This is a genomic window from Pollutimonas subterranea, assembly GCF_002849655.1.
GTDB lineage: Bacteria > Pseudomonadota > Gammaproteobacteria > Burkholderiales > Burkholderiaceae_B > Pollutimonas > Pollutimonas subterranea.
Genome location: NZ_PDNW01000011.1, coordinates 1 through 115,053, shown reverse-complemented (window position 1 = coordinate 115,053; position 115,053 = coordinate 1). Strand labels below are relative to the sequence as shown.

The window sequence follows — 115,053 nt, the reverse complement described above, 5'->3', positions numbered from 1 at the left end:
CACACCACCCGCCATCAAATAGACATAGCCGTCTTTGCACTTGAAAACGCCGGTTCCCGCCAATCGCTGCTCGCCACCATTGCGCTTGCGGATGGTTCCTTCAAGGTCGTAGAACTGCACCGCATTTTCCATACCCATGACAACAGACTCTTGCATGGAAACATCGATATGCTGGCCAGAAGCGCTGAGCTCTGCGTCATATACGGCGGCCATCGTTGCGACGGCTGCGAATAGATTCGCGGCGCCTATCGCCTGCTCGCCGAATGCGACCATCGGGGCCGTATCTTTATAGCCGGCAAGATAAAGCATGCCGCCCATCGCCATGCCCACTAGATCGGAACCAAGCCAATCGGAATAGGGACCATGCTGTCCGAAAGGCGTGATACTGGTCATAACAAGCCCCGGTGCAATCTTGCGAAGGACCTCATAACCAAGGCCCCGTCGCTCCATCGCACCCGGCCGCTCGCTTTCGATCAACACGTGTGCGTTCTTGACCAAGGCCAGAAAGATTTTTTGGCCTTCGGGAGTATCCAGATCCAGCGCAATACTGCGCTTGTTTGTGTTTTGGTACTGAAATACCAGACTCGACTCAAGATCTTGACGCCCTTTTATTCTGGGCTCCATCCCGCGGGTTGGCGCACCGGCAATAGGTTCGATGAGAATTACGTCGGCGCCTTGGTCAGCGAACAGCTTGCCGCAGTAATTGCCCAGTGCCCCAGCCAAGTCCAGAACCACGATACCTTCGAGAGCCTGCGCAGGACCACTCTGCCTTGCCCATTTCCCTATTGTCATCTTTAAAGTTTACTCCCGAAATATGGACTATTCAATTAACCGCAAACCGTTTAATTGACCTAGCAATCATAGATAGTTGAAGTACACGAGTCAATTCAAATAGCTTGATAATGTTCCATATATTGAGATAATATCTAATGAAGCGAAGATTGAACGCTAATTGATTTGTACCGGCTGCGCGCCACTACAGGGGCCTCATTAATGCCAGCAAGAACTGCATCGCAAAGTACCGTTTCGGGCACCCAGACCATCCAACGTGCAGCACTGCTGCTTCGCCTGTTGACCAGCCACAATCGCACCGGACTACGTTTGGTAGATCTCCATCAAAAGGCAGAACTCGAGCGATCGACTACTCACCGAATCTTGCAAGGACTGATTGCAGAACAGCTGGTATCGCAACACCCTTCCAATAAGCGCTATTTTTTGGGCAACAGCATCTACGAGATGGGACTTGCCGCGGCGCCACCGTTCAACCTTCGCGATATTTGCCATCCACACATCAAAGCACTTGCTCAAATCAGCGGCGATACTGTTTTCCTTGTCGTCCGATCCGGCTTCGATGGCGTATGCGTCGACAGACAGGAAGGCTCATTTCCCATACGTGTATTCATAATGGATGTCGGCCGCCGCCGCCCCCTGAACGTGGGTGGCGGAAATATCGCCATAATGAGCACATTGACAGATGCAGAAATAGAGCGAATCTGCCTGGTCAACCGAGATCGAATTGCAGAGTCCTATCCCAATTACTCAGAAAAAACACTGCATGAAAGAATCGCGCAAGCACGAGCCAAGGGGTATCTGGTAAATAATATTCTGGAAGTCCCGCGCGCAAGATCGATCGCGGTACCGGTTCGGACATCATTTGAAGGCTCCGCGACCGTCGCCCTCAGTATTTCTGCTGTGGATGACCGTATGCAGCCATCCCGTATAGAAGAACTTTCGACGCTATTGCTTGAAACGGCAAAGAAAATCGAAGAGGAAACCGCTGCCCTGTTGCGCTGAAAAGCCATTCAGTCAAAAAGCCATCCCGCAGGATGGCCAGAGTGGATATTGCCATGAAGAAGACTACTGGCTTTGATAGATGCCTGATTTTTTGGCCAGGTCGCCCCATTTTTTCATGTTGTTCGTTATGTTATCGGCCATATGCTGCGGGTCACCGGCGACAACAACATAGCCTTGCGCTTCCAATTGCTTGGCATTATCTTTCAGTGCCTTGACGATGGCTGCATTCAGTGTCGACACCACCTTCGAATCAGCATTTGCCGGCATATTGAAGCCATACCAAGTATCAGAGTCGTAGCCTTTCAGGCCCAGCTCATCAAACGTTGCGACATCAGGCAAGGCGGGGCTCCTTTGTGGGCTACCTATGCCAAGGATACGGATCTTACCCGCCTTCGCAAGATCTTCTGCCGAGGCAGTTTGAACAAACATCATTGAGATATGGCCGCCCAACAAATCATTCATTGCAGGCGCACCGCCCTTGTAAGGAACATGAGTAATCCGTACACCGGCCACATCACTAAACAGCTCTCCCGCCATATGCTGCGAAGAGCCTACGCCAGCAGAACCAAAGGTCAACTGGTCTGGATTCGCCTTGGCGTGATCCATAAGATCTTTGAGGTTCTTGAAGGGCGAATCGGTTCTGACCGCGAGCACTAGCGGAGCCGCTACCGCAATCGATAGCGGTTGGAAGTCCTTTTGTGAATCGTAGGGAATTTTCTTATACAGATTAGGGTTAACTGACAAGATGCCATCAGTTGTCAGCATGAATGTATAGCCGTCCGGTTTTTGCCTTTTTACATGGTCTGCGGCAATCGCGCCCCCTGCTCCCGCTCTGTTCTCGACGATAACCGTCTGCTTCAATTGTTCGGATACCGACTGCCCTACCAGCCTCGCCAATGAATCGGTACTCGCGCCGGCAACATAAGGAACGACCAGCTTGATAGGCTCGGATGGATAGGCGGAGTTGGCTTGGCTCGCATGACCCAATGCCAATGGTGTGGCCAAGCACAGGACCTTGAGCAAATTCTTATACATGATTATCTCCATTTAATAATTCTTGAACCGCGTCAACTCCTTATCCCACATAGTGGTCATATTAGGAGGAAAAATGCGCCTAGAGAATTATCCACTCAAACATGGAGCGCGATCAACATTAAATAGTCCACAATGTGATATTCAGGACGGTGCAGCAGAACCGCTATCGGTCGAAAGCACGGAAGCGCTTCGGGCGAGCGAGGTGCTAATCCGCCAACCACCGCAATACGCCCCGCCCCGCCATTCGGCCGCTCGCAAAGCAAGCCGTCAATAAATAGCCGCCGGTCGGGGCCTCCCAGTCCAGCATTTCGCCTGCGCAGAATACACCGGGCATATCGCGCAGCATCAGGTCGGGATTCAAGCCCGGGAATTCCACGCCACCCGCCGTACTGATTGCTTCGTCCAGAGGACGCATACCGCACAAGCGCACGGGCAACTTCTTGATGGCCGCGGCCAAGGCGTCAGACCGCTCGAATATCTCCTTAGGCACACACTCGCGCAATAGCCCGGCCTTGACGCCCCGCAGCCCTAGCCGGCCATCCAGGTGACTGGACCAGGATCGCGATCCACGCGGTCGAGCCACTTCGGCCAGTACCCGGGCGAAATCGTGCCCGGGCAAGAGATCAATATGCAAGATGGCCTCTCCTTTTGCGAGAAGCGCATCGCGCAAAGCCGCCGACCAGGCATAGATCAGTCCGCCCTCCAGGCCATCCTGCGTCACCATGCATTCACCACGACGCATCGCGAACTTCCCGTCCGGCGCCATGGCTATCGACTTCAGGGGCTGACCAGCAAAGCGCTGGGCGAGATGGGGACTCCAGTCCGCCAGGAAGCCGCAGTTGGCGGGCAGCAATGGCGCCACGGCAACGCCTTTTCGCTTCAGAATATTTTGCCAGGCGCCGTTCGATCCAAGGCGAGCCCAACTTGCGCCACCCAGCGCCAGTACGACGGCGTCCGCGTTTCGCGTCACGGTGCCTTCCGGCGTATCCAGCAGTAAAGCGCCATCGTCCGTCCAGCCGCGCCAGACATGCCGTGCATGCAAGCGCACGCCGCTGGCGCGCAATCTTTGCAGCCATGCCCTGAGCATGGGTGCGGCTTTCATCTCATTTGGAAACACACGGCCGGAAGAGCCGACGAAGGTTGCTATACCAAGCTCGTTCGCCCATTGCCGTAACGCGGCGGCGTCGAACTGCTCCAGCCAGGGCGCCACCTGCTCGGCTCGCGCACTGTAGCGTGACAGGAATGCCCCGGACGGTTCGCTGTGCGTAAGGTTCAGGCCCCCGCGGCCGGCCAAGAGGAATTTACGGCCCACCGACGGCATTGCATCGTAGACATCGACCTGCACACCGGCGTCTGCCAGGGTTTCAGCCGCCATTAATCCAGCTGGCCCGCCGCCGATGACGGCTACGCAAAAAGAAGACATGTGAGAGAGAAAATGACTGAGTCGACCAGTGGAAAGTCGTACGGTAGCACACGCCAATACGCCTTCACGGCTATGCCTGCGCTGCGCATTCACCGGCTTGGGCTATGGCGTGTGAAGCAAGACGTAACCAAAGTGCCAGATCAGGCGCCACATATTTCAGTGCGCTTCAATATCGGGCTCTTTGAGTTGCATGCGTCAGGCCGCCTGGCTACGCTAGCTACATCTATTCCAGCCTTGGTAGGAGCCTTATTTTGAAACTACGCCTCTATTTCAGCCAGTTTGCAGCTGCCGGCCTGGTGGTGCTGGCCATGGGAAGCTCCGCCTCAGCCTCTGATCGAAAAACGAACAATACGATTATTGGCGCAGGCCTGGGCGCCGTGGCCGGCGCCTTGGTTACGGACGGCGACCCGCTCATCACGCTAGGCGGCGCAGCCGCAGGAGGTTTGCTCGGCAACGTGCTCACTGAAGAACGCAGCGATCGCCGCCACCGCAACTGGGACCGCAACCGCGGCCATCATCGCGCCGACCGCCGCAATGTCCGGCAACGGTCACACCATGACCGGCGGGACCATCGCCATCGACATCATCGGTGAATGACTTATTTGGAAACGATGTTGAGTGGAATGGCGAATGAAGGTCCGATGGTAGAATGGAAACGTGCCCAGCTCAACGGCCGTCCAATGCGCCCTTGGCGCTCCTCGTTCGCACGCTGATAATGCGAATCCTAGTCCACCCTCAGCCCCATCTGTTCGGTTAACCGGGCAAACCGGGCTATGTCCTGCCGAATCACCGCCTGGAAATCCTGTGGGCTTCCGACCGTGGTGTCGTACCCCAGCGCATGCAGGTCTGTCGCCATATCGGGACGCTGGATAATAGAAACGATCGCCTCATTAAGGCGTTCGATAATGGCGGTCGGCGTGCCTGATGGCGCCAGCACACCATGCCATTGATCCAGCGCGTATCCGGCCAGGCCTTGCTCGGCCACGGTGGGCACATGGGGCAGCAACGGCGAACGCTGCGGCGAGGTAACGGCCAGTGCGCGCAGCGTACCGCCCTTCAGGAATGGCAAGGCGCTTGAGGCCGTAACGAATCCCAGCCCCACATTACCTCCCAGCACACCGGCCAGGGCCGGGCCGCAACCGCGATAAGGCACGTGCAGCCACATCGCGTCCGTGCGCCGCACAAGCATTTCGCCAGCCAGGTGCTGAGGCGTGCCGCTGCCGCAAGATGCATACGCCGGCGGCGTCGAGCCCGGTTCGCCATCTTTGGCGTCCAAGGCTTGGCGCATGGTTCGCCATGGCGAGTCCGCCGCCGTCACTAACACCGACGGTACGAATGCCACATTGATTACGCCTACCAAGTCCTTCTGCGGCGAAAACCCCAGATTGCGATATACCCCCGGATTGATCGCATAAGTGCTATTGACCACCAGCAGGGTATAACCATCGGGCTTGGCGCGCGCGACTGCTTGCGCGCCGATATTCCCGCTGGCGCCCGAGCGATTCTCCACCACGACCGGCTGCCCGAAATCCCGCTCCAGGCTGGCCGCCAAACGCCGCGCCAACAAATCGGTGCCGCCGCCAGGGGGAAACGTCACTACCAGAGTGATGGGCCGAACCGGATAATTGGTGGAATCCGCAAGGGACGCCGCGCCCACAGCGTTGATGGCGCCAACTGTGCTTAAACACACGAACAAGAACGCGGCGGCCCTATGCATAGTCGGCATCCAGGCCAATATCAAGGACGGGTGCGCTGTGCGTAAGCCAGCCTACCGCAATCAGATTCACGCCGGTTTGAGCAATGGCCGGAGCGGTTGCGGGAGTGATGCGGCCCGAAGCTTCGGTTACCGCCCGGCCCGCCACCAGGCGTACTGCATCGTTCAGGGTATCGACCGACATATTATCCAGCAGGACGGCGTCTATACCTAGATCGAGCCCCTCCTTCAATTGCGCCAGCGTATCGACTTCCAGCTGAATGCGCACCATATGCCCCACGCCGGCTCGCGCGCGCAAAATGGCTTCGCCAACACTTCCAGCCACAGAAATATGATTATCCTTGATCAACACGGCATCATCCAGGCCGTAGCGATGATTGCTGCCGCCCCCGACCCGCACCGCGTACTTCTGGATCGTGCGCAATCCGGGCAGGGTCTTGCGCGTGCAACTGACTCGGGTTCCATAACCGCGGATGGCGTCGGCAATGGATGCGGTAGCTGTCGCCACGCCGCTGAGGTGCCCCAGGAAGTTCAAGGCGGTGCGTTCCGCGCTCAACATGGCGCGCGCACGACCCTCCAGAACAGCGATTACATCGCCCGGCGCCAGGCGGGCGCCATCTTCGCGCAGCACGCGTATTTCGACACTTTCATCCATCAATCGGAACGCGAGCCGCAGCAGGTCCAAGCCGGCCAGCACTCCCGCCTGGCGCGCTACAACGCACATACGCGCGCGCGCCGCCATGGGCACGATCGCGTCAGAAGTCAGATCGCCCGCCCGTCCCAGATCTTCGCAGAGCGCGCCACGCACCAGAGGCTCCAGCATAACTTTCGGCAGGGACGGGATGGTGAACGAAGCAGCATTGGCGTCATTTTCCGGTTGGATCTTATTCATTATGCTCATTTTGAGTATTTATAGAAGAAAAAATTGGATCGGAACTATAAGAGCTCCACCCGCCCGTATCGCCCGTTCTCGACGTGCAATACCAGCCCGTCTTTATGCTAACTCTGAGCATAATAGTGCGTCAAGCGAAAATTTTCTGTGCCCGCAGAGCGAACTGTCTTGATTTTGTCCGCAGTGATTTCTGTCCTTATCGTGCCAACGGCAGCTTGCTGCCTGCAATAGCGCGCTCTTGCAAGACATCGCCGCGAAACTGGAACAGCTTCGCGGGCCGCCCACTCGCACCCTGAGTCATCCGACCGCTTTCTTCCACCAACGCCTGTTGCTCGATGAACCGGCGAAAGTTCTGCTTGTGCAGGCGGCGCCCAGCCACCGCCTCGAATGCCTGTTGCAACTGCAAAAGCGTAAAGAAAGGCGGCATCAATTCGAAAACGACGGGCCGATACCGTATTTTGGCGCGCAAGCGCGCCATTGCCGTCGCCAGAATCCGGCGATGGTCATGCAGCATGGAATGGCCAGGCAGGGGCGCGCCTAGCGGCAAGCCGGATCGTCGAACCGCTTCCGGGATCAGGCCAGCCTCGAACAGCAATTCATAACGCTGCAGCACCGTATCGTCGCTCCAGGATGCGGCATCCAGGCCAAATGTGTAGTCGACCCTGTGGCGACGCTGGCGCTTGACAGCAGTCGTTGACGCATCGCTGCACCAGCGATGCAACGCCGGCAGGATTTGTTGCGCAACAATCTCGGGACACCCATCGCGCCAATCCTCCCAGGGAAAATAGCGATACCAGTCCTGCCATCCCACAGTATCGATATCGGGATTCTCAAGCTCTCGCGTCAGGCCCAGATAGCTGACCGAAATAATGTGCTGCCCCTGTTGGTTGGCTCGGTCGCTGTCGGCAAATGTATAGAGCTGCTCGACATATCCGAGCGGATGATGGGTTTGCGCCTCGACCCAGGCGCGCAAGCCCGTTTGTAGCGAGCGATGCGACGATTCAAACGGCCCGGCCGGCAAGGCATGGCCGCGATCCCGGGTCAGTACGCGAGGCTGCCCCTGCGTCACAGCCACCAGCACGGCGACAAGCTCGGTAGCGACCGTGTGGGCGGGCAATGCGAAGGTATGGTCTTGGGCTGTTGACATGGCAGGCGCGAAAACCGTCATTATAGGAATATAAGCGGATAACCCTTTGCGACAGCACAACTTTACCGCTTTGCATTAAATACACATGATCGGCAACGCCCACGGCCCTGTGCGTGCTTTGTTCTACAAGAATAATCGTGCGGCCTGCCACGAACATACCGTTGCGGTAACGGTCATAGCCTTTGTGGCGCTGCCATTCTGTCACGGGAGAAATCCGCGGGTCAAGTTCTTCGAGACAATCGTTCGCTATGCGAAACGACATGAATTTGCGAGACATGCGCGAGAGAATTGCAAGCCGCTATCCTGTGACCAAAGAGGACTTTCGCCTCTGCATTTACGAAAGAGGCACTTCGCGAAAGCGAAATCATTGACGAAAAGGTATAAAACACAAATTGATATATATTTAGGCTAATTGTTTCATCGTCGCTTCATGATAAATTCGCATGGAGGTCGAGCGGCATACCCGTTTTAGTCTTGAATCCGCTACATCAAGGAATGCCATGCGACTACGGCTTTCGTCGGTCAGCCTTCGTATCCGGTTGTTACTGCTCATTCTGGTCGCTCTGCTGCCGGCGGTTGCCATGTTGGTTTATCAGGGAATGCAGAATTACAAGCAGGCGCATCAAAACCTTGAGCGCGAAGCGGAGTATGTCGCACAGCAGATTGTCACGTTTTCCAAAGAGACATTTCCCCGTCCGGACCAATACCTGGCAAACCTGGCGTCAGTGCCCGAGTTGCAAAAGCCGGGCGCGGCGTGTGACCAATTCCTGGGTTCGACGCTGAAAAGCTCTTATTCGCTCGACAATCTGCTGGTCATTCAGCCTGACGGCAATGTCGCGTGCTCGGGCATACCGCTAAAGGGCCCTATGAATGTGTCAGCGCGGCACTATTTCCAACGCGCACTGGCCAGCAAAACCTTCGCCATTGGCCAGCTTCAACAAAGCCGCAAGGGACCCCAGCCACTTATCGTATTCGCCTATCCGATTCTTGATGACAAAGAAAACGTAACACGCGTCCTGGCGCTCGCCGCAGACCTGGCGTGGCTTAACGATTCACTGGGTCGAGCGATCAAGAGTTCCGGTCGCTTCCTGGGCGTCGCCGCTAGCGTCGTCGATTCCAACGGTACCCTCATTGCAGCAGCACCGCATGCCCACTATGTGGGCCAAACGGTGCCCGACTGGGAAACTGCGAACTTGCATTTGAGTCGTTCCAAAGGCTTGACGAGAAACGAGATATGGCTCGACGATATATATCGAACCACGGCTTACCTGCCTCTGTACAGCTCGAAGACATCGACGTTGTATTTGAAGGTTGGACTACCACTCGCGGGACCATTAGCCGAGGCACGGGCTGGCAGCATACGCAATTTCGCCCTCGTGGGACTAGGATCGCTGCTCGCCTTGATAGCCGCGTGGTCACTGAGCAACTGGCTCGTATCAAAACCTCTGGGTATTCTGAGCCGCACTGCGACAAAACTCGGCCAGGGCGTGATGAGCGCGCGAACAGGGCTTGGCGGCAGCGGCGGAGAAATCGGCGCGCTGGCCCATCAATTCGACACCATGGCCACGCAGTTGCAACAGCAGCACGATGCATTGCTTCGCACTGGACGCGTGCAGGCGGTACGCAGTGCCACCAACAGCGCTATGCTACGCGCGCATACCGAGAAGGATCTCCTGACCGACATATGCCGTGTGATCCAGCAAATCGGCGGTTATGAGTTCGCATGGGTGGGCTATGCCCCGAATACCTCGACGGACACCTTGATCGCACAAGCTCATTGCGGCGTAAGCGACGAAATCATTGCCGACTTTTGCCGCACGCCATGGAGCCAGATACCTGACCCGGGCCCGGTTACCAAAGCGATATGGACCGGCACCGTGCAAGTCATCCCGGATCTCGCCACGAAGGGACCCCACAGCCCGTGGAGAACACGAGTACTGGCCCAGGGCTGTGCATCCGCCATAGGCTTGCCCCTGTCCGTGGATCATCGCATCATCGGCGCCCTGGGCATTTTCTCGAGCGATCCGCAGGCGTTCGGCCCCGACGAAATCGAGTTACTGACCGCCACCGCCAATGACGTTTCTTTCGGAATATCGGCCTTGCGCACGACGAACGAAGTGCGTCGAAGCCAGGAATTTCTGGAGTTGGTGATCAATAACATGCCAAGCATGGTGTACGTGAAGGATGCCACCGACCTGCGTTTCGTCAGCATGAACCCGGCGGGTGAAGCGCTTACCGGCTTTCGGGAAGAAGACCTGGTCGGTAAAACCGATTACGATTTTTTTCCGAAATCGGAGGCTGATTATTTCACCGCAAAAGATCGCGAGGCCCTGGCCGGTTCCAGCCGCCTTTCTGTCTCGGACGAAATCATCACCACCAAGTCGGGCGAATTGAAGACACTCCAGACCCGAAAGCTGTCGCTCCTGGATGACGATGGCCGCCCCAAATACTTGCTGGGAATATCCGAAGACATTACCGAGCAAAAGAAAAACAATGCACAGCTGGTGTATTTGGCCACCCATGATGCGCTCACCGGCCTGCCCAAGCGCGTGTTTCTTATGGAATGGCTGGAGCGGGCCCTGGACCGGGCAAAGGCGGACGGACGTTCAGTGACACTGATGTACCTGGACCTCGACGGCTTCAAGGAAGTCAACGACAGCCTCGGCCACTTTACCGGCGACGAAACACTGAAGACCGTAGGGAATTTGCTGGTTGCAAAGATACCCGACGCAGGAATCGTTGCGCGAATCGCGGGCGATGAATTCGTAATTGTGCTGGAAAACATAACATCGAAGTCCCAGACGATCGCGGCCGCCAAGCAATTAGGGCGCTATTTCGAGGCGCCCATCATTGTCGGCGGTCAGGAAATCTTTCTGACACCCGGCATAGGAATCAGTGTTTATCCCGATGACGCCGATACGCCCGATGCTCTATTGCGAACGGCCGACTTTGCGATGTATCAAGCCAAGTCCGGGGGCAGCACCTATGCTTTTTATTCGCCCAATCTAGAGAAACGGACAAGCGCCAGACTCGAAATGCGCAATCTTCTGCGTCACGCCATTGAAAAAGATGAGCTGACCCTGCACTACCAGCCCAAGGTGTCGGTGCGAACCGGGAAAATTATCGGCGCCGAAGCACTGTTGCGCTGGAATAGTCGCGAGCTCGGCTCGATTTCACCGGCGCAATTCATTCCTCTTGCAGAGGAAAGCGGCCTGATCGTGCCGATAGGGGAATGGGTATTACGCACTGCGTGTTTGCAAGCCATGCAATGGCAAAGACTGGGATTCCCCATTGTCATCGCGGTGAATTTATCGCCACGCCAGTTCCGTCAGGCTGATTTGCTCGAGCACATACAACTGATGCTCAAGGAAACCGGCCTGCCGCCTGAACGCCTGGAGCTCGAAGTTACCGAAACCGCCATCATGGACAACGCAGCCAGCGCAATCCGTTTGCTCAACAGCATTCACGAGATGGGCGTACAGCTTTCAATCGACGATTTCGGCACCGGCTATTCCAGCCTGGCCTATTTGAAGCAGTTGCCAGTGAGCATACTGAAGATCGACCAATCATTCGTGAAAGGACTTACTTCCGAACCGGACGATGCCGCGATCGTGACGGCAGTCATCGCCATGGCCAAGTCCCTGCATCTGGCCGTGACGGCGGAAGGCGTAGAAACAGCCGAACAGCTGGACGCCCTGGCCGGACTGGGCTGTGATAACTATCAGGGCTATTGGTTCAGCAGGCCGCAGCCTGCAGACGCATTTATCGCCTTGCTGGAAACCGCGCCTTGATTAATTCAAAGCGTCCAGCTTTCTTTGCAAATCATCCAGAGGCAACGCACCGTTCACGCGACTGCCATCAGCAAAAATGATGGCCGGCGTGCCTTGCACCATTAATTTCTTGCCCAGAGCCAAAACGGTATCCACAGGTGTTGCACAATTAACATCCGGCGGTGTCTTGCCATCCAGCATCCATGCACGCCACGTTGCCGCCTGATCTTTGGCGCACCAGATATTGCGCGCCTTGATTCCCGAATCAGGCGACAAGATAGGAAACAGGAAGGTATAGACCGTCGTGTTATCGACTTCTTTCAATGTCTGGTGCAGACGTTTGCAGTAACCGCAATTGGGGTCCTCGAAGATAGCCATCTTGCGTGCCCCATTGCCTTTTACCTGCTTGACGGCAAGCTCCAGAGGCAAGGCGTCGAAGGAAATCTGGGACAATTGCTCGAGGCGCTGGGCCGTCAGATCCTTACGCGTTTTAGCATCGACCAGCGAGCCTTGCAGTATGTAATCGACATTGACGTCGGTGTACAGCAGGTCCATACCGATCTGCACTTCAAACAGGCCGGGAAACGGCGTGGGATTCACCTCGGCGATCTCAATACCCGGAAAGCGTTCCGCAAAACCTTTGCGTATGCTTTCGGTTGAAAGCACCGTCGCATCACTTGAATTGCTCCCCGATTGCGTTGACAGTACATTGCCTTGCGCCAATACCGGGCTGCTGATGAAGGGCATGCTGGCAAGCAACGCGGCGCCAAGCAAACCCGCAAATTTCGAACGCATAGAAACTCCTGACAATGAATTAAGGCTCTTGAAGCCGTTTTACTTTCCTGACGCGCCGCCAATAAGGATTCGCTTCATGAACGGCAGGCGGTCAACAAACTGCATACCGGTATTGCGCGCCCAAACCACTGGTGTGGCGTTCGACGCGAACAAGCGGTGCAGGCCATGGGTGGCCATGCGCATGGCCATGATGGGTTCGGCCCGCGCGCGCCGGTAGCGGCTCAGTACGCGAACGTCGCCGGCTCGACGATAAGCTTCCTTGCCTTGCAGCACACGCAACAATTCGTCCACGTCTGCCAGGCCCAGATTGAGCCCCTGGCCGGCCAGGGGATGAACCCGGTGCGCCGCGTCGCTGACCAGCGCTACACCCGGAGCAACCATACCGCTATGCTCGAGGAACAGCGGGAAGCCGGACAAGGTGCTGCGCACCTGGAGCCCGCCAAGACGCCCCCCCGTGGCGGCTGCCAAACGTGTTTCAAGTACGCGATTGCGCTGCAGGTCGGGCATTGCCATCAACTCCTTGGCAGACGCTTGCGGCATGGACCACACCATCGATACCTGATGTCCGTCGGCGGTATCCGGCAAAGGAAGCAACGCCAGCACTGAATCGCTGGTAAACCATTGCAGCGCGATATTTTGATGCGGCAATTCGGCAGTAAGGTGGACGACCAGCCCTATGTCGCCATACGGCCGGGACTCATGAGCGATACCCGACGCCGCGCGCACCTGTGAATGGGCTCCGTCGGCGCCGACCAGCAAGTCGGCTTTCAGTGCCCGCCCCGTATCGGTGAATACCGTATTGGATTCAAGGCGCTGAAACTTCTCGGGATGCCAGGTAATGCCAAACACCTGAACGGCTTGTTGTAACGCGCGCTCCATTTGGCTGGCCTCCACGATCCAGGCCAGCGTCGTTTGGGCGGACTGCCACGCGTGCAGATGCAAGGCCCCGCCGCCATCGCCGTAGACCTCCATGGTCTCCACCGGCGTCAGGCGACGACTGTCCATCATGTTCCAAACGCCCAGCCGATCCAGGAAGGCTTGGCTGGCAGATGAAATGGCATAGACCCGGGGACAATAGACATCAGGAGCAGCGGCTGCCGGCGCAGCACGCGGGCCGATCAGGGAAACATCAAAGCCCCCTTTTGCCAGTCCCAGCGCCGCAGCCAGGCCGGCGATTCCAGTGCCACACACCAATACAGAGTCTTTACTCATCGTGCTGAGGGAGCTCCTGCCTGTTTTGGCCATAATACCCACATATCACCGCGTTGCTTCATGCGTCCCGCCATGGCGCCCGCTTCGTCTCCGGAGCCCCAATAGAAGTCCGTACGTGCCGCGCCCTTGATGGCGGCTCCGGTATCCTGTCCGAATACGAGACGTTCCAGTGGCCGGCTGGACGCCGGATAGTCGGTTGACAGGTATAAGGGCGTACCCAGCGGTACGAACGACGTATCGATGGCGACAGACCGTTGCCCGATCAGTGGTATACCGTAGGCGCCCTTCGGACCCAGTTCGGGATCGACGATGGTTTCTTCGTTAAAGAACACCATGGCCGGATTGGCGTTCAACATTTCCTGGACACGCGCCGGATTGCGCCGAGCCCATGCCTTGATGTTTTGCATGGACGTCTGGGCTAATGGCAACTCGCCCTTGCTGGCGAGCCACTGTCCAATGGATGCATACGGGCGCCCATTGTGGTCGGCATAGGCCAGGCGTATTGTTTCGCCGTTATCCAGCAAGGCGCGTCCGGACCCCTGTATCTGGAGGAAGAAAGCTTCAACCGGATCGTTGACCCATACGATGGCCGGCGGTTGACGGGTAGGCGTCGCCGCGATTTCGGCCCGCGTGTCATAAGGAACCACTCGCTTGCCGGCCAGTTTGCCGCGCACCCGTTTACCTGCAAGCTCGGGATAGACAGTGCCCAGATCGATAGTGAGCAGGTCGTCTGGCTGCGCATACAAGGGCCACTGATACTCGTCGTGCTGCTTGCGCGATGCACGTACCGACGGCTCGTAGTAGCCGGTAACGGTGTTCTGCGCAGGCTTGCCGCCGGCATCCAGCACACGCCATGGCTGCAGGTGCGCCTGCAGGAACTGGCGAACAGCCGGCGCCGTCGCGGTGTCGGCGGTCATGCCGGACTGGGCCGCCGCCTGGCATACGGGTTGCCATGCACGCGGCGTGGCGCGCGCCTGCATGGCCAGCGAACCGGAGATCGGCCGCATCAAGCCTTTGCAATTGTTGATGAAGCCTTTCCAGACATGATTGAGATCATCGTTCTGCCAACCCGGCAGTGCCGTCCATGCGACTTGCTGAAATTTTCCAGCCAGGGAACGGGGCGCGGTGTCGCGCATGGTTGTCAACGGCGGCACATTCAGCGGCTGTTCGGCTATATTCTGCGCTGGCGCACCGACCTCGTCGGACGGACCTTCTGTTGGAACAGTGCTGCACGCTGCCAGCAGTGCCAACAGCGTTGAAGAAAGCAGTATTTTTTTCATAAGTCGCCAGGCTACGGTTAATGCAGGGTACGCGGCATTGCAAGAACGAATTCCTGAATGGGAACTTCAAACGGAATACCATTTTCGCCGACGCAATGATAGGTACCGCGCATGGTCCCCACCGGGGTAGGCAGCGGACAGCCGCTGGTGTATTCAAACGTTTCGCCCGGGCCCAGCAAAGGCTGCTGGCCCACGATGCCCAGCCCCCGGACTTCCTGCGTCTGTTGCTGGCCATCGGTGATGATCCAGTGCCGGCTGATCACCTGGGCGGCGTGCTCGCCCTTGTTCGTGATACGCACGGTATAGGCAAAAACAAATTGCTGTTCGCTGGGTTCGGACTGTTCAGGCAGGTACTGGGGCGCCACGGTTACAGCGATGTCGTAAGGTTTCATGTCTGGTTCCAGATTAAATGGTAGCTGCGATATTTAAAAGGAAAGTCGGCACTAACCTGTAATAATGGCATATTCGCTGTTTTGGTTTTTACTTGACAACCGGTACCCTCCCATGCCATTTGCCCAACCTACCCGTATCGCCCCCAGCCTGCTGGCAGCGGATTTCGCCCGCCTGGGCGAAGAAGTAAAGAACGTCGTCGCCAGCGGGGCCGATTGGATCCATTTCGATGTAATGGACAACCATTACGTGCCTAATCTGACGATGGGCCCCATGGTATGCGAAGCCTTGCGGCCCCACACCGATGCGCCCATCGACGTGCACCTTATGGTAGAGCCCGTCGATGCCATTATCCCGCAATTTGCCAAGGCAGGCGCCAATATTATTACTTTTCACCCGGAAGCATCGCGCCACCCCGACCGAACCCTGGCGCTGATACGGGAGCACGGCTGCAAGGCGGGGCTGGTGTTCAATCCCGCTACGCCGCTGGACTGGATGGATCATGTCATGGAGAAGCTCGACGTGATCCTGCTGATGTCGGTCAATCCCGGTTTTGGCGGCCAGGCCTTCATACCTGAAACGCTGCGCAAGCTTGCGCTGGCCCGCGGCAAGATCGACGCCTGGAAAAACTCCGGAGGGCAAGGTATTGCGCTTGAAGTCGATGGCGGCGTAAAGATCGACAACATCGCCGCCATACGGGCGGCCGGCGCCGACACGTTTGTCGCGGGTTCAGCCATATTCGGCCAGCCGGACTACAAAACAGTCATCGACGCCCTGCGTGCTGAAATCGCCAAAGGCGAATCCCTGTCCGCTTAGGGCAGCGACCGCCGTTCCACAAACAGCGAATTACCGGGAATCTTCTTGGCCTCGGTTTTGACCGAGGCCGCCAGCTCCGCAATCTGATGGCCCGAATAAGGCATATCGACGTCGACTTCGACCACGCCCAGCGAAATGCTGATCAGGCCATGGAAAACTTCCGCCCCTTGCCGGTTCGCGGCGAAGTAACCGCCTTTCAACAAATGAACGGGCTTGTACAAGTAGGCCGTCGCCGCAAGGAAGCGATCCAATACGTTGTGGCAGCGCTCGCGCCAGTTCAGGCTCCTGAAGATGACAATGAAATCGTCACCGCCGATATGGCCCACGAAATCGACAGCCGGATCAATATATTCACGCAGGAGATTCGCCGTGATCTGTATAACTTCATCGCCCTTGCGGTAGCTGTATAAATCGTTGAAAGCCTTGAAGTGGTCCAGGTCGCAATAACACACGGCGAAAGGTTCACCATTCAGCAACAACGCCTCAATGTGCTCGTTGATGGGCACATTGCCTGGAAGCTGAGTCAAGGGGTTTGCGTAGCGGGCGGCATGTATCTGGATCTGGGTGATTTCGCGTATCAGGTCGAAGCCGGTACCCACCCCCAGGAATTTTCCCTGCTCGGTGATAATGAATCCGTCAGCCAAATGGTGCGGATTCGCTTCGGTGAACAAGTATCCCAGGTCTTGAAGGCTGGTCTGGTGATCGACGATCAGCGGCAGATTCTCAATAAACTGGTTGCAAGGCTTGTTGCCATAAAGCTCTCGATGATAAGGCCGGGCCAAACGGTCCAGCATCCGCAGCCTGTGTATCAGTCCGATCGGCAAGCCGTCGTGCAGGACAGCCAGCACTTGAAGCTCGGGCTGTTTCTTGAAGATATCGTAGACGTCGTTGGTCAGCGTTGAGTCGCTGACGGCAGGCACCGAACGAAGGATCTTGCGTGCCGTCGCTACGCTTTTGTAAGCGTCGTTCATAAGAGGCCGTCTGCCGGTGGGCGCGGGCGTCAACAGGCGCAGCGTTGCGGGCGGCAAGATCGCCACGGGATCTGAAGAGGGTCGGGCCAGCAGGTAGCCCTGACCATAGCGGATGCCCAGGCGCTGTACCGCATCGAGCTCCGCTTCAGTCTCGATGCCTTCTGCAATGACTTCCGACTTCGACTGCTGCGCCATCTCGGCAATGGATCGTACAAACTGACGTTTGACGGCGTCACTGTCGATGCCCTGTACGAAGTACTTGTCTATCTTCACGTATTCCGGGCGCAATTCCGACCAGAGCCGCAAGCTTGAAAAACCTTCGCCCAGGTCGTCGATGGCGATCTGCAGGCCCGGTCCCCGGAACTCCTGCGCAGCTTGGCGCAACAGCGAGTAACTCGACGTGGCTTCCGACTCGGTCAGCTCGATGACGATATTTCCGGGACACATGCCGGCTTCGTGCATGTGTGCCAGGCAGCCCTGCAATTCACGAGCGGGCATCAGCAGCGCGTCCGGACTCATGTTCAGGAATAATTTGCCCGCAAGTCCCAGGGCCTGGAACTTTTCGATGTGTATACGCCGGCAGATGCGCTCGAGTTCGAGGGTTTGACCATGCTGTCGAGCAAGGCCAAAGAGCCTGGTCGGCGCATGCAAGGGAGAATCGGATGGACCTCGAATCAAACCTTCGTAGCCGATAATCCGGCCGAATTGCAGATCGACGATCGGCTGGTACAACGGAGTCAAGGCTCTGTCGGCCAGGACCTTCTGAAAACTTGCCAGCATTTGCGCGCTCTCGAGTTGTGTCCCGCGGGGCGAGCTTTCTACACACTCAGTAAGTGTTTCCATCATGTGCATTCAGTCAACCTGTGCATAGACCCAAAAATGGCCTTTTCCGACCCGGATATGGATCAGCAGGCACCTTAGCAGGCCCGTATTACAGGAAAATGTCGGCGGACACCCTACAATCGAGCTTCCCTTCAATCAAAGAGAAGCCTCATGCCGTTTTCCGCCGTACTCCTGGACCTCGATGGCACCTTGCTGGACACCATACCCGACTTGGCCAATGCATCCAATGCCATGCGGATGGAGCTAGGCCTCGCGCCGCTCTCCCAGGACACTATTGCCAGCTATGTGGGCAAAGGCACCGAAAACCTGGTGCTGCGCACACTGTCGAACAATCCAGACGGCTCGGTGCCGACCGCGGACGATATCAAGCAGGGGCTGGAGATCTTCGGCCGCCACTATCATGCGGTAAACGGCGAGCAGGCCGCCGTGTATCCCGGCGTCGTGCAAGGCCTGGAAGCGTTCAAGGCGGCGGGCGTAAAAATGGCCGTGGTCACCAACAAGCCTACGGAATTCACGCTACCCCTGCTCGAACGCGCCGGCCTGGCCCATTTTTTCGAGCATGTGGTGTGCGGCGACACCTGCGCCCGCAAGAAGCCTCATCCCATGCCCCTGTTGCATGCCTGCGAGCTGATGCAGGCGGATCCGCAGGGTGCGCTGGCCATTGGCGATTCGATCAACGATGCGCTGGCCGCACGTGCGGCCGGCATGACGGTGCTGGCGGTGCCTTACGGCTATAACGAAGGAATGGATGTGCGGACTCTGGAAGTAGATGATATAGTTATGTCCATCAGCGAGGCCGCCCAGTGGGCCTTTCGCCAACAAACCAACAACAATCCATGATCGCTACCGCCTATTCCTGCATTACGCCCTGCGCCAACTGGCGCTGGTGGCGTTCGTGTTCTGGGTAGCGGTAATCCACTCCCGGCACCAAAGACCCTGTCTTTCACGTGTCGTCAGCATTACTAAACGCAAAGCCCGGAACCGAATAATGGCCGGGCTTTCTTGATTTCTGTCCCGGCCTCTATGTAAACATTTCACAGAGACCACTATGACGGAAATAGAATTCAATGCACTCGCCGCGCAAGGCTACAACCGCATCCCCCTGATTGCGGAAACCTACGCCGACCTGGACACGCCGCTGGCCATCTACCTGAAACTGGCACATAACGGTCCGGAAGGTGGGCGTAACAGCTGCCTGCTTGAATCGGTAGTCGGGGGCGAGCGCTTCGGCCGCTACTCGTTCATCGGCTTGCCCGCCAAGACCGTCATCCGCTCCAGTGGGGCCACCACCGAAATCCTGCATCAAGGCAAAGTGGTCGAAACGCACGAGGGCGATCCCTTAAGCTTCATCGAATCCTACCAGCAACGCTTCAAGGTCGCGATACGGCCGGGCATGCCGCGCTTTGCAGGCGGACTTGCCGGCTATTTCGGCTATGACACCGTACGTAACATCGAGCCCCGGCTTGGACCGGCCGTCAAGCCTTTTCCAGCCGGGCAGGATGAAGGCACGCCCGACATCATGCTGTTGCACGTCGATGAACTCGTCATTGTTGACAACCTTGCTGGTCGCACTTACCTGATTGTCTATGCCGACCCTGCGCAAGCCGAAAGCTACGCATTGGCCAAGCGCCGCCTCAAAGAACTGCGTGAAAAGCTGCGCACGCCCGTCGTAATCCCCTACGCCTACGCCAGCATGCAAACGACCAGCCGTCGTGATTTTGCGAAAGAAGACTACATCGCCGCAGTACTCAAAGCTAAGGAATACATCGCTGCGGGAGACTTGATGCAGGTCCAGATCGGACAGGTCATCGCCAAGCCGTTCCGCGACTCGCCCTTGTCTCTGTATCGGTCCCTGCGTTCGCTGAACCCGTCTCCGTACATGTACTTCTGGAACTTCGACGACTTCCAGGTGGTCGGTTCGTCACCCGAGATCCTGGTGCGCCAGGAAATTGTGACTGAAGCGCAAAAAGAGAAGACCGTGGTCACGATACGTCCATTGGCGGGCACCCGCCGGCGCGGCGCCACCCCGGAAGAGGACGCGCAATTGGCTGAAGAACTGATGGCCGATCCAAAAGAACGAGCCGAGCATGTGATGCTTATCGACCTGGCCCGCAACGACGTTGGCCGGGTGGCCAAGACCGGGTCGGTGAAGGTGACCGACACCATGACGATAGAGCGCTATTCGCACGTGATGCACCTGGTGTCGAATGTGTGCGGCGACCTGCACGATGGCATGAGCAATATGGACGTGCTGCGCGCGGCTTTTCCGGCCGGCACGCTCACCGGCGCTCCAAAGGTCCGCGCCATGGAAATCATTGACGAGCTGGAGCCCGTGCGCCGGGGAATCTACGGCGGCGCCGCTGGTTACTTGAGCTACGGAGGCGAAATGGATGTCGCCATTGCGATCCGCACCGGCATCATCAAGGACGGCATGCTTTACGTGCAGGCCGCTGCCGGTATCGTGGCAGACTCCGACCCCGAAAAGGAATGGCAGGAGACTGAAGCCAAGGCCCGCGCTGTGTTGCGGGCGGCCGAGCAAGTCCAGTTCGGCCTGGACGAACCCATTTAACGCCCGGCATCGAACCAGGAGAACTACATGTTACTGATGCTAGATAATTACGATTCGTTTACCTATAACCTGGTCCAGTACTTCGGCGAGCTGGGCGAAGACGTGGAAGTACGCCGCAACGACCAGGTCAGTGTGGCCGATATCGTGGCCATGAAGCCCGATCGCATCTGCGTGTCGCCCGGCCCGTGCTCCCCAGCCGAGGCGGGCATTTCAGTTGAACTGATACAACACTTCGCAGGCAAGGTGCCCGTCCTGGGCGTATGCCTGGGCCACCAGGCTATCGGCGCGGCCTATGGCGGCGACGTTGTACGCGCCCGTCAAATAATGCACGGCAAAGTCTCGGACATTACTCACACCGGCTCGGATGTCTTCAGCGGCCTGCCATCGCCCTTTGTCGTTACGCGCTATCACTCGTTGGCTGTGGACCGCAATACGCTGCCCGACTGCCTGGAAGTCACGGCCGAAACAGCAGATGGTGAAATCATGGGCCTGCGCCACAAGACGCTACCCGTATACGGCGTGCAGTTCCATCCGGAATCCGTGCTCAGCGAACATGGCCATGCTTTGCTGAAAAACTTCCTGAATATATAAATAAAAGGGACAATAATGACCATCACACCTACCGAAGCGCTATCACGCTGCATCGAACACCGCGAGATCTTTCACGATGAAATGCTGCACTTGATGCGCATGCTGATGCGTGGCGAGGTATCGCCGCAAATAGCCAGCGCCCTGATCATGGGCCTGCGGGTGAAAAAAGAAACGGTTGGCGAGATCACTGCCGCGGCGCAGGTAATGCGCGAGTTCGCACTGCCCGTAAACACGCCCAGTACCGACGACTTGCTCGATATGTGCGGCACCGGAGGCGACGGCTCCAATACATTCAACATTTCAACCGCTGCCATGTTCGTGGCGGCATCGGCCGGCGTGAAAATTGCAAAGCACGGCAACCGCAGCGCATCGTCCTCCTCGGGTAGCGCCGACGTGCTCGAGGCGCTGGGTGCCAACGTCATGCTCACCCCCGAACAAGTGGCCGAAAGTATAAGTCGCAGCGGCATCGGCTTCATGTTCGCGCCTTCTCATCACGCTGCCATGAAGAATGTCGCTGCCGTGCGCAAAGACCTGGCTGTCAAGACGATTTTCAATATCCTGGGCCCTCTCACCAATCCCGCCAATGCCGCCAATCAGCTGATGGGTGTATTCCATCCTGATCTGGTAGGCATTCAGGTGCGGGTATTGCAAAGGCTAGGCTCCCGGCACGTGCTGATTGTCCACGGCAAAGACGGCATGGACGAAGCGTCGCTGGGTTCCGCCACCCTGGTCGGTGAACTCAAGGATGGCCAGGTGACCGAATACGAAATTCATCCGGAAGACTTTGGCATGGCGATGGTGTCTAATCGGTCAATCAAGGTCAATAACCGCGAAGAATCGGCCAAGATGGTTCTTGAAGCGCTAGACAACATCAACGGTCCAGCGCGTGATATTGTTGGTTTCAATGCAGGCTTGGCCATCTATGCGGGCAACAAGGCAACATCTATCGAAGAGGGATTGAAGCTGGCTTTTGAATCCTTGGCCAACGGCGCTGCACGAGCCAAGCTTGACGAATTCTGCACCTTTACCCGGACGCTTTCCGCATGAACGACATTCTGGAAAAAATACTAGAGACCAAAAGAATCGAAGTCGCCACCGCGCGGCAGATGCGCAGCGAGGCGGACATGCTGCGCGAAGCCAAAAGCCGCAAGGACCTGCGCGGCTTTACGCGCGCCATCGAGGAAAAAATCGCACAAGGCAAACCTGGCGTCATCGCCGAGGTAAAAAAAGCGTCGCCCTCCAAAGGCGTGATTCGCGAGAACTTCAATCCGGTTGACATCGCCACGTCGTATGCCGCGCATGGTGCAGCCTGCCTGTCGGTGCTGACCGATGTGCAGTTTTTCCAGGGTTCTTACGACTACCTTCGCCAGGCACGCGCCGCTTGCACACTTCCTGTGTTGCGCAAGGACTTCATGATCGATCCCTACCAGATCGTCCATGCGCGCGCCATTGGCGCCGACTGCATCCTGTTGATTGTCGCCGCCCTGTCGCCGCAACAGTTGCGGGAATTCGAAAACGTCGCCACCGAGCTCGGCATGGACGTCCTGGTCGAGGTGCACGACCGCGCGGAACTCGATATTGCGCTCGAACTGAACACATCGCTCATCGGCATCAACAATCGCAACCTGCGCACTTTCCAGACTTCCCTGCAAACGACACTGGACTTACTGCCTGCCGTGCCCGACGGCAAGCGGGTCATTACAGAAAGCGGCATCCTGACTGACGTCGACGTCAAGCTTATGCGGGATAACAACGTAGACGCATTCCTTGTTGGCGAAGCCTTCATGCGGGCGCCCGAACCGGGCCAGGCCTTGCAGGAACTCTTCTTCAGCCGCTAAGCACTAATGACATTATTCGACGCCGCTGAATCCGACCCCCGCCTGGCCGGGGAACAGGCAAAGCCCCTGGAAGCCAAGCTGCGCACCGCGCTGTTGAAGGCACAGTACGAGCGCGTACAAAAAGCCGACCGGTCCCTGCTTATCGTATTAGAAGGTATACCGGGCGGCGGCAAAGGCGCCTCGGCGAGGCTGCTTAACGAGTGGATGGATGCGCGCCATATCCGCACTGTCGCCTTCGACAAGCCCTCGAGGGAAGATAAGGCCTATCCTTATTTCCGGCGTTACTGGCAAAAGCTGCCCGCCTCCGGAAACATCAGCATAGTCTTTGGCTCCTGGTATCAGCCCCTGTTCGAGGAAGCCGCCAGGAAAAAGCCTGACCAGGCGGTGATACAGGCCCACGCCGAGGCCATACGCCACTTCGAAACCATGTTGGTGCGCGAAGGCATACAGGTCGTCAAGCTCTGGTACCACCTGTCGCGGGACGCTCAAAAGCGCAGAACAGATGAATTGCGCGCCAATCCGGAAACGGCCTGGCAGGTTTCTCCTGAAGATACCAAGGTTTGGAAAAAGTTCGCCCGCCTGCGCGATGCCGCCGCGCTGGGCATTTCCCTGACCAACACCGATCACGCTCCTTGGTGCATCATTCCCGGCGCCGATGAATCGCTACGCGCCATCACCACCGGCCAAGTCGTGTTGTCGGCCTTGCGCCGCAATTTGCGCGTGCAAAGCGACGCGTTCGTCGGTACGGCGGCAGTTCCTTCCAGCCACCCCGTGATTCGGCTGGAAGACCTCGACTACGACGCGGCACTCGACAGCAACGAGTACGAAGGACAGATGGCCAAATGGCAAGCTCGCCTGGCCAACTTGGCGCGCAGCAAGAAGTTCGAAAAATTGCCGCTCATACTGGTGTTCGAAGGTCAGGATGCAGCCGGAAAAGGCGGCGCCATCAGGCGCGTAACGCACACGCTCGACGCCCGGCAGTTCCACGCCATTCCGATCTCAGCCCCGACTCCGGAAGAGCTTGCTCACCCCTATTTATGGCGTTTCTGGCGCAGTATCCCCAAACCAGGGCATGTCGCTATTTTCGATAGATCCTGGTACGGCCGCGTCCTGGTCGAACGCGTGGAAAAATACGCAAAGCCGGATCAATGGCAACGCGCCTATGCGGAAATCAATCACTTCGAAGCGCAGTTGCGCGACAGTGGCGCGCTGGTCCTGAAGTTTTGGCTCGCCGTCACCAAGGATGAACAGCTGAAGCGATTTCGCGACCGCGAGACATCGCCGTTCAAGTCCTTCAAGATTACCCCCGAAGATTGGCGCAATCGCAAGAAGTGGGATGCTTACACATTGGCGGCCAACGATGTGTTCGCCCGTACCAATACACCTGCCTGCCCCTGGCACGTATTGGCCGCCAATGACAAGAAACATGCCCGCGTCGCCGTGCTTGAACACATCGTCAAGGCCGTGGAGCAGGCACTATGAGCGCCGCGGGAAATTGCCCCCTGTGCAATGCCACCGGCGTAACGGTGATCTGGCGCAACGATGTGCTGCGGGTCATAGGCGTGGACGACCCTTCACATCCTGGCTTCACCCGCGTCATCTGGAATGACCATGTCAGAGAAATGACCGAACTGCCCGCTGCAGCGCGTAGCACCTTAATGGAAACCGTATGGCTGGTCGAACAGGCCCAGCGCGATTTCTTGCAGCCAGACAAGATCAACCTGGCGCAGCTGGGCAATATGGTGCCGCACGTACATTGGCACATTATCCCGCGCTGGACCTGCGATAGCCACTTTCCCGAAGCAATCTGGGCGCCTGCGCCCTCGCGCTCCGCTGCGCAACAGCAACAGTGGCATGCCCGCAAGGCACAGATCGACACATTGTTGCCCGTGTATCGCGCAGCACTGGTCGACGCCCTGTCCGCACGCTGACCCGGTCAACCGCCATGCCAAAAGAATCCACAGAACAAGCAACCCTGTTTTCAACAGCCGACAACTGTCTTCTGCAGCCGCCCATCGATCAGCTTGAGCGATTATCTCCAACCTGGCGCCAGGTGCTGGAAACGGGTGACACGCATGATGTGCTGGCCAGCTTGTCGAGCTTCCTTGCAGCCAGGCTGTCGGCAGGCGCGGAGATTTATCCCAGGTTCGTTTTCCGTGCGCTGGACTATATGCAGCCGGAGTCCGTACGCGTGGTGATCCTGGGACAGGACCCGTACCACGGACCCAATCAGGCCCAGGGCCTGGCATTTTCGGTGCCTGACCAGTGCCGCACACCGCCCAGCCTGCGCAATATATTCAAGGAATTGTCTCTTGAATATCCGAATGAGCCGCTGCGCCGGCACAACGAATTAAGCGACTGGGCGCGGCAGGGCGTACTGTTGCTCAACACGGCGCTTACTGTTGAGCATGCCAGCCCCGCGTCGCACGCAAAAAGGGGCTGGGAACGAATCACCGATGCACTGATACAGCGTGTGGCGCAGGCGCCGCACCCCAAGGTTTTCATGCTTTGGGGCGCACACGCGCAAAGCAAGGAAGCCTTGCTCACCGAAGGCCCGGGCGGCCCCCTGCTGATATTGAAGGCCAATCATCCCTCCCCCTTGTCCGCAACGCGTCCGCCGATACCTTTCATGGGTTGCGGTCATTTTGTGCAGGCCAACACATGGCTTGAGCAGCATGGGCAGGCACCTGTAAACTGGACAGGTGCCATTAGCGAAACCAACGCCTAGCAAGCATTTTGACGATTTTCCGCGGTTTGTTGCACTGCGACAACGTTAGGGGTTTCCCCGAATACAGAAATACGGTTATACTTCCGGCACTGCATTAATCAATGCGTCGACATTTTCACACGGCTCCGCGTCGTGTCATAGCAGTTGACTGATCTCTCAGCACCCATGTCGAACGCCATCGCTCCCTGACCCCCGAGCCTTTCGCTGCGTCTTCCAAGACACTACGCTGCACTTTAGGTTGATTCGGTCGGCACGATGCTCCAATCAACCAGCGCTTCGGGCTCACCTATCTGCCCGCGCTAGTGTATGCCGTTCACACGGCAAAGGATCACGCATGTCTTTTGAAAATCTAGGTCTTACCCCCACGCTGTTGTCTGCCGTCCTGAAAGCCGGCTTTACCGAGCCGACTCCCGTCCAGGCAGCCTCCATCCCCAAAGCGCTGGCAGGTAGCGACCTGATGGTATCCGCACAAACCGGCAGTGGCAAAACCGCCGCCTTCATGCTCCCCGCCCTGAACCGCATTTCGACAATGCCGGCCAACAAGGGTACGGGCGTTCAAGTGCTGGTACTGACCCCTACCCGCGAACTCGCCATGCAGGTGGCAGACGCCACCAAGCTGTACGGCGCGCATATTAAAGACCTGCGCATTGCCGTCGTCGTGGGCGGTATGCCTTACGGCGCCCAGCTCAAGGCCCTGTCACGTCGCGTAGACGTCCTGGTCGCAACTCCTGGCCGCCTTATCGACCACTTGCAAGCCAAGCGTGTCAACCTGTCGACGGTTCATACCCTTATTCTTGACGAAGCTGACCGCATGCTGGACATGGGCTTCATCGAAGACATCGAAACCATCGTTGCCAGCACACCGAAAGAGCGCCAAACGTTGCTGTTCTCCGCAACGCTGGACGGCACCATTGCACGCCTTGCGGCCAAAATGATGCGCAGCCCGGAACAGATCCAATTGTCTGGTCAGAAAGAAAAGCACACCAACATCACGCAAAGCTTGCTCTACGCCGATGACAATGGCCACAAGATGCGCCTGCTGGACCACCTGTTGCGTGACGCCAGCCTGGATCAGGCCATTGTATTTACATCGACCAAGCGTGGCGCCGACGATCTGGCCGAACGCCTGGCCGACCAAGGCTTCGCCGCCGCCGCCCTGCATGGCGACATGAACCAGCGCCAGCGCACCCGTACGTTGGGCATGCTGCAAAAAGGCCAGCTTCGCATCCTGGTAGCGACCGATGTCGCTGCTCGTGGCATTGATGTGCAAAGCATTACGCACGCCGTGAACTACGACCTGCCAATGCAAGCTGAAGACTACGTTCACCGTATCGGCCGTACCGGTCGTGCCGGCCGCAGTGGCTTGGCATTCACGCTGGCTACCCATTCGGAACGCCATAAGGTTCGCCGTATCGAGCACTTCATCGGCCAACCTATTCCGTCGCAGGAAATCGAAGGCCTCGAGCCCAAGAAAACAGCGCGTCCGACCTATACCGACCGCAAAGGCAGTGGCAAGAGCTTTGCGCCACGTGCTGGTTACGGTGCCGGCAAGCCTGGCAGCTATGCCCGTAAACCAAGCGGCGACCGCGGCAGCTTTGGTGGTGACAAGCCTGCGTACGAAGGCAAGCCCCGCTTTGGCGACAAGCCCGCATACGAAGGCCGCCCTGCCCGCAGCAGCGATCGCCCTGCTTATGAAGGCCGTCCCGCCTATGATCGTGGCGCCGACAGCCGCAAGACGTTTGGCACTGAGGAACGCAGCGGCGGCTACAAAGGCCGCAACGAAAATGCAGGTTTCGAAGCTCGTCCTGCTCGCACAGAACGCCCTCAAGCCGATCGTCCCGCATTCAGCGACCGTCCCGCATTTGGCGATCGCCCTGCCCGTACGGCACGTCCTGACTTCGCGCATAAAGCGCCTGGCGTGAAACCCAGCACGCGTCCTTCGACCCGCCCCGGCTTTGCCGGCAAGCCGACATCGACTCGTGGAAAAAGCGCAGCCCGCCGCGAATTTGCTTCGTAAGCAGGCCTATGCAGTACACCGGTCAGCGTGACTCGCGCACCTGACCTGAAACCCCGCCGCCGTGCGGGGTTTTTTTTGCCAGTAAGCCCGAGGTGTCGCTTGGGGGCCTTTCCTCCGCCCACACTGGCTACAATAGCGCATTGAATTCATAGGGCATCCTTTCCGGATGCCGTCGCCAGGACTCCATGAAACAACTTGCGCGCAAGCCCTTCTTCCTTGCTTTGCTAATGTCGTTGCCGCTATGGATTGTCTTCAATAACTTCATTGTCGCGATCATGGTTGCATTGCTTGTCGCTTTCCTCATTTCCATGTGCTATTCGTTGTACACGATCAAGCAGGCGAAGCCAAAAGCCGATGCGCCCGAATCCAAGACCCATCCCAAGAAATAGTGAATCAGCTTGCCCATGTCCATATCCCCCATGACACCCTCGGGCCTGCCCGGCCTGGACCCTGAATCCACGGCGCATGCCAAGGCAGTCGCCGCCTATTTGGCAGACAGGATTCAGGCCTGCGATAAGGGCTTCATGCCGTTTGAGCAGTGGATGAACCTGGCGCTGTATGCACCAGGCCTGGGCTATTACGCCGCCGGCAACACCAAGTTTGGCGCCGCGCTGCCCACTGGCGATTTCACCACGGCACCGGAAATGACTCCTCTGTTTGGGCAGACCATGGCCAGACAAGTGGCACAAGTGCTCAATGAAAGCGGTTCCGTGCAGGTACTGGAATTCGGCGCAGGTTCAGGCGCCCTTGCGGCGGCCATTATTCCTGCATTACGGCAATCAGGCATCGAGCCGCAGTATCAGATCCTGGAAGTATCGGCCGATTTGCGCGCCCGCCAGCAACAGCGCCTTGCCGGCTTCGGTACGTCAGTAAGCTGGCTCAACGAGCTGCCGCAGGCGTTTTCGGGCTGCATTGTTGCGAATGAAGTGCTGGATGCCATGCCCGCTACGCTGTTTCGCTGGGACGATGATGGCCGGATCATGGAGGTCGGTGTTCGTCTTGCACCATCGACCGGCGTCAATGATCTTCCCGCCTTTGAGTTTGCTCATCGCCAGGCCAGCGACGCGTTACAGGAGATGATCGGCAAGCGCATGCCGCCACTGCCCGGCTATCAGTCGGAAATCAACCTGCAAGCGGAAGCATGGATCACCCAGATGGGCTCATGGCTCAAGCATGGCGCCGCCTTGCTGATCGACTACGGATTTCCGCAACGCGAGTACTATCACCCCCAGCGCAATGAAGGCACGCTGATGTGTCACTTCCGCCATCATGCCCATAGCCAACCTTTGATCCATGCCGGTCTACAGGACATCACCACACACGTGGACTTTACCGCCATGGCCGACGCTGCCTTGGCGGGCGGCCTGGATGTACTGGGGTATACCTCGCAAGCCCGATTCCTCATGAATTCCGGCATGCCGGAATTGATTTCGCAATCCGCCGCGCTGACCCAGCCGCAGACCATATCGGCGCTGCAGAAGCTGATATCCGAAGCCGAGATGGGGGAACTATTCAAAGTGCTGGCCATCGGCCGCGATATCGGAGGCCCCCTCGTCGGCTTTAATCAGGGCGATCGGCGCAACCGGCTGTGACGAAACCGGATACGGACTCGAAAGCGTCAAGCGACTTAAGATAGCGCCAGCTTTTCCAAGGCTTGCAAGCGGGCCCTGCGCAGGGCCCGCTTGATGCCAACCGGATCGCCCGGGAATGCGCCTGCAATGGCGCCGGCGTCAATGCAACGTATCGCATCGACACGTGCCACCCATGAGGCTTGGTCAATGCCTTGCCTGCAAATCGCAGCCGCGCCGAGCAGGTCAAGGAAGCGATCAGGCTTGCGCAAGGCATCGCAGCGTTCCATCAGATCGAGGCACAATTCCGCAGTTGTCGGGGCACCGCCGGTCTGCGCACCGGCAAGCGAGTCGTCGCCCGGCGAATCGTCGCCCGGCGAATCGTCGCCCGGCGAGTCGTCGCCCGGCGCGGCCAGGCCGTCCAGCACGACGGGCAGCAGCCTGGCGTAGTCCTGGCTGTCGCGCGGCGCACGCACATGCTGAGCGACGCATTCGGGTGCGTCGGAAAAGCGGCAAAGTATGGCAAGACGCGCGGGAAGGCCCAAGCCGGCCTGGGCGGCACGCGCGAGTTCATCGGCCGTTAATGCATTGAACCGCAGGCCGGGTAACACACGCGGCAACGCCCCGCTGCGCTCCAGCACATCGAACATCCTGCCCGGCTGCTCGGCCAGCAGTCCCTTGGCCACCTCACGCCATACGCGCTCGGGGACCAGCTCGTCAACCTCGCCATCGTCGACCAGCTTGCGCGCCAATTCCATGGTCTCGGGCGCAACGGAGAAATCGTGGAAACGGGCGGCAAATCGGGCCAGACGCAGCAGCCTGACAGGATCCTCCGTAAAGGCCTGCCCGACATGCCTCAATACCTTTTGCCTGACATCGGATTGACCATCAAGGGGATCGATCAAGCGCCCGTCGGGCGCTTTGGCGATTGCATTGACGGTGAGATCGCGCCGCTGGAGGTCGTCTTCCAGTGTCACGTCGGTGCCGGTATAGAACGTGAAGCCCTTGTAACCACGCCCGGACTTGCGTTCGGTACGGGCCAGCGCGTATTCCTCTTTGGTTTCCGGATGCAGGAAAACCGGGAAGTCGCCCCCTACTGGGATGAAGCCACGCCTGGCCATTTCTTCGGGCGTGGCGCCTACGACGACCCAGTCGCGGTCGCCAGCCGGCAAGCCCAGCAACTCGTCGCGCACCGCACCACCCACGATATAGACGTCCAGCCCCTGGATGGCCGGATGGCTCATGGTAGCGCGACGCGCTTTTCAGGCGCGGGGGATACCGTACCCAGACGTTCTTTCAGTGATTGCGGCTTCCCGGTGAACATCATTGCGTAATACGTGGCGTTGGACATTACGTTCTTCACATACAGACGGGTTTCCGTGAACGGAATGGTCTCGGCGAATATTGCACCTTCGACGGGCCCGGCCAGTTTCGCACGCCACTGTACAGGCCGGCCCGGACCCGCGTTGTAGCCGGCCGTGGCCAGAACTTCCGATCCATTGAGCTGGCCCAGGACCATGCTGAGGTAGTTGGTGCCCAACACCGTATTGGTATCGAAATCATTGACTGAGGAAGGCGTGAAGTTCGTCATGCCGATTTTCTTGGCCACCCAGCGTGCCGTCGCCGGCATCAACTGCATGAGACCGGAAGCGCCGACGTGCGATCTTGCATCGGTGATGAAACGCGACTCCTGGCGGATCAAGCCATAGACCCAGGCTGGATCAAGGTTGATCAAACGCGCCTTCTCGGTAACGCGGCCTTCGAATGGCGCGACAAAGCGCTGGGAAAAATCAACGTCGTTTTTGGTAAGCAGCGAGGTGTTCACGACCCGGTCGAATATTTGCTCATGCCGCGCAAGCTCTGCGGCGGCCAGCAACTGGCGGTCGCTCATGCCGCGCAGCGTGAAGTTCCATTCCGGCACGGCCTCGGGACGCCACCCCAGGTCGAACAGCTGAATAGCACGCTGCAGGCCGGGATTGGCTTTGGCTGCTTGCAATTCGCCGGCCGTTACTGGAGCCGGTGCGGCTGGCAGGGCCGGTGTGTGGCCAAGCTCTTCGCTGGCCAACTGGCCATAGAAATTCAGTTCGTGCGCAATGGACTCGTAATGCTTGGTGGCGGCCGCTTTCTGGCCCTGGGCCGACAAGGCACGTGCATACCAATAAACCCAGACAGGTTCGGCGGCTTGGCTGGCCGACATCCTGCGTATTGAATTGGCGACCAGATCCCAGTTGATGGGAGTCTGGCGCAGTTCAGAGCGAACCTGCCAGGCGTGATTGTAATCGGTAAGCCGCTGGTTGCCCGAACGCCTGTACCAACCCGCCGCATCCTGGGCCACATTCAGAGCAGCCACCAGGCCGAACTGACTCCACACCCATTCGATATCCGATTTCGGGATGGCCTTGGACCAGGCCGTTTCGACGTAGGCGGCATTGGACTCGCGTTGCTTGCCGTAGGCCAGCCGGGAGAGCGCAATGCTTACCAGTTCGGTTTCGGCACGCGACTTGGGCGGCGTGCGTCCGGTAAGCCATTTCTTTGGATTGTCCATGAGCGCGGCGTAATCGACCATCTGTTTCGCATCGAACATAATGGCCGCCATACGCTGGGCGTTGCCGGTCTTGCTGGTTTCCAGTGTCGCGCGCAGCAAGGGCTGGAGTTCCTTCCAGCCTACCACCTTGCTGTCCGCCATCTGGTCCAGCATGCTCCAGCACGACCGATTGGGACTGAATGCGGCCACGACCTGCGCTGCCTTGACGCGCTGTCCCGTCATATGCTGCGCCATAAGGCGTGAACAGTCGACGTGCGAGTTGCTGCTGACCACGGGGCCAAGCTGGTTCACCAGAGCGTAGTTGCCGGCCCGGGCCGCCGCCACGATCCAGTCGGCTTTCAAGCGATCAGCCAGATAAGCGTCCTGGTTCTGTTCCATGAATTGCTGCAACGCCGCATCAGGCACGGGCCGCGTGCTGTCGTGCAATTGCTGGCGCAGCAGCCAGTAGTCCGCGTAGGTGCCCAGGACCGGGTCGCTCTTGGCGAGAGGAGCCAGTGCCTGCAGCCGCGACCATTGGCTTTTTTTCATTGCCTCGCGGGCATCGACCACAGCCTGGCGCGCCGCGGGAGGCGTAATCAGTGCCACCGAACCGGTATCAGAGCGGGAATCCTTGATGTCCTCGATCAAGGCTTCGACCTTTGGCCCCAGGGGCGCCGGAACGAGGGACTGGCGCAAGTCGACCTGAGCGTCGGAGGCCGTAGCCGAATGTACCGGCCGTTCGGCGCCGGCACAGCCCGTCAAACCCACCGTCAGGGCCAGCCAGACGCCCGCCTGTGAACGCCTGGCCTGAGCCAATGCAGAAAAGTTCCAGGTTTTCTGATACCGTTGCTTATTGGACACCATCTTGTCTTGACCCCACATAACACCGCCATGAATAACAGCACAGAGAATAACGCAGTCCCACTTCGCGTGCGACTTAAACAATTGCGAGCCGCCCAGGATCCCATCGATCGGAGCCGCGGCGGCCTGCTGATACGGGGCCGACTGTTTACGTGGCTGGCAACGAACCGCAGCAAACTGCTGGAAGCCGGCAAGCCGCTACCCCGCAACATTGCCGCATTCTGGTCAACCGACGACGAGCCTCAGTTGCAACCTTTGCTGCGGCAGTGGGCGCAGGAAGAAGGCTATCGCGTATCGCTGCCGGTCGTAACCACGCCCGATGGTCCGCTGACGTTCAGGCTGTGGGATCCCGAAACCACCATGCAGCCCGGCGCCTACGGTATACAAGAGCCCATCGGCGAGCCAGCCCCCCTGCCCGATATCATCTTGGTACCGACACTGGGCTACACCCGTCAGGGCGACCGCATCGGGTATGGTAAAGGATACTACGACCGGACCCTGGCAGCCATGAAGGCGCAGAACCATCCCTGCATCAGCATTGGCATCGCCTGGGCCACCGGGGACTTATCGAAGGAAACGCACGTTCCGGCGCCCCATGATGTCCGCCTGGACTCCATCCTGACCGACAAAGGATGGGCTGTTCCCGCGCCGGTACTGGCGTAACGCTGCGGGAACGCGTGCTTACCGGGTATCAGTCCAGGCGCAGTTGCCGCCATATCGCCATGGTCACCTCGGCGTTGTTGAGTGTATAAAAGTGCAGGCCCGGCGCACCATTGTCGAGCAGGTCTTGAGACAAACGCGAAATGACGTCTATGCCAAAGGCCTTGATCGAGGCCTTGTCGTCACCGAAATCGGCGAGCCTCAAGCGTATCCAACGGGGAATCTCGGCCCCACACATCGTTGAAAAACGTGCCAACTGCGTGTAGTTGGTAATCGGCATGATGCCCGGTACTACAGGAATATCGACGCCCTTGGCGCTGATACGCTCGACAAAATCGAAATACGCGTCGGCATTGAAGAAATACTGAGTGATTGCGCTGTCTGCGCCCGCCTGCACCTTATGTATGAAATGCGCCAGGTCCGCCTCGGCACTGGCCGACTGAGGATGCATCTCGGGGTAGCCGGCCACCTCGATATGAAACCAGTCGCCGCTGTGCTGGCGAATGAATGCGACCAGCTCGCTGGCGTAATGCAATTCTCCCTGGTCGCCGCCCATGCCCGAAGGCATGTCGCCCCGCAGGGCGACGATGCGCCTGACGCCCTGTTCGCGATAAGCGTCCAGGATCTCGCCCAGGACGGCCCGGGTCGCCCCTATGCAGGATAAATGAGGTGCCGCATCGCACCCCAGATTCTGCAGCAGGCGCACCGTATCGGCCGTGCCGCTGCGCGTGGAGCCGCCTGCACCGAACGTGACGCTGACATAAGCAGGCTCGAGAGCCAGCAACTGCTTGGCGGAGCGAACCAGCTTTTCTTGCGCTGCGGTATCTCGGGGGGGGAAAAACTCCAGACTGATTGCCTTATTCGCACTCATTGGACCAGCAACCTCGACAGCAATCCGGACACCAAGCTATAGACCAGGGCGCCCAGCAAGGCCCACCAGAATCCGCTGACCTGGAAGCCCTTCAACACTGAACCGGCAAACCAGAACACCAGCGCGTTGAGCACGAGCAGGAACAGTCCCAGCGTGACAATAGTGATCGGCAGGGTAAGCAGTATGAGTAAAGGTTTGACCAGGGTATTGAGCAGTCCCAGGACCAGAGCGGCGATAAGCGCCGACCCGAACGAGGCCACCGTAATGCCCGGCAAGAGATAGGCCACCACCAGCAAGGCGACGGCGTTTAAGATCCAGACAAGAAGAAGTTCCATAGCTCAGCGCTCCTTTAGTAGCGGTAGTGGTCCGGCTTGTAAGGCCCGCTGACCGGTACATTGATGTAGTCGGCCTGGTCGGGACGCAATTGTGTCAACTGCACGCCCAGCTTCTTCAGGTGCAGCCGCGCCACTTTTTCGTCGAGGTGCTTGGGCAAGACATAAACTTCCCCGGTCTTGTAGGCATCGCCGCGCGTATACAGTTCGATCTGCGCAATGGTCTGGTTGGTGAACGACGCGGACATCACGAACGAAGGATGGCCCGTGGCGCATCCAAGATTCACCAGGCGGCCTTTGGCCAGCAGGATAATGCGCTTGCCATCGGGAAAAATCACATGATCGACCTGTGGCTTGACCTCTTCCCACTGCAGATCTTCGATGGATGCCACGTCGATTTCATTGTCGAAGTGGCCAATGTTGCAGACGATGGCCTGGTCCTTCATGGCATCCATGTGATCACGCGTAATCACATGATAGTTACCCGTAGCGGTAACGAAAATGTCGGCCTTGTCGGCGGCTTCCTCGATGGTGACGACGCGGTAGCCTTCCATGGACGCCTGCAAGGCGCAGATCGGATCGACCTCGGTCACCCAGACTTGGGCACGCAAGGCGGATAAGGCTTGCGCACAACCCTTGCCCACGTCGCCGAAACCGCACACCACGGCAATCTTGCCGGCAACCATGACATCGGTGGCGCGCTTGATGCCGTCGACCAGCGATTCGCGACAGCCGTACAAATTATCGAACTTGGACTTCGTGACCGAATCGTTGACGTTGATGGCGGGAAAGGCAAGTTCGCCTTTCTTGGCCATCTGATACAGGCGATGCACGCCGGTGGTGGTTTCCTCGGTCACTCCCTTCACGTGGGCCAGGCGGGTGGAGTACCACTTTGGGTCACGGGCCAATTGCGCCTTGATGGAAGCAAACAAGACGCGCTCTTCTTCGCTCGATGGTTTATCGAGTACCGAAATATCGTTCTCAGCCTTGGCGCCCAGGTGCAGCAAGACGGTGGCATCGCCGCCGTCGTCGAGGATCATGTTTGCATGCTGATCGTTGGGCCACTGGAAAATCTGGTGCGTGTACTGCCAGTAATCTTCCAGCGTTTCACCCTTGATGGCGAACACCGGCGTGCCGGTGGCCGCAATGGCAGCGGCCGCGTGATCTTGCGTCGAGAAAATATTGCACGATGCCCAACGGACTTCGGCGCCCAGCGCCTTCAGCGTTTCGATGAGCACCGCCGTCTGGATGGTCATGTGCAGGCTGCCCGCGATGCGCGCGCCCTTGAGCGGCTGCGTTGCGGCAAATTCTTCACGGGTCGACATCAGGCCCGGCATCTCGGTCTCGGCGATCGCGATTTCGCGACGACCCCAGCCGGCGAGGGCGATATCGGTAATTTTGTAATCGGAGAAAGCGCCGTCAGCGACAGTATTCATAGTTTTATCCCAATAAAACTGTACTGGCAAAGACTATGCAATAGGTGCTCATCGCCGCCCGTACAGGGAATGATGAGCGCCGTTGAAACAAAAGATGATCCTGAGCCTAGCGGATGGCACTGAAAGCCAGCAGGCCCAATCCATTCCGTCGCAGCGCTCCTCAGGAAGACCCGATTTTAGCGTAAATATTCGAGGCAGGCCTCAGCCCTTGCGGCGCGGGTATCCCTGCGCCCTGATACGTTGCCACACCTGCAGCTTTTCGTCGTCGTCCAGGAAGACCCAATTGGCGACCTCCATGGCAGTACGGCCGCAACCGCGGCAAATTTCGTCATACAAGGTGGAGCACACTGCGACGCAGGGCGAGTCGGACGGGACCAGGCTGCGCATGTTGACGTCGCCTGCTTCGTGTTCGGCAGCGCCCGTTACGCGGCGGACTTCGGCAACGTCCAGACGGCGCTTGGCCGTTTCGAACGAGGAGTCCGAATCGGAACTGGCTTTACGATGAGGCATGGTTGGGCTCCGCCCCAGGGTGCCGACCGCGGCGCCCGGGGTTGTGGACATCAGGCGTCAGGCGGCCTTCTTGAGGACTTGCACCTTGTCGGAAGCTTCCCAGCTGAACTCCGGCTCGCTGCGGCCAAAATGACCGTAAGCAGCCGTTTTCGCGTAGATGGGACGCAACAGGTCGAGCATGTTGATGATGCCCTTGGGTCGCAAGTCGAAGTTTTCGCGCACCAGACGTGCAATCTGGTCGTCCGGTATAACGCCGGTGCCTTCCGTATAGACGGTGATATTGATGGGTTCGGCAACACCGATGGCGTAGCTGACCTGCACCTGGCACTGACGGGCCAGCCCGGCTGCCACGATATTCTTGGCCACGTAGCGCGCTGCATAGGCGGCGGATCGATCGACCTTTGAAGGATCCTTGCCCGAGAAAGCACCGCCGCCATGTGGGCATGCGCCGCCGTAAGTATCGACGATGATCTTGCGTCCTGTCAGTCCGCAGTCGCCTTGCGGGCCGCCAATGACGAACACGCCGGTCGGGTTGATCATGAATCGGGTTTGCGGCGTAAGCAAGCCATCGGGGAAGCTGGGCTTGATGATGTGTTCGATGACGGCGTCGCGGATGTCGCTTTGGGAAATGTCCGGCGCGTGCTGCGTCGAGAGCACCACGGTATCGACTTCCGCCGGCTTGCCGTCGACATAGCGGAATGTGACCTGCGATTTGGCATCGGGACGCAACCAGGGCAGGCGGCCATCTTTGCGCAGCTCGCTTTGGCGCTGCACCAGGCGGTGCGCGTACCAGATGGGAGCGGGCATGAGGTCGGGCGTTTCATCGCAGGCATAGCCGAACATCAAACCTTGGTCGCCTGCGCCTTGATTCAGGATTTCTTCTTCAGTGCGATCGACGCCCTGCGCGATATCGGGCGACTGCTTGTCGTAGGCGACCAGTACAGCGCAACCCTTGTAATCGATACCGTATTCGGTGTTGTCGTAGCCGATGCGCTGTATCGTGTCGCGGGCGATCTGGATGTAGTCGACGTTGGCCGTCGTGGTTATTTCACCGGCCAGTACGACCAGGCCTGTGTTGCACAGCGTTTCCGCGGCGACACGGGCGGTGGGATCTTGAGTGAGAATGGCGTCTAAGATGGAATCGGAAATCTGGTCGGCGACTTTGTCGGGATGACCTTCGGATACGGATTCGGATGTGAATAGAAAATCGTTATTTGCCACGGCGATACGTCCTGTAAATATACTGGTTTTGCCAGCATGAAGGTGGAACGAAACGCGTTGCACCTCGGATGCCTGCATAGCAGTAGTTCTCAGGGCGCGACGCTTTAGCGGTTTTTTATGCACACTGTTTGATATAACAGGGTGCGATCGCTCCGCAAGTTGTCGGTTAACTCAGCGATAAACCCTATTTTAAGCGAAAATACGCAAAGACATCTCTTTACACTTATTGCACGAGGGTTATTGCCCGCTCATGTTCCTGGCTTTATTTCGATTTCTGGCATGGATACCACTGCCGATACTGCACGGTATCGGAAACTTCGCAGGGCGCGCGCTGTATGCCTGGCCAGGCCGGTACCGAAATCGACTTAAGGCCAATGCCCGGCAAGCCGGCTATACAGACCCCGCCTTTGCCCGCCAGTCAGCCGGCCAGACTGGCGCAATGATCTTCGAAACCCCCAAGGTCTGGCTGCGAAATGAAGAATGCCTGCAGAAAGTGGTCAGCGATGACAACCAAGTGGTGCGCGACGCGCTGGACGAAGGCCGGGGCATTCTTTACCTGACTCCGCATTTGGGGTGTTTCGAGATCACCGCAAGGTACTTGATCCAGCATGGCCCGATTACGGTCATGTACCGGCCGCCCCGCCAGGCTTTCCTGGAACCCATCATGGAACAGGCCCGCAACACATCGGGATTGCGGGCCGTGCCCGCCACGATGCAGGGGGTACGCGAATTTGTGCGGGCGCTCAAGCGCGGGGAAGCGGTAGGCATGTTGCCCGACCAGGTCCCCGGCGGCGGCGATGGCGTCTGGGCGCCATTCTTCGGCAAGCCTGCGTACACCATGACGCTGGCCGGAAAGCTGGCGGTACAGACCGGCGTTGCGGTCATCCTGACTGCGGGCGAACGGCTTGCAGCCGGCCAGGGTTGGCGCATTCACTACGTAAGGTTGCCAGAACCCCTGCCCACCGACCCTGTCGCACTGGCCGGCGCCATCAACGGTGCCATGGAAACCTTGATCAGGCGTTTCCCCCAGCAGTACCTCTGGAGCTACAACCGCTATAAGGTTCCAAAAGAAGCGCCCCCGCGCCCAACGGATGCACATTAATGAAGTTCAATAAACTGCCTTTGCTTCGTTCCTTTTTTTCGTACCTGGGACGCAGCTCGCTGCAAACACGCCAGCGCTGGGCCGGGGTGCTCGGCTGGCTGGCATCCCGGTTGATGCGGTCGCGCGCGCACATCGTGCGCACCAATCTGGCTCTGTGCTTTCCCGAACGGTCACCACAAGATCGCGAAATATGGCTGCGTCGGCATTTCCGGCTGCTGGCGCACTCGGTCGTGGACCGTGGGCTGTTCTGGTTTGGCCAGCCTTCCACGATACAGGCGGCGACACCTATTACAGGGCTGGAACACCTGGACGAACTGCTCAAGGCCAAGCGCAAGATCCTCCTGCTGGCACCCCACTTTATCGGGCTGGATGCGGCGGCGACGCGGCTGACCATGTTCTTGCAGGAATCGGCCACCATGTACACCCGGCAAAGCGATCCGGACGTCGACCAGATCGTGCGGGAAGGTCGCGGGCGCTTCAATCGGGTGAATCTGGTCAGCCGCCACGATGGCATACGTGGGCTGATCCGTCATTTGCGCAACGGAATACCCGTCTATTATTTGCCCGATATGGATTTCGGCATCGCCGGCGCGGTGTTTGCACCGTTTTTCGGCGTGCCGGCCGCCACGCTGCTGGCTACCGCGCAAATTGCAAAGACGTGGGATGCCGCTATCGTTCCGATCATCAGCCGGCTCGATATTGATACCGGCAAGTACCATATCAGTGTTCTGCCGCCATTGCAGGACTTTCCGGGGACGCAAGCGCCCGAGGAAGCCACGGCCAGGTTGAATCGCCTTATTGAAGACTGGGTCCTGACGGACCCTGCACAGTACTACTGGGTACACCGCCGCTTCAAGACACGCCCCGACGGCGAGGCTCGCATTTACTAACATGGCGTGCACGCCCGCCGGTCTGGGGAATCACTCGGACAAACCGGCTGTAATCCGGGATAATCACCTCATGATCTGGAATTTCGCAAAAATGCAGGGCGCCGGCAACGACTTCGTTGTCCTGGATGGCGTACGGCAATCAATACAAATGACGCCGCAACGAGCGCGTGCGCTGGCGGACCGTCACTTCGGCATAGGCGCCGATCAGCTCCTGCTGGTCGAAACGCCGTCACATCCCGAAGCAGACTTCCGCTACCGTATATTCAATGCCGATGGCAGCGAAGTCGAACACTGCGGCAACGGCGCGCGCTGCTTCGTTCAGTTCGTCCATGAGCAAGGCTTGTCCGGGCGCAACCCGCTACGCGCCGAGATCTGCACAGGCCTTATCACCTTGACCCGATCCGAATCCGGCGACGTCTCTGTCGAAATGGGCCAGACCCGATTCGAACCCGAGGCGCTGGCATTCGATGTCCAAGGCCTGTCATCCACGCCCTGCGATCAAGACACGCTGTGGACGCTACCGCTACCCGGCCACGACGACGTCCTGTTGTCTTTAGTCGCCATTTCCAACCCACATGCCGTTCAGGTGGTCGCCAACGTCGATGACGCCCCTGTGGCTGAAACAGGCCCCCTTATAGAATCGCATCCGCGGTTCAAGCAACGCGTCAATGCGGGCTTCATGCAAGTCATCGACCGCCACACCATCAACTTGCGCGTGTACGAGCGTGGCGCCGGCGAGACCCTTGCTTGCGGCACAGGCGCCTGCGCGGCGGTCGTGGCGGGTATCCGGCGCGGGCTGCTCGACAGCCCTGTGCTGGTGAATACCCGGGGCGGCCAACTTGCCGTAGGCTGGGACAACAATACGCTGCGCATGAGCGGGCCTGCCGTTACCGTATTTACCGGACACGTCGACATCGACGCACTCACTGATCAGTTCAACATCAAGGACCCATCCCGCCCATGACCGCAAGCAGCTTATCCGCCGACGATATCGCGCATTTCCTGAAAGACCACCCCGAGTTCTTCCAGAACCATGCCGAATTGTTCTCCAATCTGCGGGTGCCTCACCCCAATGAGACCCGGGCGATTTCGCTGGGAGAGCGGCAGATCCTGACACTGCGCGCCCGGACCAAAGACCTTGAATGGAAGCTCTCGGGCCTGGTCAGTAATGCCAATGGCAACGAAAAAATCAGCAAGACGCTCATGCAATGGTGTTGCCGCATGCTGGCCGAGGACGACGCCTTGCAGATACCGGCGCACATCGTGCGCAGCCTGGGCGATTTGTTCGACCTTCCCACCATTGCATTGCGCGTCTGGAATTTGCCGCGGCTCGAGGATAGCGAATTTGCGCAAGATGTCACCGACTCTATCCGCAGCTACGCACGCGACCTGACCCAGCCTTTCTGCGGTCCACTCGGAAGCCAGGAGGCCGCCGGCTGGCTGGGCACTCCACCCGCTTCGCTGGCCATCATCGCGCTGCGCCCTGTCGGCCGTGTCGAACCTGTAGGTCTGCTGGTATTGGGCTCAGACGACGCCGAGCGCTTCACGCCCGATATGGGTACGGCCTTTCTCGACACCATCAACGAGTTGGCCAGCGCCAGCTTGCTGCGCCTGAAAGGCCCCGAACACCAAGAGTACGCGTAGGTCAAGCATGCACGCCTTGCCTACCCCAATGGAGCAATGGCTCGCGCACTTGCAGTCCAACCGTCGGTATTCCGTGCATACCTTGGCAGGGTACCGGCAAGATCTTAATCACCTAATGCAGTGCCATCCCGACACGGCACTGGACGGCCTGACCGAGAGCCACATACGACACGCTGTGGCGCGCCTGCATAGCCAGGGACTCAAGCCAAGAAGCCTGGCGCGGGCACTGGCTGCGTGGCGGGGCTTTTTCCAGTGGCAGGCCACGACGGCGGGCCTTGAGTTCAACCCGGTTGCCGGCGTGCGAGCGCCCAAGGCGCCGCGCAGTTTGCCCAAGGCCCTCTCGGTGGAACAAGCGCAAGTACTACTCGACCGGCCCGGCCTGCCCGCCCCGCACACCGCGGTGGATTGCCGGGACCAGGCCATGTTCGAGATCCTATACGCCAGCGGCTTGCGGCTGGCCGAGCTGGTCAGCCTGGACTGGCGCTACTGCCGCCGCGACCACTACGAATCGCAAAGCTGGATCCTGCTTTCAGAGCAGGAGGCTATCGTAAAAGGCAAAGGCAACAAGACACGCAGCGTCCCGCTGGGGCGAAAAGCCATCGACGCAATAGAGCGCTGGCTGGAAGCGCGCCATCAACTGCAGCAGGCCGGCGAGGCGGCAGACGCAGATTCGAAGGCGGCACTGTTCTTGGGCGTTCGAGGCAAACGTATCAGTCCACGCGTCGTTCAACTGCAATTGAACAAGCTGGCCGCGCTCGTCGGCTTGCCGATCCATGTCCACCCGCATAGCCTGCGCCATAGCTTTGCCAGCCATATGCTGCAATCAGCACAGGATTTGCGTGCGGTGCAGGAGATGCTCGGTCACGCCAATATCTCCACCACGCAAATTTATACCCGGCTTGATTTCCAGCACCTGGCCCAGGTCTATGACAAGGCCCACCCCCGCGCAAACCGCAAGCGTTAGCCCGTTGAGTCCTCGGCAACGCTACTGCGTTGGTTGCAGCACATAAAGCAGCTGCCCGGCGTTCCAGGTGAACATGCCCAGATACGTTGCTGCGGGCTGGTCTGCAGGCGCAAGCGCGTCGGAGTACAAGGTGCCTCCCACTTTCGCCTTGGTTTCCCGCGCGACCTGTTCTACCAATTTGGCATTCGTGGTATTTTCAATGAACACGCCGGCGATGCCTTCCTTCCTGGCCAGATCGACGATCGCAGCGACATCCCGGGCAGACGGTTCCGCCTTGCTCGAAAAGCCTGCTATCGACAAAAACTGTATGCCATAGTCCTGGGCGAAGTAGCCAAACGCATCGTGCGAGGTAATCACCTTGCGCTTGTCCGCGGGAATGGCATCAAGGGCCTGCCTGATTTCCACGTCCAGCGCCTTCATTTTTTCAATATAGGCTTGCGCACGCTTCTTGTAGCTGGCCTGGTTTTCGGGATCGGCCAATGACAGGCCATCGGCAATGTTTTCGGCATAGATCATGCCGTTGCCCAGGCTCTGCCAGGCGTGGGGATCGACGTCGCCGTGATGGACGTGCCCGCTATCGTCATCCCCATGGTGGTCATGCCCGTCATGCGACGGCTTCCCGTGGGCGGCATCGTTCAACTGCCTGGGAGTCACACCCTTGGACGCCAGCACTTGGGCGCCCTCGAAATCGGCGGCCTTTATAAGACGGGGCAGCCATCCTTCAAAGTCCATGCCGTTTATGACGAGCACTTGCGCCTGGGACAAGGCCTGTACATCGCGTGGCGTCGGCTCGAAAGAGTGCGCATCGCCGTTTGGACCGACGATGGTGGTCAATGCGACGTGTTCGCCGCCGATCTCTTTCACCATATCGCCAATAATCGAAAAGCTGGCCACCACGCGCAGTGGCCCATCCGCCGCCCAGGCGAACGGAGCCGCCATGGCCAGCGCCCCACCGGCCAGTGCGGCAAGAATCCTGCGCCGACCGGGGATCGAAAAACGCTGGATGCCAAGTGTCTTCGCCATTAAAGTCGCTCCGAAATTTGAGAGAGCCGGTGGTGTCGGGCATAGGCATGTCTTGCGGCCTGCAACAGCCCGCCCAGCGGCCCAAAAAACACCGAAATGAAATACACCGCGCCAGCCGAAAGAATGATCGACGGCGAAGCCGGTACATTTGCGTGATACGAAAACAGGAGCCCCGTATACGAGGCGACACTGCCAATGACGGCGGCCAGTACCATCTGCCGTCCTACTGAACGCACCCAGAATCGGGCTGCGGTCGCCGGCAACATCATGATGCCGACGACCATGAGCGTTCCAAGCACCTGGAAGCCGGCCACCAGCGTCATGACCAGCAACACCAGGAAAACCATGTGTATCAGTGAACCCGCCCTACCCTCACCACGCAGGAACAAGGGATCCAGGCACTCCACGACCAGCGGCCTGAAGATCACCGCCAGCGCTAGCAGCGTGATGGATGATGTCGTGCTGACGAGCAGCAAGGAACCGTCATCCAGGCCCAGCACGGTTCCGAACAGCACATGGATGAGGTCCATGTTGGAGCCGCGCAAGGAAACCAGCAATACGCCCAGTCCCAGCGACACGAGATAGAACGCGGCAAAGCTGGCGTCTTCTCGCTGGGGCGTCAGGCGCGCCACAGCGCCCGCCAAAAGCGCCACCACCAGGCCGGTGATCATGCCGCCTATCGTCATCGCGCTCAGGGACAGACCCGCGGTCAGGAAACCCACGGCGACTCCGGGCAAAATGGCGTGCGCCATGGCGTCGCCCATCAGGCTCATGCGGCGCAACACAAGGAATACACCCAAAGGCCCGGCAGCGAACGCCAGGGCCAGCGCACCGGCGAGGGCGCGGCGCATGAAGCCATAATCAAGAAAGGGGCCAACCAGCACATCGAAGAGCCACATCATAGATAGTCTCCCGCGCATAAATGCCGTGCCAGATGCAGATTCTCGGGCGTCAGCACTTCCTGGGTCGGCCCCCAGGCAACAGCTTGCCCCGCCATAAGCAGGGCTTGCGGAAAACGGGCACGCACCATATCAAGATCGTGCAACACCGCAATCACCGTTCGGCCTTCCCGATGCCAGGACTCCAGCAAGACCATGAGATCCTCGGTCGTATTGCGATCGACGGCGGCGAAAGGCTCGTCCAGCAACAAGGTGTGGGCATCGTGCAGCAGCAGGCGTGCGAACAGTGCGCGCTGCAACTGCCCGCCCGACAGCGTGCCGATGATACGAGGGCCGAAATCGGCCAGCCCGACCATGTCGAGCGCTGCCTTTACGCGCTCGTGCTCGGACGCGTCAAAGCGTTTCCATGCCCCGACGCGGCGCCAGGCTCCCATGGCAACAAGATCATAAGTGCTGATGGGGAAACTGCGATCGAGTTCACCCAATTGCGGCAGGCATGCGATCTGATTGCGTGAGTCCCCCGCCAGCCGTATCTGCCCGCGCAAAGGACTGACCAGCCCCATGATCCCCTTGATCAACGTGGACTTGCCGGCGCCATTGGGACCGACGATGGCGGTCAGCGAACCCCGCGCGAAAGCGCCGGTCACGTCGCGCACGGCAACGCGATCACGCCAGCCAAGAGAAACCTGGTCCAGTTCTATCACAGGGCTTGTCATCGTGTGATCACTGCCACCACCCCATCGCCCAGGCAGTCAACATCCAAAGGAATGCCACGGCAATCGATACGCGAGCCAGGCGCTGGACGGATGACGCCAGCAACCCGGAGCCACGATAGTGGCCGGGCTTGCTCGAGGATGCGGTAAAGTTCTGATGCATGGGGCGGGCGACACGCAGGAATAATAATGACTGATATGTTATAACATACGCAGGCTATCTGCACAGCCCGGCCTGCGAGCCCCGAAGCAATCGTGTATCCACAGACCATTACTGTCTTGCGCCATGCCCGTAAAAAAAACATCTTCTGCCGCTGCCATTGCAGCGACACTCAGTACGGCCGAATCGCTTTGCGTGCAGCGCGGCAAGCGCCTTACGCCCATACGCCGCAAGGTGCTGGAGATTCTTCTTAAGCAGCAACGCAGCGTCAAGGCATACGAGTTGCTGGAACTGATACGCGGCGACCAGCAGGGTGCGGCGCCCCCTACTGTATATCGTGCCCTGGATTTTCTGGTTGAAGAGGGCCTCGTGCATCGGCTGGATGCCATCAATGCGTGGACGGCCTGTTTGGATGCGGGCGGAGAGCCGCATGATCTGCTTGTCGTATGCACGCAATGCGGATCCGTCGCCGAGTTAAGCGACCCCGCGCTCAGCCGCCAATTGGCCAGAAAGGTGGCTGAATCCGGATTCGTGCTGTCCGGCCACGAAACCGAACTGCGTGCCCTGTGCCGGGAATGTCGTAAGGTGGCAGCCCCTCACGTGCATGCGCATGGCACGTGATAGCCGTTGCAAACACGGCACGATATACCCGTTTTCCGCGAGCATACAAGTTTTTCGTTGCAGGTTTGCTCTAAAGCGTATGCTGTGATGTAATCGCTCGTTATGTATTTTTTGCGCGGTAGGAAGTCCCTGTATGGCCGCCAATTTCCTGGCGGAATACGTATTTAACCGCGCGACGCGAGGCCTAGAATGAAACCCGCTGTAAGTCCTGAAAAAATGGTACCGGTAACCATACTTACCGGATTCCTGGGGGCTGGTAAGACCACCCTGCTTAAGCGCATCCTGTCCGAATATCATGGGCGCCGTATTGCCGTCATTGAAAACGAATTCGGACCGGAAAGCATCGATAACGAGCTGCTGGTCCAGGACAGTGAAGAAGAAATCATCGAACTAAGCAATGGCTGCGTCTGTTGCACGGTGCGCGGCGACCTCATGCGTACCATGAACGAGCTGCGCGTAAAACGCCAAGCCGGAGAACTGAACTTCGAGCGCGTCATCATCGAGACCACGGGCATGGCCAACCCCGGCCCGGTTTGCCAGACATTCTTCATGGACGACGAAATCGCCGACTACTACCGCCTCGATGCCGTTATTACCGTCGTGGATGCCAAGCACGGAATGGAAACCCTAGATAAACAGGAAGAAGCACAGAAACAAGTAGGTTTTGCCGACCGCATTCTTATTTCCAAGAAAGACCTGGTCAACGACGTCGATTACCAGGCCTTGCGGGCACGCCTCGTTCGCATCAATCCGCGCGCGTCCATCACGCCTGTCGATTTTGGCGTAACGGACCTGAAGGTGTTGCTGGACATCAGTGGATTCAACCTGAACACCATACTGGACATCGACCCGGACTTCCTTTCCGACGAACATCCTGATGCCGCGCATGATCACGATCATGGCCATGAACACGGCCATGAGCATAAGCACGAGCATGATCATGAAGGCGAATGCAACGCCCATTGCGGCCATCAGGATCATCATCATGCGCACCATGACGATGAGATCGGAGCCTTCGTGTTCCGCTCCAAGAAGGCGTTCGATCCCGAACGGCTCGAGGAATTTCTGGGAGGCATCGTCCAGGTGTACGGACCCGACCTGCTACGCTACAAAGGTATTTTGTACCTGAAGGGAATCAACCGGCGCATGCTCTTTCAGGGCGTGCACATGATGATGGGCGCCGAACCCGGAAAACCCTGGCTATCGGGAGAAAAGCCTAATACCAAAATGGTATTCATTGGACGTAAACTACCCCAGGAAATTTTCACCCGGGGCCTGGAACAATGCTTGGTCTGATAAGCCCTGTTGCCGACACAAACACGGCCACGGCTCGAATACCAGTACGACAATAAAAGGACATACCATCATGGCAAGCAAATCAGCAGCCGCAAAGAGTCAGACGCACTTGCCGACAGAGAAAGAGCTGTTAGCGATGCCCGAGTCCGACTACATGAATGACATCCAGTTGGCTTTCTTCAGGAACCGCCTGAAAGAGCTCGAACAGGAAATCCTCAACAACGCTGATGCAACCACCGAAAATCTGCGTGAAACCCAGTTCGTGCCCGATCCGGCGGACCGCGCCACGATAGAAGAAGAACATGCCCTTGAACTTCGCACCCGCGACCGCGAACGCAAGCTATTGAAGAAAGTGCAACAGTCGATCACACGCATCGACGCGGGCGACTATGGCTGGTGTGAAGAAACCGGCGAACCCATCGGAGTCCCGCGTCTTCTGGCCCGCCCCACGGCAACCTTGTCGCTCGAGGCGCAAGAGCGCCGCGAGATGCGCCAGAAGCTGTACGGCGACTGACACAACACGCTCCGAAGACGACATCATCGTCTTCGGAGCCGTGGCATCACACCGCTCACTGCGAGCCCGTGTCACGATGCCTGGCCTGCCCGCACTGTGGCGGGCCATCTGGCGCACGGTTCCGGCGCCACACAGCGCATCTCGGCGCTGAATTCCCCTTGAACTTTCCGGCATTGCCCCCAGCTATTGTCTTCAAAGGAAGGAATCATGGAACAATTTCACGCCACCACCATCATTTGTGTCCGCCGCGGCGATCAAGTCGCCCTGGGGGGCGATGGCCAGGTCACCCTGGGCAACATCATCATCAAAGGTACGGCACGTAAAATTCGTCGCCTGTACAACGACAAGATCCTTGCCGGCTTTGCCGGCGCCACCGCCGACGCTTTCACGCTGCAAGAGCGCTTTGAAGCGAAGCTGGAAAAGTATCAGGGCAATCTCATGCGTTCCGCAGTGGAACTCACCAAAGACTGGCGCACCGATCGCGTACTGCGTCGCCTGGAGGCGATGCTTATCGTGGCCGATCGCGAACATACCCTGGTCCTTACCGGCAACGGCGACGTGCTTGAGCCTGAAAATGGCCTTGCCGCCATCGGCTCCGGCGGGGCGTATGCTCAGTCGGCTGCCCTGGCCTTGCTGCAGAACACCGAAATGGCGCCCGCGGAAATCGTGAAGAAGTCGCTGGAAATCGCGGGTGATCTGTGCATCTACACCAACCAGAATCACATCGTCGAAACGCTATAGCTCGCCGCTCGCGCCCACTGCGCGCCCTTGCCGAAATAACTCACAGATCACTATGTCAGCTCTCAATATGACCCCCGGGGAAATCGTCTCCGAACTCGACAAGAATATTGTCGGCCAGAACCGTGCCAAGCGTTCAGTGGCTGTCGCCCTGCGCAATCGCTGGCGCCGCCAGCAAGTGCCAGAGCCCTTGCGCAACGAGATCGTTCCCAAGAACATCCTGATGATCGGGCCCACCGGCGTCGGCAAGACAGAAATCGCGCGCCGTTTGGCAAAGCTGGCCAATGCTCCCTTCATCAAGATCGAAGCAACCAAGTTCACTGAAGTCGGCTATGTAGGCCGTGATGTCGACACCATCATCCGCGACCTAGTGGAAATCTCGGTCAAGCAAACCCGCGATGTAGAAATGCGGCGTGTCCGCACGCAAGCCGAGGACGCAGCCGAAGACCGCATACTGGACGTCCTGGTCTCGCCACCCCGCAATGCCCAAGGCGAGCCGCAACGCGAAGAAAACAATGCCCGCCAGACGTTTCGCAAGCGCCTGCGCGAAGGCACCATCGACGACTTGCAAATTGAAATTGAGATCGCCCAGGTCGCACCGCAGATGGAAATCATGGCGCCTCCCGGCATGGAGGAAATGACCGAGCAGCTCAAGGGCATGTTTGCAGGGCTGGGCCAGGACAAGAAAAAGCTGCGCAAGATGTCAGTGAAAGAGGCCTTCAAGCTTCTCACCGAAGAGGAAGCGGGCCGCCGCATCAACGAAGAAGACTTGCGCACGGCCGCTGTATTCAATGCCGAACAGAACGGCATCGTTTTCCTCGATGAAATCGACAAGATAGCAACCCGCCAGGAGCATCAGGGCGGCGACGTGTCGCGCCAGGGCGTCCAGCGCGATTTGTTGCCGCTGGTGGAAGGCACAACGGTAAACACCAAATATGGCGTCGTACGTACCGACCATATCCTGTTCATCGCCTCAGGGGCTTTCCACCTGTCGCGGCCCTCGGATCTCATCCCTGAATTGCAAGGCCGATTCCCGATACGGGTCGAGCTTGATTCGTTGACCGCGGAAGACTTCGTGCGCATTTTGTGCGATACCGACTCATCGCTGACCAAGCAGTATCATGCGCTGCTCGCAACGGAAGACGTCACGCTGGACTTTACCGACGAAGGTATAGAACGCATGGCGCAGCTTGCATTCGAAGTCAATGAGCGCACCGAAAACATCGGCGCGCGCCGCCTTTACACGGTCATGGAAAAGCTGCTGGAAGATTTGTCGTTCGACGCCTCGGCCAGCAGTGGCCAGACCATTACCATCGATGCCGCCTACGTCAACAACAAGCTGGAAGAGGCTGCCGGCAACCAGGACCTTTCGCGCTACGTGCTTTGAGCCTTATTCCGACGCCGTGCCGTTTACTTTGATATCTGGATAACGACGTAGTCTCCGTTCTCGCGCCTGGCGGTGAATTTCACTTTATCGCCAGGCGCGATGTCTTTCAGCAAGGCCGGATCTATGCGGTACACCAGTGTCATGGCCGGTAATTGAAGGTCGGAAATCGCACCATGCTTGATCGTTATCTTGCCCGCTGCCGCGTCGACACGGCGCACCTCGCCCGAAGCGCTTGCCTCTTGGGCGACAACACCGACAGAATAAAATGAGGTCAGGGCGAGCATCGCCGCGAGGGCCTGCCGCTGCCGATTATTGGCCAAAGCCATAAGCTACACTCCTGCTAAATTCAACTCGGGAATCGTGATTACCACCGATTCCCCAGCATAACGCCAAACGAAGGAAGAAGTGTGACCGACCCAAGCATACGTTACCAGTTGCGCCCCGCCCTGCCGCAAGACATCCCGCACATACATGGCCTGATGCTGGAAATGGCGGAGTTCGAAAAGCTGACCGGCATCTTCAAGGCCACCGAAGCCAGCCTGGAGAAAAGCTTTTTCGGCGAGCACCCCGCGGCGAACTGCCTGGTGGCCCATACCAGTGAAGACCCCGCCACGCCGGTCGCCTACATCATGTGGTTCCATAACTACTCCAGCTTTCTGGACAAGCGCGGCCTGTATCTGGAAGACGTCTACGTCCAGCCGGAACATCGCGGTAGTGGCGTAGGCAAGATGGTGCTCAAGCACCTGGCGAAACTCGCATTGGAACTGGATTGCGGGCGTTTCGAATGGACTGTGCTGGACTGGAATCAGAACGCGATCGACTTCTACAAACACCATGGGGCCGACATATTGCCGGAATGGCGTATCGTGCGTGTCACAGGCGACGCATTGCAGCGACTCGCTCAATAACAAGGAATACCATCATGGCCACACGTCTTTCAGTCATTACCACCCGCACCGGCGATACCGGCACAACCGGCCTGGGCGATGGCAGCCGCATCGACAAGGATGCTCCCCGTATCGCCGCGATGGGCGACGTCGACGAACTGAACAGTACCATCGGCGTATTGCGCGCCGAACCACTGCCCCACGCCATCGACATGCTGCTGGGCCGTGTACAGAATGACCTGTTCGATATGGGCGCCGAGCTTTGTATCCCCGGCCATGCGGCTGTCAACAACGACCATGTCCTGTACCTGGAAGAGGCACTGGCGGAACACAATGCCAAGCTGGGCAAGCTCGAGGAATTCATCTTGCCCGGCGGTACGCGCCCCGCCGCACTGGCCCATGTAGCACGCACCATCTGCCGCCGGGCCGAGCGCGCCGTCATTACGCTGAATCGCAGCGAGGCGGTCAACGCGCCCGTCATCCAGTACCTGAACCGCTTATCGGATCTTTGCTTTGTACTGGCCCGGGTACTGAACGGCGCAGCGGACAAACCCGATGTGTTGTGGGGACGCTAGCCAAGCAGCCCTCCACCAGTGGCATTTTCGATTCAAGTGTTTACGGCACTTTGCTTTAGTGACGCTGTTCTGCTCTGATGACGTTGCACGGGGTGGATGGGAGCAGTCCGGCACGGCGTGCTCCCATTCACCCTGAACAACTGCGCAATAGGAAACTTGCCGGCCTGACTTGCACGGTGGTTAGTGGGCTGGTCCAAGCTTCGCTCATGCAAAAAGGTGGGTGTGTCGGGGGCTGTGCAGGCGCCTCGCGCACGCCGTTGCGGTCAGCCCCATCGAGGAGGCAAGGCCGCGGCTGTTTGAGCCCGACGGATGTCGGGCCACTGGCCCGACCGGGCGAGTTCCGCGACCGCCTCGATGGGGCTGACCGGAACGGGCACCCTGGCAACGCCAGGGCGTGGCGCGCGAAGCCGAAACAGGCCCCGACACACCCGCCTTTCTCAAGAACGAAAGCCGTCCCCAACGCCTCCGCGCTGCAGCGCGCCTTGTAAAGGCTCGACCAAAAATACTCTAGGTCTTACGCGCGTCGCCGGAATGGATTTGCAGCGCCTCAAGAAAGCGCGAGACCATATTGTAGGTGGCCACGGTTGCCGTAAGCTCAACCAGTTGGCGCGGCTCGAAGTACGATTGCACGTTGGCGAAAACGTCGTCAGGCACCTGGACATGGCGGGTCATGGCGTCGGTATAGGCCAATACCGCTCTTTCCTTGTCGCTGAACAGGCTGGATGATTCCCAGGCCGCCAGCTCGTCCAGCTGGGCCTGCGTCATGCCCTCCTTCAAGGCAATGGGGGCATGCTGCTCGGCCTCGTAGGGCGCGCCGTTGATGATCGCGACGCGCATAATGACCATTTCGCGCACATCGCCGGCCAGCGAACTGTTATGGCGTATGCCGGTAAGGTGGTTCAGCCAGCCACGGGCAACGGGCGGACTCTGCAGCAGCATTTGATATAAATGCAGCACGCTGCCGCGTTCGGCAACGATTTGCTCGACAAGGGGGCTCACCTCGGGGTGAGTCAGATCTGCGTAGGGAAGACGGGCCATCGATAAGTTTCCTTGGAATTAAGCGGGCAGAACCTGGCTGACCGTGCGGGTAAAGCGCAACACGATTTCGCTGATATCGGCGTCGGTGCAAATGAAGGGAGGCGCCAGCAAGACGTGGTCGCCATGCACGCCATCGATGGTGCCGCCCATGGGGTACATCAGCAAGCCATTCTGCATGGCCTGTTTCTTGAGGACGGCATGGGTTTTACGGGCCGGATCCAGCGTAGCCTTCGTGGTTTTATCCTGTACGAACTCAACGCCCACGAACAGACCCCTTCCACGCACATCGCCCACGTTGGGGTGCCCTGCCAGTGCAAGACGCAATTCGGTGCGCATTTGTTCGCCGCGCGCCAGGACGTTGTCCAGCAACCGTTCCTGTTCGATAACTCTTTGCACGGCCAACGCGGCTGCACACGCCGTTGCGTGGCCCATATAAGTATGGCCATGCTGGAAAAAGCCGCTGCCGGCCAGTATGGCGTCATAGATCTTGCTGCTGGCGATCATTGCCCCGATAGGCTGGTAGCCGGCCCCAAGGCCCTTGGCAATCGTGATGATGTCGGGAACCACCTGGTCTTCCGCGCAGGCGAACAAATGCCCTGTGCGGCCCATTCCCGACATGACCTCATCCAGGATCAACAGCACGCCATGGCGATCGCAGACCTCGCGGATGCGCTTCAGATAGGTTTTCACCGGAGCTAATGCACCAGCGGTCGCGCCAACGACCGTTTCGGCGACGAATGCCGCCACATTTTCCGCGCCCAGCTCTTGTATCTTCTGGTCAAGCTCCTGTGCCAGGCGCTCGGCATACTGCTCCTGGCTTTCGTCGGCAAACTGGTCGCGGTAGGCATAACAAGGCGCCACATGGTAGGCGGGCACCAGCAAGGGAAGAAAGGGCTCGCGCCGCCATGCGTTGCCGCCTATGGCCAGGGCGCCCAGGGTGTTGCCATGATAGCTTTGGCGGCGGGCAATGAAATGCCGGCGCGTGGGCTGGCCGATTTCCACGAAATACTGGCGCGCAAGCTTCAAGGCCGCTTCGACGGCTTCCGATCCACCCGAAAGGAAGTAAACGTGATTCAAATCGCCCGGCGAGCGCTGCGCCAGGAAATCGGCAAGATCTTCCGTTGCTTGCGTGGTGAAAAAAGACGAATGCGCGTAGGCGATCTGGTCGAGTTGGTCTTTGATGGCCTGGATGACGACAGGATGGCCATGCCCCAGGCACGATACCGCGGCTCCGCCCGATGCGTCGATATACGCTTTATTGTTTTGATCGAATAGTTCGATGCCCTGGCCGCGCACGGCAACGTCGAGTTGCTGTCGAGGATTGCGATGAAAGACGTGTGACATGGCGCTTGTGCCTTGCTAGAATTCAACAAATGGATCTTGTATGATATATGACGCAACAAATAAATCAATACGGGAGACGCCCATCTGCGTTCCTCATTCGCTATCGTTGCATTTTTTGCACACCCCATGACAGATAACCGCCACAGCCACGCCGCGCCACAGAATCTGGAAAGCCTGATTGACCGCATACAGCGCGACTTTCCCGGAATGAGCGCGCAATTTCAAGTGGGTGCGCGCTACCTCATGGATTTCCCCGGAGAGGTGCCCATCGCCTCGATGCGGAAAATCGCCGCACAGGCGGGCGTGCAGCCGGCCACGTTGGTACGTCTTGCCCAGTCGCTGGGCTACGACGGATGGAATGCGTTGAGAGCGGTGTTTACCCAGCCCTTGCGCCGCCTGCCCAAGCGCTATGCAGAGCAAGCGCGCCAGGTGATACGCAGTAAGAATCCCCGTGAAGTGCTAAGCGTAGCTGTCGCCACGCAGGCCGGCAATATGCGCCTGCTCGAAGAATTGAACCATGACCGGCTCGCTCCGGCGGTAAGCCTGCTGTCCAAAGCCCGGCATGTACATGTCGCCGGTTTTCGTGCCTCGTTCGGACCGGCCTTCACCTTGCACTACCTATATCGGCTGTTCCGTTCATCGGTAAGCATGCTGCGAGGCGATGCCGGCTCTCTGGAAATGGAGCTAAGGTCGATCCGCAAAGACGAGATCGTCGTCATCGTGGGCTTTGCGCCTTATTCCAATGAATCGCTACGCGTGGTCCAGGCGGCGCGCCAGGCCGGCGCGCACGTCATCGCACTATGCGATAGCATCGTGGCCCCCATTGCACTCGATGCCGATTGCGTTTTGGTATTTCCAACTGAATCACCGTCATTCTTTCCTTCCAGTTCCGCAGCGGTGGCGCTCATCGAGATTCTGCTGGAGCAGCTGCTTGCAAAGGCCGGCAAGCAAGCCGTAAAAGATATAAAGATTGCCGAAGACCAATTGCACCAGACCGGTGCATACTTGAATACAAAATAGGGTTGCAATGCTGTCATTGATCGAACTGTCGGGCTCCTCATTTCAAACAGGCCGGGCACTGGGCCGTTTCGGCGCACAAGCCGCGCATTCTTATCTGGTGTCGTCATCGCCGTGGCAAACCGTGATGGCATGGCGTGGCACCGATACATCCCGTGCAATGCAGGCGCTGGTGCAACAGCATTTTCCCCGAGTACACCAGGAATTGCAGGGCCTGGCGGCGGGCCTGGAGCTTGCGCCCGAGGACGTCTTCCTGTGGAACTGCCGGGGCGACCTATGGTCCATGGCGCCCGATGGTTGCACGACCGTGCAGTTGCCCGGGCCCGGCGGCCCGCGCATTACTCACAATGAAGATGGCGACCCGGGCCTTGCGGGCTACTGCGGAATCGGCATGTTTGCCAATGACGAAGGCCCTGACTTCGCCTCGTTTGTCTATCCGGCATCCATTCCCGGACATACTTTTGCCGTCAATGAGCATGGCCTGGCGATGACCGTCAATAACTTGCGGACCCGCCGGGCGACAGTGGGCATTCCCCGCATGGTGCTGACTCGTGCCCTACTGGACTGCTCCTCGCTTGCGCAGGCCGTGAACCTGCTGGTCGGCATGCCAAGATCCGGCGGATTCCACTTAAGCCTCGCGCAGCGCGGCCAGCAGGATCTCATGAGTGTGGAATTCAATGCCTTGCATGTCTCTTCCCGGGTCGTTCAGGCGCCCAGCCTGCATGCGAACCATGCCTTGCATGACTCCATGCTCGGCTATCCACAAGTGATTACTGACTCATCCCGGCATCGCCAGCGGCGTGGCGACGAGTTGCTGGGGCAGCAAACGGGACCCGACCGCGCAAGCAAAACCGAGATCGACCCGTTGTGCATTCTGGCCGACCAGGAAAACCGCCAGTTTCCGATATATCGCGATCAGCCCGATGACAGCGACGCGGAAAACACGATGGCAACAGCCGACATTCAAGTAGGTACCGAAACGGTGACGTGGGCGGTCCATGAACGGCCCGGCCAGTCGGCACGTTTCAATCTCGTCGATGCCAATCTGGCCTGACAGCGGCTCACCAGGCCTCGTCAAAGCAGCGACTTTACGAAATCCGCCACCTTGATGCTCAACTGCGCCAAGTCGCCCTGCAATGTATTGAAATTAGCAGATTTTTCGTAATTTTCTTCGTTCATGTAAAGCGCGCGATTGACTTCGATTTGCAGGCTATGTCGATTTTGCTCCGGGCGTCCTATGCGGGCGATCAGGGCAACGCCTTTGAAGGGATCATTGCGCGCCACGGTATAGCCGCGCTCGAGCAAGAAGTCTTCGATAATACCGGTCAGTGTCGGATCGCAAGTCTCCCCATCGCGGTCCCCCAGTACGAAATCAGCCAGCACCTTATCTGTTTCGATTTTCAATACCGCATACGAATCAGACGGCATGGAATGCAGGTTCAGGTGCCATACACCGCCAAACCGCTCATGGGCCGCTTCTATCTGGCGGTTAAGCGCCTCGTGATAAGGCTGATGATACGTACCGATGCGATTCTCGACCTCTGCCACCCACAGCTTGCGGTCATAGACAGGCTGATCGCGCGCCATGCTCCATATCAGGCCATGGCCCAAACGCGACTTTTCCGTGGGATGCAGTTCGGTCGTCCACGGCTCGGCAAGGATATTCGGATCGATATCGTCAACGTCACGGTTCGGGTCTATGTAGGTGCGCGGAAAATTGGCGGCCAGCAATGTTGCTCCCACCGAAGGCAACGACGCCCAAAGCTCGTCCACATAGGAGTCCTCGCCCATGCGCAACACAGACAAGGGCAGGCAACTTTGGAAGTCTGCCGGATAGATGGATCCGCTATGGGGTGAATCGCAAATCAGCGGAATTGCATCGGTGGTGGGCAAGGACAGGACATAGGGTTCAAACGAATCGTCGGCGAATTTCATTGTTTCTCCATGGGACCGGGATCATTCAGATGGCAGGCGCTTTGATGCACATTCCGGCGCCCGTGCAGCAAGTCATATTCCCTTGGCGACTCACCGACCGGCTTGAGCAAGGGACGCTCTATTTTGCAGCGATCCATGGCATGCGGGCAGCGCGGGTGAAAGGGGCAACCCGGAGGCGGATCAATCGGCGACGGCAATTCACCCCTGATTGGGTCAAATTGGCGCTGATCGGTGCGTAACACCGGAAGCTCTTTGATGAGGGCCTGGGTGTAAGGATGATTGGCGCAGCTGAAGATCGTATCGGTATCGGCAATTTCAACAATGCGCCCCAAATACATGATGGCCACGCGATCGGCGATATGGCTGACCACACCCAGGTTGTGGCTGATGAAGAAATACGTCAGCCCGAGTTCTCGGCGCAGCCGGATAAACAAGTTGAGCACTTGCGCCTGGATGGACACATCGAGCGCCGCCACTGCTTCGTCGCAGACGATAAGCGCCGGCTCGAGCGCCAGCGCACGTGCCACGCCAATACGCTGGCGCTGCCCCCCCGAAAATTGGTGGGGATAGCGGAATCGATACGCGGGATCCAGCCCGACCTTCTGCATGAGTCCGGCCACGTACTCTTCCATCTTCGCCCGCGACACGATGCGATGTACGACCGCCGCTTCGCCGATAATGTCGACGACACGCATGCGCGGGTTAAGTGATGAAAATGGATCCTGGAAGATCATTTGCACGCCCAACTGGTATTCGCGCCTTGCGCCGGCATCCAGCTGGGCGACAGATCGGCCCTTGTAGGCGATGTCGCCCGACGTGGGCGGCAAAATGCCTGCAATCATGCGGCCCAGCGTGGACTTCCCGCAACCCGATTCACCCACGATGCCTATGACCTCGCCGCCATGCACGTCAATATCGATGCCCGCGACCGCGTGCAGGGTTTGGGGTTTGTGCCGGCCCTTGAAGAAGTTGCCCGCGCGCTGAATGAGATCGACCGGCTGGGTGAAGTGCCGGTGCAAGCCGCGCACGCTGAGAAGAGGAGCTTCGTCTTGCGTGCTGGCGGTACCGACCGGTTCGAGGGGGCGGCTGCTATTGTCGGCCATCATGGCTGTAGCCCCTTGTGCCAGCAGCTTGCCCAGTGGCCCGGCGCGACCTCTTCCAACACCGGGTCGATTTCACATTGCCCACTGGCCCGATAGCAACGTGTCCTGAACGGGCAACCTTTTGGCAAGTTCAGCAGTGAAGGCGTCGAGCCGGGAATCTGGAACAGGTCGTGTCCGCGCGTATGGACAGAGGGAATGGACGATATCAGGCCATGCGTATAAGGATGCTGGGCGGCGCCGATGATCTGGGCGGCCGTTCCTGTTTCGACGATGCGCCCCGCATACATCACCGCTATCCGGTCGGCCAGACCCGAGACGATCGCCAGGTCGTGAGTGATCCAGATCAGGGCTGTTCCGGTTTCGCGACACAACTTCTGCACTTCGTACAGTATCTGTCCTTGTATGGTTACGTCCAGCGCAGTGGTGGGTTCATCGGCAATGATCAGCTTGGGTGAATTAAGCAGTGCAATCGCGATGGCGATGCGCTGGCGCATGCCGCCCGACAAATGGTGCGGATACACGTTCAGCCGCTCTTCGGGCGAAGGGATGCCCACCTTTTTCAGTACCTCCAGGGAGCGGGCGCGCGCGGCCTGCCGCGAAACGCGATTATGGGCCTGCACCGCCTCGATCATCTGTGTATCGATGCGCAGGACGGGATTGAGCGTGGTGGATGGGTCCTGGAAGATCATCGCCATATCGCGGCCCCGCAGCTGCCGGTATTCCTCTGGGGACAACTTCTGCAGATCCAGGCCATTGAAGAAAAGGCGGTCTGCCTGCGTGCGCCCCGGCTCATCCACCAGCTTCATGAGCGAAAACCCGGTAATGCTTTTACCGGAACCGGATTCGCCCACCAACCCCAGGATCTCGCCCTGCCTGATTTGCAACGATATACCGTCGACGGCCCGGACCACCCCTTCCCGCGTATGGAACGAGGTCCTGAGACCCTGGACATCGAGCAGCAGGTCGCCGGCCGGCATCGCATAAGCTGCGTTCATAACGAGACCCCCTGGATCTCGTTACGGGGATTGAGAATATCGCGCAAATGGTCGCCGACCAGGTTGATGGCGACGACGATCAGCGCCAGCGCGATGCCGGGGAAAAATGAGATCCAGTAATTACCTGACAACAGGAACTCGAAACCATTGGATATGAGCATGCCCAGCGACGGTTCCGTGACGGGGACACCCACGCCCAGGAATGACAGCGTGGCCTCCAGCGCAATGGCGTGCGCCAGGTCGATGGTGGCGATGACCATGAGGGGTGGAATACAGTTGGGGAATATGTGGCGCCACAAGATCCTGTGCCACGACAGGGACACGCAGCGGGCCGCCTCGACATACTCTTTATTGCGCTCGACGATGGCGGCGGCACGGGCGGCACGGGCGAAATAAGCCCATTGCACGGCGATCAACGCATAGATGACCTTGTCGACACCCTTACCCAATACCGCCAACAGGATCAATGCAACCAGGATGGCGGGAAACGACAGCTGGATATCGACGGTGCGCATTAGCACGGCATCGATACGCCCGCCGAAATAGGCGGACACAAGGCCAGCGGTGGTGCCGATGAGAAACGCCGCCGACACGGAAACCAGGCCCACGAACAAGCTGGTGCGCATGCCGTACAGAATGGCTGAGAATACGTCCCGGGCCTGGCCGTCGGTGCCCAGCCAATAAGTCATGCTCCCGTCGAAGGTGCTGCTGCCGGGAGGCATCTTGGAATCCATGATGTCCAGGGTAGCGATATCAAAGGGGTTCTGCGGCGCAATCCACGGCGCGAAGATGGCCAGCAACACAAACGCCATCAACAGCACAAGCCCCACCACGGCAAGCTTGCTGGCGAGGAACTGCGCCATGAACACCCGCCAAAGGCTTTCGTGGGCGGCCAAGGCTGGCGCGGCAGTCTGCTGGACCATCATGCTGTTGCTCCTAGGCGCACACGCGGGTCCAGCACGGTGTAGCCAATATCGACCAGCAGATTCAACAGGGCAAGAAACACCACTGTCAGCATCAGATAGGCGACCACGACCGGTCGGTCCAGCGTAATGATGGAATCGATCAGCAGCTTGCCCATGCCCGGCCAGGAAAAAACCGTCTCGGTTACCACGGCAAACGCAATAACCTGGCCGTATTCCAGCCCGCCTATGGTGACAATGGGAATAAGTATGTTCTTGAGCAGGTGAACGGAAAGTACGCGACGGTTGCTCAAGCCTTTCGCGCGTGCATACTTTATGTAGTCCTGAGGAAGCGATTCGCGCGTGGCTGCCCGCGTCACACGGATGATCAGGGCGCACTTGGCCACGGCGATCGTCGCCGCCGGAAGGATGAGATTCTGCAGCCCCTGCCAATTGAACACGCTCAGTTCAATGGGCCCGAACGACCGGACCGGCCCGCGCCCGCCCGCGGGGAACCAGCCCAGGATCACCGCAAACAGCATGATCAGCATCAGCCCCACCCAGAAGTTGGGCAGCGAGAATCCCAATACCGAACCCGTCATGATCGATCGTGCGCTGATGCTTCGGGGCTTGAGACCGGCATAGATGCCCAGGGGTACGCCGATCGCCATGGATGCAAAGATGGCCAGCGTAGCCAGCTCCAGGGTGGCCGGCATACGTTCTAGAATAAGCTGCATGGCGGGCTCGCCCGTCAGGAAGCTGTTGCCGAAATCGAGATGCGCCGCCTTGCTGATGAAAATGAAGTACTGGTGCCACAAGGGCAAGTCGAGGCCCAGGCTACGGCGCAGGGCCTCGCGCTGGGCATCGGTGGCCTCGGGGCTGGCAAGCATGGCCACTGGGTCGCCAACCAGGTATAGCCCCGCAAAGACCAGGGCCGACATGATCAACACGACCAGCACCGTCTGCAACAGACGGCGGATGATAGTCAACAGCACCGGGACACTACCGCTTATTTGGCAAGCGTCACGTCTTGCGCCAGGGTCATCTGGTCGGTGCGTCCGCCATAACGGATGTCCTTCTTCATGGCCCAGACCGACATTTCGAATTGCAAGGGCAGGATGCCATAGTCTTCCATTACCATGCTTCCTGCCTTCTGCAGCATTTCGGAGCGCTTGGCATCGTCAAGTGTGCGCGACGCCCCGATGACCAGCTTGTCGAGTTCGGGATTGGTGTATTTGCTCCAGTTGGTCGTTCCCAGCCCCAGGTCTGGTTTCTTGGTATGAACCAGGGCCGTCAGGGGATTGAGCATTTCGCCCGAACTGGCGGCCCAACCAGCCAGATAGGTACTGAATGCGAAGCTATCGCGCTTCTTGAAGAACACCGGCGGTGCCATGGTTTCGACATTGGCCTTGACGCCTATGCGCGCCCACATGGATGCCACGGCCTGTGCAATACGCTGGTCGTTGGTATAACGCCCTGCCGGAGAACCTAGGCTGACGGTGAAACCATCGGGATACCCCGCGGCAGTCAGCAACTCTTTCGCCTTGGCGGGATTCGCAGGAGCCACTTTAGAGAGTGCCTCGGATGTTCCAAAACCGGGATACGCCAGCAGGTTGCCGGCAGGTTGGGCCGAACCGCCCATGATGCGCTCCACGATAGCCTGGCGATCAATGGCCAGCGACAGTGCCTCGCGCACCCGCTTGTCGGCCAGCGGGTTCTTGTCGTTGGTGCCGGACATACCGGGTGGCAGCTCCTTGCCCTGGTTCAGGGCAATGTAGATGACGCGTACCGAAGGGGTTTCCTGGACGTGCAGGTTCTTGTCGCTCTTGAGCTTGGGCAGGTCGTCGGTTGGCGGATCCTCGATGAGATCGACATCGCCCGCCAGCAGCGCCGCTACGCGCGCCGCTGAATTGGAGATAGGCCTGTAGATGACACGGTCCCATTCAGGCTTTTTGCCCCAGTAAAGGTCGTTGCGTTCGAACACGATTTCGGCCCCGCGTTTCCAGGAAACGAACTTGTACGGGCCAGTACCGACAAGCCCGTCACCGCGATTAAGCTCGACGGTGGTCTTGCCTTCAGGCGCCGCGCCGGAGGCGGCCTTGCTTGACATAATGGGAACCATGGACAGATTCGCCAGCAATACCGGCGACGGTCCCTTGGTGGTGATCTTGACCGTCAAGGGATCGGGGGCCTCGACTTTCTCGACGGCGCTGAGATAGAGCGAATAGGACGATGGACTATTGGGCACCAGCGGCACCCTGGCATAGGTGAACAGCACATCTTCCGACGTAAACGGCGATCCGTCGGCGAACTTTACATTGGGGCGCAGTTTGAACGTCCAGACGTTGCCATCGACGGTCCAAGATTCCGCCAGGCTGGCAACCGGCTGCGCCTTGGCGTCAGTGCGCACCAGCGGGTCGAACAAGGTTTCAGACATTTGCGTATTGGGCGTGAGCGAATGGAACTGTGGGTCCATGGAACTGGGCTCGGAACGCAAAGCTATGGTGAGGTCGCGCGCCTGGGCGACACTGGCCATGGTGAAAAGGCTGGCCGCAATGGCAGAGAGAACCAGTGTTTTACGAATCGACGTCATGTTTATGCTGCCCTTTTTTTGAATAGTTCAGGTGGGAGGCGAATAAAACAAGGCAATACGAAAAGCCCCATGCCTATCGGCATGGAGCCAGTGTATATAGCTGATCCGGTTTAAATATCGGTACTTTCCCGAGGCCCGGTGGCAAACCTCTGCTATGGCGAACGGCCCGAAAAGAGTCTGTGCATGGGCATGATCGCTTAGCGGGATGCCTGCACCATGTACTCGACGGCGGCTTGAAGCGTAGCGTCGTCAGCCGAAGACGCCCCACGCGGCGGCATCGCACCCTTGCCCTTCACCGCGATTTCCATCATGGCATCCATGCCGCTGGCAATGAGCGGTGCCCAGGCGTTTTTGTCACCCAGCTTGGGCGCCTTGGCCACACCGGTGCTGTGACAGGCTATGCACGCTGTCTTGTACAGTTTCTCGCCGGCCGGGTTCACCGTCTGGGCGGCAGCAGTAGCGGCGACGGACGCCAGACCGGCTCCAAAGACAAGGGCCAGGGCAACACGAGCAAGCTTCAACATTTTCATCTCCATATCCGGGGCTAGCCAATCCGCAAGAGGCGGATCGCTGTTATACGGCCACTTTGCAGGCTGCCCGCCCGGGCGGGCAATCTGCATGACGACGTGGCCATGTCAATGATCAGGCAACGATGGGACCGGGTGCCTTGATCTGTTTCATCAGATCGTCGTTCCATTTGCCTTCCACCACGATGTGGCCCGCGGCGCCCAGCTCGAACGCTTCAATCAGGTTGTGGTTCAGGTAGGCGTAGACACCAGGCTGCTTGAAGGTATAGAGCGCTGCGCCCGCGGAACCACCGCGGATGAACCACGTTTCCAGATCTTTTTCTGGGGGGTTGGCAAACTTGCCGGTTTCCCAGACCCAATCACCATGCCCGCCGATCAGGTGAGGACGTGTATCGCGGTTAGCCTGGGAATGGATAAGCAGTACCGTTTCGCCAACCTTGGCCTTCAGGGCGCCTTCACCCGTCAGTGCGCCGACCTTGCCATTGAACACGATATGGGAAGGGATAAGCTTGCGCATGACCTCGGCCGTATCGCCATAGCTTTCAGCGAGGGTCTTGTAATCTTTGTACTTTCCGTTCTCGTCTTTCGGGATGTACAGGTCGAACTCGCCGATGGTGTACGCCGTGTCGTAGCGCAGGAGGTTGCCGGCTGGGTCCTTCAGGCCGTCGCGTGGCAACACCATGAGCGTGCCGCTCATGCCGGCCACCACGTGCCAAGGCACCATGCCTTCGGGTGCGCAGTGATACACGAAGGTACCGGGCCGATCAGCCTTGAAACGCAGGGTAACCTGTTCGCCAGGATTGACGTTCGTCAGCTTGGCACCGCCCAGCGCTCCGGTGGCCGCGTGGAAGTCCACGTTGTGCGGCATGGCGTTGCTGGCCTTGTTCACCAGTGTCAGTTCGACATAGTCGCCGGCACTCACGACCATGGTGGGGCCGGGCATGGATCCGTTGAATGTCATCGCCTGCAAGGTCGTTCCATTGTCGTCGATCACCATCTTCTTCTCTTCGATCTCCATGCGGAATTCGACGATGCGCGGTGCGCCGCTGGCTACCTGTTCGTGCTTATGCACCATGGGCGGTGCCACGAGGTCGACCTTCACGCGTTTGAGCTTCGCAATTTCGGGCTCGGACAGGAATTTTTCCGCCGCTGGGGAAGACTTGCCTTTTGCCAATGCGGGGGCCGCCATTGCGGCTGAACCTGCCATAGCGCTTAGGCCGGCTGTTTTTAGAAATGAACGACGTTCCATGATGAAGCTCCGCTTACAATAAATGTTCGACTGCTTACGAACGGCTACACGGCCGGTGTCACGTCGAAAAGCAAACCTCTTTCAAATTTGATGCTTCTCGAATCCGGTACTATTGATCCATGTATCCATTTGAAACCTTTACGTCGACGCGTTCTTTGCTGCAGCGCAAACTCGCACACACATTTCCAAGGGTTTTCACTAGCAAACGGGATTTGTGGTTTATTGGCCCAACAATCGCGAATGGTAGAATCAAATCCCCTATCTCCCGTATGGACAGTCAATGCCGTCAAATCTGAATAGGTCTCTTATAAAGAATCTGGATCTGTTCAAGTCTTTGCCTGATACCGACCTGGATTCCATACTCGAGACGGCGCTGGTGTGCCGCCTTCTCACGGGCGAGGCCGCCTTCCGCCAAGGTGAAGTCGCCGATCGTTTCTTCGTACTGTTGCACGGCCACCTCAAAGTGGTGCAGGTCACGCCGGATGGCGAACAAGTCGTCGTCCGCTATGTCAATCCCGGAGACGTCTTCGGCATCGCACGGGCCATGCGCCGCCTTAACTATCCGGCCTCGACCCTGGCCGTACAGGAAAGCCTGGCACTCAGTTGGCCGTCCACCGAGTGGGATCAATTCACCGCCACCAATCCGCACTTCGCGTCGAATGCTTTGCAAACAGTCGGGCAACGGCTGCAGGATGCGCATACGCGCATACAAGAGCTTTCGACCGAAGAGGTGGAGCAACGGGTGGCTCGTGCCATTTTGCGGCTGGTGGATCAATCCGGACGGCAAACACCCGAAGGCATCGTTATCGACTTTCCGATTACCCGTCAGGATATCGCCGAGATGACCGGAACGACCCTGCATACGGTAAGCCGTCTGCTTAGCGCCTGGAAAGATCGCGGCCTTGTGGTCAGCGGACGCAAGCGGATTGTGGTGTGCGCCGTCGACGACCTGATACGCCTGGCTGAGGGCTCGCATACATCAACAGTGCGGGCCGCCAACGCCAAGGTCTAACCACGGGAAGGCGCGGGCACGCGTACAAGGCGAAACCCCAGGTTGCTGGGCGGCACGCCCACCGAGCATGCTCCGCCCTTGGGATCCCTGATGAAGTCCGAAATATAGCTGCGGTGCCGGCCGGCAACCGCGCGTATTCCACAGTTTTCGGCAGGCGGCAACATTGCCGCGCCTTCCTGATCGACATGCTGGCGGGTGTGGCAGGTATCGGTCCAGTCCCACACATTGCCCATCATGTCGGCAACCCCAGCCGCATTGCTGCCGAAGCTGCCGAAAGTCCGTGGCGTGCCATCAACCGTTGATTTTCGCTGGGTCTCGAGCTTGTACTCCATGAGCCAGCGTTGAGCAGGATCGCCGGGGTCTGACGCGTCGACGATGACATCTTCCTGATACAAGGAGCCCGCGGCATACACCCATTCCGCGTAAGTGGGCAAACGGTAGGTGCGACCCGTAACTGCCGAATACCAGGCGGCGTAATCGGTGGCATCGCGCCAGCTGATGCCCACGGCCGGCAGATCGGGCGCAACGGCGCCACGCTGGGATTTGTCAAGTTTTTTGCAGGCGGCCGCAACGACGCATTGCTGGTATTCCGCCTGGCTTACCTGGCGTTTCATGATCTCGAAATCGTGGTCGAATCGCACGGTGCGCCGCGTCGGGCTTACCGGGTTGCCATTGCGTATGAAATCGCCGGCCGGGTAATAGCTGAGCTCGCCAGCCTTGATCACCGCCAGTTCAGTTTGATCGGCCTTTACGGACTTTGTTGGATCTTCATTCACCATGCCGCAGCCGCCCATGAGTGCGGTCACGGCAACGGCAGCAATTCGATTACGTGTTTTCATGTTCAATACCTTGCATGCGTGCCGGCACACCGGCACTACACAGGTATTGAACGCCTACTGAACAATAAGATCGTTGTTCCAGCGCAAGGACCGAGGACAAATAGCCGGTGGGGCTCAGGCAACCCCCGCGGCGTGCGCCTGTTCATCGGCATGGTAGGATGAACGCACCATGGCCCCCACCGCCGCATGGCTGAACCCCATGGCGTACGCTTCGCGTTCCAGCATGGCGAAGATATCGGGATGTGCATAACGAAGCACCGGCAGGTGGTGCGCGGAAGGCTGGAGATACTGGCCTATGGTAAGCATATCCACCTTATGTGCACGCAAGTCGCGCATGACCTCGAGAATTTCTTCGTCGGTTTCTCCCAAGCCCAGCATCAAGCCTGACTTGGTCGACACACCCGGATGCAAGGCCTTGAAGTCGGACAGCAGCTTTAGCGAATGATGATAGTCGGAGCCCGGACGCGCCTGTTTGTATAAACGCGGTACGGTTTCCAGGTTGTGGTTCATGACATCGGGCGGGCCTTCATTGAGAATGCCCAGCGCGCGGTCGAGCCGGCCGCGGAAGTCGGGAACCAGCACTTCAATGCGCGTCGTCGGCGACAGTTCCCGCACATTGCGTATGCACTCCACGAAATGGGCCGCGCCACCGTCGCGTAAATCGTCGCGGTCAACGGAAGTGATCACCACATACGACAGTTTCATGGCGGCGATGCTGCGTGCCAGATTGGCCGGCTCGTCGGTATCGAGGGGATCGGGGCGGCCATGGCCGACGTCACAGAAAGGGCAACGGCGCGTGCATTTGTCACCCATGATCATGAACGTGGCCGTCCCCTTGCCGAAACATTCACCGATGTTGGGGCACGACGCTTCTTCACAGACGGTATGCAGATTATGTTCGCGCAGGATACGCTTGATATCGTGGAACCGTGAGCCAGGCGCTGCCGCCTTGACACGTATCCATTCGGGTTTCTTCAGGCGTTCGGCCTGGACGACCTTGATGGGAATGCGCGACGTTTTCTCGCCCGACTTTTGCTTTTGCGTTGGGTCATAGGGAGCGGGACGCACAGTAGGCTTGCGTTCTGTTGACTGATCAAGCGGAGTAGTCATACGGTTTCCTGCAATGAAGCGCATGGCTTCATGCTCAAGAGCCGGGGCGTGCTTCACGCCATTGGCTTTCGGGTGAAAAGATCAGCGCGTGCCTTGCGCCGCAAGCGACCTGCGCCACGCTCGGGCACGACTGTAAGACGGCATTTTACCCCTCTGGAGGCGGGGCTGCCTAATCTCCCTGTTGCCTCAACGGCCTTTCCAGACGGGAGTGCGCTTTTGCATGAATGCATCGATGCCTTCGGAGACATCGTCGGCCATCATGTTTTCCGCCATGACCTGGCCCGCGAAATCGTAGGCATCGCTGAGGTTCATGCCGCGCTGGCGATGATACATGGCCTTGCCGGTGCGTACCGCCACCGGGCTTTTGGAACAGATGGCATCCACCAGGGAGTTCACGGCGGCGTCGAGCTGATCGGCTGCTACAGCGTGATTGACAAGGCCATGGCCCACGGCATCGGCAGCACTGATGAACTGGCCTGTGACCAGCATTTCAAACGCTTTCTTGGCTGGAACATTGCGGGTCAAGGCGACGGCCGGCGTCGAGCAGAACAGGCCCACGTTGATGCCCGAAACTGCGAACTTTGCGGAGTCTGACGCGACGGCAAGATCGCAACTGGCTACCAGTTGGCATCCCGCCGCCGTCGCCGTGCCGTGCACCTTGGCGATTACCGGCACAGGCAGGTTCACGATGCTTTGCATGACGCGGCCGCATTGCGCAAACAGTCGCTGGTAATAGTGCTGATCGGGTGTGGCTCGCATCTGCTTGAGATCATGGCCCGCGCAGAAAGCGCGCCCGGCGGCGGCCAGCACGACGCAGCGCAGTGCTTCATCCTGGGCGGCGGCATCAAGCGCGTCCTGCAATTCGCCGAGCAGCTCTTCCGACAAGGCATTGAACTGGTCCGGTCGATTCAGGGTAAGCGTCAGGACATCGTTCGTCCGATCCACCAATAGCAAGGGGCTTTCTGTCGTCATCGTTGGTCTCCAATTGGTCCGGGCTTAGGTCAGGCCGGCATGGCGTCATGATAGCCACTGAAAGCCTGTGCGAGGCGCGCGGCCAGCAAATTGCCCACTGTCACCACGTCAGCCGCTATCCCGCACCCTAGCACATCGGTGGTCTGCAGTCCCTCGTACCCACAAGGATTAATACCCGAAAATGGCGCGAGATCCATGGCAACGTTCAGGGCCAGCCCATGATACGCACAGCCATTGCGTATCTTTATACCCAAGGCGGCGATCTTGGCCAGCTGATCGGCCGGGGCCGGCACATACACGCCTGGGGCGCCAGGCTTGAGCCGGGCGCCGTGTACACCCACTTCGCCAAGTACCTGAATGGCCACATTTTCCAGTAAGGCGACATATTCTTTGGCGAATATCCCGAGTCGACGCAGGTCGACCAGGCAATAAGCCACTATTTGTCCGGGACCGTGATAGGTAACCTGCCCGCCCCGGTCGCACTTGACCACGGGGATATCCGCGCTATTGAGGATATGCTCGGGCTTGCCTGCCTGGCCCAGGGTGTAGACGGGTGTATGCTCAACCAGCCAGATCTCGTCCGGCGTTTGCGAATCGCGGGCCTCGGTAAACCGACGCATGGCCTCCCAGACTTCCAGGTACGGAGCCGGACGCGGCCACCATTTCGATTCGTTCATTGCCGCAGACTATGCCTATAAGACGATGGAAACCATGGGGTGCGCGTGCAGCGCGCGGTATAACGCATCGAGTTGCTCGCGCGAGGTGGCACGCACCGTGAAGGTAAGGCCGAGGTAGTTGCCGGCCTTGCTGGGACGCATCTCGATGGTGGCGGGATCGAATCCGGGGTCGAATTCCAGCACCACCGCCGTCAGGGTTTGGGCAAAATCGGGATTCGTCTTGCCCATGACCTTGATGGGAAAGTCGCTGGGATACTCGATAAGAGAGTCTTCAGGCGGGATTTCGCTGTTCATGAGCTTTGCATCAAAGTGCCGCAATAGCCTTGTCGTAGCCGGCCCGCAGCAGTGAATAGATATTGCCTGGCTTGCCCGTACCAACAGGTTTGCCGTTATAGGAAGTAATAGGCAGGATCTCTTTGGTGGCTGACGACAACATCAGTTCGTCGGCGCTTTCGACTTCCTGCTGGGTAATCGGCCGCGCATTGAATTGGATCCCGGCATCGGCCGCGAGCTCTTCAAGCAAACCATAGCGTATGCCTTCTAGGATAAGGTTGCTGCGTGGGGGCGCCAACAGCACGCCGTCTTTGACCACCCATATATTGCACGACGCGCCTTCCGACAAATGACCATCGCGGAACTGCACGACTTCGTCGACGCCCGCCTCGACGGCCTGCTGCTTGGCCAACACGTTGCCCAGCAAGGAAATCGACTTGATCTCACAGCGCAGCCAGCGGACGTCGGGGATGCCGACTACGCTGAGGCCTTGTTCGCGCGCGGCGCCGCTGGGCCGGGCAAATGGCGAAACCATGCAGAAAACCGTGGGGGTCGCATTCTTGGGGAAACCGTGATCCCGTTTCGCCACACCCCGCGTGACCTGGATGTAAACCATGCAATCGCCCAGGTTGGAGCGTTCGATCAGATTCTGGACGATTTGCTCCCAGTCGCTGCGCCCAAGACCTACCTTGATGTCGATAGCGGCGAGGCTGCGCTCAAGACGGGCCAGGTGACCGTCCATGCGAAAGGGCTTGCCGTTATAGGCCGGCACCACATCATAAATACCATCGCCAAAAATGAATCCGCGATCAAGCACGGAGATTTTGGCATCTTCCAGCCGAACATAGTCGCCATTCAGGTAAACGACACTATTGCCATCAACATCGGGAATCATTATTTCGAACCTTATTATTATTCAAACATCAAACGGACTTTGTCGTACATTCGGCCGAAAAACCCTGCTTCCTGGACATCGTCCAATATGTACAAAGGTTCCTGGCGCAGCAATTTTCCATCGAGCGACAAGGACACGGTGCCGACCTTGGCGCCGCTCTTGAGCGGAGCAACGAGTGGCTGCGTGTATTGTGCGACTGGCTTGACTTCGGGGCCCTTGCCACGGGGCACCGTGACCCACATGGGTTCCAGGCCACCAAGATTCACTGTTTCAGCCTGACCTTCCCAAACCCGGGCCTTCACCGCAGGCTGGGCGTTGTCGAACAGCTTGACCGTGTCGAAATTCTGGAAGCTCCAGTTCAACAACTTCAGGCTGTTTTCAATACGTGCAGAATCGCTGGCTGCGCCGACGATGACCGACACAACGCGGCGGCCATCGCGCAAGGCTGTGGCGACCAGGCAATAACCCGCCGAAGACGTATGCCCTGTTTTGAGGCCATCGACCGTGGGATCGGTCCAGAGAAGGCGGTTACGGTTGTTTTGCTTGATGTTGTTGTAGGTATATTCTTTCTGGCTGTAATAATGCAGATGCTGCGGATGCTTTGTGACGATGTTCCGTGCCATGATGGCAAGGTCGCGCACCGTTGTCATGTGGGCAGGGTCGGGCAAGCCCGTGGAGTTCACGAAATGAGTGTCCTTCAGGCCCTGCCTTGCCGCTTCTTCGTTCATCAAGGCGGCAAAAGCGGTTTCGCTTCCCGCTACCGCTTCCGCCAGGGCTACCGTCGCATCATTGCCGGACTGGACAATCAGCCCTTGCAAAAGATCGCTGACAGCCACCTGCGTATTGGGCTTGACGAACATGCGCGAGCCTTCGGTTTTCCAGGCTTTCTCCGAAATGTTCACGGTCTGATCCAGCGACAGGCGCTTTTCTTCGATGGCCTCGAAAACCAGATAGGCCGTCATGAGCTTGGTCAGCGAGGCGGGTTCGACTTTTTCGTCGGGATTCTGCGACGCAATGAACTGCCCGCTGTTTACATCGAGCGTAAGCCATGCCCGCGCCGTAAGGGTGGGCGCCGGCACCGTGGCCAGTTCGCCAACCATGACGGCGCTATCGATAAGAGCGCCGACCGGCGCGCCTGTGCCGGCGACAGGCGCTTCCGCGGGCGCAGGTGCCGCAGCGGGAGCAGAAGTCTGGGAGACGGCGCAGATGGGCGAAACTACCAGCGCCAATCCCGCAAGAAAATGTGAGACTCGTGAGAATTGAAAACGGGGTTTTGTGATGATCATCGCCATATCGTAAAGAAAATCGGCCGGTAAAACAAACGGCACAAGGCAACTATTATAGGCAGAGCGGCGAGCCTATTGCGACTAGCAACGCGATGTTTCAACATTAAAACAGAAAGAAATTGAAACTGAAATCGGCAAACAGCGCGCTGCCCGATCCTGCATCAGACCGATGCCAGGCGTTGCTCGATGAGCTGGCGCAGGATAATGAGCTTGCCATGAAAAAAATGGCTGGCATCCGGCACGACAACCACGGGCAAGCTATGTTGGCGCCCGAACTCCATTGCCTCGGACAGCGGAACGACTTCATCGACTTCGCCGTGCACCAGGAAGGTGTCTTCGGGAACATTGATGTCGCGAAATTTGAAGCGATCTACCGCAGAACCGGCCAGCAAGAGGGCATCGGGCGTTCTTCCGGCGTGTTCACCCAAGTGTGAATACACCTGGGCGGCAACCGATGTGCCGAATGAAAAACCGGCCAGCACCCATTTCCCGGCCGCGGCATCGGGATACGCCTGCTGGAACTGTTCCACCAATTGCAGCATATCGGCGGTTTCACCTACCGCCATATCAAATTCACCAGCCGAATTCCCGACTCCGCGGAAGTTGGGACGCACGGCAATCAAGCCGTTCTGCACGCAGGCACGCGCTATCGTGGTAACGATTTTGTTCTCACGAGCGCCCCCGTGCAAGGGATGCGGATGGAGAACCAGGGCCCAGCCGCGCGCTGCGCCCATTGGTGTGTCCAGCACACAATCAATTGGGCCGGCAGCGCCCTGGAAGGAAATTTTCGCGGTACGAGCTTGCATGGTAGGCGGTTTGAGTTATAACGGAGGCCCGATCATTCTACGCCACTCGACGATCACCGAATTAATGTCTACCTTGCCTTCCCCCTCCATGCCGGCCCCCGGGCAGCTGCAGGCCGCCTTGACGCACGCGTTGCCAAACTTCCATCAGATCGACTGGGTGCAGAGCACGCTGTCAACGAATGCCGACCTTATGGCCAGGGCCCGTTCGAGCGACGGCCCGCTTGCACGCCCCTGGCTGCTGGGCGCTCATTTGCAAGAGCGCGGCCGCGGCCGGGCGGGACGCAGTTGGCAGAATCGGGCTGGCGCCAACCTGATGTTTTCCTGCGCTTTCGATGTGTTTCTTCCTTCGCAGCGACTCCCCGCGCTTTCTCCATTGGCAGGGCTGGCCGCATGCGAAGCACTGCGCCGCCTGATCCAGCCAACGCTACGCAATCAGTTAAGCATGAAGTGGCCTAACGATATCCAGTGGGGGCTCGCGAAGCTGGCGGGGATACTCGTGGAGGTCACGCGCGCCGGCACATCGCGATTGTCGGCTGACCATTACGTCGCTGTTATCGGCATGGGCATCAATCTGAACGATGCGCGGGCGCTAAGCCAATCGCTGGACCGCCAAGTGGCGGACTGGTCGGAAATCACCCGGGAGGACGCCCATGCCGCCGCCGTCGACGCGGTCGATATCGTGGCCGGTATCGCAAATGCCTGGTATACCAGCCTGAACGACGTAACAGCGCGCGGATTTGCCGGTTTGCCGGAGCGCTATGCCGAAGTCGATATCCTGGCTGGACAACACATAAACGTACTCGACGAAGGACGGCTGACACACGCCGGCATTGCCTGTGGCGTCAACGATCTGGGGCAACTGCTGGTACGCACGCATACGGGTGAAACGCCCATCTCTGTCGGCGACATTTCGGTACGCGCGCAAGGAGCAAGACCGTGATTTTGCTGATTGATGCGGGAAACACCCGGATAAAAATCGGATGGCTGGATATCGCCACGGGCCGCCGCGAGGATGCCGCCCTTGCATTGCGCCATGTCGATGTGGCTGAACTCGCGCTGCGGACGAAACAGCTCGCATTCACCCCGATTGCAGCCATAGGCGTCAACGTAGCGGGCGCGAGCGTAGCGCGCGATCTTGCCGAGACCTTGCAACGCCTTCATTCACTGGAAATACGGTGGGTCCACAGCGGGCGCATGGCCGGGGGCATCACGAACGCATACGAAGTCCCCGAGCAACTGGGCGCAGACCGGTGGGTGTCCATGATGGGCCTGGCCCGGCATACCGATGAAGCGGCAATGCTGGCCACTTTTGGGACGGCCACCACGCTCGATACCCTAGGTCCGAAGGATAACGAACAAGGGACCCGTCTATTCCATGGAGGGCTGATCCTGCCTGGCCCTGCATTGATGCGCTCGTCGCTGGCCGCCGGCACGGCCAACCTGCCTGAAGGAAACGGCGAGGCCGTGGCGTTTCCCATACATACCCATCAGGCCATTGCCACCGGCATTGCCGCGGCCCAGGCCGGCGCCTTGTTGCGCCAATGGCGCGAAGGACTGGAAAGATTCGGCGTGCCGCCTATGGTGTATAGCGCAGGCGGGGGCTGGGACATGATCGAGGATGAAGCACAGCGACTGCTGACGAAAGCCCGGAAAGACCTGGGCTTGGCCGCCGAACCTATCCGTTGGCTGCCCAACCCCGTGCTGGACGGTCTGGCCAGCCTGGCGCCCGAACTGCTTTAGCGCAGTTGGCCGGGCTGCAGCGGCTGGCCCAGGGTGATGGCGTGCTGGTTGCGCTCGGACAGCTGGCGCGGCTCGCGCCCCTGTTCGCTAGGGGGCGTGCCAAAAAAACCTTGCCCATAGGCCAACACGGCCACATTGGCAACGAGAACGATCAGGAATAAAAAACGCATAACGGAATTGCCCCGGCTGCCTGCGATGGCGCTACTGAAGTCGTGCATGGAACACTGCCATAATATATCAAAGCACCGGCTGTAAGACGAATGCAGCCGGATCGCGGTCCGTGGCATATTATGCGCACTGACGCCATAGGCACGGTGATTGCTAATACGCCGAGCCCGCAAGGCTGCACAACCTATGATTTTGACTCTCCCGTACAACCATGGAAAGATCGACGCAAAATGAAACCAATCCGCAAAGCTGTTTTCCCCGTCGCCGGCATGGGCACACGTTTTCTACCGGCCACCAAAGCGATGCCGAAGGAAATGCTGCCCATCGTCGACAAGCCACTCATCCAGTACGCGGTTGAGGAAGCCATCGCGGCAGGAATAACAGATTTGATTTTCATCACCGGTCGCAACAAGCGCGCCATTGAAGACCATTTCGACCGTGTACCCGAGCTTGAGGCTGATCTGGAAGCCAAGAACAAGACCGAACTGCTCGCGGCCATACGCAATATCATTCCGTCATACGTCAACTGCATCTACACCCGGCAGCAAACCCCGCTAGGACTGGGGCATGCGGTGCTATGCGCGGCGCCCATCGTGGGAAACGAACCGTTCGTGGTGTTGCTGGCCGACGACCTGATCGATGCCAAGACATCGGTTACGCAGCAGTTGGTGGAAGCCGCTCACCAGCAGGATGGCAGCGTCCTGGCCATCCAGAATATCGAGCGCGAGCACACAAACAAATACGGCATCATTTCGGGTGAAGCCGTCAACGAAAAGACCATGCGCCTGCGCGGCATGGTCGAGAAGCCCGAGCCTTCGCTTGCGCCATCTACGCTGGCCGTCGTAGGCCGTTATGTGCTTGAACCGGAAATTTTCGAGCACCTGCGCCAAACACAGGCCGGCGTGGGAGGTGAAATCCAGCTTACCGACGGGATAGCCAGCCTATTGGAAGCCCGGGCCGTATTCGGCCTTGAATATGAAGGCATACGATATGACTGCGGCAGCAAGGCCGGTTTCTTCGAAGCCACGCTGGAACTTGGTCGCAAGTACCATGGGCTTTAGAGCCGTCAGGATGAGTTCCTGATTTCATTCAGGCCGGCAAGCACGCGTGCAACCGCCCCCGTGTGCTTGCGAACCCAGTGTTCTCCGGCCTGGCCCATACGCGTCAGTCGTTGCGGGTCGGCCAGCAGCTGCCCTGCGGCTTGCACGGCGGCGTCGGCGTTTGCCACGCGCATTGCGGCCCCTTCGTCGACCGCGTCCACGACGGCTTGTTCGAAGTTGCGGGTGTGAGGCCCTACCAGGACAGGCACGCCTATCGCGCACGCTTCAATGAGATTCTGTCCACCCAGTGGCGCAAAGCTACCCGCCACAATAGCCACTTGACCCATTGCGTAATAACGCGGCATCTCTCCCAGACTATCGCCAAGCAAGACCGACACGCCGCTGCACGCCTTCAGTGCGCTTGCGGTGCAGTCACCCATTTCCAGGAACTCTGAGCGCCTGACGAACGAGAGCTCGGCATCGGCGAGCAGCTGGGCAGCCTGCCCGAACCTTTCGGGATGACGCGGGATCAGGCAATAAAGCACCTGCTCTTCAATATCGGTTCCCTGGGCTTGCGCGCGCTTCACCTGGCGCGCAATGGCGTTGATGAACATTTCGTCCTCGCCTTCACGCGTACTGGCTATGACGATGATTTTCCGCGGCAAGGCCGCAGCAAACTGCCGTCCGCGCAGTATCTTGTCCTGCGGCAAGGAAATATCGAACTTGAAGTTCCCCGAAACCCGTACTGCGGACGCCCCCGCCTGTTCCAGGCGCTGTGCATCGTGCAGGGTCTGGGCATACACTGCCGTGAAACTGGCATAAGCGTCGCGCATTACGCGTCCGGCATGCAGGCTGTGCCGCAATGACCGATCTGAAAAGCGCGCGCTGGCCAACACCATCGGTACATGACTGCGGCGCGCGGCATGCAGCAGATTGGGCCATACCTCGCGTTCGATCAGTACCCCGGCGCGCGGCCGATAATGGGCCATGAACCGTCGTGTGCTGCCGGGGAAATCGTAAGGCAGCCATTCCTGCACCAGCCGCCCCTGCCGTATGGCATCGGCAAAGCTGCGGCTGCCCTCGTCACGGCCTGTCACCGTCATGTGGGTGAGCAATACGGTTTCACCCTCATCGAGCAAAGCCTGGATAAAAGGCTGCGCGGCCCGGGTCTCTCCGAGGCTTACCGCATGCACCCAGACCGGATTCGCCAGATCGCTGCGTTGCGCGTATCGACCGAATCGCGACCCTGAGCAGACCCCCCAGTTACGCCCGGAACGCCGGGCGCGTATAGCCATCCAGCCTAGAAAGGCCGGCGTAAGCAATCGGACGACGAGGGAGTAGGAAAAAAGATTCAAATAGTATGTCGATGACTGAACACAAACGGCGGATACTGAAAGTCTAGTCCAAGCATGCCGGACAAGTCATTCAGTCGAAAGGCGGGACACCGGACTTGGCAGGAGCATTGCCGCCCGGAAAGTCGGCGTGGGCGGAATCATCGAAGGCAAGCGCTTGATCCACCGCGCTCAGGACCGTTTCGGCCGACGGCGCGTTGCCGCGCTCGCCCAGGCTTGCGGTATACGCCGGGCCTTCGAGCGGGGTTCTTACTGGCGTAGATGCCTTGTAGATACCTATGGTGGGGCGACCAAGGCCGGCCGACAGATGGGTAAGGCCGCTATCGAGCCCGACCATGATACGCGCACCGGCCAATACTTTTGCAACATTGGACAGATCCATGCGGGGAAGCACCAGCGCGCGCGGATCGCCGGCGACGAGCTGGGTCGCCCTTTCCGTTTCGGAAGGGCTGCCGGACAGCAGCTTCAGGTCAAGGCCATGCTCGTGGAGGCGCCCGAAAACTTTATGCCACGCTTCTTGCGGCCATAGTTTGTCGTCACGGCTGGCCGAGGGCATGATGACGGCATAAGGCTGGACCTCGACCCCGTCGGTGATTTCGTGCAATCCGAAGTCCGCCTCGCCGTCGTAGACGTATCCCAGTGCGGCGGCTGCGAGTTCGCGTTGGCGCTTTACCGCGGGTTGCCAGAAATTGACGGTGTGCCGCACGTCGTAGAAGAACGAGGCGAGTGGCTCGCGTGCGGAGCGCCGATCCAGGCCATGGCGCGTGCCATGGGTTTGGCGTACCAGCCATACCGATTTCATCAGCGCCTGCATGTCCAGCACGATGTCGTAGTGGCGGGCATCGAGGTTCTTGCGCAGCGCGGCGCGCGCCAACCGCGTCTCGGTGGCCCACCAGTGCTTGCGCCAGCGCCGATGCGCCACCGGTATCACGTCGTGTACCGCCGGATGCCACGAGGGGATCTCGGCAAAGCTTTCTTCGACTATCCAGTCAATTTGCGCGCCGGGCACATGGCGGGCGATATCGGATATCGCCGGTAGCATATGCACCAGGTCGCCCAGCGAAGACGTACGAATAATAAGAATTTTTTTCGTCATTCGGCGATTATAAAGTTAACGAAGCCCAGGGGATATCGCCCCGATGGTACTAAGGCGTATAAGCTCCAGCACGGCGCGCTAACGCCGTCGCCTGCTGTCCCGCCATTCCCAAAGGCCCAGCGACACACCGCTGGCACAGATGATAGCGATACCCAGCCACGTCAAGGCATCGGGAAACTGATCCCAGATCAACCACCCCAGCGTCGCCGCGCTGATGATCTGCAAGTAGATAAAAGGCGCCAGCATGGATGCGGGAGCATGACGATAGGCCTGGATCTGCAGCAAGTGCCCTGCCGCCCCCCAAAAACCGGTCGACACGAGCACCAGCCAATGCCAGGGTTCCAGCGCTACCAGGAACGGCCATGCTGCGGGCAGTACGAAAGGTAACGCCACGGTAAGGCACGCGCTGCCCACCGCTCCGCTCCAGATCAGGGTCGTAAAAGGATCATCGACGGCGACACGGCGCGTGGCAATAAATTGCCCGGCAAACAGAAAAGCGGTAATAAGGCCGAAAACCGTGCCCGTGGGATCCAGGCCACCGTCAGGCCGGATAATAATCAGCACCCCGATAAAGCCGCCTGCAGCGCCCACCCATCGCGAAATGCGCGCAGGCTCCTTCAGCAGCCACGGCGCCAGCGACAACATGATCAATGGCGCCAGGAAGTTGATGGCGGTGGCTTCCGCCTGCGGCAGATAGCGCAGGGTATTGAAGAACGACAAGGTGGCCAGCAGCATCACGGAGCCGCGCAGCAATTGTGCTCCGGGCCGCACGCTGCGTAATACGCCACGCCCCCGCGTGGGCAGTACCAAACCCAGCACCAGCAGAAAATGCACGACGTAACGCACCCAGCAAAGCATGAGCAGGGAAACCCCCGCCGCCATCACCCATTTACCGCTGGCATCCAGCCCGGAAAGTGCCCATGCCGACAGTACAAGAAACGCAATACCGGCAAACGGACGCGTCGCCCCATAAGAGATTGGCGACATTACGCGGGGTCCTGAAGAAGATTCATGCGGGGCTATATTTTTTCAAGCACTTCAGGGTTGGCCAGATTGACCGGCCGTCCGGCAGCATAGGCCAGCAGGTTATCAAAGGCCGTTCCCAGGTAAAGCTCGTAGTTGTCGCGCTCCACATAACCGATGTGCGGCGTGCACAAAACGTTATCGCGATTGAGCAAAGGGTGCCGCGCGCCAAGCACGGGCTCTTCTTCGTAGACATCGACCGCGGCAAAGCCGGGCCGGCCGGCATCCAGCGCCGCGGCCAATGCACCGGGCGCAACGAGTTCGGCCCGGCTGGTATTGACGAACAGGGCCGTCTTCTTCATGGCTGCGAGGTCGTCTTCCTGCACAATACCGGTGGTTTCGCCGTTCAGCCTCAGATGCACGGAAATAACGTCGCTATCCGAGAAGAAGCGTTCGCGCGTAGGAGCGATATCGAAGCCATCAGCCTGGGCGCGGGCCATGGAGCCGCTACGGCCCCAGATCCAGACCTTCATGCCGAATGCCCTGGCGTAGCCGGCCACCAGCTTGCCGATACGGCCGTATCCCCATACTCCCATTGTCTGTCCGCGCAATTGTTGGCCCAGGCAGCCTTGCCACTGGCCATTATTCAGGCGATTGACCTCGGTCACCAAGTGCCGGCGGCTGGCCATGATCATTGCCCACGTCAATTCGGCGGTGGATGTGGGGTCGCCGAAACCTTCAGCCACGGCAATCCCCCGCGCTGTACACGCGGCCAGATCGATGTGGCCGGAAACCTTGGCGGTCTGACTGATCATTTTCAAGTCGGGCAGCCGGTCCAGAAGCGGGGCTGTAATGCTTGTTCGTTCGCGGATCAGTACCAAAGCCTGGGCCCCGGCAAAACGCGCTGCCAAAGCGTCGATATCGGTAACACTGTCATTGAAGATAGTGACATCGTGCTCAGCGCCGGCGGCCGCCCCCAACTTGCCGAAGCAGTCCAGATGCCGCACGCAGTCCTGGTAATCATCCGGTATAACGATACGCATAAATGGCCTTTGATCCTTTACTATTACGTTATGACTACCTGGTACATTCTGCCCAACGGCAACATCAAGCATGCGGACGGGCTCGAGCTACAGCCCGAGGAAGACTGGTTTCCCACAGCGGAAAGCATGGCGTCTTTTACCGAACGAGGTCGCGTTCTTGGCCAGTCCGATGTGCAGATCATCAAGCACATGATGGATCTGGCGCGCGACGGCGAAAAATGGGTGCAAGACAACCTGAGCGAGTAAGCGCTTACAGTGCGACCAGATCGGTTTTGTAGCGCGCAGCGCGTTCGGCATAGCCCGTGGCGTTTTTGTGCAGGGTCGCGATATCGTCGTCGGTCAGGGTACGAACCACTTTGGCAGGTGCGCCGAGTATCAGCGAACGCTCGGGAAACACCTTGCCTTCCGTGACCACCGCGCCGGCGCCTACAAGGCTGTTTCGCCCGATCACCGCGCGGTTCAGGATAATGGCCTGTATTCCGATCAGCGTGCCATCCTCGATGGTACAGCCGTGCAACATGGCCTGATGCCCTATCGTCACGTTCCGGCCTATAGTAAGAGGGCAACCCGGATCGGTATGCAAAACCGCACCCTCCTGGACATTGGACCCTTCACCGACCACGATGGGCTCGTTATCCCCGCGAATGACCGCACCCGGCCAGATGCTGCTGTTGGCTTGCAGGGTAGCCAGGCCTATAACGGTAGCTTCGGCGGCGACGAACGCGGTTTCATGTATGACAGGCGTCAAGTCGCCCAATTTATAGCAAGTCATCGTTGGTGGTTCCGGGTAGTTGAAAGGCCTCGAAAGATCGTAGCACAAGGCAAGGATCAGTCAATGGCCCGCTTCGCCCGCCACACAGTGGCCAGCCACGGCTGTTGGTAGCGCGGCATGCCTTCAGGGCGATAATAATGCTCCAGCTCGGTAAAGCCCGCGGCAGCCAGCAGGGCACGCCACGCCTCAAGGTCGTGATAGGCGCCATAGCGTCCGCCGCTCCAGCCTTCCTGGTTATTTCCTCGCGGATTCGAGCTGAACAGGACACCGCCCGGCTTCAAGGTCGAGTGAAGCTGCCCAAGGACCCGCGGCAACGCCTTTGTCGGTATGTGGAACAGGGAAGCGTTGGCGAATATGCCGTCGAATGTGTTGCCGGGCAGTTCCAGCGACAGGAAGTCCTGATGCCAGACTTCGCACCCGGATTCCTCCCGGGCCATGGCGACAAAGGCCGCCGTACCGTCGAGTCCGGTAGCGATATGGCCCATGGCTGTGAATGCCTTCAGGTCCCTGCCCGGTCCGCAACCGAAATCCAGCAGGCGATACGGCGGCGTACCCTGTATGTGACGCAACAAGGCGGCCATGTTCTGGCTGACGTCATGATCCAGTGTGCCGGCCTTGAAGCTCTCCGCGTTGCGCGCGTAGTAATCCAGCGTAGACGTAGACACTGAGGCTTGATCAGGATTGCTCACGGAGCCGCCCACCCCTGGACAAAGGCAGCAACCGGCTGGCGCTTACCACCGGCTTTCTGCAGTTCCAGCAGGCGCAACACTCCGTCGGCGGTCGCGATGTCGATCCCTTCCGCGCTGACCCGCAGTACGCTGCCGGGTTCCGCGGAAGGCGTGGCGGCGTGCGCCGCACCGTCGCCTGGACCATGGGAAGTTGTATTGAGCGCTTGCGCCTTCCATACTTTCACAGGGTCCGGCAAGCCCGGCAGCTGCATGGTTGCGCCCGGGACAGGATCAAAGGCCCGGATACGGCGAGCGAGTACGGCTGCCGGCTGGGCAAAGTCGAGCGGCGACTCTTGCTTGTCGAGCTTGGCCGCATAGCTGACACCTTGCTCGGGCTGAGGCTGCGACACGAGCGTCCCCTGTTGAAGCTCGTCTATGGCTTGGACAATTGCCTGGGCGCCCAGCTGGGCGAGCTCGTCGTGCAAGGAGGCCGCGTTATGCTCGGGCGTGATGGGCAAGGCGCGGGTAAACAGCATCGCTCCGGTATCGAGGCCCGCATCCATCAGCATGATCGTAATACCCGTCTGCTCATCACCGGCCTCGATCGCGCGCTGTATCGGGGCAGCCCCGCGCCATCGTGGCAAAAGACTGGCATGAATATTCAAACAACCGTAAGTGGGTAGATCAAGTACCCATTGCGGCAGGATCAAGCCATAGGCGGCCACCACCAGCAACTCGGGCGCTGCGTCGAGCATGGCCTGCCGGGCCGCTTGCGCCTCGTCGGGATACTTGCCGTCGAGCCTCAGGCTGCGCGGTTGGCAAACTGGAATTCCCGCGGCAACAGCGCCCTGCTTCACCGCACTGGGCGTCAACTTCAGGCCGCGGCCCGATGGACGATCCGGCTGGGTCAGTACCAACGGTACTTCGTGACCTGCCTGCAAGAGAGCATCGAGCGCCAGGCGGGCAAATTCGGGGGTACCTGCAAATACTATACGCATAGAAACGCCAATTCAAAGTTAGAACAGGCATAGTACCAAGCACGTACCGGCGGGATCAGACCTTAAGAGCTTCACGCTCTTGTTTGCGCAGGCGTGTCTTGATGCGATTCTGTTTGAGGGGAGACAAATACTCGACAAACACCTTGCCCATCAGGTGATCGAGTTCGTGCTGGACACATACGGCAAGCAGGCCTTCGGCGTCGAATTCGCGGGTTTCGCCCTGTTCGTCCAGGGTTCGCACCCGGATACGCGCCGCACGCTGCACTTCGTCGTAGATGCCGGGCACTGAAAGACACCCTTCTTCATATACCTGGGTCTCTTCGCTTTTCCAGATGATTTCGGGGTTTATCAGTACGCGCAGATCGTTACTGTCTTCGGAGACGTCGATGACCACCACGCGTTCGTGCACGTCGACCTGGGTAGCCGCCAGGCCGACGCCGGGCGCGTCGTACATGGTTTCCGCCATGTCGCGCACCAAAGTGCGAATGCGGTCGTCGACGACCTGAACCGGCTTGGCAACTTTGTGCAAGCGAGGGTCGGGATATCGAAGAATAGGGAGCAAAGCCATCAAACTAGTCCGAAATGCAGGTAAGTCTCTATGATAAAACAAATTTTGTACGGATTCCCGTTTTGTCCGAATTCCGGACGTGGCGGCGGGACATTACAGCTCAGTCTGTTCCTCCTTGTTAATGCCAACGCCGCGGCCAACTATGACTTTTCGCAGCACACCGCCGTCCGCCCACCATTGCCTTATGCCACACTAGCGTATGCACGCAACATTATCGACCGACGAACTCAGCGCCTGGATACGCCTGTCGCTGGAACCAGGGCTAGGCCCTGCGCAGGCGCGCAGCCTGCTTGCCGCCATAGGCCTGCCCCAGGACATCTATTCGCTTTCAGCGGCATCGCTCAGCAAGTTCGTGCCCCACGACATGGCAAGACAGCTTCGAAACGATCCCGGCGACGACATTCAGCAAGCTATTCATAACACCCTGGCATGGTGCAGGCAGGCCAACCACCACATCCTGACACTGGCCGATTCGTCTTACCCGCGCTCCCTGCTCGATATCCATGATCCACCGCTGTTGCTCTACGTCAATGGCAATCCTGCCCATCTCGGCAAACCCATTATTTCCATCGTAGGCGCGCGCAGCGCAAGTCCGGGCGGTGTCGACAACGCCACGGCATTCGCCCGGCATCTTGCCGAACAAGGATGGTGCATCGCCAGCGGCCTTGCCTTGGGCATCGACACGGCGGCCCACGAGGGCGCCTTGCTGGCCGGCCCATCAGGCGGCGGCACCATCGCGATTCTGGGCACTGGCATAGATATCGTCTATCCGGCACGAAACCTGCAACTGGCCCACCGAATCGCACAGGACGGTGTGCTCATATCTGAATTTCCCTTGGGGACCCGCGCGCTTCCCTATCAGTTTCCCAAGCGCAACCGGCTGGTCGCCGGCATAGCCAAAGGAGTCCTTGTCGTTGAAGCCGCCAAGCAAAGCGGATCCCTTATTACGGCGCGGCTTGCCTCCGAAATGGGACGCGAGGTCTTTGCCATTCCCGGTTCCATCCATTCACCCCTGTCGCGAGGTTGCCATGCCTTGATCCGCCAAGGCGCGAAACTGGTTGAATCGGCCGAAGACATACGTGAAGAACTGGGGTCGTCGGGTGTCCCGGACGCAGCGGTGCCGGCAAAAGGACGGCCGCGGAACAAGAAAGCCGTCACGGGCTTGATGGGGCAACGGGTGCTCGAAGCACTGGGTTATGATCCGGTCCATCTTGATACCTTGCAGGAAAGAAGCCGGCTCGACATGCCCGAACTCACAGCCAGCCTTCTTGAACTGGAGTTGCAGGACATGGTCGTCAGGCTTGATGGTGGCTGTTTCCAGCGCCGTTGAAGATGTCATTCAGGCCGGCTCGTTTTATGATAACGGCTATCCCATGCAACCATACCAAGGAATTCTTCATGTCTTTACCTACCAAAGTGAAAATCGTCGAGGTCTCTCCACGCGATGGCTTGCAGAATGAAAAAGAATTTATCGCGACATCGGTAAAGATCGAGCTCATCAACCGCTTGTCCGCGGCAGGTTTCCCGAACATAGAAGCAGTGTCGTTCGTGTCACCGAAATGGGTGCCTCAAATGGCCGACGGCACAGACGTCATGGCCGGCATACAGCGCAGGCCGGGCACCATTTATTCCGCGCTCACGCCCAATATGCGGGGTTTCGACGCTGCGCGGGCCGCCGGCATCGACGAAGTCGTGATCTTCGGCGCAGCCAGCGAAGCTTTTTCACAGAAGAATATCAACTGCTCTATTGCAGAATCGATCGCGCGCTTCGAACCAGTCGCTGAGGCAGCCAAATCCGCGGGACTGCGGCTGCGGGCCAGTATCAGCTGTTCGCTGGGATGCCCTTATCAAGGTGAAACCCCGATCGCATCGGTAGTGGACGTCGCCAAACTCATGCTGGCATTGGGCTGCGATGAAATCGATGTCGCCGATACCATCGGTGTCGGTACGGCCGCCCGTGTCGGACAAGTGATGCGCGCCGTGACCGAGGTCGTCGACCCCTCCCGCGTAGCGGGACACTTTCACGATACCTATGGCCAGTCACTGGCCAACATACTGGCGGCCATGGAAGCGGGCGTGTCAATCTTTCATACGTCGGTCGCCGGACTGGGCGGCTGCCCCTATGCCAAAGGGGCAACGGGGAATGTGGCAACCGAAGATGTGCTATACATGCTGCGCGGCCTGGATATCGATACCGGCATCGATCTCGACGCCGTCGTCGATATCGGCCAATGGATATCCGGCCATATCGGTCATAAGTCCTCCAGCCGCGCAGGCAACGCCCTGGCGGCGCGCAAGGCGGCCTGAAGCTGGCGCCGAGCGCAGTCGCTGCATCATAACCACAGGCCTTAATGTTATTTTCAACACAACACGCTCCCAGCGAAGAAGAGCGATCCGAGCTTTTCGAGGCGATCGGACCTCTTCCCTTGCGAGGCGTTGCATGGCCCAAATGGATCAAGATACTGGCCTGTGTGATCCTTGCATTTATCGGCCTGATGATAGTGCAGGTCGCGGCCGGCCCCACCGGAAAAACGGTCAGTCCCATGGTTGCCGGCAGCATACTATTCTGTTTTGTGGCCCTGCTGGTGCTCGCGCGCTATATGCTGATCTCCGAAACACGCATAACCCACAAGGGTATTGAGCAAACCTGGATCACCCGGCGTGAAATCGCTTGGGAAGACATTCAGTTCGCCAAGTTCATTCCCCTGGTGGCATCGAAACGGCTGGTTTGCTTTACTGGAAAAGGTCGCCCTGTCGTATTCCAGGCCGGCACCCGCGAACTGCAAGTGGCCTTCGCACGCATTGCGCTGGTTTATCGCCGCCGAAAATAAGGTCTTTTTCCGCTTACAATCGCGAAAGAACTTTTGATCGTCACCATCCCGAGAATAAAATGATCCTCTTGAAAAAAATAGGCGCTACCGCCCTGGTCGGCGCGCTCTTCACTGTTGCCGCACCCGGCTTGGCCCATGCCGATGATTCGTGGCCTTCCAAGTCCATCTCTTTTGTCGTGCCTTACGCCGCGGGCGGTTTTGCCGATACCCGCATGCGTCTGCTTGCGCGTGAACTGGCTGACGAGCTCAAGACATCCGTCGTTGTCGAAAACAAGGCGGGTGCAGGCGGCGTGATCGGCACGGCCTTCATCGTCAAGTCCAAGCCGGACGGCTACACCATCGGCAGCGGCAATCTTGCGCCCTTGTCGGTAAACCCGACCTTGATGCCCAAGAACGTGTCGTACGACGTACAGAAAGACATCGCCCCGGTCATCCTGATCGAAGAAAGCCCGCTCATCCTCAGCGTAAACAACCAGGTTCCCGTGAAAACCGTGAAGGAACTCATCGACCTGGCCAAGAAGGATCCGGGCCGCCTCACATTCGGGTCCTCAGGCGTAGGTGGTGCGCACCATCTGTCGGGCGAGCTGTTCGCTTCCGAAGCTGGCATGCAACTTTCCCATGTGCCCTATAAGGGCGGAGCGCCCGCAGCAACCGACCTGATGGCGGGCCATATCGACATGATGTTTGAAATGGGCTATGCCGCCATGCCCGCGATCCAGGCCAAGAAGGTGCATCCGCTGGCCGTCACCAGCGCCAAGCGCCTGGCATTGCTGCCAGATGTCCCCACCATGGCTGAATCCGGCCTGCCGGGTTTTGAATCGTATAACTGGCAAGGCGTCATTGCTCCTGCCGGCACGCCCGACGCGGTCATCCAGAAGCTCAATGCCGCGTTCAACAACATACTTAAGAAGCCGGAAGTCCAGAAAGCCTTTGAAGCAACAGGCGGCCAATCGGCCGGCGGCACCCCGGAAGAATTCGCCGCTTTCATCCAGAGCGAAACCGAAAAATGGGCCAAGGTGATCAAGTCGGCCAATATCTCGATTGAATAAGATCAAGACACCGGCATGAAAACGAAAAAGCGTGGCCGAAAGCCACGCTTTTTCGTTGGTCGTGCTGACCCGGTTCGTTAACGCACCGGCAAGGCGTACATCAATCCGCCGTCGGTCCATTGCGCATTCAAGCCACGCTGTATTTTCAATGGACTGCCTTCGCCTACGTTGCGATCAAAGCTTTCGCCGTAGTTGCCGACCTGCTTGATGATGTTATAAGCCCATTTTTCGTCGACGCCCAGGTTCTTGCCGGCCCCGGCCGTAACCCCCAGCAAGCGCGATATATTGGGGTTGGTACTTTTCAGCTGTTCGTCGACATTCGCAGCGGTAACACCAAGCTCTTCCGCTCCGATCATGGCATGCAAGGACCACTTCACCAGGTTGAGCCACCTGTCGTCGCCCTGACGCACGAACGGTCCCAGGGGTTCTTTTGAGATGATCTCGGGCAACACGACATAATCGTCGGGATTACTGAGCTTTGAGATACGGATTGAGGCAAGGCCCGACGCATCGGTGGTGAACACGTCGCAGCGCCCCGCCGCAAAAGCATTGACCACTTCATTGAACTGCTCAATGACGACCGGCTTGTAGTTGACGTTATTGGCGCGCGCCCAGTCGGCCATGGTATTTTCATTGGACGTGCCGGTCTGCATGCAGACGGTTGCGCCATTGAGTTCTTTCGCGCTTTTCACGCCCAGCGCCTTGGGCACCAGAAAGCCCTGGCCATCGTAGAAATTGATGCCTGCGTGTATTGCGCCCAGCGCCGTGTCACGCTGCTGCGTAACCGTAGTATTGCGTGCCAGCAGGTCGATTTCGCCGGATTGCAGGGCGGTGAACCGTTGCTGCGAATTCAGCGGCACTGCCTTGAACTTGGACGCATCGCCCAGGACAGCAGCGGCCACGGCACGGCATACGTCGATGTCCAGTCCCTGCCATACGCCCTTGGCGTCGGGCGCCGAGAACCCGGCAAAACCGGTGGTCACGCCGCATTGCACCACACCGCGGTCCTTGACGACATCGAGCGTATCGGCATGAGCCAGCGGCATGCCTGCCAACAGGGCCACTGTGCCTGCGGCGATGGCGCCTCCGGCGTATTTGAGCTTACGCATAACATTCCCCTTACGATAAGTATCGGGCTTCATTCTAAATGAATAAACTTAATCGTAATTCCGTATATCGTCGATCACCTTGCCGTCGTTGGGCAGGCTTCCGGGCTCGACGGCTTCGATCTCGGCCCGCAATTTGGTGAGCTCGCGCACGGACTCGGCCACCTTCACGAGAAGCTCGGGGCTGGGCCTGGCGCACTCCACCTTCAAGACCATGACGTCGCTGCCGATCTTGCCGCTGACTTCCAGCCTGGCCTTGCCGACCTCGGCATGCCGCTTGATTACCTGTTCGATCTGGCCGGGATGTACGAACATCCCGCGCACTTTTGTGGTTTGGTCGGCACGTCCCATCCAGCCCTTGATGCGAATATTCGTACGGCCGCAGGGGGACATGCCCGGCAAAATGGCCGACAGGTCGCCCGTGCCAAAGCGCAGCAGCGGATAATCGGGATTCAGTGTCGTGACAACAACCTCGCCCACTTCGCCGGCCGGCAGGGGCTGGTCGCTGCCGGGCCGTACGATTTCCAGGATGATGTCTTCGTTGACCACCAAACCTTCACGTGCAGGCGTTTCGTAGGCAATCATGCCCAGGTCGGCACTGCCGTAGGCCTGGTATCCGGTGATGCCGCGCTCGGCAAACCACTGGCACAGCGAGGGCGGAAACGCCTCGCCGGAAAACAGTGCCTTGGTCATGGACGGCAGCTTAACCCCCATGTCGTCGGCTTTCTGCAGTATCAATTTCAAAAAGCTGGGCGTGCCGGTATAACCCGCCGGAGACAGATCAGCGATGGCCTGCACCTGCTGTTCGGTCTGGCCCACCCCCCCAGGGAATACCGTGCAACCCAGGGCGTGCGCCGCCGTTTCCATCATTGAGCCGGCCGGCGTGAAATGGTATGAGAAGCAGTTATAGACCAGCTCGCCCGGACGGAAACCCGCCGCGTAAAGCGCTCGCGCAAATCCCCAGTAGTCGGGACGCTTGCTTTCGGGTTCGTAGATAGGGCCCGGCGATGCAAAGACCCGCGCCGCCTCGCCCCATCCGATGGCCGAGAAACCACCGAAGATCCGGCTGACTGCCGGCAATTCCTGGCCGGCCTTGCCTTGGCGCATGGCAAGTTGCGCCTGTAGTAGTTCGCCCTTGCGTACTACGGGAATCCGGGAAAGGGTTGCCCGGTCTTGTACGCTGTCGGTATCCACATTCTGCAGTTGGCGGGCAATGGCGGGAGCACGCTCGCGTGCCGCTTTCAGGGCACCCGGCAGGCTGTTCAACAGGGCCTGCTCACGCTCGGGCGCCGGGGCCCGTTCGCGTTCCTCGAAATAGGTATTCATGATTAGTCTTGCCTCTAGGCCAGCCAGCGTTTGCGCCGCCGGTAGAACTTATTGTCGCGGAAACTCTTGCGCTCGCCGCTCGATACGCCCAGGTAGAACTCTTTGACGTCTTCATTCTCGGCCAGGGCCTTGGCGGCTCCGTCCATCATGACGCGCCCGTTCTCCAGGATATAACCGTAGTCGGCATAGCGCAGGGCAATATTGGTATTCTGTTCAGCCAGCAGGAAGCTGACGCCTTCGCGCTGGTTCAGGTCACGGACAATTTCGAAGATCTCCTCGACGATCTGCGGCGCCAGCCCCATCGACGGCTCATCGAGCAGGATCATGTTCGGATTGGCCATCAGGGCCCGCCCAATAGCCGTCATTTGCTGCTCACCGCCCGAGGTGTAGCCCGACTGACTGCCACGGCGCTGCTTGAGTCGCGGAAAATACTGGTAAACCTTGTCGAGGGAAGCGTTTAATTCGCCTCGGCTGATATTGCGTGTATAAGCGCCCGTCAGCAGGTTCTCTTCTATCGTCAGGTGGGCGAAACAATGCCGCCCTTCCATGACCTGCACCACCCCTCTTTTAACGAGATCCGCGGGTGTAAGGCGTTCAATGCGTTCACCCCGGTAGTCGATATTTCCCTTGGTCACGTCGCCGCGCTCGGCCTTGAGCAGGTTGGATACGGCGCGCAGCGTGGTTGTCTTGCCGGCGCCGTTGGCGCCGAGCAGGGCCACGACCTTGCCTTCGGGCACGCATAGCGACACGCCTTTGAGCACCAGGATCACGTGGTTGTATATGACCTCGATCCCGTTCACATTCAGGAGAATGTTGGGGGCGGCCGCCTCGACACTTGCATTCATATGATTTCCCTGCAATCGGTTCATCCCGGCCGCAGCGCGAAGCGCGGCCGGGTTCTTCTCACCTTACGAGGCGTCGCAATTACGCGTTTCGAGTTTTTTCTCGGATGCGTACTTGGCAGCCAGGTCTTTCACGAGCGGATCCACGAACTTCTTGTCGGACTGGTACCAGTCCGAGACGATGTCAAACTTCTTGCCGTTCCACTGGATGATGCGGGCCCAGTCATCGCCCATGTGGTTCTTGCAAGAAGTCTGGACCGGACGCATCAGCTTGGCGAAGCCCAGTTCTTCCAGGCGTTCCTTGGTGATGTTCAGGTTCTCGAAACCCCAGCGGACTTGCTCAGGCGTCATGTGCTTGCCCTTGCCGTACTTTTCCTGGGCTGTGCGTATGGCCTCGACCTGCAACATCGAGATCATCATGCCGCGCGTATGGGCAATGGTGCCGACATACTTGCCATTGGTATCCGTGCCCTGGCCTTTGTCGTAGACATGCTTTTTAAGGTCGTCGTGCACCCGGCCGTGATCGGCGCTATTGTGGATCGTGATGCCGTTGTAGCCCTTGGCGACGGCTCCCAGATCCTGGACGTCGTTCTCGGAACTGGCCCACCAGATTCCGTACATCTTGTCACGCGGATACCCTACAGCCTGCGCCTCGCGAATAGCCGTAGGCGTCATGATGCCGGCGCTCCACAGCAACAGGTAATCGGGTTTGCTCTGGCGGATTTGCAACCAGGTGGATTTCTGCTGGACGCCAGGAGCCGTGACGGGATAGAGCTGCAGCTCAAAGCCATTGGTCTTGGCGCGCGATTGCAGAAGAGCGATGGGCTCTTTGCCATAAGGCGAATCGTGATACACCAGGGCGATTTTCTTGCCCTTGAGCTTATCTTCGCCGCCGACCTTCTTGGCGATGTCCTGGATCATGACATCGGCGGCAGTCCAGTACGTACCCAGCAGCGGGAAATTCCATTTGAAGACCGAACCATCTGCCGACTGCGACAAGCCATAACCCACCGTTTCGATGGTAAAGCCATCGACAATGGCCTTGTCGGTCAGGGCGAAGGTAATGCCGGTGGACTGGGTATCAAAGCCGGAAGCACCGCCGTTCTTGTTCTTCAGGCGTTCGTAGCACTCGACGCCACGGTCGGTGGCATAAGCCGTTTCACATTCCTCATATGTGATCTTGACGCCATTGACGCCGCCATCGCGTTCGTTGACCAGCTTGAGGTAATCCATTTTGCCATCGGCCCATGGAATGCCCAGTGGCGCAAACGAACCGGTGCGGTATGCCAGCAACGGTACGAATTGTTCTTCAGCGGCAGCCGCCGGCAAGGACGCCGCTGCCAGCGTACCGGCAACAGCAATCATGGCTGCGGCCAATTTAAATGAACGTTTCATCTCCAAGTCCTCCTGATGGTGTCTGTGTGCACCGTTTGTGATTCGGCATGGTCAAAATAGCCAGCCGAGCTTACTGATTGATGGTGTTGATCAAAGGCGGTTCAATGCGGGAATGGCCAGATACGAAGTTTCTCCTTGCCTATGCTCCAGAGCCGGGCCAAACCGTGAGGCTCGACGATCAGGAAGAAGACGATGAGTCCGCCAAATACCATGTGCTCGATATGCGAAGCCGTATCCACGGCCAGCGGTATACCGAACATATGCGGAACATTGGTCAGGAATACCGGCACCAGCACCATGAAGGCGGCGCCGAAGAAGCTGCCCACGATGGAGCCCAGTCCGCCAATAATGACTATGAACAGCAGCTGCAGCGAGCGGTTGAGATCGAAGGCGAGCGGCTCCCAGGAACCCAGGTGGATGTATGCCCATAGGGCCCCGGCCACGCCAATGATGAAGGAGCTGACCGCGAAGGCGGTGAGCTTGGCGTAGATGGGTCGAATCCCGATCACCGACGCCGCGACGTCCATGTCGCGTATTGCCATCCATTGGCGTCCGATGGCGCCTCGCACGAGGTTCTTGGCCAACAAAGCGAATATCGCCACGAAGATGAGAACGAACAGATAGCGCTGGACGGGTGTTTGCACTGGCAGGCCAAACGCCTCCAGCGCGGGTACTGACACATTGCCGGAAGACGAGTAATTGGTAAAAAACGGTATGCGCAGGAAGGCCCAGTCGACGAAGAATTGCGCGGCCAGGGTGGTGACGGCCAGATAAAGACCGCGAATGCGCAAGCTCGGCACACCAAAGATGACCCCGACCAGCGTCGCGAAGACGCCGCCCAGCAGTATTTGCACGACCAGGGGCGTGGCCGGCATCCGCACGCCAAAGTTCCAGGCGGCATAAGCGCCCACCGCCATGAAAGCGCCCGAACCAATCGAGATCTGCCCGCAGTATCCCACCAGAATATTCAGGCCTATGGCGGCGAGCGACAATATCAGGAACGGGGTCAGGATAGCCTGCAGGAAATAGTTCGAGGCAAACAGCGGAATCAGCAAAAAGGCGACAAGCAGCACCAACAGGATGAAGAAGCGATCCTGGCGTATGGGAAAGATCTGTTGATCTGACCGATACGTGCTTTTGAACTGACCGTTTTCACGATAAAACATAATGGATATCCAGTCTTCTTTTAGTTAAACCATCAAACACGGTCGATGATTTTTTCACCAAACAATCCTTGCGGGCGAAATAGCAGGAACACGAGCGCCAATACATAGGCAAACCAGATCTCGATCCCGCCCCCTACGAAGGGGCCCAGATACACTTCCGAGAGCTTCTCGCCGACGCCGATGATCAGGCCGCCCACGATGGCGCCCGGTACCGAGGTAAGGCCTCCGAGGATGACGACGGGCAAGGCTCGCAAGGCGGCCGTTGACAGAGTGAACTGGACACCGAACTTGGACCCCCAGATGATGCCGGCCACCAGCGCGACGATGCCTGCGACGGTCCATACCACCACCCAGATACGGTTCAAGGGTATGCCGATAGACTGTGCGGCCTGATGGTCGTCGGCCACCGCGCGCAGTGCGCGCCCCACCGAGGTGTACTGGAAGAATATCGCCAGCACGGCAACCAGCAGCGCCGACACTCCTGCAGCGGTAAGGTCTTCCAGGCTGATCAATATGCCGCCCTCGAAGATCGTATCGAAGATGAAAACCGGATCCTTGGGCATGCCGACATCGATGGAATAGACGTTGCTGCCGAATATGATCTGCCCCATGCCGTCGAGGAAGTAGCTGATTCCTATGGTTGCCATCAGGAGGGTGGTGCCTTCCTGGTTGACCAGGTAGCGCAATACCCAGCGCTCGATGGCAATGGCGATGACCCACATGAAAATACCGCTGATGATGAAGGCGAGTACATTGGCCAGGAACAGGCTTTCAATTCCCAGCCACTGCGGTATCCATTCGGAGAACCGCGCCATCGACAACGCGGCAATAAGCACCATGGCGCCCTGGGCGAAGTTGAAAACGCCGGATGCCTTGAAAATAAGAACAAAACCCAGCGCGACCAGCGAGTACAGCATGCCCGTCATCAGGCCGCCGAACAGGGTTTCCAGGAAAAATGCCATTTCTGTCTTCCTTGTTTAATGGCTGGCGCCCAGATAGGCGCGTATCACTTCAGGATTCTGGCGGACTTCGTCCGGCATGCCATCGCCGATTTTCTTGCCGTAATCGAGGACCACTACGCGGTCGGAGACATCCATGACCACACCCATGTCGTGCTCGATAAGCACAATGGTGGTGCCGTACTCTTCATTGACATCGAGGATGAAGCGGCTCATGTCCTGCTTCTCTTCGATATTCATGCCGGCCATGGGCTCGTCCAGCAGCAGGATGCGAGGTTCCATGGCCAGTGCCCGGCCCAGGTCCACCCGTTTCTGCAGGCCGTAAGGCAGGCGACCCACCGGCGTCTTGCGATAGGCCTGGATCTCTAGAAAATCGATCAGGTTCTCGACGAACTCGCGATGGGCGATTTCCTCGCGTTCTGCCGACCCCAGCCGAAAAGCCTGGGCCAGTATCCCGCTGGTCATGCGCAGATTGCGACCGGTCATGATGTTGTCCAGGACGCTCATGCCTTTGAATAAGGCCAGGTTCTGGAACGTGCGCGCAATACCCATTTCGGCGGCGCGCCGCGAATTCATCTTGGAGAATTTGATGCCGGCCAATGTGATCTCGCCCTGTTGCGGGGTGTAGACGCCGTTGATCACATTGAGCATCGAGCTTTTACCCGCGCCATTGGGTCCGATAATGGCGCGGATCTCGTGTTCGCGCACATCGAAGGAAATGTCGGTCAAGGCCTTGACGCCGCCGAAGGCGAGCGAGATATTTTGCAGATCAAGGATGGTTTCCCCGATCCGTTGGTCGCGAGCAGCTTGACTCATTACGCAGCCTTCCTTGTGTTTCCTGGGAACGTCTTGGCATCGGCGATTTTCAGGTCCGCCGAAATAACGCCTGTGCGACCGTCCTCGAATTTGACTTCGGTTTCGATGAACTGATTGGGCTTGCCGTCGAAAAGGGCCTGAACCAGGACCTGGTATTTCTGGGCGATGTAGGCACGCCGCACCTTGCGGGTACGGGTGAGCTCGTCGTCGTCGGGGTCGAGTTCTTTGTGCAGCACCAGGAATCGCGAGACTTGCGAGCCACACAGCTTCGGGTCGGATGCCAGGTCGGCATTCACGTCCTCGACGCAACCGCGAATAAGTTCGTAGACTTCGGGCTTCTGCGCCAGATCGGTATAGCCGGCATAAGGCAAACCCTGGCGTTCAGCCCAGTTGCCCACCGCTTCCAGGTCGATGTTGATAAAGGCGCAAACGATGGATTTGTCTGCGCCGAAGGCGACGACTTCCTTGATGTACTGGAAGAACTTGAGCTTGTTTTCGATGTACTTGGGCGCAAACAGGCTGCCGTCGGCCAGCTTGCCGACATCTTTGGCACGGTCGATGATTTTCAGCTGGCCGTCTGTGTCGAGGTAGCCCGCGTCGCCCGTGTGATACCAGCCGTCGGCGGTATAGGATTCCGCGGTAGCTTCGGGGTTGCGATAGTATTCCTTGAAGAGGCCAGGACTCTTGACCTGGATTTCACCATTTTCAGCCACCCGGATCTCGACCCCCTTGACGGGAGGCCCGACGGTATCGGCGCGCACCTGCCCGTCCGACTGGACGCACACGAAAACCGATGTTTCGGTCGAGCCATAGAGCTGCTTCAGGTTGATGCCGATAGAGCGGTAGAACACAAAAAGATCGGGCCCGATTGCCTCGCCGGCTGTATAGGCCACGCGAACGCGGCTCATGCCCAGTGCATTACGCAAGGGGCCGTACATGAAGAGGTTGCCGATGCTGTAGCGCAAGCGATCCCAGGCACTGACGGACGGATCTTTGTCGAGTATCTTCACCCCCACCCGGCGTGCAAGACCCATGAAGGAATGGAAGAGCTTGCGCTTGATGGCACTGGCGTCTTCCATGCGGATCATGACGTGGGTCAGCAAGCCTTCGAGCACACGCGGCGGCGCGAAATAGTAAGTCGGCCCGATGTCGTGCATGTCGATGGATACGGTGTCGGGCGACTCCGGATGGTTGACGGTAAAGCCGGTCACCAGGAACTGCGTGTACGAAAACATGTTCTGGCCTATCCAGGCTGGCGGCAAGTAGGCCAAGACCTCTTCACGATCCGTCAGATTCTCGAGTTCTTGTATGGCAAGCCCGCGATCGATAAGCGCATGATGGGTAAGCACCACGCCCTTGGGCTTGCCCGTCGTCCCCGATGTGTAGAACATGGCGGCGGTATCGCCCGGCTTGACCGCCGCAATGGCCCGATCAACGTAGCCGGGGTTGGCAGCCGCATGTTCACGGCCAAGCACCAGCAGCCGGTCGAACGACAACAAATTTTCACGCGTGTAGTTGCGCAGCCCGCGCGGATCATCGTAAACCACGTGGCGCAGGGCCGGGCAGTCTTCAGCGACTTCCAGCATTTTGTCGACCTGCTCCTGGTCTTCGACAATGGCGAGACGGATGTCGGCATCCTGGAACACATAGAGCATTTCGGCCGCAATGGCGTCTTGATAGAGCGGAACCGGAATGGCGCCCAGGCACTGCGCGGCCATCATCGACAGATACAGGCGCGGTCGATTTTCGCCCACAATGGCGATGTGCTGACCGGCTTGCACGCCCAAGGCCGCAAAGCCGCCGGCCAGTTCGTGCATCTGGTGCGAAAGTTCGCTCCAGCTTATGGTTTGCCAGATGCCGAGATCTTTCTCGCGCATGGCGGGACGGGCTCCGCGCACCTGGGCGTGGTGCAGTACCAAGGCCGGGAACGTGTCGGGTCCCGCAGATATGTTTTGCGTAGGCAGATTTTGCGCCACGGTGTCTCCTTCAGCCAGTATCATTCCCCTTTTATTTAAGGGCTTATGCTTATATTTGTGTCAGGCTGTTATTCAGCTTATCGTAAAGATATAGCCTTGCACTAGCTCCAACTGTCGTGAATATGACATTCCCGCTTTTTCTAGGGTAAATCCTCATGCACCTGAAGGACTCTCTGTACGATGCTGCGGCGTGGCTGTCTTTGTTGACGACCGAGCAGCAAGATCGCGTACTGCGAGACGTTTCGATTACGCAGTATCCGGCCGGCGCCATGATCGAACGCAAAGGCGAGAAAGCCTATGCATGGATAGGCGTGCGCAGCGGCCTGGTGAAGGTATCGGTGGGCACTCCCGACGGCAAGCTCGCCTCGCTGACCGGCGTGCCGTCCGGCGGCTGGATAGGTGAAGGGTCGTTGCTAAAGAACGAAATACGCAAATACGACATTGTGGCCTTGCGGGCCAGCACTATAGTCAGGCTGCCGGTCGCCACCTTCAATTGGCTGCTTGACACCAGCATCCCGTTCAACCGGTACTTGCTGCATCAACTGAACGAGCGCGTCGCCCAGTTCATAGGCAAGGCCGAGTACGATCGCCTGCTCGCACCTGACGCCCGGGTGGCCCGCTGCCTGGCCGAACTGTTCAATCCCTTGCTTTATCCCGGCAAAAGCATGCGCCTGGATATCACTCAGGAAGAAATCGGCTATCTTGCCCGCATATCGCGCCAGCGTACCAACCAGGCATTGCGCACGCTCGAGGCTGCAAACCTGTTAAGGGTCGAATACGGGGCCGTCCAGGTTCTGGACCTGGACGGATTGAAACAATACAGCCTCTAGTGAGCTGTTAAGCTGCGGACTTTTCTCGTCTTATCCCCCACGGGATGTCAGCGCATCATTCCTGCGGCGGCAGTCTGGTGCGTGGCGGCATCAATCAAGATAAAGGAACCCGTTACCGGATGATCGGCATAGGGATCCACGGCCAGGAGGTCTCTGGCGACCAGCGTAACGTGGCCAATGTCGTTCATCTCTAGTACACCGCTGGCCTGGGCGTGCTGCAGCTCGTATATGTCGCGGCGACTGTGCACCGTCTTGACTCTTGCCTGCGTAAGCTTGGTGCCCTGCTTGAGCCAGTACAAGCGTTGCGGACTGAGAGACTGCTGGTCGAGCCAGCAAAGCTCGGCATCGAATTCCTTGGTCACACGCACCGGCTGGTCTGACTGCACCAGGAGGTCGCCGCGCGAGACATCGATATCGCGATCCAGCACGACCACCACGGTGTCTCCGGCTACGGCAGAGTCCACGTCCATCTCGAACCGCAGCAGCCGCGACACTTTGGCGACCTGACCCGAGGGCTGAACGCTGATCTCGTCGCCGACGTTCAAGGTTGCGCCGGCCAATTGACCCGCATAGCCGCGAAAATCGTTTGTTCCATGGCCGCCATGGCGTATGACCCATTGCACAAAGAAACGAGACCCGCTGTCCGCAACCGCCGCAGCCACGGGCAGGCCTTCAAGCAAGCTCAGCAATGGGGGTCCGTCATACCAGGGAGTATTCGCGGAGCTTTCCACGACGTTGTCCCCCTTTAGCGCCGACATGGGGACAATGTGAAACTTGGCCATGCCCAGGTGTTCGGCGAGCGCGGTGTACGCGCTGCGTATGCGCTCAAAGACAGTTTCGTCCCAATCGACCAAGTCCATCTTATTGACGGCCACGACAATATGCTGCAAGCCGAGCAAGTGCGCCAGGGCGCTATGCCGCCTGGTTTGCGCAAGCAATTTGCCATCGTGCACGCGAGTTGCGTCAATAAGTATGATCGCCACGTCGGCGGTTGATGCTCCCGTCACCATATTGCGCGTGTATTGCTCGTGACCCGGGGCATCGGCCACAATGAATTTACGCGCCGGCGTGGCAAAGTAGCGGTACGCCACATCGATGGTAATGCCCTGCTCGCGTTCGGCTTCCAATCCATCGGTCAGCAAGGACAGGTCGATGTCGGTGGCGGCGACCCGCTTGTACTTGGAGCGCGTAATGGCGGCCAGCTGATCCGCGAACACGCCCTTGCTGTCATACAGCAAGCGTCCGATCAAGGTGGACTTCCCGTCATCGACGGAACCTGCGGTAATCAGGCGCAGTACGCCGGTATCGATCGCCGATATCCACGATTCATTGACAGCATTCATCAGAAATACCCCTGCTTTTTCCGGCGCTCCATGGAAGCCTCCGAGGTTTGATCGTCCATGCGGGTGGCGCCGCGCTCTGTGATGGTACTGATGGCCGTCTCGGCAATGATGGCTTGCGGGCTATCTGCCGCGGACTCCACCGGACACGTGCACGAAATATCGCCCACTGTGCGAAAACGTACCGTCGCCATCTCGGCGCTTTCATTACTCCTGGGCGGCGTAATGGCCGTAACGGGCACGAGCAGCCCGTTACGCCTGATAACCTCGCGTTCGTGCGCATAGTAAATGGAAGGCAGATCCAGGTTTTCGCGAGCGATGTATTGCCAGACGTCCAGTTCCGTCCAGTTGGATATTGGAAAAACGCGCATGTTTTCACCAGGATGCACCTTGGTGTTGAACAGGTTCCACAGCTCCGGCCGTTGCGCCTTGGGATCCCACTGTCCAGACTCGTTCCTGAACGAAAATACCCGCTCCTTGGCCCTGGCCTTCTCTTCGTCGCGGCGCGCGCCTCCCATGCAGGCATCGAAACCAAATTCCTCGATCGCCTCGAGCAGCGTCGTGGCTTGCGCCGCGTTGCGCGAGTCGCCCTCGCGGCGCAGCACCACCGTTCCGCGCTCGATAGAGTCCTGGACACTGCGCACGATCAATTCGGCGCCCAGCTCGGCGACGTGCCGGTCGCGAAAGGCAATGACTTCGTCGAAGTTGTGTCCCGTGTCTACGTGCAAGAGCGGAAAAGGAATGCTCGCAGGATGGAAAGCTTTTTGCGCAAGGCGCAGCAGGACGACCGAATCCTTGCCGCCGGAGAACAGCAACACGGGACGTTCGCACTCCGCCGCCACCTCGCGCAATATGTATATGGCTTCGGATTCCAGCCAGTCCAAGTGTGTCCGTGAAGAAATAGCGCCCATGGTCCTATCCTTATGATCCTGGCAGATTGCCGGCATGCAATCCGCATTCTTTCGAAAGTTTTTGTTCCCACCACCAGCGTCCGGCACGCAAGTCTTCGCCCGGCCGCAACGCGCGCGTACAGGGCTCGCAACCAATGGATGGATAGCCTTTATCGTGCAAGGGGTTATAGGGAATGGCCATGGCGCGGATCATGGACCAGACCTCGGTGTCGGTCCATGCCGCCAATGGGTTGTACTTCTGCAGTCCAAAGACATTGTCGTATTCGGCATCGGCCAGATCCGCCCGGGTCAAGGATTGCTCACGCCGCTGTCCTGTAAGCCAGGCGGAACGGCCCTTCAATGCCAGGCGCAAGGGCTGTACCTTGCGTATCGCGCAACAGGCTTTTCGCAATTCCACGCTCTCGTAGAAGCCGAATTCGCCGTGTTTGGCCACGTGGGCCTGTACCGCCGATTCATCAGGCTTCAGCACCTGTATTGCTACGCCATAGCGCTGCTTGACCACGTCTATCATCGCAACCGTTTCGGCCGGCAAGCGACCGGTATCCAGCGTAAAAACCTGGATCGGCACGCCACTTTCGAATATGGCATGCGTCAGAAGCATGTCTTCGGCGCCGAAGGACGATGCGAAGACCGCATCGGCATGTCTGGCGCTGATTGCTTCCAGCGTTTCCAGCAGCAAACGCCATGAGTGCCTGGTGTCGAAATCTGGAGGAGGATGAAGTGTGCTCACGTCTTACCTGTACTGCCCTGTTCGGGACAAGTCGCCGAGGATCGATTCTTGCTTGCTGCAACACACGCTGCAGCGGCACAAGCTGAACACGTAGTCTGATGGCCGTCGGGCATCAAGGGAACGAATAAATAGTAGGGTGTTTATGTCGGACAGCTATTAACAGAAGCCGGCCCCTGCATTCCCTTGACCGCAACACCGTTGGAAACAGGCCTTATACGGAACCGTCCCCTTTTATTTTTATGGGACAAAAATTAGGGACGTAGTAAGCTTGCGGACTGAAACTGCCACCCCTGCTGCGCCGCAGGACCTGCAAAATTTCATTGTCTTAACGCTTGAGGTCAAATTATGTCTGAACATCCTACGCACACACTTCCCTCTTACTTGAATTCACACGAGTTGGGGCCGTGGGGCGTATATCTGGAACAGGTAGAGCGTGTCACGCCTTATCTGGGCAAGTTGAGCAAATGGGTTGAAACCCTCAAGCGTCCGAAGCGATCCCTGATTGTCGATGTGCCTATCGAACTCGACAACGGCACGATCGCCCACTTTGAAGGCTACCGCGTGCAGCACAACACCACCCGTGGTCCCGGCAAAGGCGGTGTACGGTTCCACCAGGATGTCACCCTGTCCGAGGTCATGGCACTGGCCGCATGGATGTCGGTCAAGACCGCGGCAGTGAACCTGCCTTTTGGCGGCGCCAAAGGCGGCATAAGAATCGATCCTCGCAACCATTCCCGAGCCGAGCTCGAGCGCATCACGCGCCGCTACACGAGCGAGATCGGCGTCATCATCGGCCCCCACAAAGATATTCCCGCTCCCGACGTCAACACCAATGCCCAGACCATGGCATGGATGATGGACACCTACTCGATGAATGAAGGCGCCACCACCACGGGCGTGGTGACCGGCAAGCCGGTGTCGCTCGGCGGCAGTCTGGGCCGGGTCGAAGCCACAGGGCGAGGGGTGTACGTGGTCGGCTGCGAAGCAGCCCGTGACAAAGGCATCTCCATTCAAGGCGCCCGAATCGCAATCCAAGGATTCGGTAACGTGGGCGGTACGGCCGCGCGGCTTTTCTATGAGGCAGGCGCCAAGATCATCGCGGTTCAAGATCACACCGGTTGCGTCCACAACGCCAATGGCCTGGAAGTGCTTTCACTGTTGAAACACGTCGAAGAACACGGCGGCGTGGCAGGCTGTTCCGACGCCGAGCCCATGTCCAGCGATGATTTCTGGGCGCTTGAAACCGAACTGCTGATTCCGGCAGCCCTGGAAAGCCAGATCCACGAAGGCAATGCCAATTCCGTGCGTGCCAAGATCGTCATCGAGGGCGCCAATGGCCCCACTACGCCCGAAGCGGACGATATCCTGACCGCCAACGGTACGCTTATCGTTCCCGATGTGCTGGCCAATGCGGGCGGCGTAACGGTCTCCTACTTCGAGTGGGTCCAGGATTTCTCCAGCTACTATTGGACAGAACCTGAGATCAACCACCGCCTTGAAGCAATGATGCGCGCCGCGTATACGTCCGTGTCGGCCGTTGCACAAGAGCATAAGGTAACGCAGCGCACCGCCGCGTTCATTACGGCATGCACGCGCATTCTTGAGTCGCGCGAAGTACGCGGCCTCTATCCTTGATCAGGCAGTAATACGGCCAATGGCTGGTCGGCAAACAAGTCGGCCAGCCTCAATACACCGTCAGGGGTGCATTGCAGGCTTGTGCCCGAGAACACATCGCGCAGGGTCACGCCGATATAGCGGCGTGGCAGTATCACGCAGGTATCTTCCCACGACGAGGTATCAATCAAGGGCACGCCGTCGTTAGTGCCGCGCCCGATCCACGCCGCCGACAGCCGCGGCACCACCACGAACACGTCGCGATCCTCCCATGCACGCAAGAACGCCAGGACGCGATTGCTTTGGGATCCCAGTACCGGCAGACCAAAGTAATCCCCGTGGGCAAAGTGACTCGCATGCTCGCGGCGCAACTGCAGCAGGCGGGCCACGACGGCCTGTTTCAAATGGCCGTTCTTCCAATTCTGGATCAATGCGGGAAAGCCGGTGCCGGTGTCCAGGGCGTCCAGGGCAAGTTGCCGGGCGGGATAATCCACTTCCCGGCGATTATCGGGGTCGACCAAGCTGAAGTCCCAAAATTCCGTACCCTGGTACAAGTCCGGCACGCCCGGGCTGCAGAGACGCAATACGGTCTGCGCCAAGCTGTTTACCGCCCCCGCAGGGGCTATCCGCGCGGCGAATTGCTCTATATCCCGAAGCAATTGCAGATTGCTGCGCCCCGCCATCAGGTTGTGAATGAAGTCGGCGCTGCGCTCCTCATAGCCGATGTTCGGCTCAAACCATCCGGAATTGAGTTTTGCCTCGCGCAAGGCTTTTATCTGCCACTGCACCACCCTATCGGCAAATAGTTGCATCCCGCGGCGATCATCGGCGGCCAGCTCAAGAGGCCAGGCACCCACCAGCGTTTGAAAAAGCATATAGCGCTCGGTACGTTGGACGGGATTGGCGGCGGCATCGATTTGTTCTGCCGCTTGCAGCCAGCGTTGGCTGGCTTGGGCCCATTGTTCCGGCATCTCGCTGAGCACGGCCAAGCGGGCGCGTACGTCTTCACCGCGCTTATGGTCATGCGTGGCCGTTGCCAGCAGGGACCGCGGCAAGCGTGCGGCACGATCAAGATTTCGCTGATGGAAGGTTTCGGGCGAGATACCCAGTACCGAGGGATCGGAGCCGACCTCGTTTCTGGAAATCAAGCGGCCGTAACGGTAGAACGTTGTATCTTCCAGGGATTTGGCCGCCAAGGGCGGCGTAAGCTGTTGAAAACGGCGAATTGCTTCAGCCTGAAGATCATGCACGTTTGCATCGGCGCCTTCAGCGGATGCCACCGGACTGGCGCCCAGCCACACGTCGAGCACTTCCAGCAATGCGTGCTCCGCCTTGCTGGCCGGGCCCAGTCCTGCCGACACGCTGCGCATGGTTCTTGCCAGGTATTCGGCGTCGGTTTCGTTGCGCCCGCTAGTCTGTGCATAGCTGCGATAGATGGGAAAGGCGACAAGCAGGTCGTCGAGCACGCGGGCAATGGCGTCCGCGGTCCAGTCCCTGGTGTAGACGCTGGCCTGGGCGAGGCGCGACAAAGCGCGCACCAATCCCTTGCGCTCCGCCACGAAATGACGCCGCAGCATCAAGCGCCTTGCATCAAGCACGAAGTCGCGCAGCGGACGGGCGTCTTGCGCCACCGATGCCCAGTGCCCGGTCAAAAGAGGTTCGCCGGCCGGATCATGCAGCACCGCTGCAGCCTGATCCATGAAGTCATAGCCGCTGGTGCCATCCACTTCCCAACGGTCGTCCAGGGTTTCACCTTCGGCAAGGATTTTCTCTACGACGAGCCATGGCTTATCCTGGCTCAACGGCCCTGGACGGGATGCCACCCTTTGTTCGAGCGCGTGATACAGCTGCCGGCAATAGGCAATGGGATCCGCGAGTCCATCGACATGGTCAATGCGCAGGCCGTCAATCAGGCCTTGCTCATAAAGACGCAGTGGCAAGGCATGCACGGCGTCGAACACCTCCTGTTTCTCGACGCTAACACCTATCAGTTCACTGATCTCGAAAAAGCGCCGCCAATTGATGCTGTCCGGTGCGCAACGCCACCATGCCAGCCGGTAGTGCTGGCGTTCCAACAACTCATGCAGACGCTGCTGCCCCTGGGACTGGCTGCTGTCGTACAGCGCCAGCACTTCCTGCGGATCTGTGTCGCCGACGGACAGGGACCCAGGCGCAAGCGGATAAGGCGTCCCATTGACGTCTATGTGGTAAGACCCGGCCGCTGCATCGAAAGCCAGGCAGATGGCGCCGCTCATCAAAGCGTGCCCATACGACTCAGGCAGGAAAGGGGCCAGCACTTTTCCATCCATGGATGCATCGGCCGGATGCCAGTCAATATCCAGCCATGAGGCATGGCGGCTTTGTTCACCGTGCTTGAGCACATCCCACCACCAGGCATTGTCCGGGTGAACCGCCATATGGTTGGGGACAATATCCAGCACCAATCCCATGCTGTGCTCTCGCAAGCATGCGAGCAGCGACTCCAGCGCCTCGATGCCGCCCAGCTCGGGGCTGACCATGGAATGATCGACCACGTCATAACCGTGCATGGACCCGGGCCTGGCGCGCGAGACCGGAGACGTATAGAGATGGCTGATGCCGAGCGCGGCGTAATAAGGCACTTGCTCACGAGCATCGTTAAGGGTAAAGCCCGCATGCAACTGCAAGCGTGTGGTGGCGCGCAACATAGTCAAGTCTTTCTCCTGGCCCGCTTGATGGCGGCAATACCGCTGGCCACCTCGGCATTATTGAAAATCTCGTCCACGCCGGCCGGCAAACACTGGATCCAGTTCGGATGCGGCGAACCGCTATGGCTGTCGCTGCCGGGAAGATTAGGCTGCTCGAGCAGCCCCAGCAAGTCTTCCAGGGAGACGATAACGATAGGAGACGGTGTCTTGCTCACGTAAGAAAGCACCGCCTCGCGCGGGGCATGCTCAGGTGGACGATCATTCGCGCTTACGCAGCCTGCATCCTGCAGGGCTTGCCAGAGCGCCGTCTTGTCGCGCTGGCGGGCGGATGCCTCTTGTGCGTCGGGCTTGCCCGACCCCCGCCACTCAAGATCGCGTCCCGACCACCAGCCGCAGATAGTGGGAAGGTCGTGTGTCGTGGGCGTCGCCATCGTCCATGCGGGCCATTGCGCGGGAGGAAGAAAGGCCGCCGCATCCACGGAATCGCCCTCTGCGGATTCCATGTCGTCAATGCCGCTTTGCAGCTCCTTGCCAGCCTGCGCATCGGGCTCGCGCCGCGTCGCGGGTGAACGTTCAAACCACAGCACACTGGTGCCCAGGATGCCTTTTTGCTCCAGTTGGTCATTGAATCCCTCCGGCACCGTTCCGAGATTTTCGCCGACCACCATTGCTTTGTGACGCCATGCTTCCAGCACCAGCAAACGCAGCATATCCTGCATGGGGTAGTGCAGATAAACGCCGTCGGCCGCACTTGCACCGGGGGGAACCAGCCACATCCGGCTCATGCCGAGAATATGGTCGATGCGAACCCCTCCCGCGTGCGCGAGCACTGCTCTAACGGTTTCAATAAACGCCGCGTAGGCATTCTGGCGCAAGGCCCGTGGCGAGAAAGCGGTGAGCCCCCAGTTTTGTCCCTCGGCCTGGAATAGATCAGGCGGCGCACCCACGGAGACCCCCTCCAGCATCTCTCCCTGCCGGCTCCATGCGTGGCTTCCGCGCGCATCGGTGCCAATGGCGAGATCCGCGATAAGCCCCACCGACATCCCTGCCTCACGCGCACTTTTCTGCGCGTGCTGCAGCCCCGCGTCGGCCATCCATTGCAGGAAAGCGTGAAAGCTCACCTCTGCTTCATGTTGCGTCGCGTAGTTCCTGACGCCTTCTCCGCGTGGGTCGTGCAGGTGAACGGGCCAATCCCGCCATCCGCTGGCCGGGCCCAATTGCGCGAGATGGTGGGCATGCAAAGCCTCGTAGCACGCATGGCTCTGCAGGGCTTCGCCCCCCTGTTGGCGGAACGCCTCAAAAGCCTGGACAAGGCCGGACGGGCCGTGTTGACGAAAATCGTCGAACACGTGCCTGAGCAGGGCCATACGCCGGGGAAGAATACTGGGCCAATCGACGACATTGATATCACCCGTGAGGTCGCCGATCGTCCCGCCCATATGCTGCAAGGCGCGGCGGACTGCTTCGTCGCCCAGCACGATCGCCGGCTGAATATAGGCGGTGTTCAAGAACAGGCGGCTGGAGGGCGCATAAGGGCTGTATCGTTGGGGGTCCGCGCTGAACATGGCATGCACGGGGCTGATCGCCAAGGCGCTGGCACCTGACTGGGCGGCATTCCGGGCCAAGCTGGCCAAGAGGCCAAAATCGCCGCCTCTTTCCCAGCCCGGCCATATGGGCGAGCGAGCCTGATCAGCCATGTCGTCAACGGCGCCCCGGGTTTCCTCGGGCGACGGACGCAGGCTGTAGACCTGGGCTGCCACTCCCCATGCGTCGCCTGTCTTTCCGGACGCCGCGTGCAGCGGCAAGCGGCACCGTTTCGGAGCGACGGCAATGGTAAGTTGCAGGTCACCGATAACTAATTGGTGGTATCCCGGCTGCTCGATGCCCGCCAGCTTGACTTGGCCCTGCCCCGCCCGTGTGGCCTTGCCGATATATTGCCTGCCATCCTCAAGCGTCAGGGTGTAGACGGGTGAACCCGTATAGTGCAGCACAAACGTTTCATTGACCGATGCCGTCACGATCATTCCCGTATTCGGCTGCCTCTCATCGTCGAGCTGCTTCAAACCTTCGGCGATCTGCTCCGGGCTTGCGCAGGCCAGGCCGAGCGCCTCGAGCATGCCGCGCAACACGGATTCATCCACGTCGCGGGACCGCCCATGCACGTCCTGCCAGCGGGGCGCCAGGCCCGCTGCCTCCGACAAACGAAGCAAGGCTGGATCGGATCGGGGTGCATGGATCACGGCATTTCCTTTGGACGGGCCGCCGCGCCAGCGTCAAGCACCAGCGTGGCGGTCATGCTGTAAGCGGGGACGCATTCCTCGATCAAGCCTCTGCCGGGCGAGTTACTGCTTTCGAAGATGACCGATTCACTCGCACGAAGCATCCCCGCGGGAAGTGCCAAGTCTTCTTCCGTAAGATTGCAATAGAGGCTCAGGACGTCACCGTTGCCCAACTCCCAACTGGCCACCAGGCATCCGTACCCCAGGACCTGCACCGATACGCTACGCGCCTCTGCCAAATACGGAGTCACGTGTTCAGCGCGCAAAGCAAGCAAATGGCGATAGTAAGCAAACCAGGATGAGGACTCTTCGTCAGCCATGTCCGCGATCAACTTGCTTTGATTCCACGTTTGCTGGTCGTTGGGATCCGGTATCCGTTCCCGGGCAGAGGGGTCGGAAAATGCACTAAAACCCGCAAACTCTTTTCGCCTGCCATCTCGCACCGCCTGCGCCAAGTCTGGATCTTCGAAACTGGTGAAGTACAGAAACGGTACCGTGGCCCCGCATTCTTCTCCCATGAATAGCATGGGTATGTGCGGGGCAAGCAGCTGGAGCGCGACGGCAGCCTTCAAGGCGTCGGTCTTGCCGGCGCAAAGCGAAATCAGACGTTCTCCCATCGCACGGTTTCCTGTTTGATCGTGATTCTGCAGGAAGAAAACAAACGCGTGCGGAGGAAGATCCGCACTCGGCTCTCCGCGCGGCTGGCCATTGCGCCAGGGGCTTGGTTCTCCCTGATAAATAAAACCTTCAGCCAGGCACCGCGCCAGCTTGCCAGTCGGGTCATCCTTGTACGACGAGTAATAGCCCTGAGTTTCGCCGGTCAGCATCACGTGCAGCACATGGTGCGCATCATCATTCCATTGGGCGTCAAATCCCTGCCCCAGCAAGCTGGCGTCGTTGTCGTCGTTTTCCAGTACCAGATGCACATACCGGTACGGATCAAGATTCTGGCGCACGAAACGCGCCATCTCAGGCAGCCAATCGGTGTCTGAGATGGCATGAACAGCATCCAGGCGCAGCCCGTCAAAGCGATACTCGCGCAGCCAGTAAAGCGCGTTCTCGGCAAAATATGCCCGCACCTGCGGCTTTCTGAAGTCGATGGCCGGACCCCACGGCGTCTTCACATCGTCACGATAGAAGTCGGGGGCATACGACGACAGATAATTGCCGTTCGGCCCGAAATGGTTGTAGACGACATCCAGGAACACCATCATCCCGAGACCATGGGCCTCATCGATCAATGCCCGCAGATCGTCAGGCGTGCCATAGGCACGATCAGGTGCGTAAGGCAGCACACCATCGTATCCCCAGTTGCGCGGTCCCGGAAAGTCGGCGATGGGCATCAGCTCGACCGCCGTGATGCCCAAGCGAGCCAGCTCCGGCAGCATCGCCTGGGCGCCGCGAAAACCACCCGCCAGTCCGACATGCAGCTCGTAAAGTACCGTTTCGGTCCAGGGGCGTCCACGCCAGGCGGTGTGCCGCCAGGGATAGGATTGCGTATCGACAACGATGCTGGCGTCGTGCACATCGCCGTCCTGAAGGCGGGAAGCCGGATCAGGAACCGAAAGCTCTGGCCCCACGCGGTAGCGATAGCGCGATCCCGGTGCACAAGCAGTTTCTATTTCATGAAACCCGTCGCCTACGGGACTCATGGCATGGGTCTCGTTTTCCAGCTCGAGTTCAACACTTGCCATCTTCGGTGCCCAGAAGCGGAAGTTGACCACGCCGCCGTCGCGCAATGTGGCGCCGAATGAATAATGCATCTTGCCTCCTCGCCGTCAGTATTCAACCACCGAACCCACCAGCAGCACGAGCCCGTGAGCCGACACCTGGATGGCTGGCTTTGTTACTGCCGTTGACGTCACCGCAGGGTCTGCCGTATCCAGCACGGCCACCCAGTCGCAGGGCGAATCCGGAACCTGGAACTCAATATCCTCGGGACCGCCATTGATCAAGAGCAAGGAAAGTTCCACCGGGCCGTCAGGCAATCGGCAGGCTCGGCGGAAACCGAGCACACGCCCTTCGGCGAATTCCCAGGCTTGCTCGGTCATGGCTGAGCCATCCATGTCGTACCAGACTATTCGCGAGACGTCCGGCAGGACATGGAAATCACTGTCCTCGAAGCGCGGCATGCGCAAGGACAAGTGGGCTCGGCGCAGCGCGATAAGGCGTGCAACGAAATCAGTCAGTTCGCGTCCATCCTTGCTGTCGGCCTGGGCCCAATCCAGCCAGGATATTTCGTTATCCTGGCAATAGGCATTGTTATTGCCTTGCTGGCTGTTACCGAACTCGTCGCCGGCCAGCAACATGGGCGTGCCGTCCGACAGGAAAACGGTCGCGAGCATTGCACGCACGACTTGCTTACGCAAGGCCAGCACCTCGGGATCGTCGGAGGGCCCTTCCACGCCAAAGTTAGTGCTGAAGTTTTCGCTATGCCCATCGGTGTTTTCGTCGCCGTTGATCTCGTTGTGTTTATCGTTGTAGCTGACCACGTCCTGGGCCGTGAAGCCATCATGCGATGCGAGGTAATTCACAGACGCCCAGGGGCGCCGGTGCCGTCCATCGAAAATCATGGGCGAGCCCATGAGCGACCCCGCTATTTCTCCGCGCAGCCCGGCCTCTCCCGTCCAGAACCGCCGTACGCCATCGCGGTATTTATCGTTCCACTCGGCAAAGCTGGGCGGATGATTGCCCAGCTGGTAGCCATCAGGCCCGGTATCCCAGGGCTCGGAGATAAGTTTCAGCCGAGACAGCACGGGGTCCTGCAAAATGGCATCGAAGAATCCCGACCCCGGATCAAAGCCGGTGCCTTCACGGCCAAGCGTTACGCCGAGATCAAAACGGAAACCGTCGATATGGTAGCTCTCGGCCCAATAGCGCAAGGAATCCATCACCATTTGCAATACGCGCGGATGCGACAGGTTGACGGTATTGCCGCAACCCGTATCATTGATGTAATACCGTTCTTCACCGGGGATCAGCCGGTAATAGCTTGCGTTGTCCAGGCCCCGCCACGATAGCGTGGGGCCCAGTTCGTTGCCCTCGGCGGTGTGGTTATAGACCACGTCTAGGATGACTTCGATGCCGGCGGCATGCAGGCGGCGAATCGCCATGCGCAAGTCGTTGATCTGCCCGTTGACCAGGTATGACGGCTCGGGTGCAAAAAAGGCCAGCGTGTTATAGCCCCAATAGTTGCGCAGGCCGCGTTCCACCAGGAAATGGTCCTGCAGGAAAGCATGGACCGGCAGCAACTCGATAGACGTGACGCCGAGCTTGAGCAAATGATCGATAAAGCGCCTGCTGCTCAGCGCTTCGCACGTTCCGCGTAGCTCAGGGCGCAAATCCTCCCTTTTCATCGAGACGCCTTTGAGGTGCGCCTCGTAGATCGTTGTTTCGGACCAAGGCGTACATGGCCGGTCTTTGGTACCCCAATTGAAATTTCCACTGGTCACGATGCTTTTGGGGACCAGCGCCGCCGAATCCCGGCGATCCTGGCTCAGGTCCGCCTTGGGATGCTGAACCCTATAACCGAACAAGGCGTCGGACCAGCGCGTCGTGCCCAGCAGCTTTCTGGCATAAGGATCGATGAGCAATTTCTGGGGATTGAAACGATGCCCATTCCTGGGATCGTAGGGTCCATAGGCGCGATACCCATACACGAGCCCAGGCCCGGCATTGGGCAGGTAGCCATGCCACACCTCGTCGGTGCATTCCGGCAAGGTCAAGCGCCGTATCTCACGGCGTCCCGCCTGATCGAAAATACATAGTTCTATCTTGCTGGCATTCGCCGAGAACACCGCAAAATTGATACCCAGGCCATCACTGTGGGCACCAAGGGGATACGGCAGGCCAGGGTCGAGCTTGTCCGGTAGGGCTAGACTCATGATTGAAATCCTTCGGGGGCAAGTATCAGGGTAGCAAGGGGGGGCAGCACAAGCGTTAGAGACTGATCATGTCCATGCATGGGATCATCGCTGGTCGCCGCCGCGCCGCCGTTTCCCATGTTTACTCCGCCGTACAGGTCGGCGTCAGTATTGATCAGTTCCACCCATCGCCCGGCGACCGGAACGCCGATGCGGTAGTCGCTGCGCGGGACGGGCGTCATGTTGCTGACGACCAGCACGCAGGCGTCACCGTGCTTGCGCAAAAACGCGAACACGCTATTTTGTTGATCGTCACCGATAATCCACGCGAAGCCTTGCGGGTCGGTGTCGCTGCCGTAAAGTGCCGGAGTAGCGCGATAGACCGTATTCAAGTCACGCACCAACCTCTGCACACCGGCATGATGGGCGTCGTCGAGCGCGGCCCAATCCAATTGCGAGTCGTGGTTCCACTCAGGTGCCTGCGCCAGTTCCGCGCCCATGAACAGCAGCTTCTTGCCAGGATGTCCGAACATGAAGCAAAAATAGGCCCGCAAATTGGCAAAGCGCTGCCAGCGGTCGCCCGGCATCTTGCCCAGCAACGATCCCTTGCCATGCACCACCTCGTCATGCGAGAGCGGCAAGACGAACCGTTCAGAGTAGGCGTACACCATGGCGAAGGTCATGTCGTGGTGGTGGAAACGCCTGTGAATAGGTTCGTATTGCATATAGCGCAGGGTGTCGTGCATCCACCCCATATTCCATTTGTACTGGAATCCCAGCCCACCGGCATCCCGGCTTGCGGTTACGCCCGGCCAAGCGGTGGACTCCTCGGCAATCATGATGGCGCCCGGGCTATGTTCCGGGACGATCGTATTGAGCTGCTGCAGAAAATCCACCGCCTCGAGATTCTCGCGCCCTCCATAGCGATTAGGCGTCCACTGCCCCGGCTCGCGGCTATAGTCCAGATAAAGCATAGAGGCCACCGCATCGACGCGCAATCCATCGACGTGATAGCGCTTTACCCACTCCAGCGCGCTGCAGAGCAAGAAATTCCTGACTTCATTGCGGCCCATGTTGTAGATCAGGGTGTTCCAATCTGGATGGAAACCCTGCTTGGGATCGGCATGCTCGTAGAGCGCCGTACCATCGAAGTCCGCCAAGCCATGCAGGTCAGACGGAAAATGGGCCGGCACCCAGTCGAGGATCACGGCCAGGCCGGCCTTGTGACAATCGTCGACGAATCGCGCGAAATCGGCAGGCGTCCCATAACGCGCCGAGGGGGCATACATGCCCAGGGGCTGGTATCCCCACGATCCGCCGAAAGGATGTTCAGTGATGGGCAGCAGTTCCAGATGCGTAAAGCCCATCGATGTCGCATACTCGATCAGCCGCTTGCCTGTCCCGGCCCATGTGCTGTGTTCCCCGTCGCCCTCCACCCACGATCCGAAATGGACTTCATAGATCGACATGGGGCTGTCAGGTTGCTGGCGCTGTCCGCGCTCCGCCATCCATGCCTCATCCGTCCATTCGAAGGCCGCCGGCTCGGTAACCACTGAAGCCGTCGCGGGCGGCATCTCGGTCTGGCGCGCCAATGGATCAGCCTTGAGGGGCAGCAGCGTCCCGTCGCGCGCAATTATCTCGAACTTGTAACGATTACCCGGTACAACGCCAGGAACGAACACTTCCCACACTCCGCACTCGCGCCGCAGGTTCATGGGGTTGCGCCTGCCGTCCCACGAATTGAAATCGCCGACCACCGCCACACGCTGCGCATTGGGCGCCCATACGGCAAAGCGCACACCGCTGCGTCCATCGATGGTCGTCACGTGGGCACCCAGACAATCGGCAAGCTGCCAATGCCGCCCTTCCGCCACCAAATGAAGATCCAGCTCGCCCAACAAAGGCCGGAATCCGGGGGTGTCTTCGCTCTCCCGAGTATTGCGCGTATCAACCATCGATTGTTCCGTCATGAGGAATTTCCTTCATCAGCTTGAGCAAGCAAACGCCTGGCGACGCGGACAAGGCCGGCCAGCGGAATAGGAACCCAGTCCGGGCGATGCGCCACTTCATAGCAGATCTCGTAGGCGGCTTTCTCGAATAAGGCCAGATCGAGCAGTTGCTGCTGCACGGCCCGATCCTGCAACACAGGGCCATCCACATCTCCGCCATCCTGTTCGGCGGCTTCCGCGGCCGTTTCCTCCAGCCCAAGGTAGTAGGCTTCCAGGAAAGCACTCGTCGCCGTCATGCAGAACTGTTCCAGCAACTCCTGCTGGTGTTGCTGCAGCGACGCCATGGGGCTCAAGGCGGCCATTTCCTGTTGAGCGGCGGGATCGGCGGACGTGTCGGTCTCCGGGTGCAGTGTCGGATCGGACACGGTATGCTGGGTCGCGCGAAACGCTGCAGTGGCGTAGTCGAACGAGCGCATCAAGCCCGCGACATCGCGCCACGGACTGGTTTTGGCGCGCCGCTCGTTCAATGGACGTACCGGCTCACCCTCGAAATCGATCAGATAGACATCGTTCTGTGCAATCAGCACCTGCCCAAGATGGAAGTCGCCATGTATTCGGGTGCGCAACGATTTCACCGACAACTGTACACGTTTGTCGACTTCGGCCATCAACGCGCTGCTATTCTCCTGCAACTCTTCCAGGTAGCTGTTTGCCTGTTCTGATAAGGCGTCCTTGGCTGCGGCGCAGGACTTCAATGCATTCGCGAACATACTGCGTATGTCCTTGGCCCATGCCTTCGCATCACTCGCGCCGGCACGTTCCGGCATGAACGCCGGGTCATCGGTGCGTTGCGCGAACACCGCATGCAGCTGCGCAAGCCGGCGGCCTATGGCCCCCGCCACCGTGGCATAACCCCGTAACTCCTCTTCGTAGTCCGCCTGGCTCTCTCCGGTCAGTGCCGCGTTCTCGAGCGTTCGCTTCAGGTAGTCCTGCGTCCATCCCCAGGCATCGCCCTGATTGGCGACGCGCGCGTGCAGCAGCGCCAGCGTATGCGGTGTACCTTCGGCATCGACCCGCACCAGCTCGCCCAGCAAGGCCGCCGAATTGGCATAGCCGCGCAGCGTCAGGTAGCGGGTCATCTCGGCTTCCGGATGCACACCGGCCGACACGTGGCGCACCAGCTTGAGGATGGCCTTGTCGCTCAGGCTTAAGGAACTATTGGATTGCTCGCCGTGAAACCATTGAATGTCCATCTCGGCGGGCCATTCCACCTCGTTCAGGCCGGGTTCACCCTGGAAATACAAGGTGAAACGCCCCTGCGATGTCTCGTAGGGAATCTCCCGATGCTCGCGCATATTTTCCAACAGCGCCAGCGCAAAATCGGGCACGGAGAATGCATCGGTGGCCAGGCCGAGTTCCGACCCGCGACGCACCCGGGCCAGTGCGTACTGCTGGGGCAGGGGCGCGACCGTCTCCGACCACAGCAAGGCCAGGGGCAGGAAATAGTTGGTGGGACCGCTATCGAGCTCGACCTCGAATTCCGCCAGGAAAAGATCAGTCTGTCCGGGCAGCGGAACGATATAGTCGATGCTGGCCGACTTGATGCGCTTATCGCCGGCAAACCAGCGTTGGCGCGACAGGTATAAAGGCAGTACCTCGTTGCACAGCACCCGGCGCGAGCCCTCCATCAACTGGTATCCGGCGCGCCTGCGCACCACCAGCGTGGCATAGTCCGGCATCTGCTCCGGCAAGGAAGCGTGCCAGGTCGGAGGCGCCGCGTTGGCGCTCAGTTCGAACCAATAGAAGCCATAGGGCGGCAGTGTCAGCAGGTAAGTCAGTTCCCCTATTGTGGGAAACGGCGTACCACCCAGCAATTCAATAGGCACCCTGCCCGCCATGGATGCAAGGTCCAGTTCCACCGGTTGCGACGCATTCGACAAATTGGCCACGCAAAGCAATACGACGCCATCGTGCTCACGCAAATAAGCCAGTATTTTTCGATTTCCCGGATACAGGAAGCGCAGGCTGCCACGACCAAAGGCATGGGTTTGCTGCCGTTTGGCCAGCATGCGGCGTGTCCAGTTCAGCAAGGAATGAGGATCGCGTTGCTGCGCCTCCACGTTGACAGCCTCATAGCCATAAAGCGGCCCCATCAATACCGGCAAGGTCAAGCGCTCCGGGTCGGCCCGCGAAAAGCCGCCATTGCGGTCGGCCGTCCATTGCATGGGCGTGCGCACCCCATCGCGATCGCCCAAGTGGATGTTGTCGCCCATGCCCAGCTCATCGCCGTAATACAGCACCGGCGTACCCGGCATGGACAACAGCAGGCTGTTCATCAGCTCGATACGGCGCCGGTCACGCTCCAGCAAGGGTGCCAGCCGACGCCGTATGCCAAGGTTGATGCGTGCCTGGCGATCGGCAGCATAGACTTCCCATAGATAATCGCGTTCGCTGCTGGTCACCATCTCCAGCGTCAATTCATCATGGTTGCGCAGGAAAATGGCCCACTGGCAGTTTTCCGGAATCTCCGGCGTCTGCTGCATGATGTCGGTGATGGGAAAACGATCGGCCCGGGCGATCGCCATGTACATGCGCGGCATCAGGGGAAAATGAAATGACATGTGGCATTCGTCGCCGTTGCCAAAGTATTCCTGCGCATCCTCGGGCCACTGATTCGCTTCAGCCAGCAATAGGCGGTCAGGATAATCGCTGTCCATCACGGCGCGTATCTCGCGCAGGACAGCATGCGTCTCGGGAAGGTTCTCGTTATTTGTTCCCTCACGCTCGACCAGGTAAGGCACGGCATCCAGGCGCAAGCCGTCTACGCCCATGTCGAGCCAATAGCGCATGACATTGATGACTTCTCTCAATACCCGCGGATTGTCGTAATTGAGATCGGGCTGGTGCGAGTAGAAACGATGCCAGAAATAGGCCCCCGCCACCGGATCCCAAGTCCAGTTGGACTTCTCCGTGTCGCAAAAAATAATACGCGTACCGGAATAAGCCTGGTCGTTATCGGACCATACATAGAAATCGCGCGCCGCGGAGCCGGGCTTAGCCCGGAAATTTCATTATTGTTGTAGAAACGGGTAGGCAATCCCGTGCCAAAGGCTTATGGTTACTGGTATTCGACGCCACAACCAAACGGGATTGCCTATGCCAAATCGTACCACTGAACATCT

At 58.9% G+C, this 115,053-nt stretch carries 107 protein-coding genes, 2 pseudogenes and 1 riboswitch (1 of these 110 only partly in view); of the genes and pseudogenes, 41 read left to right on the top strand and 68 right to left on the bottom strand.

Annotation, left to right across the window (positions count from 1 at the left end):
* Positions 1-792: the 5' portion of a CaiB/BaiF CoA transferase family protein gene (locus CR159_RS13735; RefSeq protein WP_102074521.1), read on the bottom strand. It extends 465 nt beyond the left edge of the window; the window shows 792 of its 1,257 coding nt (coding positions 1-792); the start codon lies at positions 790-792; its stop codon lies beyond the left edge, outside the window.
* Between the two features lie 165 nt (positions 793-957).
* Here CR159_RS13735 and CR159_RS13730 point away from each other — a divergent pair, with 165 nt between their 5' ends.
* Positions 958-1,794: an IclR family transcriptional regulator gene (locus tag CR159_RS13730; protein ID WP_143705464.1), complete on the top strand. Its 837-nt coding sequence runs from the start codon at positions 958-960 to the stop codon at positions 1,792-1,794.
* 63 nt (positions 1,795-1,857) lie between these two features.
* Here CR159_RS13730 and CR159_RS13725 read toward each other — a convergent pair whose 3' ends face one another.
* Positions 1,858-2,841 (bottom strand): Bug family tripartite tricarboxylate transporter substrate binding protein, encoded by a 984-nt coding sequence (locus tag CR159_RS13725; protein ID WP_102074519.1) that lies wholly within the window; start codon positions 2,839-2,841, stop codon positions 1,858-1,860.
* Between the two features lie 193 nt (positions 2,842-3,034).
* On the bottom strand, positions 3,035-4,252 hold the full coding sequence (locus tag CR159_RS13720) for a TIGR03862 family flavoprotein (RefSeq protein WP_102074518.1): 1,218 nt from the start codon (positions 4,250-4,252) through the stop codon (positions 3,035-3,037).
* Between the two features lie 251 nt (positions 4,253-4,503).
* Between CR159_RS13720 and CR159_RS13715 the strand changes: the two genes are divergently transcribed.
* Positions 4,504-4,845 carry a YMGG-like glycine zipper-containing protein gene (locus CR159_RS13715; RefSeq protein WP_233208315.1) on the top strand — a complete coding sequence of 114 codons (342 nt, stop codon included), beginning with the start codon at positions 4,504-4,506 and terminating at the stop codon, positions 4,843-4,845.
* Positions 4,846-4,976: 131 nt separating this feature from the next.
* On the opposite strand, the gene CR159_RS13710 is transcribed toward CR159_RS13715, so the two are convergent.
* From CR159_RS13710 to CR159_RS22235, 4 genes and pseudogenes are all read right to left on the bottom strand, one after another.
* Complete coding sequence (locus CR159_RS13710; protein WP_102074517.1) at positions 4,977-5,969, bottom strand: tripartite tricarboxylate transporter substrate binding protein; 993 nt, start codon at positions 5,967-5,969, stop codon at positions 4,977-4,979.
* The gene (gene nadC, locus CR159_RS13705) at positions 5,962-6,867 is read right to left on the bottom strand and encodes a carboxylating nicotinate-nucleotide diphosphorylase (RefSeq protein WP_102074516.1); all 906 of its coding nucleotides are present in this window, start codon (positions 6,865-6,867) and stop codon (positions 5,962-5,964) included. Before nadC ends, CR159_RS13710 begins: the two co-directional genes overlap by 8 nt.
* A 187-nt stretch (positions 6,868-7,054) precedes the next feature.
* Positions 7,055-8,005: an NUDIX hydrolase gene (locus tag CR159_RS13700; protein ID WP_102074515.1), complete on the bottom strand. Its 951-nt coding sequence runs from the start codon at positions 8,003-8,005 to the stop codon at positions 7,055-7,057.
* Positions 8,006-8,048: 43 nt separating this feature from the next.
* Positions 8,049-8,150 (bottom strand): annotated as a pseudogene (locus tag CR159_RS22235) (branched-chain amino acid ABC transporter ATP-binding protein); the annotation flags it as partial.
* A 355-nt stretch (positions 8,151-8,505) separates the two neighbouring features.
* Between CR159_RS22235 and CR159_RS13690 the strand changes: the two are divergent.
* Positions 8,506-11,796: an EAL domain-containing protein gene (locus tag CR159_RS13690; protein ID WP_158238545.1), complete on the top strand. Its 3,291-nt coding sequence runs from the start codon at positions 8,506-8,508 to the stop codon at positions 11,794-11,796.
* Here the strand turns inward: CR159_RS13690 and CR159_RS13685 are convergent, their stop codons facing one another.
* Genes CR159_RS13685 through apaG form a run of 4 tightly spaced genes read right to left on the bottom strand, consistent with a single transcriptional unit; the run spans position 11,797 to position 15,454 of the window.
* Positions 11,797-12,570 (bottom strand): DsbC family protein, encoded by a 774-nt coding sequence (locus CR159_RS13685; protein ID WP_102074513.1) that lies wholly within the window; start codon positions 12,568-12,570, stop codon positions 11,797-11,799. It abuts the gene before it with no gap.
* Between the two features lie 39 nt (positions 12,571-12,609).
* Positions 12,610-13,782 (bottom strand): FAD-dependent monooxygenase, encoded by a 1,173-nt coding sequence (locus CR159_RS13680; protein WP_102074512.1) that lies wholly within the window; start codon positions 13,780-13,782, stop codon positions 12,610-12,612.
* Positions 13,779-15,062, bottom strand: a complete 1,284-nt coding sequence (gene mltA / locus CR159_RS13675) for a murein transglycosylase A (protein WP_102074511.1) — start codon at positions 15,060-15,062, stop codon at positions 13,779-13,781. Before mltA ends, CR159_RS13680 begins: the two co-directional genes overlap by 4 nt.
* 17 nt (positions 15,063-15,079) lie before the next feature.
* Positions 15,080-15,454, bottom strand: coding sequence for a Co2+/Mg2+ efflux facilitator ApaG/CorD (gene apaG, locus CR159_RS13670; RefSeq protein WP_102074510.1), 375 nt, complete (start codon positions 15,452-15,454; stop codon positions 15,080-15,082).
* 112 nt (positions 15,455-15,566) lie between these two features.
* Between apaG and rpe the strand changes: the two genes are divergently transcribed.
* Entirely contained in the window at positions 15,567-16,268 is a 702-nt protein-coding gene (rpe, locus tag CR159_RS13665) for a ribulose-phosphate 3-epimerase (RefSeq protein WP_102074571.1), read from the top strand.
* Here the strand turns inward: rpe and CR159_RS13660 are convergent.
* Positions 16,265-18,085 (bottom strand): GGDEF domain-containing protein, encoded by a 1,821-nt coding sequence (locus CR159_RS13660; RefSeq protein WP_233208314.1) that lies wholly within the window; start codon positions 18,083-18,085, stop codon positions 16,265-16,267. The two genes, rpe and CR159_RS13660, sit on opposite strands and share 4 nt — an antisense overlap.
* 147 nt (positions 18,086-18,232) lie before the next feature.
* Between CR159_RS13660 and CR159_RS13655 the strand changes: the two genes are divergently transcribed.
* The 11 genes from CR159_RS13655 to CR159_RS13605 all read left to right on the top strand — a co-directional run bounded on the left by CR159_RS13655 (position 18,233) and on the right by CR159_RS13605 (position 29,417).
* Positions 18,233-18,922 (top strand): phosphoglycolate phosphatase, encoded by a 690-nt coding sequence (locus CR159_RS13655; protein ID WP_102074509.1) that lies wholly within the window; start codon positions 18,233-18,235, stop codon positions 18,920-18,922.
* Positions 18,923-19,130: 208 nt separating this feature from the next.
* On the top strand, positions 19,131-20,651 hold the full coding sequence (gene trpE, locus CR159_RS13650; protein ID WP_102074508.1) for an anthranilate synthase component I: 1,521 nt from the start codon (positions 19,131-19,133) through the stop codon (positions 20,649-20,651).
* Positions 20,652-20,678: 27 nt separating this feature from the next.
* Positions 20,679-21,242 (top strand): anthranilate synthase component II, encoded by a 564-nt coding sequence (locus CR159_RS13645; RefSeq protein WP_102074507.1) that lies wholly within the window; start codon positions 20,679-20,681, stop codon positions 21,240-21,242.
* A gap of 15 nt (positions 21,243-21,257) precedes the next feature.
* A complete protein-coding gene (trpD, locus tag CR159_RS13640) occupies positions 21,258-22,289 on the top strand; it encodes an anthranilate phosphoribosyltransferase (protein WP_102074506.1) in 1,032 nt (343 codons plus the stop codon).
* Complete coding sequence (trpC, locus tag CR159_RS13635) at positions 22,286-23,080, top strand: indole-3-glycerol phosphate synthase TrpC (RefSeq protein WP_102074505.1); 795 nt, start codon at positions 22,286-22,288, stop codon at positions 23,078-23,080. The genes trpD and trpC overlap by 4 nt, the downstream gene beginning before the upstream one ends.
* Positions 23,081-23,086: 6 nt before the next feature.
* On the top strand, positions 23,087-24,562 hold the full coding sequence (gene pap, locus CR159_RS13630; RefSeq protein WP_102074504.1) for a polyphosphate:AMP phosphotransferase: 1,476 nt from the start codon (positions 23,087-23,089) through the stop codon (positions 24,560-24,562).
* Positions 24,559-25,011 (top strand): HIT family protein, encoded by a 453-nt coding sequence (locus CR159_RS13625; RefSeq protein WP_102074503.1) that lies wholly within the window; start codon positions 24,559-24,561, stop codon positions 25,009-25,011. The genes pap and CR159_RS13625 overlap by 4 nt, the downstream gene beginning before the upstream one ends.
* Before the next feature lie 14 nt (positions 25,012-25,025).
* Entirely contained in the window at positions 25,026-25,808 is a 783-nt protein-coding gene (locus CR159_RS13620; RefSeq protein WP_102074502.1) for a uracil-DNA glycosylase, read from the top strand.
* 334 nt (positions 25,809-26,142) lie between these two features.
* On the top strand, positions 26,143-27,825 hold the full coding sequence (locus CR159_RS13615; protein WP_102074501.1) for a DEAD/DEAH box helicase: 1,683 nt from the start codon (positions 26,143-26,145) through the stop codon (positions 27,823-27,825).
* 185 nt (positions 27,826-28,010) lie between these two features.
* A complete protein-coding gene (locus CR159_RS13610; RefSeq protein ID WP_102074500.1) occupies positions 28,011-28,214 on the top strand; it encodes a hypothetical protein in 204 nt (67 codons plus the stop codon).
* Positions 28,215-28,229: 15 nt separating this feature from the next.
* On the top strand, positions 28,230-29,417 hold the full coding sequence (locus CR159_RS13605) for a class I SAM-dependent methyltransferase (RefSeq protein ID WP_102074499.1): 1,188 nt from the start codon (positions 28,230-28,232) through the stop codon (positions 29,415-29,417).
* Positions 29,418-29,452: 35 nt separating this feature from the next.
* Here CR159_RS13605 and CR159_RS13600 read toward each other — a convergent pair whose 3' ends face one another.
* Together CR159_RS13600 and CR159_RS13595 are read right to left on the bottom strand one after the other, a co-directional pair.
* A complete protein-coding gene (locus tag CR159_RS13600; RefSeq protein ID WP_102074498.1) occupies positions 29,453-30,637 on the bottom strand; it encodes a tRNA nucleotidyltransferase/poly(A) polymerase-related protein in 1,185 nt (394 codons plus the stop codon).
* Positions 30,634-32,799, bottom strand: a complete 2,166-nt coding sequence (locus CR159_RS13595) for a lytic transglycosylase domain-containing protein (RefSeq protein ID WP_233208313.1) — start codon at positions 32,797-32,799, stop codon at positions 30,634-30,636. The genes CR159_RS13600 and CR159_RS13595 overlap by 4 nt, the downstream gene beginning before the upstream one ends.
* Before the next feature lie 9 nt (positions 32,800-32,808).
* Between CR159_RS13595 and CR159_RS13590 the strand changes: the two genes are divergently transcribed.
* Positions 32,809-33,441 carry a 5-formyltetrahydrofolate cyclo-ligase gene (locus tag CR159_RS13590; RefSeq protein ID WP_102074497.1) on the top strand — a complete coding sequence of 211 codons (633 nt, stop codon included), beginning with the start codon at positions 32,809-32,811 and terminating at the stop codon, positions 33,439-33,441.
* Between the two features lie 28 nt (positions 33,442-33,469).
* Here the strand turns inward: CR159_RS13590 and metF are convergent, their stop codons facing one another.
* The 5 genes from metF to metK form a co-directional block, all read right to left on the bottom strand.
* A complete protein-coding gene (gene metF, locus CR159_RS13585) occupies positions 33,470-34,309 on the bottom strand; it encodes a methylenetetrahydrofolate reductase [NAD(P)H] (protein WP_102074496.1) in 840 nt (279 codons plus the stop codon).
* Positions 34,306-34,644: a phage holin family protein gene (locus CR159_RS13580; protein WP_102074495.1), complete on the bottom strand. Its 339-nt coding sequence runs from the start codon at positions 34,642-34,644 to the stop codon at positions 34,306-34,308. The genes metF and CR159_RS13580 overlap by 4 nt, the downstream gene beginning before the upstream one ends.
* Positions 34,645-34,658: 14 nt before the next feature.
* Positions 34,659-36,077, bottom strand: a complete 1,419-nt coding sequence (ahcY, locus tag CR159_RS13575) for an adenosylhomocysteinase (RefSeq protein WP_102074494.1) — start codon at positions 36,075-36,077, stop codon at positions 34,659-34,661.
* 67 nt (positions 36,078-36,144) lie between these two features.
* Positions 36,145-36,245, bottom strand: a riboswitch (S-adenosyl-L-homocysteine riboswitch).
* Positions 36,246-36,278: 33 nt separating this feature from the next.
* The gene (locus tag CR159_RS13570; RefSeq protein WP_102074568.1) at positions 36,279-36,464 is read right to left on the bottom strand and encodes a DUF1289 domain-containing protein; all 186 of its coding nucleotides are present in this window, start codon (positions 36,462-36,464) and stop codon (positions 36,279-36,281) included.
* A gap of 180 nt (positions 36,465-36,644) precedes the next feature.
* Positions 36,645-37,808, bottom strand: coding sequence for a methionine adenosyltransferase (gene metK / locus CR159_RS13565; protein WP_102074567.1), 1,164 nt, complete (start codon positions 37,806-37,808; stop codon positions 36,645-36,647).
* A gap of 226 nt (positions 37,809-38,034) precedes the next feature.
* On the opposite strand from metK, the gene CR159_RS13560 reads away from it, so the two are divergent.
* Genes CR159_RS13560 through xerC form a run of 5 tightly spaced genes read left to right on the top strand, consistent with a single transcriptional unit; the run spans position 38,035 to position 42,408 of the window.
* A complete protein-coding gene (locus CR159_RS13560) occupies positions 38,035-38,910 on the top strand; it encodes a lysophospholipid acyltransferase family protein (RefSeq protein ID WP_255398861.1) in 876 nt (291 codons plus the stop codon).
* Complete coding sequence (locus CR159_RS13555) at positions 38,910-39,800, top strand: lysophospholipid acyltransferase family protein (RefSeq protein WP_102074492.1); 891 nt, start codon at positions 38,910-38,912, stop codon at positions 39,798-39,800. The genes CR159_RS13560 and CR159_RS13555 overlap by 1 nt, the downstream gene beginning before the upstream one ends.
* Positions 39,801-39,852: 52 nt before the next feature.
* Positions 39,853-40,764 (top strand): diaminopimelate epimerase, encoded by a 912-nt coding sequence (dapF, locus tag CR159_RS13550; RefSeq protein WP_102074566.1) that lies wholly within the window; start codon positions 39,853-39,855, stop codon positions 40,762-40,764.
* The gene (locus tag CR159_RS13545; RefSeq protein WP_102074491.1) at positions 40,761-41,444 is read left to right on the top strand and encodes a DUF484 family protein; all 684 of its coding nucleotides are present in this window, start codon (positions 40,761-40,763) and stop codon (positions 41,442-41,444) included. Before dapF ends, CR159_RS13545 begins: the two co-directional genes overlap by 4 nt.
* A 7-nt stretch (positions 41,445-41,451) precedes the next feature.
* The gene (gene xerC, locus CR159_RS13540; protein WP_102074490.1) at positions 41,452-42,408 is read left to right on the top strand and encodes a tyrosine recombinase XerC; all 957 of its coding nucleotides are present in this window, start codon (positions 41,452-41,454) and stop codon (positions 42,406-42,408) included.
* A gap of 21 nt (positions 42,409-42,429) precedes the next feature.
* Here the strand turns inward: xerC and CR159_RS13535 are convergent, their stop codons facing one another.
* From CR159_RS13535 to CR159_RS21595, 4 genes are read right to left on the bottom strand one after another with little or no spacing between them, the layout of a single operon-like run.
* On the bottom strand, positions 42,430-43,431 hold the full coding sequence (locus CR159_RS13535; RefSeq protein ID WP_102074489.1) for a metal ABC transporter substrate-binding protein: 1,002 nt from the start codon (positions 43,429-43,431) through the stop codon (positions 42,430-42,432).
* The gene (locus CR159_RS13530) at positions 43,431-44,330 is read right to left on the bottom strand and encodes a metal ABC transporter permease (RefSeq protein WP_102074565.1); all 900 of its coding nucleotides are present in this window, start codon (positions 44,328-44,330) and stop codon (positions 43,431-43,433) included. The genes CR159_RS13535 and CR159_RS13530 overlap by 1 nt, the downstream gene beginning before the upstream one ends.
* Entirely contained in the window at positions 44,330-45,046 is a 717-nt protein-coding gene (locus tag CR159_RS13525; protein WP_102074488.1) for a metal ABC transporter ATP-binding protein, read from the bottom strand. The genes CR159_RS13530 and CR159_RS13525 overlap by 1 nt, the downstream gene beginning before the upstream one ends.
* Before the next feature lie 7 nt (positions 45,047-45,053).
* Positions 45,054-45,206, bottom strand: coding sequence for a hypothetical protein (locus CR159_RS21595; RefSeq protein WP_158238544.1), 153 nt, complete (start codon positions 45,204-45,206; stop codon positions 45,054-45,056).
* Between the two features lie 123 nt (positions 45,207-45,329).
* Here CR159_RS21595 and CR159_RS13520 point away from each other — a divergent pair, with 123 nt between their 5' ends.
* The 5 genes from CR159_RS13520 to hslU all read left to right on the top strand — a co-directional run bounded on the left by CR159_RS13520 (position 45,330) and on the right by hslU (position 49,759).
* The gene (locus CR159_RS13520; RefSeq protein WP_102074487.1) at positions 45,330-45,824 is read left to right on the top strand and encodes a Fur family transcriptional regulator; all 495 of its coding nucleotides are present in this window, start codon (positions 45,330-45,332) and stop codon (positions 45,822-45,824) included.
* A gap of 189 nt (positions 45,825-46,013) precedes the next feature.
* Entirely contained in the window at positions 46,014-47,120 is a 1,107-nt protein-coding gene (locus CR159_RS13515; protein ID WP_102074486.1) for a CobW family GTP-binding protein, read from the top strand.
* 70 nt (positions 47,121-47,190) lie between these two features.
* Complete coding sequence (dksA, locus tag CR159_RS13510; RefSeq protein WP_102074485.1) at positions 47,191-47,634, top strand: RNA polymerase-binding protein DksA; 444 nt, start codon at positions 47,191-47,193, stop codon at positions 47,632-47,634.
* A gap of 207 nt (positions 47,635-47,841) precedes the next feature.
* On the top strand, positions 47,842-48,375 hold the full coding sequence (hslV, locus tag CR159_RS13505; RefSeq protein WP_102074484.1) for an ATP-dependent protease subunit HslV: 534 nt from the start codon (positions 47,842-47,844) through the stop codon (positions 48,373-48,375).
* A gap of 52 nt (positions 48,376-48,427) precedes the next feature.
* Positions 48,428-49,759: an ATP-dependent protease ATPase subunit HslU gene (gene hslU, locus CR159_RS13500; RefSeq protein WP_102074483.1), complete on the top strand. Its 1,332-nt coding sequence runs from the start codon at positions 48,428-48,430 to the stop codon at positions 49,757-49,759.
* A gap of 23 nt (positions 49,760-49,782) precedes the next feature.
* Here hslU and CR159_RS13495 read toward each other — a convergent pair whose 3' ends face one another.
* Positions 49,783-50,043: a copper-binding protein gene (locus CR159_RS13495; protein ID WP_233208322.1), complete on the bottom strand. Its 261-nt coding sequence runs from the start codon at positions 50,041-50,043 to the stop codon at positions 49,783-49,785.
* Between the two features lie 195 nt (positions 50,044-50,238).
* On the opposite strand from CR159_RS13495, the gene CR159_RS13490 reads away from it, so the two are divergent.
* A complete protein-coding gene (locus tag CR159_RS13490; RefSeq protein ID WP_102074564.1) occupies positions 50,239-50,667 on the top strand; it encodes a GNAT family N-acetyltransferase in 429 nt (142 codons plus the stop codon).
* Positions 50,668-50,681: 14 nt separating this feature from the next.
* Positions 50,682-51,221, top strand: a complete 540-nt coding sequence (locus CR159_RS13485) for a cob(I)yrinic acid a,c-diamide adenosyltransferase (protein WP_102074481.1) — start codon at positions 50,682-50,684, stop codon at positions 51,219-51,221.
* A 507-nt stretch (positions 51,222-51,728) separates the two neighbouring features.
* Here the strand turns inward: CR159_RS13485 and CR159_RS13480 are convergent.
* Positions 51,729-52,259, bottom strand: a complete 531-nt coding sequence (locus CR159_RS13480) for a carboxymuconolactone decarboxylase family protein (RefSeq protein WP_102074480.1) — start codon at positions 52,257-52,259, stop codon at positions 51,729-51,731.
* A gap of 18 nt (positions 52,260-52,277) precedes the next feature.
* Complete coding sequence (locus CR159_RS13475) at positions 52,278-53,603, bottom strand: aspartate aminotransferase family protein (RefSeq protein ID WP_102074479.1); 1,326 nt, start codon at positions 53,601-53,603, stop codon at positions 52,278-52,280.
* Between the two features lie 126 nt (positions 53,604-53,729).
* Between CR159_RS13475 and CR159_RS13470 the strand changes: the two genes are divergently transcribed.
* Both CR159_RS13470 and CR159_RS13465 read left to right on the top strand, forming a co-directional pair.
* The gene (locus CR159_RS13470) at positions 53,730-54,623 is read left to right on the top strand and encodes a MurR/RpiR family transcriptional regulator (RefSeq protein WP_102074478.1); all 894 of its coding nucleotides are present in this window, start codon (positions 53,730-53,732) and stop codon (positions 54,621-54,623) included.
* A gap of 7 nt (positions 54,624-54,630) precedes the next feature.
* Positions 54,631-55,674 (top strand): C45 family autoproteolytic acyltransferase/hydrolase, encoded by a 1,044-nt coding sequence (locus tag CR159_RS13465; protein ID WP_102074477.1) that lies wholly within the window; start codon positions 54,631-54,633, stop codon positions 55,672-55,674.
* 20 nt (positions 55,675-55,694) lie between these two features.
* Here CR159_RS13465 and CR159_RS13460 read toward each other — a convergent pair whose 3' ends face one another.
* The 8 genes from CR159_RS13460 to nirK form a co-directional block, all read right to left on the bottom strand.
* Positions 55,695-56,555, bottom strand: a complete 861-nt coding sequence (locus CR159_RS13460; protein WP_102074476.1) for an N-formylglutamate amidohydrolase — start codon at positions 56,553-56,555, stop codon at positions 55,695-55,697.
* Positions 56,552-57,658, bottom strand: a complete 1,107-nt coding sequence (locus CR159_RS13455; protein ID WP_102074563.1) for an ABC transporter ATP-binding protein — start codon at positions 57,656-57,658, stop codon at positions 56,552-56,554. Before CR159_RS13455 ends, CR159_RS13460 begins: the two co-directional genes overlap by 4 nt.
* A complete protein-coding gene (locus CR159_RS13450) occupies positions 57,658-58,653 on the bottom strand; it encodes an ABC transporter ATP-binding protein (RefSeq protein WP_102074475.1) in 996 nt (331 codons plus the stop codon). The genes CR159_RS13455 and CR159_RS13450 overlap by 1 nt, the downstream gene beginning before the upstream one ends.
* Positions 58,650-59,579 (bottom strand): ABC transporter permease, encoded by a 930-nt coding sequence (locus CR159_RS13445; RefSeq protein ID WP_102074474.1) that lies wholly within the window; start codon positions 59,577-59,579, stop codon positions 58,650-58,652. Before CR159_RS13445 ends, CR159_RS13450 begins: the two co-directional genes overlap by 4 nt.
* Positions 59,576-60,550, bottom strand: coding sequence for an ABC transporter permease (locus CR159_RS13440; RefSeq protein WP_102074473.1), 975 nt, complete (start codon positions 60,548-60,550; stop codon positions 59,576-59,578). The genes CR159_RS13445 and CR159_RS13440 overlap by 4 nt, the downstream gene beginning before the upstream one ends.
* A gap of 14 nt (positions 60,551-60,564) precedes the next feature.
* A complete protein-coding gene (locus CR159_RS13435; RefSeq protein WP_102074472.1) occupies positions 60,565-62,148 on the bottom strand; it encodes an ABC transporter substrate-binding protein in 1,584 nt (527 codons plus the stop codon).
* Between the two features lie 197 nt (positions 62,149-62,345).
* Positions 62,346-62,672 carry a c-type cytochrome gene (locus CR159_RS21895; protein ID WP_304528632.1) on the bottom strand — a complete coding sequence of 109 codons (327 nt, stop codon included), beginning with the start codon at positions 62,670-62,672 and terminating at the stop codon, positions 62,346-62,348.
* 118 nt (positions 62,673-62,790) lie between these two features.
* Positions 62,791-63,924, bottom strand: a complete 1,134-nt coding sequence (nirK, locus tag CR159_RS13425) for a copper-containing nitrite reductase (protein WP_199173323.1) — start codon at positions 63,922-63,924, stop codon at positions 62,791-62,793.
* 280 nt (positions 63,925-64,204) lie between these two features.
* Here nirK and CR159_RS13420 point away from each other — a divergent pair, with 280 nt between their 5' ends.
* Positions 64,205-64,936 (top strand): Crp/Fnr family transcriptional regulator, encoded by a 732-nt coding sequence (locus tag CR159_RS13420; protein WP_102074470.1) that lies wholly within the window; start codon positions 64,205-64,207, stop codon positions 64,934-64,936.
* Here the strand turns inward: CR159_RS13420 and CR159_RS13415 are convergent.
* The 8 genes from CR159_RS13415 to CR159_RS13380 form a co-directional block, all read right to left on the bottom strand.
* Complete coding sequence (locus CR159_RS13415; protein ID WP_102074469.1) at positions 64,933-65,775, bottom strand: formylglycine-generating enzyme family protein; 843 nt, start codon at positions 65,773-65,775, stop codon at positions 64,933-64,935. The two genes, CR159_RS13420 and CR159_RS13415, sit on opposite strands and share 4 nt — an antisense overlap.
* 114 nt (positions 65,776-65,889) lie before the next feature.
* Positions 65,890-66,885, bottom strand: coding sequence for a lipoyl synthase (gene lipA, locus CR159_RS13410; RefSeq protein ID WP_102074468.1), 996 nt, complete (start codon positions 66,883-66,885; stop codon positions 65,890-65,892).
* Positions 66,886-67,071: 186 nt separating this feature from the next.
* Entirely contained in the window at positions 67,072-67,857 is a 786-nt protein-coding gene (locus CR159_RS13405) for an enoyl-CoA hydratase (RefSeq protein ID WP_102074467.1), read from the bottom strand.
* A 29-nt stretch (positions 67,858-67,886) separates the two neighbouring features.
* Entirely contained in the window at positions 67,887-68,534 is a 648-nt protein-coding gene (gene lipB, locus CR159_RS13400; RefSeq protein ID WP_102074466.1) for a lipoyl(octanoyl) transferase LipB, read from the bottom strand.
* 15 nt (positions 68,535-68,549) lie between these two features.
* Entirely contained in the window at positions 68,550-68,828 is a 279-nt protein-coding gene (locus CR159_RS13395; protein ID WP_102074465.1) for a DUF493 family protein, read from the bottom strand.
* 10 nt (positions 68,829-68,838) lie between these two features.
* Positions 68,839-69,702, bottom strand: a complete 864-nt coding sequence (locus tag CR159_RS13390) for a D-amino acid aminotransferase (protein ID WP_102074464.1) — start codon at positions 69,700-69,702, stop codon at positions 68,839-68,841.
* A 17-nt stretch (positions 69,703-69,719) separates the two neighbouring features.
* Positions 69,720-70,988, bottom strand: a complete 1,269-nt coding sequence (locus CR159_RS13385) for a D-alanyl-D-alanine carboxypeptidase family protein (RefSeq protein ID WP_102074463.1) — start codon at positions 70,986-70,988, stop codon at positions 69,720-69,722.
* 161 nt (positions 70,989-71,149) lie between these two features.
* Positions 71,150-71,794 (bottom strand): alpha/beta hydrolase, encoded by a 645-nt coding sequence (locus CR159_RS13380; protein WP_102074462.1) that lies wholly within the window; start codon positions 71,792-71,794, stop codon positions 71,150-71,152.
* Between the two features lie 64 nt (positions 71,795-71,858).
* Between CR159_RS13380 and CR159_RS13375 the strand changes: the two genes are divergently transcribed.
* Together CR159_RS13375 and CR159_RS13370 are read left to right on the top strand one after the other, a co-directional pair.
* Positions 71,859-72,734 (top strand): biotin--[acetyl-CoA-carboxylase] ligase, encoded by an 876-nt coding sequence (locus CR159_RS13375; RefSeq protein ID WP_102074561.1) that lies wholly within the window; start codon positions 71,859-71,861, stop codon positions 72,732-72,734.
* Positions 72,731-73,534, top strand: coding sequence for a type III pantothenate kinase (locus tag CR159_RS13370; RefSeq protein ID WP_102074461.1), 804 nt, complete (start codon positions 72,731-72,733; stop codon positions 73,532-73,534). Before CR159_RS13375 ends, CR159_RS13370 begins: the two co-directional genes overlap by 4 nt.
* Here the strand turns inward: CR159_RS13370 and CR159_RS13365 are convergent.
* Positions 73,531-73,752 (bottom strand): hypothetical protein, encoded by a 222-nt coding sequence (locus CR159_RS13365; RefSeq protein WP_102074460.1) that lies wholly within the window; start codon positions 73,750-73,752, stop codon positions 73,531-73,533. The two genes, CR159_RS13370 and CR159_RS13365, sit on opposite strands and share 4 nt — an antisense overlap.
* 180 nt (positions 73,753-73,932) lie before the next feature.
* Between CR159_RS13365 and galU the strand changes: the two genes are divergently transcribed.
* Positions 73,933-74,763 carry a UTP--glucose-1-phosphate uridylyltransferase GalU gene (galU, locus tag CR159_RS13360; protein WP_102074560.1) on the top strand — a complete coding sequence of 277 codons (831 nt, stop codon included), beginning with the start codon at positions 73,933-73,935 and terminating at the stop codon, positions 74,761-74,763.
* A 5-nt stretch (positions 74,764-74,768) separates the two neighbouring features.
* On the opposite strand, the gene CR159_RS13355 is transcribed toward galU, so the two are convergent.
* The 4 genes from CR159_RS13355 to CR159_RS13340 all read right to left on the bottom strand — a co-directional run bounded on the left by CR159_RS13355 (position 74,769) and on the right by CR159_RS13340 (position 79,196).
* Positions 74,769-76,097, bottom strand: a complete 1,329-nt coding sequence (locus CR159_RS13355) for a 3-deoxy-D-manno-octulosonic acid transferase (RefSeq protein WP_102074459.1) — start codon at positions 76,095-76,097, stop codon at positions 74,769-74,771.
* A 70-nt stretch (positions 76,098-76,167) separates the two neighbouring features.
* Positions 76,168-77,190: a lipopolysaccharide heptosyltransferase I gene (gene waaC, locus CR159_RS13350; protein ID WP_102074458.1), complete on the bottom strand. Its 1,023-nt coding sequence runs from the start codon at positions 77,188-77,190 to the stop codon at positions 76,168-76,170.
* A 78-nt stretch (positions 77,191-77,268) separates the two neighbouring features.
* Positions 77,269-78,177, bottom strand: a complete 909-nt coding sequence (locus CR159_RS13345) for a DMT family transporter (RefSeq protein WP_102074457.1) — start codon at positions 78,175-78,177, stop codon at positions 77,269-77,271.
* Between the two features lie 32 nt (positions 78,178-78,209).
* The gene (locus tag CR159_RS13340) at positions 78,210-79,196 is read right to left on the bottom strand and encodes a D-2-hydroxyacid dehydrogenase family protein (RefSeq protein WP_102074456.1); all 987 of its coding nucleotides are present in this window, start codon (positions 79,194-79,196) and stop codon (positions 78,210-78,212) included.
* 30 nt (positions 79,197-79,226) lie between these two features.
* On the opposite strand from CR159_RS13340, the gene CR159_RS13335 reads away from it, so the two are divergent.
* The gene (locus tag CR159_RS13335; protein WP_102074455.1) at positions 79,227-79,442 is read left to right on the top strand and encodes a hypothetical protein; all 216 of its coding nucleotides are present in this window, start codon (positions 79,227-79,229) and stop codon (positions 79,440-79,442) included.
* A gap of 4 nt (positions 79,443-79,446) precedes the next feature.
* On the opposite strand, the gene CR159_RS13330 is transcribed toward CR159_RS13335, so the two are convergent.
* The 4 genes from CR159_RS13330 to def are packed head-to-tail and all read right to left on the bottom strand — an operon-like array spanning position 79,447 to position 82,202.
* Positions 79,447-79,968, bottom strand: a complete 522-nt coding sequence (locus CR159_RS13330; protein WP_102074454.1) for a gamma carbonic anhydrase family protein — start codon at positions 79,966-79,968, stop codon at positions 79,447-79,449.
* 56 nt (positions 79,969-80,024) lie between these two features.
* Complete coding sequence (locus CR159_RS13325; RefSeq protein ID WP_233208312.1) at positions 80,025-80,657, bottom strand: class I SAM-dependent DNA methyltransferase; 633 nt, start codon at positions 80,655-80,657, stop codon at positions 80,025-80,027.
* Entirely contained in the window at positions 80,654-81,634 is a 981-nt protein-coding gene (gene fmt / locus CR159_RS13320) for a methionyl-tRNA formyltransferase (RefSeq protein ID WP_102074453.1), read from the bottom strand. Before fmt ends, CR159_RS13325 begins: the two co-directional genes overlap by 4 nt.
* Positions 81,635-81,689: 55 nt before the next feature.
* Positions 81,690-82,202 (bottom strand): peptide deformylase, encoded by a 513-nt coding sequence (gene def, locus CR159_RS13315; RefSeq protein WP_102074452.1) that lies wholly within the window; start codon positions 82,200-82,202, stop codon positions 81,690-81,692.
* 199 nt (positions 82,203-82,401) lie between these two features.
* Between def and dprA the strand changes: the two genes are divergently transcribed.
* From dprA to CR159_RS13295, 4 genes are all read left to right on the top strand, one after another.
* Entirely contained in the window at positions 82,402-83,532 is a 1,131-nt protein-coding gene (dprA, locus tag CR159_RS13310; protein WP_102074451.1) for a DNA-processing protein DprA, read from the top strand.
* A gap of 68 nt (positions 83,533-83,600) precedes the next feature.
* On the top strand, positions 83,601-84,509 hold the full coding sequence (locus tag CR159_RS13305; RefSeq protein WP_102074450.1) for a hydroxymethylglutaryl-CoA lyase: 909 nt from the start codon (positions 83,601-83,603) through the stop codon (positions 84,507-84,509).
* A 44-nt stretch (positions 84,510-84,553) separates the two neighbouring features.
* Complete coding sequence (locus CR159_RS13300) at positions 84,554-85,033, top strand: hypothetical protein (protein WP_102074449.1); 480 nt, start codon at positions 84,554-84,556, stop codon at positions 85,031-85,033.
* A gap of 59 nt (positions 85,034-85,092) precedes the next feature.
* Positions 85,093-86,082, top strand: coding sequence for a Bug family tripartite tricarboxylate transporter substrate binding protein (locus tag CR159_RS13295; protein WP_102074448.1), 990 nt, complete (start codon positions 85,093-85,095; stop codon positions 86,080-86,082).
* A 77-nt stretch (positions 86,083-86,159) separates the two neighbouring features.
* Here the strand turns inward: CR159_RS13295 and CR159_RS13290 are convergent, their stop codons facing one another.
* The 8 genes from CR159_RS13290 to CR159_RS13255 form a co-directional block, all read right to left on the bottom strand.
* Positions 86,160-87,191 (bottom strand): amino acid ABC transporter substrate-binding protein, encoded by a 1,032-nt coding sequence (locus CR159_RS13290; RefSeq protein ID WP_102074558.1) that lies wholly within the window; start codon positions 87,189-87,191, stop codon positions 86,160-86,162.
* Between the two features lie 48 nt (positions 87,192-87,239).
* Positions 87,240-88,514, bottom strand: coding sequence for a phenylacetate--CoA ligase family protein (locus CR159_RS13285; RefSeq protein ID WP_102074447.1), 1,275 nt, complete (start codon positions 88,512-88,514; stop codon positions 87,240-87,242).
* A gap of 14 nt (positions 88,515-88,528) precedes the next feature.
* Positions 88,529-89,359, bottom strand: a complete 831-nt coding sequence (locus tag CR159_RS13280; RefSeq protein WP_102074446.1) for an ABC transporter ATP-binding protein — start codon at positions 89,357-89,359, stop codon at positions 88,529-88,531.
* Positions 89,360-89,422: 63 nt separating this feature from the next.
* Positions 89,423-90,751 carry an ABC transporter substrate-binding protein gene (locus tag CR159_RS13275; protein ID WP_199173321.1) on the bottom strand — a complete coding sequence of 443 codons (1,329 nt, stop codon included), beginning with the start codon at positions 90,749-90,751 and terminating at the stop codon, positions 89,423-89,425.
* A 101-nt stretch (positions 90,752-90,852) separates the two neighbouring features.
* On the bottom strand, positions 90,853-91,917 hold the full coding sequence (locus tag CR159_RS13270) for a branched-chain amino acid ABC transporter permease (protein ID WP_102074444.1): 1,065 nt from the start codon (positions 91,915-91,917) through the stop codon (positions 90,853-90,855).
* Between the two features lie 32 nt (positions 91,918-91,949).
* On the bottom strand, positions 91,950-92,879 hold the full coding sequence (locus tag CR159_RS13265) for a branched-chain amino acid ABC transporter permease (protein WP_102074443.1): 930 nt from the start codon (positions 92,877-92,879) through the stop codon (positions 91,950-91,952).
* Between the two features lie 15 nt (positions 92,880-92,894).
* Entirely contained in the window at positions 92,895-93,692 is a 798-nt protein-coding gene (locus CR159_RS13260; protein WP_102074442.1) for an ABC transporter ATP-binding protein, read from the bottom strand.
* Complete coding sequence (locus CR159_RS13255; RefSeq protein ID WP_199173320.1) at positions 93,692-95,692, bottom strand: AMP-dependent synthetase/ligase; 2,001 nt, start codon at positions 95,690-95,692, stop codon at positions 93,692-93,694. The genes CR159_RS13260 and CR159_RS13255 overlap by 1 nt, the downstream gene beginning before the upstream one ends.
* A 131-nt stretch (positions 95,693-95,823) precedes the next feature.
* Here CR159_RS13255 and CR159_RS13250 point away from each other — a divergent pair, with 131 nt between their 5' ends.
* Positions 95,824-96,498: a Crp/Fnr family transcriptional regulator gene (locus tag CR159_RS13250; protein ID WP_102074441.1), complete on the top strand. Its 675-nt coding sequence runs from the start codon at positions 95,824-95,826 to the stop codon at positions 96,496-96,498.
* A gap of 47 nt (positions 96,499-96,545) precedes the next feature.
* Here CR159_RS13250 and CR159_RS13245 read toward each other — a convergent pair whose 3' ends face one another.
* The 3 genes from CR159_RS13245 to CR159_RS13235 are packed head-to-tail and all read right to left on the bottom strand — an operon-like array spanning position 96,546 to position 99,428.
* Positions 96,546-97,841 carry a sulfate adenylyltransferase subunit 1 gene (locus CR159_RS13245; RefSeq protein ID WP_102074440.1) on the bottom strand — a complete coding sequence of 432 codons (1,296 nt, stop codon included), beginning with the start codon at positions 97,839-97,841 and terminating at the stop codon, positions 96,546-96,548.
* Complete coding sequence (cysD, locus tag CR159_RS13240) at positions 97,841-98,749, bottom strand: sulfate adenylyltransferase subunit CysD (protein WP_102074439.1); 909 nt, start codon at positions 98,747-98,749, stop codon at positions 97,841-97,843. Before cysD ends, CR159_RS13245 begins: the two co-directional genes overlap by 1 nt.
* A gap of 10 nt (positions 98,750-98,759) precedes the next feature.
* Positions 98,760-99,428 (bottom strand): phosphoadenylyl-sulfate reductase, encoded by a 669-nt coding sequence (locus CR159_RS13235; RefSeq protein ID WP_233208319.1) that lies wholly within the window; start codon positions 99,426-99,428, stop codon positions 98,760-98,762.
* A gap of 396 nt (positions 99,429-99,824) precedes the next feature.
* Here CR159_RS13235 and CR159_RS13230 point away from each other — a divergent pair, with 396 nt between their 5' ends.
* A complete protein-coding gene (locus CR159_RS13230) occupies positions 99,825-101,114 on the top strand; it encodes a Glu/Leu/Phe/Val family dehydrogenase (protein ID WP_102074437.1) in 1,290 nt (429 codons plus the stop codon).
* On the opposite strand, the gene treY is transcribed toward CR159_RS13230, so the two are convergent.
* The 6 genes and pseudogenes from treY to treS form a co-directional block, all read right to left on the bottom strand.
* The gene (gene treY / locus CR159_RS13225; RefSeq protein ID WP_102074436.1) at positions 101,105-103,780 is read right to left on the bottom strand and encodes a malto-oligosyltrehalose synthase; all 2,676 of its coding nucleotides are present in this window, start codon (positions 103,778-103,780) and stop codon (positions 101,105-101,107) included. The two genes, CR159_RS13230 and treY, sit on opposite strands and share 10 nt — an antisense overlap.
* 2 nt (positions 103,781-103,782) lie before the next feature.
* Positions 103,783-106,020 (bottom strand): 4-alpha-glucanotransferase, encoded by a 2,238-nt coding sequence (malQ, locus tag CR159_RS13220; protein WP_102074435.1) that lies wholly within the window; start codon positions 106,018-106,020, stop codon positions 103,783-103,785.
* Entirely contained in the window at positions 106,017-107,822 is a 1,806-nt protein-coding gene (gene treZ / locus CR159_RS13215) for a malto-oligosyltrehalose trehalohydrolase (RefSeq protein WP_102074434.1), read from the bottom strand. The genes malQ and treZ overlap by 4 nt, the downstream gene beginning before the upstream one ends.
* Positions 107,823-107,837: 15 nt before the next feature.
* On the bottom strand, positions 107,838-109,943 hold the full coding sequence (glgX, locus tag CR159_RS13210; protein WP_102074433.1) for a glycogen debranching protein GlgX: 2,106 nt from the start codon (positions 109,941-109,943) through the stop codon (positions 107,838-107,840).
* Entirely contained in the window at positions 109,940-111,892 is a 1,953-nt protein-coding gene (glgB, locus tag CR159_RS13205) for a 1,4-alpha-glucan branching protein GlgB (RefSeq protein WP_233208311.1), read from the bottom strand. The genes glgX and glgB overlap by 4 nt, the downstream gene beginning before the upstream one ends.
* Positions 111,889-114,930, bottom strand: a pseudogene (gene treS / locus CR159_RS13200) (maltose alpha-D-glucosyltransferase); the annotation flags it as partial. The pseudogene treS and the gene glgB, both read right to left, overlap by 4 nt.
* Positions 114,931-115,053: the final 123 nt, after the last annotated feature.

Excerpts from the sequence above, each read along its gene's own strand:
- CR159_RS13725 (WP_102074519.1), bottom strand. The coding sequence starts at position 2,841 with ATGGAGATAATCATGTATAAGAATTTGCTCAAGGTCCTGTGCTTGGCC.
- CR159_RS13720 (WP_102074518.1), bottom strand. The coding sequence starts at position 4,252 with ATGTCTTCTTTTTGCGTAGCCGTCATCGGCGGCGGGCCAGCTGGATTA.
- CR159_RS13710 (WP_102074517.1), bottom strand. The coding sequence starts at position 5,969 with ATGCATAGGGCCGCCGCGTTCTTGTTCGTGTGTTTAAGCACAGTTGGC.
- nadC (WP_102074516.1), bottom strand. The coding sequence starts at position 6,867 with ATGAGCATAATGAATAAGATCCAACCGGAAAATGACGCCAATGCTGCT.
- CR159_RS13700 (WP_102074515.1), bottom strand. The coding sequence starts at position 8,005 with ATGTCAACAGCCCAAGACCATACCTTCGCATTGCCCGCCCACACGGTC.
- CR159_RS13690 (WP_158238545.1), top strand. The coding sequence starts at position 8,506 with ATGCGACTACGGCTTTCGTCGGTCAGCCTTCGTATCCGGTTGTTACTG.
- CR159_RS13685 (WP_102074513.1), bottom strand. The coding sequence starts at position 12,570 with ATGCGTTCGAAATTTGCGGGTTTGCTTGGCGCCGCGTTGCTTGCCAGC.
- CR159_RS13680 (WP_102074512.1), bottom strand. The coding sequence starts at position 13,782 with ATGAGTAAAGACTCTGTATTGGTGTGTGGCACTGGAATCGCCGGCCTG.
- mltA (WP_102074511.1), bottom strand. The coding sequence starts at position 15,062 with ATGAAAAAAATACTGCTTTCTTCAACGCTGTTGGCACTGCTGGCAGCG.
- apaG (WP_102074510.1), bottom strand. The coding sequence starts at position 15,454 with ATGAAACCTTACGACATCGCTGTAACCGTGGCGCCCCAGTACCTGCCT.
- rpe (WP_102074571.1), top strand. The coding sequence starts at position 15,567 with ATGCCATTTGCCCAACCTACCCGTATCGCCCCCAGCCTGCTGGCAGCG.
- CR159_RS13660 (WP_233208314.1), bottom strand. The coding sequence starts at position 18,085 with ATGATGGAAACACTTACTGAGTGTGTAGAAAGCTCGCCCCGCGGGACA.
- CR159_RS13655 (WP_102074509.1), top strand. The coding sequence starts at position 18,233 with ATGCCGTTTTCCGCCGTACTCCTGGACCTCGATGGCACCTTGCTGGAC.
- trpE (WP_102074508.1), top strand. The coding sequence starts at position 19,131 with ATGACGGAAATAGAATTCAATGCACTCGCCGCGCAAGGCTACAACCGC.
- CR159_RS13645 (WP_102074507.1), top strand. The coding sequence starts at position 20,679 with ATGTTACTGATGCTAGATAATTACGATTCGTTTACCTATAACCTGGTC.
- trpD (WP_102074506.1), top strand. The coding sequence starts at position 21,258 with ATGACCATCACACCTACCGAAGCGCTATCACGCTGCATCGAACACCGC.
- trpC (WP_102074505.1), top strand. The coding sequence starts at position 22,286 with ATGAACGACATTCTGGAAAAAATACTAGAGACCAAAAGAATCGAAGTC.
- pap (WP_102074504.1), top strand. The coding sequence starts at position 23,087 with ATGACATTATTCGACGCCGCTGAATCCGACCCCCGCCTGGCCGGGGAA.
- CR159_RS13625 (WP_102074503.1), top strand. The coding sequence starts at position 24,559 with ATGAGCGCCGCGGGAAATTGCCCCCTGTGCAATGCCACCGGCGTAACG.
- CR159_RS13620 (WP_102074502.1), top strand. The coding sequence starts at position 25,026 with ATGCCAAAAGAATCCACAGAACAAGCAACCCTGTTTTCAACAGCCGAC.
- CR159_RS13615 (WP_102074501.1), top strand. The coding sequence starts at position 26,143 with ATGTCTTTTGAAAATCTAGGTCTTACCCCCACGCTGTTGTCTGCCGTC.
- CR159_RS13610 (WP_102074500.1), top strand. The coding sequence starts at position 28,011 with ATGAAACAACTTGCGCGCAAGCCCTTCTTCCTTGCTTTGCTAATGTCG.
- CR159_RS13605 (WP_102074499.1), top strand. The coding sequence starts at position 28,230 with ATGTCCATATCCCCCATGACACCCTCGGGCCTGCCCGGCCTGGACCCT.
- CR159_RS13600 (WP_102074498.1), bottom strand. The coding sequence starts at position 30,637 with ATGAGCCATCCGGCCATCCAGGGGCTGGACGTCTATATCGTGGGTGGT.
- CR159_RS13595 (WP_233208313.1), bottom strand. The coding sequence starts at position 32,799 with ATGTGGGGTCAAGACAAGATGGTGTCCAATAAGCAACGGTATCAGAAA.
- CR159_RS13590 (WP_102074497.1), top strand. The coding sequence starts at position 32,809 with ATGAATAACAGCACAGAGAATAACGCAGTCCCACTTCGCGTGCGACTT.
- metF (WP_102074496.1), bottom strand. The coding sequence starts at position 34,309 with ATGAGTGCGAATAAGGCAATCAGTCTGGAGTTTTTCCCCCCCCGAGAT.
- CR159_RS13580 (WP_102074495.1), bottom strand. The coding sequence starts at position 34,644 with ATGGAACTTCTTCTTGTCTGGATCTTAAACGCCGTCGCCTTGCTGGTG.
- ahcY (WP_102074494.1), bottom strand. The coding sequence starts at position 36,077 with ATGAATACTGTCGCTGACGGCGCTTTCTCCGATTACAAAATTACCGAT.
- CR159_RS13570 (WP_102074568.1), bottom strand. The coding sequence starts at position 36,464 with ATGCGCAGCCTGGTCCCGTCCGACTCGCCCTGCGTCGCAGTGTGCTCC.
- CR159_RS13555 (WP_102074492.1), top strand. The coding sequence starts at position 38,910 with ATGAAGTTCAATAAACTGCCTTTGCTTCGTTCCTTTTTTTCGTACCTG.
- CR159_RS13545 (WP_102074491.1), top strand. The coding sequence starts at position 40,761 with ATGACCGCAAGCAGCTTATCCGCCGACGATATCGCGCATTTCCTGAAA.
- xerC (WP_102074490.1), top strand. The coding sequence starts at position 41,452 with ATGCACGCCTTGCCTACCCCAATGGAGCAATGGCTCGCGCACTTGCAG.
- CR159_RS13535 (WP_102074489.1), bottom strand. The coding sequence starts at position 43,431 with ATGGCGAAGACACTTGGCATCCAGCGTTTTTCGATCCCCGGTCGGCGC.
- CR159_RS13530 (WP_102074565.1), bottom strand. The coding sequence starts at position 44,330 with ATGTGGCTCTTCGATGTGCTGGTTGGCCCCTTTCTTGATTATGGCTTC.
- CR159_RS13525 (WP_102074488.1), bottom strand. The coding sequence starts at position 45,046 with ATGACAAGCCCTGTGATAGAACTGGACCAGGTTTCTCTTGGCTGGCGT.
- CR159_RS21595 (WP_158238544.1), bottom strand. The coding sequence starts at position 45,206 with ATGCATCAGAACTTTACCGCATCCTCGAGCAAGCCCGGCCACTATCGT.
- CR159_RS13520 (WP_102074487.1), top strand. The coding sequence starts at position 45,330 with ATGCCCGTAAAAAAAACATCTTCTGCCGCTGCCATTGCAGCGACACTC.
- CR159_RS13515 (WP_102074486.1), top strand. The coding sequence starts at position 46,014 with ATGAAACCCGCTGTAAGTCCTGAAAAAATGGTACCGGTAACCATACTT.
- dksA (WP_102074485.1), top strand. The coding sequence starts at position 47,191 with ATGGCAAGCAAATCAGCAGCCGCAAAGAGTCAGACGCACTTGCCGACA.
- hslV (WP_102074484.1), top strand. The coding sequence starts at position 47,842 with ATGGAACAATTTCACGCCACCACCATCATTTGTGTCCGCCGCGGCGAT.
- hslU (WP_102074483.1), top strand. The coding sequence starts at position 48,428 with ATGTCAGCTCTCAATATGACCCCCGGGGAAATCGTCTCCGAACTCGAC.
- CR159_RS13495 (WP_233208322.1), bottom strand. The coding sequence starts at position 50,043 with ATGCTCGCCCTGACCTCATTTTATTCTGTCGGTGTTGTCGCCCAAGAG.
- CR159_RS13490 (WP_102074564.1), top strand. The coding sequence starts at position 50,239 with ATGCTGGAAATGGCGGAGTTCGAAAAGCTGACCGGCATCTTCAAGGCC.
- CR159_RS13485 (WP_102074481.1), top strand. The coding sequence starts at position 50,682 with ATGGCCACACGTCTTTCAGTCATTACCACCCGCACCGGCGATACCGGC.
- CR159_RS13480 (WP_102074480.1), bottom strand. The coding sequence starts at position 52,259 with ATGGCCCGTCTTCCCTACGCAGATCTGACTCACCCCGAGGTGAGCCCC.
- CR159_RS13475 (WP_102074479.1), bottom strand. The coding sequence starts at position 53,603 with ATGTCACACGTCTTTCATCGCAATCCTCGACAGCAACTCGACGTTGCC.
- CR159_RS13470 (WP_102074478.1), top strand. The coding sequence starts at position 53,730 with ATGACAGATAACCGCCACAGCCACGCCGCGCCACAGAATCTGGAAAGC.
- CR159_RS13465 (WP_102074477.1), top strand. The coding sequence starts at position 54,631 with ATGCTGTCATTGATCGAACTGTCGGGCTCCTCATTTCAAACAGGCCGG.
- CR159_RS13460 (WP_102074476.1), bottom strand. The coding sequence starts at position 56,555 with ATGAAATTCGCCGACGATTCGTTTGAACCCTATGTCCTGTCCTTGCCC.
- CR159_RS13455 (WP_102074563.1), bottom strand. The coding sequence starts at position 57,658 with ATGGCCGACAATAGCAGCCGCCCCCTCGAACCGGTCGGTACCGCCAGC.
- CR159_RS13450 (WP_102074475.1), bottom strand. The coding sequence starts at position 58,653 with ATGAACGCAGCTTATGCGATGCCGGCCGGCGACCTGCTGCTCGATGTC.
- CR159_RS13445 (WP_102074474.1), bottom strand. The coding sequence starts at position 59,579 with ATGATGGTCCAGCAGACTGCCGCGCCAGCCTTGGCCGCCCACGAAAGC.
- CR159_RS13435 (WP_102074472.1), bottom strand. The coding sequence starts at position 62,148 with ATGACGTCGATTCGTAAAACACTGGTTCTCTCTGCCATTGCGGCCAGC.
- CR159_RS21895 (WP_304528632.1), bottom strand. The coding sequence starts at position 62,672 with ATGTTGAAGCTTGCTCGTGTTGCCCTGGCCCTTGTCTTTGGAGCCGGT.
- nirK (WP_199173323.1), bottom strand. The coding sequence starts at position 63,924 with ATGGAACGTCGTTCATTTCTAAAAACAGCCGGCCTAAGCGCTATGGCA.
- CR159_RS13420 (WP_102074470.1), top strand. The coding sequence starts at position 64,205 with ATGCCGTCAAATCTGAATAGGTCTCTTATAAAGAATCTGGATCTGTTC.
- CR159_RS13415 (WP_102074469.1), bottom strand. The coding sequence starts at position 65,775 with ATGAAAACACGTAATCGAATTGCTGCCGTTGCCGTGACCGCACTCATG.
- lipA (WP_102074468.1), bottom strand. The coding sequence starts at position 66,885 with ATGACTACTCCGCTTGATCAGTCAACAGAACGCAAGCCTACTGTGCGT.
- CR159_RS13405 (WP_102074467.1), bottom strand. The coding sequence starts at position 67,857 with ATGACGACAGAAAGCCCCTTGCTATTGGTGGATCGGACGAACGATGTC.
- lipB (WP_102074466.1), bottom strand. The coding sequence starts at position 68,534 with ATGAACGAATCGAAATGGTGGCCGCGTCCGGCTCCGTACCTGGAAGTC.
- CR159_RS13395 (WP_102074465.1), bottom strand. The coding sequence starts at position 68,828 with ATGAACAGCGAAATCCCGCCTGAAGACTCTCTTATCGAGTATCCCAGC.
- CR159_RS13390 (WP_102074464.1), bottom strand. The coding sequence starts at position 69,702 with ATGATTCCCGATGTTGATGGCAATAGTGTCGTTTACCTGAATGGCGAC.
- CR159_RS13385 (WP_102074463.1), bottom strand. The coding sequence starts at position 70,988 with ATGATCATCACAAAACCCCGTTTTCAATTCTCACGAGTCTCACATTTT.
- CR159_RS13380 (WP_102074462.1), bottom strand. The coding sequence starts at position 71,794 with ATGCAAGCTCGTACCGCGAAAATTTCCTTCCAGGGCGCTGCCGGCCCA.
- CR159_RS13375 (WP_102074561.1), top strand. The coding sequence starts at position 71,859 with ATGTCTACCTTGCCTTCCCCCTCCATGCCGGCCCCCGGGCAGCTGCAG.
- CR159_RS13365 (WP_102074460.1), bottom strand. The coding sequence starts at position 73,752 with ATGCACGACTTCAGTAGCGCCATCGCAGGCAGCCGGGGCAATTCCGTT.
- galU (WP_102074560.1), top strand. The coding sequence starts at position 73,933 with ATGAAACCAATCCGCAAAGCTGTTTTCCCCGTCGCCGGCATGGGCACA.
- waaC (WP_102074458.1), bottom strand. The coding sequence starts at position 77,190 with ATGACGAAAAAAATTCTTATTATTCGTACGTCTTCGCTGGGCGACCTG.
- CR159_RS13345 (WP_102074457.1), bottom strand. The coding sequence starts at position 78,177 with ATGTCGCCAATCTCTTATGGGGCGACGCGTCCGTTTGCCGGTATTGCG.
- CR159_RS13340 (WP_102074456.1), bottom strand. The coding sequence starts at position 79,196 with ATGCGTATCGTTATACCGGATGATTACCAGGACTGCGTGCGGCATCTG.
- CR159_RS13335 (WP_102074455.1), top strand. The coding sequence starts at position 79,227 with ATGACTACCTGGTACATTCTGCCCAACGGCAACATCAAGCATGCGGAC.
- CR159_RS13330 (WP_102074454.1), bottom strand. The coding sequence starts at position 79,968 with ATGACTTGCTATAAATTGGGCGACTTGACGCCTGTCATACATGAAACC.
- fmt (WP_102074453.1), bottom strand. The coding sequence starts at position 81,634 with ATGCGTATAGTATTTGCAGGTACCCCCGAATTTGCCCGCCTGGCGCTC.
- def (WP_102074452.1), bottom strand. The coding sequence starts at position 82,202 with ATGGCTTTGCTCCCTATTCTTCGATATCCCGACCCTCGCTTGCACAAA.
- dprA (WP_102074451.1), top strand. The coding sequence starts at position 82,402 with ATGCACGCAACATTATCGACCGACGAACTCAGCGCCTGGATACGCCTG.
- CR159_RS13305 (WP_102074450.1), top strand. The coding sequence starts at position 83,601 with ATGTCTTTACCTACCAAAGTGAAAATCGTCGAGGTCTCTCCACGCGAT.
- CR159_RS13300 (WP_102074449.1), top strand. The coding sequence starts at position 84,554 with ATGTTATTTTCAACACAACACGCTCCCAGCGAAGAAGAGCGATCCGAG.
- CR159_RS13295 (WP_102074448.1), top strand. The coding sequence starts at position 85,093 with ATGATCCTCTTGAAAAAAATAGGCGCTACCGCCCTGGTCGGCGCGCTC.
- CR159_RS13290 (WP_102074558.1), bottom strand. The coding sequence starts at position 87,191 with ATGCGTAAGCTCAAATACGCCGGAGGCGCCATCGCCGCAGGCACAGTG.
- CR159_RS13285 (WP_102074447.1), bottom strand. The coding sequence starts at position 88,514 with ATGAATACCTATTTCGAGGAACGCGAACGGGCCCCGGCGCCCGAGCGT.
- CR159_RS13280 (WP_102074446.1), bottom strand. The coding sequence starts at position 89,359 with ATGAATGCAAGTGTCGAGGCGGCCGCCCCCAACATTCTCCTGAATGTG.
- CR159_RS13275 (WP_199173321.1), bottom strand. The coding sequence starts at position 90,751 with ATGAAACGTTCATTTAAATTGGCCGCAGCCATGATTGCTGTTGCCGGT.
- CR159_RS13270 (WP_102074444.1), bottom strand. The coding sequence starts at position 91,917 with ATGTTTTATCGTGAAAACGGTCAGTTCAAAAGCACGTATCGGTCAGAT.
- CR159_RS13265 (WP_102074443.1), bottom strand. The coding sequence starts at position 92,879 with ATGGCATTTTTCCTGGAAACCCTGTTCGGCGGCCTGATGACGGGCATG.
- CR159_RS13260 (WP_102074442.1), bottom strand. The coding sequence starts at position 93,692 with ATGAGTCAAGCTGCTCGCGACCAACGGATCGGGGAAACCATCCTTGAT.
- CR159_RS13255 (WP_199173320.1), bottom strand. The coding sequence starts at position 95,692 with ATGATACTGGCTGAAGGAGACACCGTGGCGCAAAATCTGCCTACGCAA.
- CR159_RS13250 (WP_102074441.1), top strand. The coding sequence starts at position 95,824 with ATGCACCTGAAGGACTCTCTGTACGATGCTGCGGCGTGGCTGTCTTTG.
- CR159_RS13245 (WP_102074440.1), bottom strand. The coding sequence starts at position 97,841 with ATGAATGCTGTCAATGAATCGTGGATATCGGCGATCGATACCGGCGTA.
- cysD (WP_102074439.1), bottom strand. The coding sequence starts at position 98,749 with ATGGGCGCTATTTCTTCACGGACACACTTGGACTGGCTGGAATCCGAA.
- CR159_RS13230 (WP_102074437.1), top strand. The coding sequence starts at position 99,825 with ATGTCTGAACATCCTACGCACACACTTCCCTCTTACTTGAATTCACAC.
- treY (WP_102074436.1), bottom strand. The coding sequence starts at position 103,780 with ATGTTGCGCGCCACCACACGCTTGCAGTTGCATGCGGGCTTTACCCTT.
- treZ (WP_102074434.1), bottom strand. The coding sequence starts at position 107,822 with ATGCATTATTCATTCGGCGCCACATTGCGCGACGGCGGCGTGGTCAAC.
- glgX (WP_102074433.1), bottom strand. The coding sequence starts at position 109,943 with ATGAGTCTAGCCCTACCGGACAAGCTCGACCCTGGCCTGCCGTATCCC.
- glgB (WP_233208311.1), bottom strand. The coding sequence starts at position 111,892 with ATGACGGAACAATCGATGGTTGATACGCGCAATACTCGGGAGAGCGAA.